The following is a 115,343-nucleotide window of genomic DNA, read 5'->3' on the forward strand; positions in this document are numbered from 1 at the left end:
ATCCTGAAGTTTACATTTTGATCTTGCCGGCATTCGGTATCATTTCCGATGTCCTTAGCACATTCGCTCGTAAACGTCTGTTCGGATACAGTTCAATGGTATTCGCAACGATCCTTATCGGATTCTTAGGCTTCATGGTTTGGGCGCACCACATGTTCACAGTTGGTCTCGGACCAGTAGCGAACGCATTGTTCTCTATTGCGACGATGCTGATCGCCGTACCGACAGGTATCAAGATCTTTAACTGGATCTTTACACTGTGGGGTGGATCGATTAAATTCACGGCAGCGAACTTGTATGCAATTGGTTTCATTCCAACCTTCGTTATGGGTGGAGTTACAGGGGTTATGTTGGCTTCGGCGCCGGCAAACTTCCAGTTCCATGATACGTACTTCGTAGTTGCTCACTTCCACTACGTAATCGTAGGTGGTTTGGTACTAGGTCTATTCTCTGGATTGCATTTCTGGTGGCCGAAAATGTTCGGTCGCACATTGTATGAAGGGCTTGGTAAGGCAACGTTCTGGATGTTCTTTATCGGCTTCCAGCTGACGTTCTTTGTACAGCACTTCCTAGGACTAATCGGGATGCCGCGTCGTGTTGCAACGTATCTGCCGAACCAAGGCTTTGACACGATGAACATGATTAGTACAGTCGGTGCGATTATGATGGGTATCGGAACGCTTATGTTCTTGTGGAACATCTTTATTACGTCTCGTCAACCTAAAAACGCGTCAGCTGACCCGTGGGAAGACGGTCGTACATTGGAGTGGACGATTCCTTCGCCTCCTCCAGAATACAACTTCAAGCAAACCCCGCTCGTTCGCGGATATGATGCTTGGTGGAAAGAGAAGATGGATGGCAACAAGGAGATGACTCCTGCTGAGCCACTTGCTTCTATCCATATGCCTTCTCCAACCATTCTTCCATTCTTTATGTCAGTCGGCTTGTTTATTGCAGGTTTCGGCTTTATGTACGGAAGAGATCCGTTTGATAATGCAATACTAGGATTCCTGTTTAATAACTATATTGTCTCGATAATCGGATTGGGCATCACGTTTGGTTGTATGTTCCTTCGTTCCGTCAATGATGATCCTGGCTATCATATTGAAGTTGAAGAGCTTGAAGATAAGGGGGGAAGAGGATGAGTGCACACGGTCATCACGTAGAAGGCGAATGGCCTCATCAACCGGAAAATGCGACCCTAGAAGGTCGCAACAAAGTACTCGGCTTCTGGCTCTTCCTCGGCGGAGAGGCAGTGTTGTTCGGGACGTTATTCGCAACATTCCTTGCTCTGCGTGATCAGGTCGGCGATGGTCCAACTGCTGCCGAACTGTTCAAGCTCCCGATCGTTGGAGCAGCTACGCTGATCCTGCTTGTCAGTTCACTGACTAGTGTATTCGCTGTTCAGGCGCTGCACCAGAATAAAGTGAAAGATCTGATTAAGTGGCTTATCGTAACGGTTCTTCTAGGTTTCTCTTTCCTAGGCTTGGAGATTTACGAGTTCGTTGAGTATATACACCATGGGCACAACTTTACGACGAGTGCGTTTAGTACCGCATTCTATACGTTAGTTGGTTTCCACGGTGCTCACGTTGCATTCGGTGTTCTTTGGATCACGCTTCTAATTATTCAAGTGAAGAAGAAAGGCTTGAATCTCGTAACAGCTCCGAAGGTGTATGTGTCCGCTATTTACTGGCACTTCATCGACGTTGTATGGGTATTCATCTTTACCGTTGTTTACCTAATGGGAAGGGTGGTGTAGACGATGGCATCCCAACAATCGGCTTCCAACCATTCAAACCGTCGTCATAAGCATGAAGGCCGACAAAAGCACATTGTTGCGTTTATTTTCTCCATCGTGCTTTCACTGATTGCGTTTGCTGCTGTTGCTTCTGTAGCTGAAGTGAATGCAACCTTTATCATCATTCTTTTGCTTGTCATGGCAGTGCTTCAAGTCATCATCCAGATGGCCTATTGGATGCATATGAAGGACAAAGGACATTTGCTGCCAGTCGTGTTTATGCTAGGCGGAGCCTTCGTCGCCCTGACCTGTATCGTGATGGCTCTATATTGGGTATGGTGGTAAGCAGTTTCAAGCTTACAGTTAAACAAGTACTGATTGCTTGCTTGTACACAGCATGAACAGCGCTTGTTTGAGAAACGATAGCATAATAGGAAGAGGTGGTGCGATGCACCGCCTCTTTTTCCGTAGAAGATCAAATGTGGCGAAACGATGACAGCTTGTTGATGAAAGGGGGAAGCAGCTATGTTTGGATTGGAGCAGTTTTTTTCATTTGCCGATTTATGGAGCCCTTTGTTTCTCGTTGCTGCGTTGTTGGTTATTGTATTGTACCTAGGCTTAACAGGCTATTTTAGGGATCGGTTTCCTGGTTCTAGGCCTGTTACACGGGGACAAAGAGTTAGTTTTATCGTAGGTGTACTGCTTATTTATTTGTCTCAAGGCGGACCTATCGATCTGATGGGCCATCTAATGTTTACGTTCCATATGGTGATGATGTCCTTGTGCTATATTATTGCCCCTCCTTTACTACTGATAGGGATTCCAGATTGGATGTGGAGGTTTCTCTTAGATCGTCCGCTGCTGCGCAAGCTGAAATGGATGATGCATCCGATCCTAACAGCGGTACTATTCAATGCACTATTTTCGTTCTATCATATTCCGGCCGTGCATGATTACGTCATGCTGAATTACGGTGTGCACACGCTGTACTATATAGCTCTATATATTGCAGCCTTTATGATGTGGTGGCCTGTTGTTAATCCTGTCCCAGAATGGAATTTGATTAGCGACGTGAAAAAAATGGGCTATATTTTCTTGAATGGTTTGCTGATCACACCTGCATGTGCACTTCTCATCTTCGCGGATGAATCGTTATATGCGACCTATAATGATCCGAATACATGGGCAGCGGCGATGGGCTATTGTGTATCCGGCAGTCCTGAGGCATTGCTGGCAGCTTTTGATGGTCCACAGTTTTTTAGCTGGTTTGATGTACGAGAGGATCAGCAGCTTGGTGGTATTTTGATGAAGCTTGTACAAGAAACGATGTACGGTATCATTCTAGCTTATGTATTCTCTCGATGGTTCCGTCGAGAGGGAAAAGATGATGATGTCGCAGATTCGACACCGAAAAGTGATTGGCAGAATGCATGATTTCGATATAATGGGAATGATAACTTGTAAGGAGGGATAATGCATCGTGGATATGTACTCACTATTCCCAACGATCAGTACGTTCTTTATTGTACTTAGTGCCATCTTGGTTGCGATCGGTTGGCGTCAGATTATTAAAGGCAAGCGCAAAGAGCATGAGCGGACGATGAAGCTTGCTGCAATCGCAGCTATTTTGTTCTTCATTATTTACGTTTCTCGCACGATTTTTGTAGGAAACACATCATGGGGCGGGCCAGATTCGTTGAAAACGATCTACCTGGTGTTTCTACTCTTCCATATCGTGTTGGCGACCGTTGCAGCTGTGTTCGGCTTGACGACCTTGTACTTAGGATTCAAAGCGAAGTATGACAAGCACCGCAAGCTTGGACGCGTTACAGCGACAATCTGGTTTATTACAGCGGCAACGGGTACGATGGTGTATGTATTGTTGTACGTTTTATATCCAGGCGGACATACAAAGCCAGTTATTGATGCCATTTTCGGCTAATTGCCATATTCCTAATGGGGACAACCTTTATTCAGACAGCTTGAGGGCTGCTTGGATAAGGGTTGTTTTTTTGTGCGAAATGGGATTGGAAAATAATCCTTGACGACTGTATATAGAGGTCATTATACTGTGTATAACAATATACACAGTAATCACAGTGAACTGTGGCCTGTGCGATTGAAAGGAAAGTAGGTGTCTCCTCATGAAAAGAGGTTGGCCAGATGCTTGGTTTATCGTAAAGCAAGAATTTAAGACATCACCAATAGGATTGCTGTTAACGATATTGTTTATGGTTTATCTTTCAGTTATGACCTATCCGATGGTTCAAATGGTTTTTGATAAGGAAGCTGGTGTAATCTCGACCATCATTACCGATTTTTATCTTTTTCTCATTTTTTTAAGCCTAGGGAATTTCATGAATCGTAGATCTACCCGCTATTTGTCAGAGGACTCTTATCGCCAATATGTAATAAAGCAGCGTATTTTGCCAATCGGAATTCAAACCATTGTGCGTGCTAGATATTTGCAACTTATTATCCTATCGCTAGTGAACGGTACGATTTTCTTTTTCGTTAGCTACTTCATTATTGGATTGGATAAAGTAACGAATACCGCTTCCTATGCGCTGTTTGTCCTGATAGGTCTAACATTCAGTATTTTGATAAATGTCCTATTTACGTATTGTGAGTGGAAAATGAGCGGGAAAATTTATATGTTGGTCGTGCTCCTTGTTATGGTGATTCTAACTATAACTGCTATCATTATTAGTTTATGTGGGGGCTCAGTCTTCAAGTCATTAATTTATATAACGAATGAATGGCCGATTCCAACCGCAATTGTAACGATCGTGGTGCTGAGTCAAGCAATTGTCTGGGGAATGAAGTCATCCTTACAAGTGCTGCGGCGAACGGATTTGTCTTGAGTCAGATATGCAGGAAGGAAATTTTCAGATTTGAGAAATAAAATAGATTGGCGTCATAGACGCATTGGGTTGTTGACGTGTCACACTCCATGTAGTTGCAGGATCGATAAGGGAGGTGAACCGGCTTATGTTCATTCCGATACAGCTTGATGAGAATAGCACCGAACCATTGTATGCACAGATTAAGAGCCAGCTTAAGACGTTAATTTTGAGCGGACACATCGAGACGGGAACGTTATTGCCATCGATTCGTGAACTAGCAGGTCAGTTAAGTTGCAGTGTCATTACAATACGGCGTGTGTATCAAGATTTAGAGCAGGAAGGGCTGCTGCGCACGAAGCAGGGCACAGGTACGTTTGTGGCGCCGGTTCATCAAGGTGAACGCGACCAATTTCGCAAGCGGGCAGTTGAAGAAGCTATCATAGCGGCTATAGATGCTGCTAAGCAAATGCAGATAGATGAACAAGAATTGCGGGATATTTTTAATGAGATTGTACGTTTACGTATGCAAAATGACTGAGCTTGAGGGGAGGAGGTACTGATAATGAATGCCTATACACTGGAAGCAGTTGAGAAGCACCGTGAACATTTACGGGTTGGTCCGTTAAATGTTGAATTTCCAAGTGGCTGTGTAACAGCTATCGTTGGCGTGAATGGTTCAGGTAAAAGTACGATGCTTAGCATGATGATCGGGCTTGCTCATCCAAACCAAGGGAATATATATTTTGGTCAGCAGCGTGTCGATGCTGATCATGATTATGAGTGGAAGCAGCGGATCGGATATTTACCAGAGCAGCCTAACAGCGAAGATGACTATAAGACTCCCGACCAATTAGCTACGGTTTATGCCTATTGGTATAAGAACTGGGACTGGCAGGTCTACCAGTCGATGATGGCTAAGTACGAGATTCCACCAAAGACAAGGCTTAACAAAATGTCTAAAGGGATGCGGCGTAAATGCGAGTTAATTATGATTTTGTCGTATCGTCCAGATGTATTGCTATTAGATGAACCATCATCGGGGTTGGACCCTGTTAGTTGGCGTTATGTAATGGAAGATTTGCAGAAGTTTATGGACGACGGTGATCGAACGATTATCATCGCAACGCACATCATTGATGAAGTGAGAAGGCTTGCTGATTATATTATGTTCCTGCATCGTGGCCAACTTGTCCAATTCGTAGAAAAAGATGAATTGTTCGATGCTTGGAAGGAATATTGGTTCAACATTTCCGAAGCAGCTCAGTTAAAGGGGGCACCAGGCGTCAAAGATACGCTCCAAGATGGTGTTGGCGTAAGGCTAATCGTAAACGATATTCCGCAGTTTGAGGATTACTTGCAAAGGCATAACATTCAGCCTATACGTGTTCAGACCGTACCATTAGATGAGATTATGCTTCAATCGATAAAGGGTGTTAAGTAATTTATTTATGATATAGCAAGATAGAGTAAATGGGTAAACGATGAGAGGAGAGATTAGGACGATGAAGACGTTACAGCTTGACCGAATCGTGAAGCAATATGGCGACAAGACGGCAGTCAATGAGATTAGCCTAAGTGTAGAAGCAGGGGAAATTTACGGTTTACTTGGTGCCAACGGCGCTGGTAAGACGACGACGATGAGAATGGTACTGGGCCTCATTTACCCAGACGCAGGTCAAATTCTATATAACGGTAAAGCGTATCATAAAGGTTTGGAGCAATTGTTTGGTTATTTGCCTGAAGAACGCGGCTTGTACCCGAAGGTGAAAGTTAGCGATCAAGTGCTTTACTTAGCACAATTGCGTGGCATGTCCCGCAGCGATGCGGATAAGAGCTTGAAGTATTGGCTCGAGCGCTTCCAAGTTCCTGAGAACTACAATAAGAAGATCGAGGAACTGTCCAAAGGAAATCAGCAGAAGATCGGCTTTATCGCTTCGATCGTTCATAATCCGAAGTTCATCATCATGGATGAAGCGTTCAGCGGTCTCGACCCCGTCAACGTTGAATTGATGAAAGAGACAGTTAAAGAATTGCGCGACAATGGCGCGACGATTTTGTTCTCTACACACCGTATGGAGCATGTGGAGGAACTGTGCCGTCAGACGACGATTTTGAAGAAGGGTGAGGCAGTTCTGCAAGGCGCGGTTCGTGACCTAAAGGCGAAATACCCGCGTGAGAAAGTAATCCTTCGCACGACTGGTGAAGTAACTGGCCTGGAGCAAATTGCTGGCGTTAAGCAGGTTGATCGTACAGAAACAGGCTACATCATCAATATTGCTGATGAGTCTGCCGCACAGCATATTTTACAGCAGGCGATGAGCCAATCGACGGTAGAACACTTCGAAGTGAAGGAACCGACGTTGAACGATATCTTCATTAAAGCGGTAGGGGGCGAGTCGAATGCGTAATGTGTGGACAGTAATCGGATTCTCTCTGAGAACGAAGCTAATGACGAAGGCATTTTTAATGACAACAGCTATATTGGCTTTAATCGTTACGATTGTAATGAACTTGCCGTTTATTATTTCTTTGTTCGATGAAGAAGACAAAGCGATCAAAGTAGGTCTCGTGAATTCTTCTTACCCTGCGATTGAGAAGTCGCTAGAAGAAGCATTCAAGCAGAAGCAAAATGATATCATTCTTGTTCCTTATGATAACGCAACAGAAGAAGGTCTATTGAAGGATGTAAAAGAAGGCATTATTACAGGGTACTTGAAGCTGGAGGCTGCTGAACAAGGCGGCGAGCAGGCATTCCCGAAAGTGACGTATCATAGTGAAGAAGATCTGGATTTCGGTTTACAAGGCGATATTACAGCTGTTCTTACAGTATTGAAGACACAATGGATTGTAAAAGATTCGCTAACTGCGGATCAACAGCAGCAATTGAACCAACCCGTTTCCTTCGATACGAAGAAATTGAAAGCTAGCGACAGTGGTCAATTAGCAGAAGATGCTGCTGGAGAAGAGCCTGCGTTCAAGGCTGAGTCTTTCGTTGTTACATTTGCATTGCTTATTCTATTCTTTACATCGATACAGATGACAGGAAATATGATTGCATCCGAAGTTACGCAAGAGAAAAGCTCTCGCGTTATGGAAATTTTGATTACGAGCGTATCTCCATTGGCGCAAATGTTCGGTAAAATACTAGCGATGTTTATCCTTGGTATGATTCAAATTATGGCGTTTATCGCAGTAGCGGTTATTAACTTGCTATTGCCGCATAACCAAGAAGCGCTTAAAGGACTAGATTTGGATATTTCTAAATTTGATCCGATGCTCGTTATTTATGGTTTGATTCTATATGTGTTCGGCTACTTCTTGTACGCGACATTGTACGCTTCAGTTGGTTCTATCGTAAGCCGTACAGAAGATTTGGCACAAGCGGTACTGCCAATTACATTCTTAAGTTTGGCTGCTTTCTACATCGGTATGTTTAGCGTATCTACACCGAACTCGATGCTTGTAAAAGTAACATCCTTTATCCCGTTCTTCACACCGACTTCGATGCTGCTTCGTATCGGTTTGGGCGAATATCAGTGGTGGGAGTTCTGGTTATCAATCGTTATCTTGCTTCTGTCCGTACTTGTATTCGGCTGGTTGGCAGCGAAAATTTACCGCACAGGCGTATTGCTCTACGGTAAGCGCCCTACGTGGAAAGAAGTTCGTAAAGCGATGAAGGCTTATAAAATTTAAGAGTTATTAATCACATTGTTAGTAATCGTTATAATTGAGACCGATTATGGCACATGTTTGAGACAATGCATATTCGCCTGATAAGCCAAGAACCTTGGTTTATCAGGCTTTTTTCTGAATTATATTTGAAGAACCCTCTGCAAAAAGAATAAATTCTCGTTTAATAAGTCTTTTCGTTTTTTCGAATTTATTTCTTTATAGTGTTTTGGATTAAATAAGTATATAGAACAGGATATCATTTTATTGTAACCTACTGTAGATAATGCTTGTGCAATTGTAGGATATAATTCGTTATTTAAAGAGTGGAGTATAATGGTATGATCAGGAAATTTCTCAACAAATAAATTCGTAAACTGTTCGATTTGTTGTTTGTTGATAGAATGATAAAGATTGGTTGATAGCATCCAATTATTTATGACAACTACTTTATTAATATTTGTTCGTCGTAGCCAGCTTCCCATAAGACGAATCGGATAGGTTAGCAGTTTCTTTGGCCATGTTTTTCAAACTCCCATAACCCTTCCAATTATTCTCTTTTGGTCATGAGGTACATCCTGGAATGAAATTACCTCATTTTCTTATGAATATAACTGGCATTGTAGGTGGTTTGAGTTTGACGCTTATCTATTGAATGTACATCTAATGCTATTGCTGTTACCTCAATTTCCCCCTCCTGTGAGTTCCTTATGTGTATTTATAGCGTCTTCTGCATTCTGTTTCTGCGTTAACCTCGAATGCCATCTTTCGAACACCTCATCTCCACTGTCACCAGACATGGATTATATAACTCCCTTGTAGGATCCTTGCCTCCAATAGCTCTCTCATCCAGTATGTGAAATGATGACTCTCTACCGAATGTTATAGGATTTTTTTCATTAATCAAATTACCTTGAACGGATTACACAATAAGGTGATGAATTATTTATTATAAATGTCTACACCGTATTACGGTTATTTGAGGTCTTTTGATTTCAATTTATCGAATTTGGAACTGTCCATATGATATAGTTTTGCGCATATATTTTTTCAGTTACAATGACTTCTTCATCTCCACTAGTAAATACATGTGCGGAACCTAGTTGTTCTTTAAACGAAAATCCCCTTTCTTTCATTTTGGATAGTATGTGGACATTTCCATCTTTCGAATTGCTTAAATAGAACTTTGAGTCAGCAGAATGTTTTGTGATGTCTACTATGTCATTATTTGAGACATGTATCTTGATTATCCCATATATTGCTGAAATGTTATTTCCATCTTTCATAAACATATTCAATATCGTAAACGACAGTATAACAACGATAAATACAACACTAATAATAAATAGTTTTTTTCGTTTCGTTGTCATTAGTTCACCTTCCTTTAATTACTTTGAATTACTATATTCTACGATTAATATAACTAGACCACCCTATATTGAGTAGGAGGGTGGTCTGGTTATTATATTCTATTATCTTCTTTCTTATGAATACAAAATCTTAAGTTATTTTATCAATTTCATATCCGTAAACCTTCACATTTGGATTATAGTTATAAAAATAATCCAAGGCTCTAGTTTGATTTGTATCTGTAGTGTGATATGTTGCATATTGTTGATTACTTGCTGTTCCTGTAGTTTTTGTAATTATAATTGTATGATCAATACTCCCATCACCCGTAAAGTCAATAGAAAGTGCATCTCCAACTTGCAACAGACCACTACTTGAAGCTACTCCAGCCCTACTACTAAAGTGTTGGTAGAAGTTATGGGCTCCTCCCCAGGTATGAGATGGCTTGGAATCACTATAATACCAATTATCAGTGTTACTATGTGGGAACCAGATTCCACTCTTTTTCGTAGACAATCCCCCTGCAACAAGTGCCTGAGATACAAAATTCGTGCAATCATTCCAAGCCCTTCTTGGATTTGATTGACCACTCGCTCCAGAAGGAAGATCATTGAGGTTATTGTTTGTCGTTGATTGCCCAGCGTATTCGGCATAATAAGGGTAGCTTGTATTGTTGGTTTTATTCCACCAATTTACTGCATATGTTGCAGCAGTTGAAGGAGTATACGCTAATGGAGTAATAATTGCTGCATTATCTTCTAAAGTTGTTTCCGAGGATTGAATAGTGGAATGTGTGTTTACTGGAAATAGATTGTTAAAATCACCATCAACTGAAAGGGTTTTGTTGGAGACGGCATTAATAATTTGATCATTTACGGCTTTGTTTTCGTAAAAATCCATGAAAGCAGCAAATTGTCTCAATTCATTTTGGAGATCCTTGTCGTCGAGTTCAATTAAAAAGTATGTTTTAATAAGGTCCTGAACTTGTTCGTTATCCAAGTCTACATTAATTCCTCTAGAAGTGAAATCTTCAACTATATATTGGTATGCCTTGCTGTATGTCTTAATTGCACTTTCTTTTGTTATAGAAGTTTCAGAATACAGCTTAGTTGATTTTCCATCGTAGGTTAATGGCGAAAAATTAATCTTATCTCCTTTTACTTCAGTAACTAGAGTGCTTTTCAAAGTTTTTTCCGGGGCAATGCTGGCCTCAGTTGCATAGCTGCTTGTAGGAAACAAAGTTAACACCATGGCCGCAGATAAAAACATCATAATTTTTTTCAAAATCTTCACTCCTTTTGATAAATATAAGTTCAATATGTTACCACAGAAAAATAAATCAACTGTTCTTAAGGAGATATGCACATAGAGCAAGTGGTAGAAAATATCAACTTTGTTCACTCTAAAAAAGATTATGATTTTACTCTGATGTTTGTCAGCCATGGGTTTCTTGAGTTAGGAGAGAACAATTTTACTAAGAATCTAGTAACAATGAGGATGGTTATATTTTAGACATTACAAGCATACCAAAAAGTTAAGTGATAAAAGAACGAAATAATAGAAACCAGTTTCAATTTGTACCATTCATCACCTCCTATTCTCTTTTTTTACCATACTTTGCAATTGATTTCAACAACCTTTTATTTGGCTGCAAAAGTATATTATTTCTCTCTCTCTCCACTAATACTTTTTATATTTATTAAATAGTTTTTACCCTACACAGTATGATTGCGAAAAAATCACTAACGTTGAGTTTATTAGATTTCCTTCAGAGAATGACTATTTGTCAGAAGGTTATGCTGTTAAGAATGTGGTTCAATTGCGAGCAAAAGCTGCTGATGATTGGAAACTGGTTCATATGACTTTATAACGAAAAATAAAAGTCGAAGATAGATCATAAATCTTAACTTTGACAGAGGTACAATACGTGTACTATTATTAATCACATAAATCAAATGTTTAAACACTTAAACATATTATGAAAGGAGGGAGTATGGTGGGTAAACAAGCATTAGAGCAGTTTCGCAAATGTACCCCTCTTTTTCAATTGTTAATGGACCCTAATCGTCAAGATATCATTTTACTGCTTAGTGAACACGATGCTCTGACGGTTAATGATATAACGGAGCATTCAGTCCTTTCACGACCAGCCATTTCACATCATTTACAGTTGTTAAGGCAGCAAGGATTAGTTGAAGTTGATAAGCGAGGAACAGAGCGTTACTACTCTTTGACATTAGGAAATGCTGTTGAGTCCTTGAAAGAACTTTTATCATTAGTTGAGCGAGATTGCCTTTAGATATATCTAAAGGTTTCTTTTATACTTTAAACGTTTAAATGTTTAAACGTTTAGTGATTAACTATTTCATTCGTATGTTTTATTAGAAACATAACCTTAGGAGGGCATCATAATGAACCAGGTAGAAACGATTGATATTCAACAAATTCTTGATGAGCATAAACAATTTTTTCATAAAGGCTCGACTACTAGTTTTGAATTCCGAGTGCAGCAGCTAGAGAAGTTAAGAACAGCTATCCAGCGTTATGAAGCTCAAATTCATGAAGCATTATATAAGGATTTAGGGAAAAGTGAGTTTGAAGCTTATGCAACAGAGGTAGGACTCGCATTAAACAGTATTCAATACACGATGAAAAATTTAAAGAAATGGATGAAGCCTGAAAAGGTAAAAACGCCTTTCTACATGTATCCATCTAGCAGTTACATTATGAAAGAACCTTATGGAACGGTATTGATTATTGGCCCGTTTAATTATCCATTTCAATTGCTAATCGACCCGCTTATTGGTGCTATTGCGACAGGGAACTGCGCGGTACTTAAACCTTCTGAGAACACATCAAATGTAGCGGCTATCGTTCACAAAATGATAAAGGAAACATTCGATGAGGATTATATTCGAGTAGTTGAGGGAGAAAGAGAAATAACCTCTCAACTCGTACATGCACCTTTTGACTATATCTTTTTCACAGGAAGTGTAGCTGTGGGGAAAATTGTAATGGAGGCTGCTGCGAAGAACCTCGTTCCTGTAACGTTAGAGCTCGGCGGGAAAAGTCCAGTCATTGTTGACCGCACGGCGAATTTAGAAATGGCGGCGAAAAGAATTGTATGGGGTAAATTTTTGAATACAGGGCAGACTTGTGTTGCACCCGACTATTTATTAGTTCATTCCGAAGTAAAGCAACAATTCCTCTCAAAAATGAAAGAAGTTATTCGTCATTATTATGGCGAAAATGCGATACAAAGCAAAGACTACGGTCGAATTGTGAATGAGCGTCAATTCGATAGACTTGTTTCTATTATAGAGACGGATAAATCCAATTTACTATTTGGAGGGAAATCCGTTAGAGAAGAACGATACATTGAACCTACTTTACTGGAAGCAAAGTCTTGGTCTGACGCAGCTATGCTGGATGAGATCTTTGGGCCAATCTTGCCGATTATGGAGTATAGTACGCTAGAAGATGCAATTCAGACCATTCATAAACAGCCTAAGCCTTTGGCTTTATATGTGTTTACTGAAGATAAAATGATTGAACAGGAAGTGTTGAGTCGAGTTTCCTTCGGTGGTGGTTGTGTCAATGATACGATTTCACATGTGGTTAATCACCATTTGCCGTTTGGCGGGGTAGGGAATTCCGGAATTGGTGCATATCATGGGAAGTTTAGCTTCGATCTATTTTCCCATCATAAAAGCATTGTAAAAAAGAGTACAAAATTTGACTTAGGTTTCTTATTCCCTCCATACGAAAGTAAACTGAAGTGGATTAAAAAAGTGTTTAAATAGAGAGGCATGCTGCTTGGGTGCTGCACATTATGAAAAAGGTTCGTTTGAATAGAAGGAACCAGGGGTCGACATGTCGTCGAGCCCCTTATCTTCATGAGGAATTACCACTTCACCAGATTTAATATAAATTTTATTTTTACCCTACTACTTTTTTAAGCTTGCTTCCTTATCCTTGTACTATGAAAGGAAGGGATGCGAAATGAAACAAACGAAAATGATGAATAATCATTGGCTGCTAGTCGGCGCATTCGTCTTGTATATGTACTCATTGCTCAAAATTATTTTATTTAAGTTTCATTCTATTAATATGAACTTTATGGTGAATCAACTGCGGTCTAATATAGAAGATCCTCATTCCATTATAGATAGACTACAAGTGGGTAACTTAGTTCCGTTTAAGCAAATTTCTGAAAATATGGAAGGTCAATCACTGAATGATTTCATTCAATTGTTTGGCAATATCGGAATTTTTGTGCCGCTCGGTATTTTCCTGACGATGTTGTTAAAAAACAAAAGAGGTGCGTTCATCATTGTGCTCGTTGGTTCGTTGGTTGTAAGTTTGAGTTTGGAATCTGCACAGCTCCTATTTGCTATCGGAAATTTTGATGTTGATGATCTTATTTTAAATACTTCCGGGGGCATTGTAGGGTATTGCCTTATACGGCTGCGGGTCACGGGGGAAAAATGTACTTCTTAGCGCATACGTAAAGCCAGCTAGTTCAAGTTTTTGAGCTAACTGGCTTTTTAGCATGTGTAAGGAATGATTAAGAAGGCTGAGTCGTTGTATGTTTACGCAGCCATTGCTCTAGGAGCTTGACGAACTCTGCGTCGATCGGTGTGGTAAACAGTGACTTGTATTCTTTCAGTAGTCCTAGCATCGTATGGGGCTTTTCATATTTGCGCAAAATATGATTCATATGTGGGATGACGTGCCATTCGGCTTCGCCCGTAGCTGCTTCGGCGAACTTTCTAGCATGATCGGGAGGTGCCTGTATATCATTTGAGCCTGATATCGCTATGATAGGGCAGGCTACTTGACTTATATAATCGGAAATATTTAGTGCAGCGTGCTCGCGGAACCATTTGGCACCGATTTTTTTGCCTTTAAATCTAATCGTTGGTGTCGTGGAGGAGAGTACTTTTTCGATAAACGCTGCGGTTTGCTTTTTGGCTTTTTCTTTCACTTTTAGTAAGCGAATAAGGAATCCTTTTATTCCTTTAGCTTGTTCCAGCTCTTCAAGCGCCTGCCCAGTTTGACGGGGAATCGTATCATGCACCAAATTCTCTACACCCCCCGAAATGAGCATGAGACCATGGACAGGTTCTTTGGTATGCACGAGGGGGGCGATAGAAGCTCCTTCGCTATGTCCAAATATAAAAATACGATGGGGGTCCACTTCTTGCCGAGATTTCAGGAATTGAACACATGCAATACTGTCATCGACTAAATCCCACAGCCCAGTTTCGTTGAAATCTCCACCACTGGCATGTGTGCCGCGTTTGTCATAGCGGAGAGTGACAAACCCCATTTTTCCCAATATATCAGCAAGGTCCTTATAGATGTTTACATTAAGTCCTTTGCCATTGCCGTTGCGGTCGTTTTCACCTGTGCCAGAAATGATTAAAATTGCAGGAGCAGGCTGTGTTATGTCAGTTGGAATGGCTAACGTACCTGCTAAAGAAAAAGCGCTGTTAATCGTCACTTCGATTTCGTTCAGATTTACATTCATCTTCTTTACTCTCCCTCGCTTTTAGTTTCTGCCTCCGGAATAATAACGAATGAAAGATTTCGACGTCGTCTTCCCTCAGTGGGGCCGTTCTTCATTGCTTTCATCACAGCTTCTCTAAACGGAGCCATCACTTCTTCCAATTCATCATCACTTAAATAAAGAGCAAGTTGGCGGTAACCAACTCGGTCACGTTCCAAATGGATATCAGGTTGCTCTAAATACTGCGAAAAGTCATTCATAAGACTAGAAACGAATGTGGTGAAGTAGCGCATGTGGTCATCTTTCGTTGCTTCTTCCAGATCGGCTTGCGTTAAGTGCGCTCCTTCTTCGGACAAAGCATATACCTTCTCTATGACACCGCGAACTTGGTACTGCTCAACGATGGCCAGCAAGTTAGCTTCTGCAAGCTTGTTGAGATGACGATAAAGGGTGGCTTGTGGAACATCGGGTAAAAGCTCATTTAATTGTGAGGCAGTAGCACGTTGTTGGCGCATAACCGTAAGGATGATTTTCAGCCTTACCGGATGCAGGATCAGATCAGCTTTGTTCTTTTTCATGTTTATTACCGCCTACGTTTATTGTTATCATTATTGATTATATTTTCACTATTGATAATATTACTCCGAGTTGTTTTTGTCAAGTATTTACATTTGGTAGGGGTGGAGTATAAAAAATGGGGGTCTACCCATTGTTCATGCGAATAATGGGCCTGGAGATGCCGGATGCGATGGATCAGAATTGAAGAGAAGTTATAGTGGGTGGATGGCTAGTTTTTCGTTGAAGTCGTTATTGGGGTCATCCGAAATGAATAAACCCATCTGATAAACCTTTTCAGGGGCATCGATGGGTTCTAGTAAGCTATTGTGGCCTATTATGCGTAAATGAAAGGGAGTTGGTGTTTCTGACTCTATTTAAGCAACGAAAGTGTCACATCTAATGTGTTATCGACAAACGCTCGCTGCGGGCGGGACTTCAAGATAACCGTTAGTCCGATCAATGATGTGATCAGCGCTTGGGCTAGAGCCTTTGCATCTGCAACAGCCTTGAGCTCGCCGGATTGTATCCCTCGTTCAATGGTTTCTTGAAAGATAACAGATAGATACATTTGATGTTCTCTTGTTAAAATTTCGAATTTCTCATCGTGAGGGGCAAGTTCAACCATGGTGTTGATACAGAAGCATCCGCGGCTGGGCCCTCCGGAATATTCCTCGGCAATGACATCTTCAAAAAATGTGCGAAATGCTTCTTTTACAGAAGGATTGCTCTGAAGTTTGGTTCGCATTTCGGAAGCGCGAGTCATCGTGTATTTACGCAGCGCAGCTTCGAACAATTCTTTTTTGTCCCCAAAGGCGGAGTATATGCTAGGCCGAGTAATGCCCATTCTGGCAGTTAAGTCACTCAATGAGGTAGCTTCATAACCCTTCTCCCAAAATAGCTGCATGGCTGCATGTAGTACTTGTTCTTCGTCAAATTCGCGAGTTCTTGCCATCGTTCAGACCTCTCGTCATGTTTAATTATTTTTCGTACCAAACGGTATGAAATAATTTTATAATTAGCCGCCTATCTTGTCAAATTTAAAATATATTTGTTGACATCATTAGAAAGGTGGAGTTATATTTGCTACACAAAATAACGTACTGATCGGTATGTTATTTGTTCAGCATTTAAAAACGATAGGGGGTAAGGTATGCACAACATGAAGGAGGTTGTGGAAGAAGGCTCAGTTAATGCCGATAAGCAGGGGATTTCGTCACAAGGAAAGCGAGAGTTAGTCGCGGTGGAAGCTAATGTTCAGCGTTCTTCTCTTTCCCGCTATGTAACACTATTGTTTGCGGTAGCTTGTGGGATGTCTGTCGCCAATATCTATTTTGCACAGCCCTTACTCGCTAACCTTTCGAGTGAGTTCGGAATTAATCAAGCTATCATTGGTATTCTCATTACCATCACGCAAATCTTTTACGCAGTAGGGCTGCTGCTGTTGGTTCCGCTCGGAGATTTGCTGAACCAGCGCCGTTTGATTATTGGCCAAATGCTGCTATCTGTAATTGCGTTAGTTATCGTAGGAACTGCCTCCACTAGCGTGGTACTATTTGCGGGAATGGCTTTGGTGGGGTTGCTTGCTGTTGTTACGCAGACGATTGTGGCATTTGCAGCAAGTATGGCGGCCCCAGCTGAGCGAGGGCGTGTCGTTGGCATCGTAACTAGCGGCATTGTAATAGGGATACTGCTTGCACGAACGTTTGCAGGGCTCGTAACGGACCTTGCCGACTGGCGCTCTGTTTATCTGCTCTCTGCTGCACTTATGCTTCTTACGATCGGTGTATTTTTCAAGGTGCTGCCCAATGTTGAACGTGAAGTAAGGAACCTGTCTTATCCTCAACTTCTTAAATCGGTATTTGTACTTTTTGCACAAGAGCGGGTACTACGTATCCGAGCCGTTCTTGCTCTGCTCATTTTTGCGGACTTCAGCATTTTATGGACGTCACTAGTACTGCCTCTTAGCGCACCGCCAATATCTCTTTCGCACACGGCAATTGGTGCGTTCGGTCTTGCAGGAGTGGCTGGGGCATTAGGTGCAGCACGGGCTGGGAAGCTTGCTGATCGAGGTTATGGACAGAAAACAACGGGCATTGCTTTGCTCCTGCTGTTTGTATCATGGTTTTTCATTCGCTATACGGAACAATCGCTGATCGCCTTGGTCATTGGAATTGTGCTTCTGGATTTGGCAGTACAGGCCGTACATGTTACGAATCAAAGCATGATTCTATCCTTGCGTCCTGAGGCACGAAGTCGGATTACTGCGGGATACATGGTGTTCTATTCCATAGGCGGTGCGTCGGGCTCTATTGCTGCGACCCATACCTATGCACATTATGGTTGGGAGGGAGTGTGCTTGCTAGGAGCTTCCGTTAGTGCATTAGCAATTCTATTTTGGGTAGCAACCCGAAGGACGAAGACTAGCCGGGCGACAACTGACTCGTGATAAGACATTTGGTATCTATGTATAAGCTATGAACTTACAAATTCACAATGCAAATGGATAACGTACATTCATTTTAGATAAGGAGAGGTTTCGTGTGGAGATAGGGATTACTTCGTTTGTCGAAACAACACCGGATGTTCATACGGGTGAAGTGATAAGTCACGCACAGCGGTTGCGTGACGTTGTCGAGGAAATTGTTCTTGCAGATCAGGTAGGACTGGATGTGTTCGGTATAGGCGAGCATCACCGGAAAGATTACGCTGCTTCTTCGCCAGCCGTTGTACTGTCTGCGGCTGCAACACAGACAAAGCGAATTCGGTTAACTAGCGCAGTGACGGTGTTGTCTTCTGCTGATCCTGTGCGCGTGTTTCAGGATTTTGCTACCCTTGATGGTCTTTCAAATGGACGTGCAGAAATTATGGCTGGGCGGGGCTCCTTTATCGAATCCTTTCCGTTATTCGGTTACGACTTGAATGACTATGATGAGCTTTTTCAAGAACAACTGGAATTGCTTCTAATGATAAGAGAATCAGAAAAAGTAACTTGGAAAGGTGGGCATCGGCCAGCGATTAACAATTTGGGCGTATATCCTCGTCCTGTTCAGAACCCGTTGCCGGTATGGATTGGCAGTGGGGGCAACCAGGAATCCGTTATTCGTGCAGGCTTGATGGGATTGCCGCTAATGCTCGCAATCATTGGTGGAAGTCCGCTGCGATTTGCTCCACTTGTAGAGCTTTATAAAAGGGCAGCTAGCCACGCTGGTCATGATGTATCGAAGCTTAGAATAGGTTCGCATTCTTTAGGATTTGTGGCGGAACATACAGAGCAAGCAGCTAATACCTTTTTCCCGTCAACACAGGCAGGCATGAACAAAATCGGCAAGGAGCGGGGCTGGGCGCATTATGACCGTGCCAGCTTTGATGATGCGCGCAGCTTTGATGGGGCGCTGTACGTCGGTGATCCTGAGACGGTTGCTCAAAAGATTATTCACCTTCGCAAGCATGTAGGCATTACGAGATTCATGATGTATGTACCGATTGCTACGATGCCTCATGCTGAGGTGATGAGAGCTATTGAATTGTTAGGAACAGAGGTAGCGCCTCGGGTGCGCGAGGAAATAGCCAAGTGGGAAGCAGAGACAGGGCAATTGTCATAACGGGCACATTTTACTATTTATTATAGGAGGAATTCATATGAAATTCGAAAGTCGGGTACTACCAGAACTAAGATCGACATTAGCGCAATTCCCTGGTTTTCAACTGGAGGAAAAGTTAGCTTGGAGCAGAAGCCTGTTAACTGGTCCTCCTATTGAGCAGTCAGAACATGTACGCACGACAACCCGCATGATTCCGGGAGCAGATGGAGAAATGCTAGCAAAAATCTACGAACCCGCTCAGCGGACGGATAGTAAGCTGCCTGCTATGATGTGGATTCATGGGGGAGGTTATGTAATGGGGCATCCCGATATGGATGATACTTTGTGCGAGCGCTTCGTGCAGGCGGCTAATTGTGTTGTTGTCTCGATTGATTATCGTCTTGCTCCCGAGCACCCCTATCCAGCCGCTCTTCATGATTGTTACGCTGGTTTGACGTGGATGACGGATGAAGCTGAATGGTTGGGTCTCGATGTGGAGCGGGTCGCGATCGCAGGTGCAAGCGGTGGCGGTGGATTGACTGCAGCGCTTGCTTTAATGGCTCGCGACAAAGGTGGACCAGCCCTCATCTTCCAAATGCCGCTCTATCCAATGATCGACAATCGCAATCAGACAATGTCGAGCCACGAGATTATAGCTGAAAATGCAACTTGGAATCGAGCTAACAACGAAGCGGCTTGGAAAATGTACTTGGGCGAGAGTAACGATGCCAGTGAGATATCTCCCTATGCGGTGCCAGCGAGAGCGAGCAGTTTGGCGGGATTGCCGCCAACCTATACGTGTGTAGGGCAGCTAGATTTGTTCCGAGATGAGACGATCGAATATGTGACACGCCTTGCACAAGCGGGCGTCGATGTTGAGTTTCATCTCTATCCAGGCTGTTTCCACGTCTTTGAAGTGTTCGTTCCGCAAGCGGAGGTAAGCCAGCGCGCCAGTCAAAGCTATGTGGATGCGATGGCGAGAGCACTTAATCCATAAAAAAATGAGGTAGGGTCGTTTCAAAAGGTAAGGAATAAATGAGGCAATAGCACGTGTAAGAATGAGTAATTATTTTAAGTGGTATCGATAACTAAATTGTACATAGTCGCAATCTCCTGATGAACTGGATTAGTCGGTTTATTAGGGGATTGTTTTTTCGTTAGAAAAATTCATAACAGAAATAGTTGAAAAACCATTTACATACTATAGGGGGGTATAGTATATTAAAGTTGTAAACAGAAGTTAACATATGGAAATGAGAAGGGTTCCAGAGAATCCTTTTTATATGGATATTTATATAGGGTATAGGGGTATGTTGAAGGGAGGTGAAAAGATGAAAGAAGTGACGTTGAAAATCGAAGGAATGAATTGTCGTTCTTGTGTCAAAAAGATTGAGGGAGTCCTAGAAGAAATCGGCGTTGAAGGCCAGGTTAATTTTGAACAAGCAACGATTGATGTGAAATTTGACGAAGCTAAGCTGGAGATTTCGAATATTCAAGAAAGCATCCAAGCTAAAGGATATAAAACGACTGTATAGAGGAATCTACCTTGTAATAACCTGATAAGGGGGCATCCATATGACGGAAGCGGTAATTATTTATTCGATACCTACCTGCGGCGACTGCAACCATGCAAAGCGTTATTTCAAAGAGAATGAGATTTCGTATACGGAGTATGACTGTGAAACCGATACAAAATATGCGAAAGAAGTTATGGATTTAACAGGCAAGCAAATTGTCCCAACGATACTCATTGGCGACAAGGTCTTTGTTGGATTCGCTGAAAACCTATTAGAAATAAGTGAATTGTTAAAATGATGATGGGGTCTACTATATATACATGTGGTAGTTAGTAACGGAATCAAATTTTTGAATAAGACCAGTTCGTTCAAACTATTGAGCGAACTGGTTTTTTTGTGAAGACTTCTGGAGTGTGCTAGATTATTACTTTAAATTGTCCTCCTATTGCGGAAAATTGGCCAGAGTGTCTTTACAAAGGTGGACATCAGGGACATATATCGTAGTGGCTGGCTATAAGAAAGAACTTACTATATATAGCGTGGGTACAAGGGTGTTAATACCAAATATAGATATTGTATAGAGGGGATTACTATGTTTCATTATGAAAGAAGTGTCCACTCTTTGAAAGACATTCACTGCTGAAATTCCACCAATAGAGGACAAGAATAATATAAACGGCAAGGGTAGCATGGAGGGCGGACAGGAGCAGTATGGAATACTGTTTCGTTGAGAGTGAACACTGCAAATAAATTCGAAACCTTAGATGCTGTTATAAACTAACTTCAGGACTACAGTCAGTTTACAGCATTGCCCAATCTATGTTGTTATAATAACGAGGATGTATATTTACATCACTGTATTTTACTTTTACTGTTCACGTTATTCAATTCATAGAAGAAGCAGGTGCGCACGTATGGATCATATCCGAATGTTAATAGCGGATGACGATAAGGAGATACGAGAGTTAGTTCGGACTTATTTGCAGCGAGAAAACTATCAAATTGACACAGCAGCAGATGGAGAAGAGGCGCTGCGCTTGTGTGAACAACATAAATATAACTTCATTTTACTAGATCTTATGATGCCGAAGGTTGATGGGGTCGAAGTATGCAGAAGGCTGCGTCAGACGACGAATGTGCCGATTATGATGCTGACCGCGAAAGATCATGAAATGGACAAGGTCATTGGGTTAAGTATCGGGGCGGATGATTACATGACGAAGCCGTTTAGCATTCATGAGCTAGTTGCTCGCATTAAGGCACAGCTGCGGCGGTTTATGGTATTAGGCAGCAGCGAGAATCATGCTCAAAGCGAGCGTGTGGAGAATTTGTTGCGCTATAAAAATTTAATCATAGATATACGAAAATATAGTGTAAAGAAAAATGGAGAAGAGGTAGCGCTAACGGCGAAAGAATTCGAGCTGTTGAAGTTTTTTGCTTCTCATCCAGAGCAGGTGTTTACGAAAACTCAAATCTTCCGCCAAGTGTGGGGAAGTGAATACCTTGAGGACGACAACACCGTGATGGTGCATATTCGTAGACTGAGGTTGAAAATAGAAGTTAATCCTTCCGAGCCATTATGGATTCAGACGGTATGGGGAATCGGGTATAAGTTTGTAGGTGAAAAAGATGAAGCGTGACAAGAGTATGCTGCTCATCATCATTCAATTGCTGCTAGTAACAGCTCTTTTCGTAGTGGAATGGATTAATCAGCCCCAAGGCATGCTGCATGGGGTTTTATTTAGTGCCCTTTTCTTCGTAACAGGAAGCTTGCTGTTTGTACGGCTTCAATTCAGGACAAAGTTTCACAGTGTGGAGAAGGCATTGAAGCGGGCTGTTCAAGGAAATGTGAACACTCGTGTGCTGACGAATGATGATCCTATTATTGATGAAGTCATATTTTCAATAAATGAGTTGATTGAGCAATTAGCCAAAGTTCAAGTTCAATCGGTACGTTCCGAAGCAGCAAGAAAGAGTCTGCTCACGAACATTTCACATGATATTCGTACACCGCTCACATCGATTATCGGGTATGTAGATGCACTGAAAGATAATATCGCAGTTTCGCCAGAGGAGCGGCAGCAATATGTTCAGATCATCTCGAATAAAGCAATTGCCTTAAAGGAGTTAATTGATGAGATTTTTCACTTAGCGAAATTGGATGCGGATGAGATTCCATTACAAGTGGAGTCGGTAGATGCTGCGGAAATGGCGAGAGAAGCGGTAATTACTTTTTTGCCTGAGTTGGATCAAAGGAATATCGAGCTGAGAGCTAAATTGCCTGAAGAGAAATGTATGGTGCTAGTCGATCGACTCAGTCTGCTGCGAATTTTGAACAACCTGTTAAAAAATGCTGTCCAGTACGGGGAGGCAGGAAAGGTGCTAGGGATTGAACTTACAGAGTCTTCCCAAAGCTACCAGTTTAATATTTGGGATAAAGGGGCAGGCGTTGCCAAACAAGATGTAATGAACATATTCGATAGAATGTACCGCTCCGATCGCTCCCGAAGCACGTTGAATGGTGGCAGCGGTCTAGGGCTTGCGATCACCAAAGCGCTTGTCGAGAAAAATGGCGGTGCCATTTGGGTAGAAAGTGAACCTGGTATACATACGACGTTTAGCTTCACGATACCGAAAACAGCGACAACCAGTAACTCTAACATTTCGAGCTAAGTCGGTTAACGATTGGAAGCTAGGCTCAATGTAAACGGAAATGTAAGAAATCGTTAAGAACTCGTTAAGAGGCATGTAAAATCGACCGCCTACAATAAAAGTACATTCGGTTGAATAGTAGCAGATAGATCTATCAACTTTCATTAGCAGGAGGTGCTTTACATGACAGCGGTCATTCGAACGACCAACTTAACGAAGCAATATGGAACACAAAAGGCGGTAGACAGCCTTCAGCTTAATGTGAAGCAAGGTCAAATATACGGATTTCTAGGCCGAAATGGTGCGGGAAAGACGACGACGATACGTATGCTGCTAGGGCTCGTCAAGCCAACAGAAGGTCAGATTGAGATATTTGGCGAGAACTTATATAAGCATCAAAAGGAGATATTAAGAAGAATCGGCTCTATGGTTGAACATTCGGGCTTCTATGAAAATTTAACAGGTAGAGAGAATTTGCTCATCAATGCGAAACTGATGGGCGTTCATAAGAAAAGTGCAATTGAGGAAGCATTAGAAATCGTAGGGTTGGAACAGGAGACGAAGAAACTGGTAGGCAAATACTCAATGGGAATGAAACAACGCTTGGGGATCGCGAGAGCTATTCTTCATCATCCTGAGCTGCTCATTCTTGATGAACCAACGAATGGTCTGGATCCAGTAGGAATCAAGGAAGTCCGCAGACTGATTAAGTCGCTTGCTGAGGAAAGAAAGTTGACAGTGCTTATATCTAGCCACATTTTAACCGAGGTAGAACAACTCGCTGATCAGATCGGAATCATTCATCAAGGGAAGCTGCTTGAAGAGGTTTCTTTTGAGGAACTGCGTACGAGAAACCGCAACTATATCGAGCTGCAAGTATCGAACGACAACAAAGCATCGATGCTGCTGGAACAGCATTTTGCAGGAGTGGAATATGAGGCACATGGTGAGGGGTTCCTGCGTGTATATTCGCATATGGGCCAGCAGGGCAAGCTGAACAAGCTTCTCGTCGAGCATGATATCGAAGTAACGAGAGTCGCGGTTAGCGAAGATAGGCTGGAAGATTACTTCATCAAGCTGATAGGCGGTGGGACGATTGGTTAACTTGTTGTATACCGAGCTGTTGAAGTTGAAGCGGGCGAAAATGTTTATGATCAGTGTAATTGGTGCCATGGCGGCGCCCATTATGATGTTTATCGCCTTTTTGAGTATGAAGCGAGAGAAGCCGGAGACGATCCTAACGTTCGATGTGTCGTTTTACAATACGAATTTGAACGTGCTCATGCTTATCGGCACACTGTTGTATGGAGTCATTGCGGCCTATCTATTTAGTCGTGAATATACGGAAGATACATTGAAAAACTTGTTGACGATCCCGGTGTCCAAAACAAGTCTAATTGTGAGCAAATGGCTGCTCCTGCTACTATGGATTGTCGTCCTGACCCTAGTTGCTTGGATGATGACTCTTTTGCTAGGTTTTGTAGGCCAATTTGAAGGATTGAGTGTAGCGGTGATCGTCGATTCTCTTGGACAGTTTTTCGTAGGAGCGTTTCTATTATTCCTGTTGTCGACCCCAATTATATGGATAACGATGCTGTTCAAAAATTTTGTGCCGACGATTATATTTACTGCGGTTGTTACGATGGCCAATCTTACAGTTATCGATACAGATTATCAAGGTCTATTCCCTTGGTCAGCTGTGCATATGGTGGTAGCGAACAGTACGGAATTCGTTTATCCAGCCTCCTATTCGTATGCTATCATTTTTGCTACCTCTGTACTTGGACTAGCAGCAACGATTGTTTATTTTAGGAGATCGGATATTGATTAATAGTTTCAAGAATAGGTAGGGAGGTTCGTCTATTGGATTGGTGGGAGTTATTTGCGGCATTTGTACTAGGTGTCGTTGAAGGGCTAACGGAGTTTGCGCCCGTGTCCTCGACAGGGCATATGATTATTGTTGATGATTGGCTGTTCAAGACAAAAGAAATGTTCTCGCCAGAGGTGGCGAATACGTTTAAGATCGTTATCCAGTTCGGTTCAATTCTCGCAGTAGTAGTTTTAATGTGGGAACGATTTATGACGATGCTTGGTCTGAAAAAGGTGACGGGCGAACAAGCTTCTCAACCGCGTTTAAAGCTGACGCAGGTGATTGTGGGTATTTTACCGTTTGGGATATTAGGATTTATATTTGAAGATTTCATTGATACGTATTTATTCTCTACACAGACCGTCGTGATCGGACTTGTACTTGGTGCGTTTCTCATGATTGCAGCAGACTTGCTCGCACCGCGCGTGAAAAAGGTAGAGACAGTAGACCAAGTTACTTATAAGCAGGCTTTGACGATTGGTCTCGTGCAGTGCTTGGCGATGTGGCCGGGATTTTCTCGATCCGGATCTACGATCTCAGCAGGTGTATTGTTGGGGTTAAGCCATCGTGCTGCTGCTGATTTTACCTTTATTATGGCTGTGCCGATTATCGGGGGAGCCAGCTTCTTGTCATTGGTAAAAAGTTGGGACGCCATTACGGCAGATGTGATCCCATTTTTCGTGGTAGGGTTTATAAGTGCTTTTCTCGTTGCTCTTGTTTCCATTCGCTTTTTCCTGAGATTAATTAATCGTATTAAGCTTATTCCACTGGCGATTTATCGTATCGTACTTGCAGCAGTGATTTACTTTGTCTTTTTGTGATAAAGAGATCATAGTGAATATGTTTCATAGCGTTAACGTTTTGTGGAATGAAATGAAAACGAGTACAGAGTTAAGCGCTGTAGTTATTGAATCGGAACAGTTAAAACCAGCTGTATTCATGACAAAAAAATAGATAGAAATCGGACCTCGATTCTCCAACATAGCTTGGAGCAGTCGGGGTTTCTTTATGTTGTGCAACTAGCGGCGGATGAACGAGAGGCTGAGTCAAATTACAGCTGGGGACCGAGGTGAAGGAGTATGAATGTTGATTAAACTATGGATACAAGTAAAGTGGTCTCTTATGAAGGGCCAAGGGGGAGAAGAGCAACATGCTGCAAGCGTTGAAATTTGCGAATTTTACAAAGCTGCTCGCAGGAAGATTGATTTCTAACATAGGTGATAGCTTTTATATGTTATCTGCGATGTGGCTTGTTTATGATTTAGGAGGTTCTACGTTTTATTCGGGCTTAGCTGTGTTTCTCACTTCGATTCCTCGTATTGTACAGTTTTTGTATGGACCGCTTATCGACCGTTGGCCCTTGAAGAACATGCTGGTTGTGACTCAATTGGCTCAAGCCATTCTGCTGCTTATTCTACCTCTTGGTTATTGGCTTGATTTTATTTCTGTGACGTTAGTTCTTATTTTGATGCCAGTTATAGCTGTGTTAAATCAATTCATATTTCCTGCACAGATGTCCGCTCTGCCGAAAGTGCTGCCAAAGGAGCATTTGACTGCGGGCAATGCGTGGTTTAGTGCTGCTAATCAAGGAAGTGAAGCTGTATTTAATGCACTAGGCGGTGTGTTAATTGCATTAATAGGGATCGCAAGCATGTTTATGATGAACTCCGTCTTGTTTTTGATAGCCTCGCTTATTTTTATGACACTACGCCCGATTCCGAGTAATTTGGAAGGGAAGAGTATGAGTAAGGACCAGGTTGAAGACGAATCTGGAGTAAAAGCTGATTCTGGGGTTCGATCAAAGCTGTCTTTCCGACAGTATGTACGAGAATTGAAGGAAGGTGTAACCGTCCTTCGCCATCCTTATATTATTCGTTTGTTGGCGGGAACGATTGTGATTAACTGTGCGGGCGGAGCTGTATTTGCTGTACTTCCTGGCTTTGCGCAAAGTTCTGATTGGTATGGGATGATGCTTGCCTCTGTAGCAGTGTTTAGCATGGTGGGGGTGCTGCTGGCCCCTCGTTTGAGACCTGAACATCTTCCTATGGGTCCGATGTACATTGCTGCTTTTTTATGGTGCGGGCTTGCGTGGTTTACTGCTGCTCAAGTATCAAGCATGTGGCTTGCGGTTGTTCTATATGGAGTTGGCTGGGTGCCAACGGCGATTACGAATATTATCGCAATGGTATTTATGCAGAATCTTGTGCCTGCGCATTTGCTAGGTAGAGTTATGGCTGCAGTCGGAAGTATAGGAGCAGTGGCAATGCCGATTGGTTCTTTGTTAGGGGGCATTGGAGGCGCTGTACTTAGCAGCGCGGCTGTCCTTATGATTAGTGGCTTGCTTGTTGCGTTTGTTGCCGTTGTTTGGCTGATCGATCCTGTAACACGCCGTATGTCGGCTGTGACAAAGATGGATTCTTCGATGTTTTTCCCGCAGCAAGGAAGTTTAAGTAAGGAACAGGCTAGTTTGAGCTAGTGTTGTTGGTTTTCTTTAGCCTACTAATACTACATTATACAAAATCGAGTTTTACCCTGACATGAAATAAGGGGCAATTGTGCTAATGGTTGCTGTAGAGCCTATTCAGTGTATATGGATGTATCTTCAAATGTAAAGGGCGTCACAGAGCTTATTTGTCTGATGGAAGCAGTGTATTCACCCTTATTGCTAAAATAAGCTCACCTACAGCCGTCACATTTCTATGAAGGGCCATTTCACGAAAATAACATCCGTGGCGCTCGTTAGAGCAAGTATTGTAGGTTGTCTCGTGATGTAGCTCAGTTTGCGATCACATCTGAAAGCTCTTTGTATATCGTTTGTTAATTAACAGGTGAGTTAGCATTTTTGAGCAAGGGTATTAATGATGTTAATCTGTCATGTGATTAACAGTAATAGGGACTGGGGCTTCAGATGTAGTGAAGCCTCAGTCCCTATTTTGGCTCGAATGGCGTTTCTTCGTTTACATCCATTCGAGCAAGGTTCCGCCAAGGACGCCGACGATAACGACGGCCCAAGGCGGGGTGCGCCAATGCGTGAGCAGCACGAATAGGGCTGCTGCGAGCGCGAAGTCGGCCGGTGCTTGCACGGTCGACGTCCAGAGCGGCGTGTATAGAGCCGCGATAAGGATGCCCACGACGGCGGCGTTGACGCCGAAGAGGGCGCCTTGTGCGCGCGAGTTCACGCGCAAGGCGCTCCAGAATGGGAGCGCTCCGACGATGAGCAGGAACGCGGGTAGAAAGATCGCGATTGTTGCTACAATTGCACCGAGCCAGCCATGAGCGGCAGCTCCAATATAGGCGGCGAAGGTGAACAGTGGGCCTGGAACGGCTTGCGTAGCGCCGTAACCGGCAAAGAAATCAGCTTTGTCTAGCCACCCTGTCGGTACAAATTCACGTTCGAGTAATGGTAGTACGACATGACCGCCGCCGAATACGAGCGAGCCAGCTCGATACATGCTATCGAATAAGGCCATAAACCAACCGCCTATGCCTGCCTGACGCAGCAGAGGCAGAGCTGCAAGCAATACAACGAATAGCGATAAGCATATCATCGCTGTTCGACGGCTAATCGGCACATGGATATGCTCTGGCTTGGGCATATCCTTATGCTTATACAGCCATATGCCGGCACAGCCAGCGGCCGCGATGACAAGCACTTGCGCCAAGGCTGTCTGCCATAGCAGGACAGCAGCCGCTGCAGCCACGGCAATGGTGGCGCGCCAACGGTCCGGCGCCAACTTCGTGCCCATGCTCCATATGGCATGGGCCACAATAGCCACGGCCACCAGCTTCAGGCCGTGGAGCCACCCCGCGCTGGGGATGCCAGAACCTTGCATCGCCATCGCGAACAGAGCCAACGCTGCTGCAGACGGCAGCGTGAACCCAAGCCAAGCGGCTATGCCACCAAGTAGGCCGCCGCGCAGCACACCAATGCCAATGCCGACTTGGCTGCTCGCTGGCCCCGGCAGGAACTGGCACAGCGCAACCAAATCAGCATAGCTGCGCTCATCGATCCACTTGCGTCGCCGCACATATTCTTCATGAAAATAGCCAAGATGCGCGACAGGGCCTCCAAAGGAGGTCAGGCCAAGCTTCAAAGCGATCAGAAATATTTTTAGTAGGTTTCGTTCTGGGGGAACCGCTATAGTACTAGCGTGTCCGGATTGTGACATACTGTTCTCCTTTTGTCATAATGAGTCTGTTGTAGTGATGGTTGCTTTCTCATTTTAGCCAAATAGGCATCTGCAATAAAGGGTTTATGGACCTAAGAACTATAGAATCTAGCATTAACCAATAATTTCATGGATATTTATAACTATATAACTATAATTGAGTAGATGAATTAATAAACATACATAACATGGGGGAACTATGAAAAAAAGAATAGCAACACTGCTATCGCTAACTCTAGCATTCAGCACTTTGCTTAGCGCATTGGCAGATCCAGTAAGTGCTCAAGCAGCTGCAGTCAATGAAAGTGAACAAACGAAGGCAGTCGCTACATTTAAAGATGTAGAGTCACATTGGGCAAAAGAAAAAATTGCAGAGTGGTCATCTCAAGGTGTTGTTTCTGGAGCATCTGCAAATGAATTCAAGCCGGATCAGCAAGTGACTCGTGCGGAGTGGGCAGCAATCGTAAACCGCATGTTCCAGCTTAACGAACAGAAGCCGCAAGCTTACACAGATGTAGCAACAGCAGCTTGGTATGCGGACGCTGTGAATACGGCGACAACAGCGGGTTATATGAAAGGATACACAGACGGCACATTTAAACCGAATGCTACGCTAACGCGTCAAGAAGCGGTGGCTTCCTTGTCCCGCCTGTTGAAGTGGGAGACAAACAACACGGCTCTAACTTATAAAGACAGTGCAGATATCCAGTCTTGGGCAACTTCATCTGTATCCGAAGCTGTTTATTTAGGAGTTGTAAAAGGATACGAAGAAGGTACGTTCAAGCCGAATCAATCTTTGACGCGTGCAGAAGCAGTTAGCATGCTAGATCGTGCATTTGATACATACGGCGTATGGTATGGCAAGGCAGGTACATATGGCTCCGCAACGAAGCAAGAAGTAATCCAAGGCAACGTAATTGTTAATGTCCAAGATGTTACCTTGCAAAATATTCACATAAAAGGTGACCTTATTCTTACACAAGGTGTAGGTGAGGGAGACGTACATCTGAATAAAGTGAAGGTAGATGGCAAAACACTTATTTACGGTGGCGGTAAAAATAGTATTCATGTAAATGACAGTGTGCTTGTAAATGTAGTGGTGGACAAGCGTGATGGCTCCATTCGTTTAGTGGCGAAAGGAACTTCAAAAATTCAAGAAATTGTACTTCAGTCTCCTACTGCAATCGATGCATACAGCGGGGTAGATGTATCACGTGTGCGCTTATCCGAGCAACTTCCTGCTCAGTCTGACATTCGACTGAATGGCTACTTCAATACTGTTGAGGTGGAGGCATACAGCATTAAGCTTCAAGTGCCTCAAGGTTCGATTAAGCAGTTAAATGTAGCTGAGAAGGCAAAAGATACGACGATTGAGGCAAGTAAGGAAGCGGAAATACTCTCATTAGTTCTTGATGCGGCGGTAAAAGTAGTCGGTGAAGCAGTCATTAAGCAGGCAACGATCAATGCGGAAGGATCAAGCTTTGATAAAGCACCGGAGCAGCTTAAAGTGGGAGATAAGGTTACTAAAGATGTGAAAGTAACAATTGGTGGAAAAGACCAAGCAGCTGGGCAATCTACAAATCAACAACCGGGTACAAATAATGATGGAGCATCTGGTGGTTCTTCAGGTGGAGGATCTACTGGAGGATCTGGTGGTGGAACATCAGGTGGAGGTTCTAACTCTGGTAACGAAGGCACGAACCAAGGATCTTGGTTCCAACTCGAATTGAATCAGAGTGCATATACGGTTGGTGAAGTCGTTTACGGAAAAAGTCCACGTTCCGGTAAAGCTTACTTAATTCCAGAGACAGTATCTTTTGTTAATCTGGAAATGATTCAGATTGCTGTAGAAGAAGGTATTGCTCGTCAAGTAGATATTAAAGCAGACGGGAGCTTTAATATCGCGACAGATGGGTTTAAATTTGCTAGATATCAAATTGTAGTATTTGACTCAAAGAATTATTATTCGTATCCGCAATATTTTTATATTTTGGACGATGTTAATACACCGTTGAAACGGAACGAATTCAGACATTCGGGGTCTACGTCGGAGACAGAGCCAGAAAAAATTCACTTTATTTTCAATAGAAAAGTGGAGGCTGTTCCTGGCGTAGATTTAAATCAATCTGTTTTATTGGCAACTTATGAAGATAAGATTTACCGTCCGATTGGTTCGGTCGGGAAAATTACAATTAAGGATAATGTAATCGAGGTCGTACCTACCAAATTATTTATTAGTAAAAAGTTTAGCTTGAAGATAGCCGAAGGTGTAGTGAGAACACCGGATACAGGGGAATTAAATCAAGAACGTGAATGGAAAGATATTTCTCATTTCACGAGAATTAAAATCGTTGATCCAAGCATTAACCCATTGGCTGTGAAAAAAGGGACTCGTATTCCATTTTTGCTTACTCATGTGAGTAGTGATAATATCGTCTATCTTGTCCATCCAGATGTCTCAGGAACACAAGAGACATTTGATCGTCAAGTAGAGAATGGATGGGCTAATAAGGTAATAGTACCAGAAGATAAATCGAGTGAAATCTACTACATGGAGACTTCCAATTTGTCACCTGGAAATTACATGCTGAAAGCATGGCTTGGACATGGTATTAACATTACAATTACGGAATAGTGGTATGAACGCATTGGTTTTATTTAAAATTACCCGCAATTCCAGCTTAGCTCTTTAACAGGACACGCTCTATCGTTTACAATATAGGCTACACCATGTTTAGAGCCGAGGATCATACCTCGGCTCTTCCTGCATCATTAGCCAAGTAAATAAAGGAGCGTGTTTATGGCAACGAACACGGAGGCATTGGTTTGGAAGCAAAGGTTAAGGGCACTTGGTGAGATGTGGTTCAGACCTCGAGAAGTAATGCGTGAACATATGCAAGTAACCAAATCAGATAGTTTTTCATTGCTGCTTGTAGTCATCAGCTCATTTTTCGGAACGCTGGATGGCTATGCTAAGGATGGCATGGGTGATCATTCATCGCTGGCTACGATTATTTTGCTCGCCTTTGTTGTCGGAATTGTTAGCGGAATTATTAGTTTTTATATTAGTAGCTTTCTTATTTTATGGATTGGGACAATGCTCGGAGGCACGGCCGATAGCCAAGAAATTCGTGCTGTTAATGGGTTGGCTGGATACGGACCTACGGCAATTACGGGGCTGCTCTGGGTTCCATCGCTTTTTATATTTGGCAAGCAAGTATTTACAACGACAGCTACTGGTTTCTTAGTAGCGGGATGGGCTGCTCTTATCGCGATTGTTGGTTTTGTCGTCGTAATATGGGGCATTGTTTTATTGGTCGTTGGTATTTCAGAAGCACATCAGTTTTCTAAAAAGAGAGCGTTAGCGACGATAATCCTTCCTACTGTTATCATTTTCTTTATCGCTATAATTCCTGCCATCATGCTATAAAATGTATATCCTTTCCACTTGTGCGCAAACTACGCGTACAGGAGGTGAGGGAGATGTGTCGTCAATATTCACTTAGTACGGATTATTCGGAGCTGCAGTCAACGTTCAAGCTTGATGAATCGCGAATTGCTTATCGTCCACGTTATAACATAAAACCAACTCAGCTCATTCCCATCATTATGGAACAGGAAGGGCGAAGAGTGCTGGATGCCTATCGCTGGGGACTTGTGCCGTTCTGGGCGCCAGATGCTATCAATGCGGATTTAACAGCCGTTGCGGAGAATTCCTCTTACTTTAGAATGGTTGAGCGCCGACGCTGCATTATTCCTTGTAACGGATTGTACTATTGGCGCAAGCAGGAGAAGCGAATGCATCCGGTTCGAATCGTCTTGCAAACACGGGGAATATTCGGTATTGCAGGGCTGTATGAATGTTGGCGGAGTCCACAAGGCGACGATCATTACAATTGTACAGTTGTAATGTCTCGCGCAAATCGAACGATATTAGAATTTGATTCTCGGATGCCGGCTATACTCGATCAAGATGAGATGGAGGATTGGCTTCAACCAAGTTCTTTGGAGCTAGACTACTTGAATCGATTGTTAAAGCCAATTGATGATGAACGGTTGCATCTTTATCCGGTATCACCGCTTATTCAATATGAGCACCACGACGACAGTCGTTGTATTGCAGAGATGGATTTGAAGCGTGCATGGATAAAAGCGTAGGTTAGTGTAGGCAGAAGCTGGCTGTCCACATGTAAAGCAGAGTGTGTCGAATGCAGAGTATATCGAATAATAAATAAAGAAGAGCAGCCCCTTCCTACATGGAAGAGACTGCTCTTTTATTTTGAGAAAACGAGATTACGCTCAGTGTTTAGTTCTAACTTTCATTATGACCCATAATAGCAATGTGCAGAATAGGGCGACAGTAATGCTAGTAAGTACGATACGAAAAGTGGGTTGATTCGTCGCTATGTCATCGGTAGTGCCAATCATTCTAGTACTCATTGTGCTTGAGCCGCCATCTTGATCCGAATGCTCGTTTTGAACTTGATATTGTTTCAATGCCTTAATAATGGAGGTGGACTGGATAGCTTGATCGTTAGGGACGCCAAAGGATTGAAGGTCTTGATTAGGAGAGGCGATGGACACGAGCTCTTGTTGGGTTTCACCTAGCTTGACAATATATTTGTCAGACTTATCGGTAACGAGAATATATGGATTGCTGGTTGCGGCAGGGAGCCGCTGTAACGCTGACTTTACATAACTGGAATCACCGCCAAATGATACAAGTTGATAGCCAGCAGAAGTAGTGCCTATTCGTAAAAAAGACATGGCCTGTTGATCACTATATACAATAAATTCCCATTGGTCAGTTGGGCGAATTACATCTTGAAATGTATGGGATGCAGGAAGGCTAAGTTGTTGTGGGTCAATCAAATATACGTGGAATCCTTCTCCTATGGTTACATGTTGAACCTCTTGCGCAGATGAATAACCGTATCCACTTGGATCTTTGCTGACTGCCTCAATAAACAATTGACGGGCTTCTTTTTCTGCATAGTTTTGTACCTCTGCAGGAATGGCCTGAGGTTTAAATGCGTCTGCTGTTTGAATGAAGGGTGTGCCTATGAATAAGGACATAAGTGCGATGAACGTTAGTGCAATTACAGCTGTAGCGGATGTAATGGTTCTTCTCATCATTTTCCTCCACCTCCTAATTGAACTTGTAAAGATCTTTTAAGCCCCAACGCCAAGTCTGATTATATGAACTTCCGCCCTTGAATTCGGTATAACGCATGGATGTTTTTCGGCCTACAAGAGGGTCCATATAGTTGAGCATGTCATTGCCCCCAACCGAATCGTAACCATAAATAACGACGACATGTCCGCCTCCCGTACTCCATTGCCAAGATACATAAACAGGGCGGCTGCCATTGTCAATTTGCGTCTTTACATCGGTATAGGTAAGAGCTCCATCATACATCCAACTCGATATCCCATATTGGACAAGCCCGTTTTGTGTTTCTTGTGCGCTTGCGGAAACGTCTGAGCAAGTAGAAGTGCCTTTGACTGCTTTGGCGATATCGCATTGTGACACATGCTTACCGTAGTATTTCAGAATGCTGGCACTGGCCCCCGCCCAGCACCATAAGCTCTGTTCTTGTTTGACTGCAGGATAGGAAGGAATATTTGTAGCTTGTACTTGAGCAACCATCGTAATGGTGAATACGGTGCAGAATGCAGAAATGAGAATGATCATCTTCTTCCATTTTCGTGCAACCATAAAGCTCCCCCTTAATTTGGATTTAATAGGATATTTAAGTGGTACATTACTATTAACGCGTGTAGGGAAACAGATGTTTCACGTTCTTCTAAAAAAATCCAAACATTTTACATGAACTTATGAAATTAACCTCATTTTCTCACTGTTTTCTAATCTGTCTCTCACGGCCTTCTTTGTTTCGATATGTAAAGTAAGGTCTAAGAGAACAACTAAGGGAAACATTTGGGGAGGAAAAATAAAATGAAAATTGTAATGATACCGTCTGGGTTTAAAGAATGTTTAGATGCTGAGGAAGTTGCGATTGCGATGCAGGAAGGGGTATGCCGATTTAATCCGTTGGCGGATATCGCAGTGATTCCTATGATCGATGGAGGCGAAGGTTTCGCGAAGACGATTATTAACATAAAAAAAGGCACGTTGATTCATAAAAAAGTAATAGGTCCAGTAGGGAAGGTTGTTAAGAGTCACTTTGGTGTATACACAGATGAATTTGGCAAAAAGACCGCTGTTATTGAGATGGCTGCTGTAGCGGGCTTGAAGCTTGTGCCGCGTAATCAACGCAATCCATTGTGGACGACGACGTATGGGGTTGGACAATTAATTTCAGCTGCATTGGACTTGGAAGTGGACAATATTTTAATCGGCTGCGGAGATTCCGGAACTTCAGATGGAGGCGCTGGAATGGCTCAAGCGTTAGGCTTGCGTTTCCTTGATGAGACAGGAACTGAAATGGTAGTGCGCGGCGGAGGAGACTTGGAGCATGTGGTGAGCATGGATCTGTCTCAATTGGATGAACGCTTGCGTAAAGTCAATATTGATGTGGCATGCAACTGGCACAATGTACTATGTGGTGAGAAAGGTGTGGCGCGGGTATTTGGACCGCAAAAGGGTGCAACCGAAGAAGAAGTGGAACAGTTGTCGTCTGGCTTCGATACGTATGCAGGACTGATTCAAGAGCATCTTGGCATCGATGTACATCAGTCTCCAGGCAGCGGTGCTTCAGGTGGTCTCGGAGCTGGGTTAGTTGCCTTTACAGGTGCGAGATTGCATCCGCGCTACGATGTCATTATGAAATATATTCAAATTGAAGAAACAATTGAGCAAGCAGATGTTGTGTTGACAGCAGAAGGATGTTTGGACTTCCAGACTCCAAATGGCAAGATTCCAGCTGAAGTTGCTCGTATTGCGAAGAAGCATGGGATTCCCGTTATTGCGATAACAGGCACAATTGGTAAAGACGCGCATGTGAACTATGACAGTGGGATTGATGCGTTTATGAGTATTATTCAAAAACCGATTTCACTAGAAAAGGCAATGAATAAAGCATCAGCTTGGATCGCAGATAGTGTGGAAGCTTCTATGCGCTATATTCGTATCGGTTATCAGATCGCGCAGCGTGAGCAGCATCAAGGAGGAGTCGTGTAGGATGGAGTCAGAATTAAGTAGACGGACATCATCACAGCAAGGGTGGAGAGTTCGTCTTGCGCAACTATCGAATAGCCGTATTTTTAGTGCCGTTGCTGTAGTCGTATCCATTCTACTCATTGCGTTCGTCGATGGACTCCCCTATGAAGCGAAAGTAACGGCCTTCTTCTTTCTCCTAGCTATGGGGTTGTGGATTGGAAGTTCACTCCCAGCAGGCTACGTTGCATTAGGTGCTGTTATAGCGATTGTCCTGTTCCGGGGGGCGGAAGCTTCCTTGTTATATGAATCGTTTGCAGAAGAAGTAGTCTGGCTTATGGTTGGGGCGTTCATTATTGGTGAAGCCGTTCGTGAGTCGGGGCTTGCTTCTCGATTTACACGCGGCGTTGTTCGTCGGGCACGCCATTCAGGACATGTCATGACATTGCTGACGTTAGCGCTTCAAGTGGTATCCTTCTTTATTCCGTCCACGTCAGGGCGAGCGGCGTTATCAATGCCGATCGTGAAGGAGATTAGTGCTTTGCTGCATAGCAAGCGCCAGAAGCAGACGCTTGCTATGCTTGTGCCAATCATGATCTTGATGAGTACATCGGCTACTTTGATTGGTGCAGGTGCACATGTAATCGGGATCGGAATATTAGAGCAGACGAGTGGTCAGACAATTTCCTATGTGCAGTGGTTTGTATGGGGTGTTCCGTTTGTACTGGTCATTTGTGCAATCTCTTTACTTGTCATTCAAAAGCTCTATGGTGCTAAAGAGCCCTTGCAACCTTTAGGCGAGCAGTCTCGTTCGATAGAGGCGGACCATGTAGCTACGAGCAATAGCAGCAGCTTAACCGTGATGGAGAAAAAGACGTTATGGATGACGGGCGGACTGATTATTGCTTGGATGACTGAAAGCTTGCACGGCTATGATTTGGCGTTCATTACGATGATTGGTGCGCTGCTGTTTATGACACCGCAGTGGGGTGTTATTTCATGGAAGCAGGGAATTAAGTCGGTATCGTGGAGTTTAATTGTATTTGTTGCTGCCGCGACAGCGCTAGGAAAAGGTTTGGTAGAGACAGGGGTTGTTAATTGGATTCAACAACGTTTGTTTCAGTTTCTCGATGTGCTTCAGCACGTACCGGACTTTGTCATTTTGTTAACGGTGCTAATCATTACGGTTACTTCGCATTTATATATTACTTCTCATACGACTCGTGCAGTTGTCATGATTCCTGGTCTCATCGTATTTGGGCAATCGCTCGGTTTAAACGAGACGGCGATTGTATTTCTTAGCTTGGTCGCTATGAATTATTGTGTTACATTCCCTGTTAGCTCGAAGGCACTGCTTCTCTTCTACGAAGACGAAGAGGTTGCTTACGATGCGAAAGACTTGCTGAAACTAAGTATGATTATGATGCCTGTATATGTTCTGGTTATGATTGTATTTTACTATACGTACTGGAACTGGACGGGGTTAAGTTTATAGAGTTTGTTGAAGTTCGGAGGGGAAGATCGTAGGAGTGAATGAGCTTGGCTGCTATTTCGGGTGTGATATAATAGACCGATAGGAACGAATGATCGGATAACACCTGGAAGGGAGCTTTGCATATGCCTCCGAGACCATATCCCGAATGGTCGTGGTCACCATCACGGCACAATCTTTTTCAAGAATGTAGACGCAAATACTATTATCACTATTATGCTGCACATAATGGCTGGTTGGCAGAGTCTTCAGTGTTGGCTCGCAATGCTTATCGTCTTAAGCAAATGACTAATTTATATTTAGTGTTCGGTGATGCTGTTCATAAGATGGCTGAAGAAACGATCAAGCAGTATCATCATTATGGCAAGGCAATTGAGGCAGATGAGCTTGTGAGACGTATACGCAAGCTGCTTAATCAGGCATACTTGGATTCTAGAGACGTTGAGACGTGGAGGATGCAGCCGAAGTCAAGGCTAATGCTAGAAGAAGTCTATTATCTTGGCAGCTTGCCAGACCGTCAAGTTGAACAAATTCGCAGTCGGCTGCCCATATTGGTCGATCGGCTGTTAACTAGCGATAGTATGCAGATGTTTATGCACGGAGATGGTTGTCATCTTGTTGAGATGGAGAAGCTGAATACGATTCAGCTTCAAGGTACAAAAGTATATGTGAAGCTGGACTTTATGTTCCGCAAACAGGATCGCTATATGATCGTAGACTGGAAGACGGGGCAAGAGGATGAGCGCAACGATACACAGCTAAGACTTTATGGCTGGTACGTTCATGAGAACTATGGCATTCCTTATGAACGCATCGACATTCGCACAGAATATTTACTAAGCGGCCGTTGTCAGATTGATCAAGTGGACGAGCCAGAGATGGAGGCGCTTGTTGCCTATACGGAATCTAGCATTGCCAAGATGCAAAGCTATTTGCTCAATCCGGAACTGAACGATCCGAAGCCGCTTGAAGCATTTGAAGTAACCGATGATGAACGCCGCTGCCGCCGCTGCGCATTCCGTGAAATTTGTGAAGGGGCCAAGCCGCAGTCGTATGAAGATTGATGATATAGCCGAGGGAGCTGAAGCGGTTGGATTTGCATAGACATCCTAATGGTGAAAGTGGTCGATCGGACCGTGAGTTGAAGCAAGGAAATGAACCGTCTCAAGCACGGCTGCCATTATCATGGTTTCGTCAAGGTGCATTGCCGCTCGCTCCACAATTGCTTGGCCGTACGATTGTCCGCGTGACGGATGAAGGTGTCATCCGGGCGCGTATCGTGGAAACGGAAAGTTATGTCGCTCCACACGATAAGGGCTGCCATGCTTATAACAACCGCCGTACTAAAAGAACGGAGACGATGTTCCAGAGGGCAGGACATGCGTATGTGTATCTTATTTATGGCATGTATCATTGTTTAAATGTCGTTGCTGCTGAAGAAGGGCAGGCAGAAGCGGTACTGATTCGTGCTGTTGCGCCATTAACAGAGTGCGATGAGTCAATTATGAAGAGATACCGTTCACTCAGCTCTAACAAATTCGTTAACTTAAGCAATGGCCCTGGTAAGCTGTGCCGGGCTATGCATATCGATAAGAGCTTTGATGGCTATGACATGATTGCTGGGGAAGAGATGTGGCTTGAAGCTGGAAAGCCTGTAATGCCAGAGCATATTTTATGTGCAACGAGAATCAATATTCCATATGCGGAGGAGTATGCAGACGTTTTGTGGCGCTTCTATGTCGCAGATGACCCGTATGTCTCCGTGAAAGACAAGCAGGCTGTGTCTTTAGCTGTTCGTGAACGAATGTTAGAAACGTTTGGCTCAGAGGATTTTGGTTGGAATTAGGTGCAGACGTTCAGGTTAGGGTTGATATTCTAAGAAATTGAAAATTGACGGCTTCTATGAACATTAGGGGCTGACTGATGTAAGCGTAAAGCTTACAATGTACATAGGAATACATTTGAATACCAGTAAGTCATTTGCTAGAATGGCTACAACATATATCAAAAATGATCGGATATCGGACAATAAAGGAGGGTTTCAGATGGCAGCCAATCAAAAAATTAACGTTGCAGCACAAGCGGGCACTCAATCAAACAATGAAGTTTGTGAGATCGTATGCTATGATGCTGAAAAAATTAGTGCCTTGAAGCATACCGTCGATGATAAAGAAGCACAAGGGATGGCGCAGTTATTCAAAGCGCTGTCTGATCCGACTCGGATGAAAATGGCGATGTACTTGGATAAAGGGGATGAGCTGTGTGTATGCGACATGGCGATTTTGACCGGGCATACGATTGCTACTACGTCGCATCATCTCCGCTTAATGCGCTCTCTCGGGATTGCGAAGTCACGCAAGGAAGGGAAAAATGTATTTTACTCCCTGCATGACCATCACATACGATTGCTCGTACGCATGACATTGGAGCATATGCGCGAAGAGCATTGTCACGCTGAATAAGCTGAATAATGAAATAAGCGGCATCCATGCTGCTTGTTACTAGCTAGCTGTATAAATAGTCCATATTTATAAAACATGCTGCCTTTCTGTAGTAGATGATCTTATGCTCGTCTACTTGATAAGGCAGCCTTTTTGTTTTTGCTGTTATTCCTTTGGTAATGCAAGATCTCCTGGTCTAATATGGCCTGATTTGCGCAGCAGCAAGTATATCGGATACGATATAACTGCGGGCAAGAGGATATAGGTGATGAGCATGGCTGGAATAATGTAAGCCGGGTTATATATTTGCACCAACATAATTGGTGCAATGAATGAGCTAAGTCCCATGCCAGCAATCTGACTCGGCGCTTCAATATGGAAGAGTAGCGCAGATACAGGGCCCATTACCGCACTGGCAACGACCGATGGAATAATAATTTTTAGATTCTTTGTAATGTTGGGTAGTTGGACTTTAGGCGTACAGATCGCTTGTGCTAATATGCCCCCAATATCATTTTCCTTTGCGGAAATAAGAGCGAATGCGATAAAGGGTGCAGCACATCCAGCTAAAGCAGCGCCACCAGCTACTCCCTCAAGGTTAAGTGCAATGGCGAGTGCAGCAGAGGAGGCTGGTGACAGGAGAAGCAGGCCCCATACGACTGCTAATACGATTGAACAAATGAAAAGATTGATTTCCGCTGCTGTCTTAATGAAACCACCTACTGTGTTTAATATAGGTGTAATCACAGCGCTCAACCATAGCCCGAGCAGACCGGCCAGCACAATAGAAGCAAGCGGGACAAGCATCATATCAACAGGGGTACGCCCTGTTAATCTCTTGCCAATGTAGACGGCTGCAGTTGCTGCCAAAAGAGCACCAATAGGCTCTCCTGTAACAATTGTTACTCCTACCGGAGTGATTTGAATGGCCCCTGCTCCGACCGCTGCGGCAATCATGGCTGAGAATACGACCAATCCTGTCGAACCTAACATGAAGGCGATACCTGCTCCAATTGCAGGAGACATGAGCATTTTAGCCACGAAACCAATCTTCATAAGTGCTGACCAGCCTGCAAGTTTGCCTACATTTTCAACGAGCAGTCCGATTCCTAGCGTAACAAATATCCCTTGCGCAATTCCGTTAGAGGCTTTAAAAATGCGAGTCATTACATAATCACGTCGTTGGCTCATCGTTATGACTCCAATCCGATAGAACTCATGTATTGTTTTAATAAGCTAACGGAATGGTCGAATTTCTGTTGCTCCTCTGTTGAAAGATGAAGCTGAACGACTTCGCGAATGCCTGCTCGGCCAATAATGGCTGGTACGCCTGCTGTCACGCCTGTATAGCCGTACTCTCCATCAAGTACAGATGATACAGGGATAATTTTTTGGTCATCATTGAAGATGGATCGGATGATATAGACGGCTGCATTAGCAATTCCATAATAGGTTGTGCCTTTACGGTTGTAGATCTCCCATCCGGCCTTCTTTGTTTTTTCGACCAACTCATCGAGATCTAAGTTTGAGAAGCGGGTTGGGTTGTCAGCAATGACATGCTGCAACGGCTTGCCGCCGATCGTTGCATGCGACCATGCAGCGAACTGTGAATCGCCATGCTCGCCTAGTGTGTATACGTGAATACTGCGCGGGTCTGTCTGTATCGTTTCGGACAGCAGTGTCTTCAGGCGAGAAGAGTCAATCGTTGTTCCCGTTCCAATCACCCTGCTTCTTGGCAGTCCGCATAATGTCCAAGTGTAATGTGTAATGATGTCAACAGGATTGGAAGCGATCACAAACAAACCATCAAAGCCAGATTTCATTACTTCTGGAATAATGGATTCTATTATTTTTGCACTGGCACCCAGTGTGTCTAGACGTGTTTGGCCAGCCTTTGGTGGGCCTCCGGCTGTAATTACGACAACGTCTGCATCGGCACATAATTCATATCCGCCTGCTTGTACGTAAGTACGCCAAGGAGTGAAGTCTGCGCAATGCGTTAAATCCATTGCTTCGCCAACAGCCCGTTCGCGATTGATATCAATTAAAGCGATTTCGTCACAAACACCTTGATTGACTAAGCAATAGGCAATACTGGAGCCAACTAGGCCTGTTCCGATAATAGCTACTTTGCGTTGGTTACTTGCCAAGAGATAATCCCCTTTCTGCTTATTCGAGGTGAATCCTGGCTAGGTGGTTGCACGAGGCTATACACATGCATCACCGTTGCCATCGAGACTAGTATGTGCCAGTTCTCCACGAATAAGGAATGAGAATAAATGGGGATAATCGCTTGAAATAAGCAAAAAGATTAAATGTAAATCGACGAACAGCTATTTTGTTGTTAAAGGCTTAAAGGCTTCTATTCGCAGACGAACATAATCAAGTACCCAGCGTCCGTTTACGTGGTCGAAAAGTTTAGGGTAACAGAGTTGCTCGATATGTTCTCTATACGAGTAACACGCTTTAGAATCTAGGTGTTGGAAGTAAACATTCGCAAATGTTTCTAACCAGACGGAGAACGCTGATTTATCTGCCAGCAGCGGAGTGGGGCGATCAAACAGGGCAGCACGACGAACTTGGAATCCTTGTTGCTCTAATAGGCTGCTGTACATTCCTATGGAAGGGAAGTACCAAGGGCTTTCTATATTAGCACCTTGGTTGCCTACTTGTAGCGCCGTATGAATAGCAGATTGGACGGTCGAAATATTGCCGATACCGCCGAATTCAGCGACGAATCGTCCACCTGGACGGAGGACATTCCATACGGAAGCGATTACGTCCGCGGGACGTGTCATCCAATGAAGAGCAGCATTAGAGAAGACAGCATCGACAGGATGTATGGAAGTGAAACAATGACCATCTTCGATGTTAAAACGTAACTGGGGATACTTCATGCGAGCTTGATCGATCATCTCAGGGGAATAATCGATGCCTATGACATTAGTTCCTGCTTGTGCGATGAGGTTGGTGAGTTCGCCTGTTCCACATCCTAAATCAATAATGTTTTCTTTTGCTTGAGGTTGTAACCATTCCATTACGCCTTGGCCATGTATGGATACATAGTCATGCCAATTATCGTACTGCGAAGCGTCCCAATTTACGATGGTCATGCCGGGTTCACTACCTTTCTTGAATTAGGTGAGATCAGCATAGCGTATGATTTTTTATTAATCCAATATATAAAGATGATTTATTTTATAGGAAGTAACTATAAATGATACTGCTGGATGACCTTGAATGATCGGATTTGGTGTCCGCGCGTGCAGGACATTAAAGATGACAAAATATATTCAAAATTAAGCGGCAATCTCGACAATATTACGGAGGAAGATAAAGAAAGAAATAGAATTATGTTTGAATATCGATTAAATTAAAACAAGGAAGTTAATGCCTGTGTGGCGAATAGTAACAATCAAATCGAGAGGTGACTAATCATGTCGAAACAATCACGCAAAAAAGGAAACAAAAAAATTAGCAAAGTAGCTTTAATTGCTTTCCCGGTCGTTCTTGTTCTTTTAATCGTATTAATTGGTTATTTAGACAAGACAGGTAAAGAACAAGCACAGCAAGAGAAAGAAACGCAGGTAGTACAGTTTGATCTGTCAAATCAACCTGTTATCGGTTCTAAAGATGCAAAGGTAACGCTTGTGGAGTTTGGCGATTATAAATGCGGCTCTTGTGTGAACTGGAAGCAGCACGTATATCCTGAGTTGAAGAAAGACTTTATTGATACAGGCAAAGTGAAGCTTTCGTATAGCAACATGACGTTCCAGCCAGGAAATACGCGTTTGGCGGCATTAGCAGGAGAAGCAGTATTTGCACAAAACAATGAATCGTTCTGGAAGTTCCATCAAGCACTTTACAACGATCAGGTAGAACACTTAACACAAGAGTTTACCGTAGAATACTTGTTGGATATTGCGAAAAAAGCTGCGCCAGAATTGGATCTGAAGAAGCTTGAGGATGATATTCGTAATGAGACCTATGCAGAGCAATTAGCACATGATGATCGTGTGAGCAAAGAGGCAAAGGTTAACTCGACACCTACCGTATTTATTAATGGCAAGCTGCATATGACAGAGCAACCGTTAAATTATGATGAGCTTAAGGCGGCGATTGAAAAAGCATTAGAGGCGTCCTAAATTAGTAGTGTAGTTTATACAACTGCTAGCAAGGGGAATTGAATATACCCATAAAGGAGGCGTCGTAATGTCTTTTTTCCGCCGCTATGGTCTGTACATGGCTTGGATAGTAGCGCTTGTTGCTACCGCAGGCAGTTTGTATATGAGTGAGATTTTACTATGGGAACCTTGCAAATTATGTTGGCTTCAACGTATTTTCATGTATCCTCTTGTTCTACTGCTGGGTATTGCGGCTTACCGCAACGATCATTCCATTGTCGTTTACGCATTGCCATTTCCGATTATTGGCGGAAGCATTTCCATCTATCATTACTTACTGCAAAAAGTGGAGAGTTTTGCATTGAAAATGGGACCGTGTAAAGTCGGAATTCCTTGTAATTTCGATTATTTGGAGGGCTGGCTGACGATACCGATGCTTGCTTTGATTGCTTTTATTTTGATCATCTTATTGCTTGTAGTTGGCAGAAAACCTGAGTAGCAAAAGGGAAAGGGATTCAGCTGTACGAGGATATATAATCGCTAATCTTTTGGGGGAGATATAGAGATGAAACTCGGTTTAAGAGCTAAGATGGTATTGGGAATATTGATCGTATCTTGTATCACATATGGGACGAGCGGTTTCTTTATATTTGTGATCAAGCCTTATATTGCTCCAAATATGAATGATCTGCTCTATACCTCTATCATATTCCTGTTAGGCATATTTTGGACATGCCTGCTCGGCTGGTTGGCTGCACAAGTCATTGTGAAGCCACTCATGCAATTGACGAAGGCGGCTTATAAAGCTTCTAGGGGGGAGCTTAATGTTAGTTTGCCGACCTATGCCCATCAAGATGAGATTCAAGTGCTTATAGATGCATTCGGTAAGATGACGGATAATCTCAATAGCATTGTCCATGAAATTAAGAGCAGTGCGAATGTTACGACAACGAGCACCGTTTCGCTCAGTCAAGCTATGGCTCATGCTGCTGGTCAGATTGAGCATATCGCTGTGACGACCGAACATATGCATGAGGGCGCGGAGCGACAAGCTGTATGGGCGAAGAAGACTTCTGAAACGATTCAGGAGATTCATGAATCAGCAGTTGCAGTTCAGAGGCGTGCTGCTGACACCCAGCAGATGACCCAGCAAATGTTGAGCACTTTATCTCAAAGTGAGCATATGCTTTCTTCTATCATTGACGGGATGCTTCAAGCTGCAGCTTCAGGGAAGCAATCGATTCAAACGGTGAAGCGATTAAATGAACAAGCGGAGCAGATTGGTTCGATATCCTATACCGTTCGAGAGATTGCAGATCAAACGCATTTGCTTGCGTTAAACGCATCCATCGAGGCCGCACGCGCGGGGGAACATGGTGCTGGCTTTGCAGTTATCGCATCGGAAGTGCGCAAATTGGCAGAGCAGTCGGCAGATGCGGTGAATGATATCAATGAGCGTATCGTTCAGATGCAAGCTCAAATGAAAGAAGCAGTAAACTTGATAACGTCTCAAGTGGAAACTGTGAACAAAGAAGCTGACAAGAAGGACGAGGCAGCATTAGCCTTAACAAACATTGCGACGGTGACGAAGCAAGCTTCAGCCGCTGTGCATGAAATTGCTGAGGCTGTACATGAACAGACGGCTCGTTTTTCTAATACGTTGGAACAAACCGAGCAGATGACAAGCATTTCAATGGAAATGGCTGCGGGGTCAAGGCAGGTGGCTAGCGCTACACAAGAGCAGAATGCATTCATGGAGGAGATGGCTGCATCGGCTGACCTGCTGCGCGATCAAGCTGATCGCCTTCGGGATCAAATTTCTGTCTTCAAAGATTGAAGCTAGTACAACCAACAAGTAATAGAAGCTAGAACAAACAATAGACAATATAATGATGTTATTTTTCAATTATTATAAGTACTGAGAAGGAAGGAGTCGCAATCTCTTCTGACTTCAAGCTTCTGAAGGGGCTGTTCCAAAAGTCATGGTTATGACTGGGGGACGCCCCTTATTTTTATTTTATAGATATAAAAAGCTTTTAGTATTTGGAGCTGGGCTGCTTATGGGATATCACGTAAGCACTCGTTGCAATGAGCTAAATGAGTGCCAGCATTCAAGCACCTACTAGTTAACCGTAATTGGTTAAGTGCTTTCCTTTTCTGCAATCACAAATTATGAATTTGTAAATGGCTATTGGACAAAAGTGCAGTTATTTAAAGCAGAATTTCGCATTAGAAGGCAATTAAGGACAAAAATGCAGTTATTTTCATCGATAATGCGTAAAAACAGGTTAAGTTGAAAAAATAACTGCATTTTTGCGGAAAATCCCTTAAAAAGCGAGTTTTTGTCCGAAAATAACTGCATATTTGTCTCTAGGCAAAGTTGGGCTCTAGTACAGTTTCTCTGTTTTCATTTTCATCTACTTGTACGGCTTCCTCTTCGGAAAGCGTCGGGGCAGTAGAGACAGATTCAACAAATTGAGCTAGTTCAGTAGCTTGAACAGTTGCAACAGAGTAGGACTCGTTAAGCACAGCAGAATAAACGAAATCTGCCTCTGCTTGCTGAGTTGGACTTGGCAGCCCAACATATCGTGTCACGAAGTCGATGACAGCATTTCGATACAATTCTCGCTCACGACAATGAGATACGCCATGGGTAGCTTTATCAATGAGCAACAATTCCTTTGGTTCTGGTTTTACTGCATACAAATCTTCGCTCATTTTAGTGGGTACAAAAATATCAGCTGCCCCATGTATAAATAAGATCGGCAGTTTGGATTGTGCTATGGCACGAATAGGACTGACATCATTCATTTCAAAGGCTGCTTTACGCTTCAGCAAACGATCAATTAATGGCATTAATGGCCAAGCAGGTGCGCGATTGAGCTTGACTACTTGATGTCGTATAAGCTCGGTCAAGTCTGAGTACGGACAATCAGCTACAATAAACCGAACTTGTGGACGGTGGATGGCAACATATTCAAGAGCGGTTCCGCCTCCAAGTGATTGCCCATGAAGGCCGATAATGCTGTCATCTCCATTGCGTCTTACCACCCAATCTACCCATGCCTGCACATCGTATTTTTCCATATGGCCGAATGTTGCGTATTTTCCTTCACTATTGCCATGACTGCGCTGATCAATCAATAAAGCGTTAAATCCGACTTGTGCAAACATATCGATAAACTGAGAAGACCAAGGTAAAGCGCCTGTATATCCATGTACGAAAATCATGGTTCGTTTGGAATGAGGAACGAGCTCAATATAAGTGCCGTATAACTGCAGCCCGTCATGACTTTGGATGCGAACCTCTTCTTTTTGAAGGTCATTGAACTGCTGGCGTGAAAATATTCGGTATTCTTCCAATAAATCTAGGCAATTGTCATACGAAGAGCGCTTCATGCGCGTCATTTGATGTACAGCAATTCGGGGCATGCACCAAAGCGACAGCAATACAAATGCTCCAAATCCTGATAGCAGTAGTAACCACAACATGGCATCGCCTCTTTTGGTTGAGACCGGGGCCATTCTCTTAATTCTTCCTTCTGCTTGACCCCTTGTCCTTATTGTTTGTCCCATTAGGTTGTTCCGAAAAGCTTTAAATTACACGTTTATAAGACAAGGAACTGGTGCAAAAAAATAGGGGTAGGTGTCGCAATTGGTCAAAAAGGTTTATAATGTAACACAGGATAAGTCCCTGCGGTCGGCAGGGGCTTTATACTGATTATTATTCGACACCGTTTAGCGTGTAGCGAAGGGATTGGAACTGGAATGTGTGGTATTGCTGGGTTATTACAATTGAACGGCCAACTGCCGTCTGAACATATTGTCCGCGATATGATGGCTATTATCCATCATCGCGGCCCAGATGACGGAAAGCTATGGATCGGCGATCGCGTCGGACTCGGCTTCCGTCGTCTATCCATTATTGATGTGGCTGAAGGAGCTCAGCCATTGAGCAATGAAGATGATTCGATATGGCTCATTTTTAACGGAGAAATCTATAATTATATGGAACTGCGCGAGGACTTGATTGCTCGCGGGCACCAATTCAAAACACATACAGATACTGAAGTTATTGTGCATTTATACGAAGAGTACGGAGAAGATTGTGTTCACCATCTGCGCGGTATGTTCGGCATCGCGATTTGGGATCGCAACAAGCAGCAGCTCTTTATTGCGCGTGATCATTTTGGAATTAAGCCTGTTTATTATTATCGCAATGAAGATGTTTTTGCTTTTGGTTCGGAAATTAAAAGCATCTTGACGGTACCGGGTGTACCTCGCAAGCTGAACATGAACAGCTTCTACAATTACTTAACGTTCCAATACGTACCGGACCCGGATACGATGTATGAAGGCATTCATAAGCTGCCTCCAGCGCACTCGATTACGATTCCGTTCCAAGGCGAGCCGAAGCTTCGCAAATATTGGGATCCGATGTTCGATCCAGTGGATCGCCCATTGACTCAAGTATTGGATGAGATTCGCCATGTAATGAAGGATTCGGTTGAGCATCATCTTCACAGTGAAGTACAGCGCGGCTGTTTCTTATCCAGTGGTATCGATTCCACGATCACATCGACAATGATGCGTTCGATGGAGCCGATCAAGACGTTCAGTGTTGGTTTCGAAGGGCCAAACAATGAAACGATTATTGCTCGCGATACAGCGCGTCAAATTGATACCGAGCATTTTGAGCGTATGATTACACAGGAAATGTACTTTGATGCTGTACCGCGTGCGATATGGCATTTGGACGAGCCTGTGGCGGATCCTTCTGCCATTGCCTTGTACGAAGTAGCACGTTTGGCTAAAGAGCATGTAACGGTTGTGCTTTCAGGCGAAGGGGCAGACGAGCTATTTGGTGGATATCGTATTTATCGTGAACCGCATTCCTTGCGTTACTTGGACTGGATGCCAGACGGCATGAAGGGCTCTGTAAATGCAATGCTGCGCAAAATGCTGAACTTCTACGGCAAAAACTATTTAATGCGTGGAACGACACCGCTTGAGCAGCGCTTCCTAGGTAACGCAAACATCTTCACAGATGATGCGAAGCCAGAGCTTATGCGTGTGACAGCTGAGCAAATAGCTTCCTTTACGAAGCCGTTTGATAAAGCTGGAGAATATTATGCGCGTACAAAGCATCTCGACCCTGTATCTCGTATGCAGTATATCGATATGAATCTATGGATGCCAGGAGATATTTTGATGAAGGCGGACAAGCTGACGATGGCTCATTCTCTAGAGCTTCGTGTTCCGTTCTTGGATCGCAAAGTATTCGATGTGGCACGTACAATTCCTATGAAATATCGTATCGCAGAAGGAACGACGAAGTATGCATTGCGTCAAGCGATGAATGGAATCGTTCCAGATTCAATCTTGAACCGTCCGAAGCTTGGCTTCCCTGTACCGATGCGTGATTGGCTGCGCACAGACCGTGCGGGTATCATGTGGGAGCAAATTTCTGCGAGCGGCATTGATCCAATCGTAAACTTGAGTCAAATTGAAGAGATGTTCCGCCGCCATAAAGCAGGCCAGGGCGACTATTCTCGTAAAATTTGGACGTTGTATGTGTTTGCTTTGTGGCATAACACGTACATCAAAAATAGCAATATCGCATTCTCGCCGAACCATAGCTAAAATTAGCGCACACTAGCGCTTGTTTGAAATAAAGGCTGCTACTGAACGGCTAATAGTAGCAGCGAAATAAATAAAAGGTACGCTCTGTTCTTCCTTGTTGTGAAGACAGAGGGTACCTTTTTCCTTTTGTATATCGTTTATATTCCACAGTGCACAATTGATGATTCATGCAGCCAAATGAGGCAAGGCACGAAGCATGCACGAGGCGCTGCAGTTTTGTAGATTGCCCAGTTTGTAAATGGCACTCGTCTAGTTCGTGTTACATTTCAGAACTTTTGCTCTTGCTTCCGTTAGGCTCAATTCGCCCATTTCCAATAAACAGCGTCAAAATAATCCCCAATGCAGCAATGCCAAATGCCCATATATAAACCGAGGAGAAGGAGTTTGCCCATGCGCTTTTCACTGTCGTCAACAAGGCTGAATGTAATTCAGGACTACCTGAACCTGATAGCGTGTTCGTTGATGTTATAAGCGCATATAAATCATCGGAATGGGTGCCTGTTTGCTCTAGGGCTGTTTTTAGAGCAGGTTCAGAATGGTTGATAGCATCAGTCATATTCAGTTTAATCGCTTCGTTCATGATGACATTAAACAGCGCCGTACCAATAGCTCCTCCGATGGAACGGAAGAAGGTCGAAGTGGAAGTTACTGTACCAAGCTGGTCTTTTGAAAATGAATTTTGAACGATAACCGTAATCGCCGGCATAACCAATCCAATCCCCAGCCCGAGCACAACCATAGCGATACTAGCCTGTGCAATCGTAGTTGTAACGCCCATCATGCTCATAAAGTAGAAGCCTAGAACACATGTGATCATGCCTATCGAAAGTAGTGTGCGATAACGAATTTTTATTAATAATCGAGTTCCGATAATGCTCGTTATAATCATCGCAATCATTAGCGGGGTCATCGTTGATCCTGCTTCGACAGGGGATACACCGACGATGCCTTGCATGAACAGTGGGACGAACATAATAGCACCGAACAAACTAAGTCCGATCAGGAAGGATAATGCCGTGCATATTTGAAATACACGATTTTTGAACAAAGATAAACTAATAATAGGCTGCACAGCACGCTTTTCAATAAAAATAAATCCAAGCAGGAAGATGAGCGAGCTTCCGAATAACAGCAACGTCATCCATGAATCCCAAGGGTACTGTTCACGATCGAGTGACAGACCAAGCAAAAAGAGGACGAGACAGGGGACAAATGTAACGATGCCGAGCCAATCGATCGGTTGCCGCTCAACAAGCTGTCGGTTAGTATCGACGTTAGCCATACCAATAAAGATAAATATCGTAGAGAGGATACCGAATGGAATGTTCATCCAAAATATCCAGTGCCAGCTCGCAAAGTCTACGATCATTCCTCCAAGCAGTGGGCCAAGGATGGAGCTGAGCGCATATACAGCACCAACCGCACCTTGCCACTTGGCTCTATCGGCTGGCGAGAAAATATCGCCGATCATAATCTGAGTCAATGGCATGATCATGCCGCCGCCAATCCCTTGCAGAGCGCGAAAAGCAATGAGCTGTTCCATCGTCTCAGCGTTAGCACATAGAACAGAGCTTACAAGAAAGACAAGCCATCCGATCCCATAAATACTTCGTCGCCCGACAATATCGGATAGTTTGCCTGCGATAGGAATGACAGCCGTAGAGCCTATCATATAAGCAGTTGTTATCCATGACATGATCGACAAACCGTTTAAGTCACTCATGATGGAGGGAAGTGCTGTTCCGACGATTGTCTGTTCCAGTGCGCCAAAGAACATGCCGAGCAGGAGGCCCGCTAATACAAATCCCCGATTAGGGTTGGGGCGTGCAGCGTATGAAAGATTGCTGTTCATTTTTTCGATTCACCTCATCTGTATACGACGTGCGGTTTAAGTGGGTTGAATTGTTTGACTGATTAGTCACGCCTTAATATTAGGGATAATATACATAATAATGACTGTATAGTCAAAAGGTTTTTCATCGTACATATTTAAGGAGTGGATGGTTGTGTGGTATGTTGTAAACGGACGATAGAAATAGAGAATATAGAGATTCACGTAGGGATCAATTGACCCCATAGTCATTTTTCGTACAGGATTGTTATTTGTAAGGAGGCGAGCTGATGGAAGCGAAGAAGCAAAGCATCATGGAAGAAGCGTTGGCACTGTTCGCTGAAAAAGGGTATCATCAGACGTCTATTCAAGAAATTGCTGACCGAACAGGAATAGCGAAAGGCTCGGTATACTCCTTCTTCCGATCGAAAGAAGAGCTTATGATGACGATATTTGAGCATTATCATCAACAAATTTATGGGGCCTTGCAGCACATCCTGCAGGAGCCGCTATCCTCTAGAGACAAGCTGGAGCAGCTTATTATGCAGTCCTTGGATCAGTTTAGTCGGTTCAAGCTGTTCGTTTCCTTCCAACGCAAAGAGGTTCATCTGCAGCAAAAGAAGGAACTGAGGGAGCTTATTTTAGCTTACCGTGCGAAGAAGCTTTATGCGCTTCGACAGGTCATTGCAGAAGTATACGGTCTGGGCGTACAACCTTATTGGCTGGATCTCGCAACAACGTTAAATGGTGTTATTGCTGAATTTATAAACTATGTTGCCTTTGATGACAAGCTGCTTGATCATCGAAAGGTAGCTGCTTATATCATACAGGTCATGGATGGGGCAGCAGAAAGCATGATGCGTCATAAGCCGATTCCTGTGCTGAATGAGGCAATGATGGATGATATTATGCGTGTCGGCAGGACGGGTTTCTCGAAATCCCAAGAACAGATGTGGGAGGCAGCTGCTTCACTGAAGCAGGCGATTGAGGAGTCTTCTACAGCTGGCATCGTTCATGATGAAGTACGACAGGCGTTTACTTTCTTGGAAAGTGAAATGCTGCAAGGCCGTGGGACGAGTATTCAGGCTCGCAGTGTGACGATGTTTCTGCAAGCGCAGCAGCAGTCAGCTATTCAAGAGGCTGCTGGGCGGCTATTGGATCTGCTGCTGGCTGAACGCGATCGGTCGAGCGGAGGGTGAACGATTCAATGAGCGGTAGACAAGCTGTGCCGTCTGTAAGGGGGAAGCCGGGATGGCTTAGACGCCTAGATCCTCTGACGAAGGGGATCTGGCTTCTCTGCACCGGCCTTGCGGTGATGCTGACGTTGTCGCTCACCGCGCAGTTGCTCTGGTACCTGGTGGTGCTGATTCTAGCAGGAACTGGAGCAGGCTGGCGCCTGAAGCAATGGCGCCTGTTCGCCCTCTGGGCGATGGGCTTCGGCCTTCCGCTGCTGCTGTTCCAGTGGCTCATGCTCCCCGTGGGGGGAGATGAGCCGTTGTGGCAGCCATTTGGCAGCGGAGGGCCTGCGCTAACAGCGTCAGCGCTGGAGCTATCAGCAGCGCTGACACTGCGATCGATGACGTTATTTGCGTCATCGATCGTTTATGCGACGACGACTGAGCCAAGGGATGTCGTCGTCGCCTTAACACAGCAGCTGCGCATGCCGGACAAGCTGGCATACGCAGCTGCTGTGGCGCTCCGCTTCGTGCCGCTGCTCTTGGCCGAAGCGGAGCAAATACGCCGCGCTGAGCGGCTGCGCCGGCTGACGCCAGTGCGCGGCGTAGGTGGGCGCTTGCAGAGCGCCCGCCGAATGGCCCTAGCCATCGTGCGCTCCGCGCTTCGCCATGTACAGGATGTCTCGACCGCGATGGAGGCGAAGCGCTTCGGCTCGGCTCGGGCACGTACCCACTGGCGACGCGTTGCAATCTCGCCAGCGGGCTGGCTATTCGCGGCGGCTTCGATAGGTGCCGCCGCCGCAACACTAGTGTATTTCTAATTATCGATACAGAAAGAAGGGCATCATATGAATTCTTCTTGGAAACAGTCATTTCGTAATCTTACCGTAAGAGAGTGGATGCTGATGGCTTTGCTGGCCGCGGCGAATGGGGTAGCGACATCCCTCTTGTCGCATGTGAACAAACTGCTGAATGGATGGGGCGGGCCGATCCTAACATCGACGATCGTCGGTGTCTACATGGTATATGGACTATTGGCTATGTATATCATTCGCAAGCCTGGTGCTGCGGCAGGTACGTATGCAATTGGGGCATTGCTGCAGATTATGGTTGGTACATCGTATGGTATCTGGTCTTCCATTGCAGCGGCAGCCTGTTATGCCGTAATTGTTGAGCCGTTGTTCTTCATTTATCGTTATAAGCGCTTCGGCTGGCTTGCAATGCTGTTCGCAGGTGTTGCAATGGTACCGCTTTGGTTTGTAGTGGCAGCGTTTATGTTTGGCTATACCGAATATTCATCTACGGTACTCATCGTATCCCTATTTGTTCGTTGTGCGAGCGGTATGCTGCTGTGCGGGGCTTTGACGAAATGGCTAGGAGATCGGCTGGCGCCAACACGATATGTGCGCCCATATGCACTCGGTCAGCAATACCATAACGCTGCTTAAGATTCAATGAGCAGGGAAGCAAAAGGAGGCCATTTACGATGAATAAGCCTTTGCTGCGACTATCACAAGTCAGCTTCAGCTACCCGGATGCACCCTGTTTATTGAAGGAGTTAGATTTGACTATCGAACAGGGGAGCTTCACGGTCATATTAGGAGAGAGCGGCAGTGGTAAATCCACGTTAAGCCGCATTATGGCTCAAGTTATGCCAGAACATGAAGGGCGATTGGATGGCAACGTGTATGTGAACAATGAAGCCGATGGATGCAGCGAAGGAGACGATAAGGGTTCAGAGCATATTCATAGAACTCTCTCACTCCAAGCGCCTATTTCCGCTCCATCACTCCTTGTTGGACATATGGGTGGCGAATTATCTTCCTTCGTGATTGGAGTTGTAGAAGATGAATTAGCTTTCGGGCCAGCTAATCTGGGCGTTGGCATTTCAGAAATTGAACGGCGCATGGAAAAAGAACTCAAGCGAATGGATATGCTGGATTACCGCTTGTCTGTTGTGGAGCAGCTGTCTGGCGGACAGCAACAGAAAATTGCTGCAAGCAGCGTTTGGACGATGGAACCGCAGCTGCTCATCATGGACGATGCATGGAGTCATCTAGATAGAGACGCAAAGCAGATGTTTGCAGATGCGCTCTTGCGGTGGCTGGAGGAGTCTCCTCGTCATACGCTGGTCATGATCCTGCCTAGAGTAGAGCACCGGGATCGAATCCATCCCCTCTGGGTGCGAGCCAGTTGGCTTCAATTGCAGCAAGGACAATTGCGTTCAACGATACCGTTTGAGCTTGCTAGTTCTCTCCCTATAACTAATGTAAGCGATGGAGAGTCTAAAGATAAGAAGAACAGAAATTTCGATATGCGGCTGCAAGTACCGGCTATTAAGCTTGAAGATGCAGGAACAGGCTATCCGGACCTGTCATTCGGTATTCAGGCGGATGGTATACTGATGCCGGGAGAAGCTGTGCTGCTGCAAGGAGAGAACGGATCAGGAAAGACAACACTGCTTCATCTGATTACACAATCACTACCTTTGCAGCATGGTACTGCCAGCATAGCTGGACATTCATTGTCGAAGCTGAAGTCGCATGAATTGGCTCGGCTTATCGGTTATGTGCCGCAGTCCAGCTACGCAATGTTTTTATATGATACTGTGCAGCAAGAGCTTGAGTTTGCGTACGACAGCGCTATTTCAATTGGAAGAAATCCTTTTAAGCTGATTCCAGCAAAGCCGCTAAACGAAAATGACGGCAGGGTGGAACAGGTTGATCCTATGCCTATGATACAGTCCAATCAAGGCAACCAAGAACGTTTGCGGACTGGATGGGTTGAAGACCACCTTAAGCTGCTTGGCTTGACGCAGCAAGCGCAGGATAATCCACAAGAACTCCCTGCCGCAGATAGACGTATGTTAAATGTTATCATCGCAACCGCTCATCGTCCCGGCTTGCTTATTTTGGATGAACCGACTGCAGGATTGGATGAACGTTCTGCATCTGCGTTGATTCATTATTGTGAGCTGCTGCGTCAGCAAGGCACAGCACTTATCGTGGCAACTCATGATGAGTTGTGGGATTGTTTTGCGCAGGAGCGAACAAACTGGCAAGTATGGATGATGAACAATGGGAATCTCCATAGTAGTAAACATGAAAATGTAAAAAGGGATAAGAAGAACTAGCTGATCCGGATTGGGATATAACGGATCTAACAACAACCGACACGATGAGGGTGTCGGTTTTTTATTTGCAATAGGTAGGAAAAGTCATTTTTGTGTCGAATTTATTTATGTAATGCCTTCATGGTGAGGGATGTTATTCCAATTCGATGCCTTTCTCCGTGACTTGTACATCTATTCGCAGTGTCGTGCAGATAGCGGCAGAACATTAACTTATGTATGTCTGTTCAATATGTAAAGGAGTAATTTTGCTATGCCGCGTTCTTTGCTACCTTTTAGCTCGTGGCGTGCGGGGCTCATTTGTGCGGTTCTCATCGTATTCGCAGCCCTTTTCACGCAGTATGGCATTCAATATGCATATGGCGCAGAGTTTATGATTTGCAGCGCCTTTTTACTTATTATCCTCGTTTTGTTCGGTACCCAATGGGCGGCTGGCTCCGCATTAATTGTTAGTCTTGGCTTATATTTTTTGGGTTTTGGATCAGTTACCCTGCTGTTAATTGGCTTAGAGCTTATCTTGGTTGGATATCTATATGAGCGTAAGAGAGAATTGCTCTTGTTATGGAGCGGATTGTATTGGCTTTGTATAGGAGCTCCTTTTGCCGCCTTATTCTTTTATTTGTCAACGGATATACTCAGTGCGGAAGTACTGCTTCAATATTTCATGTTTGCTATGAATGGTTTGCTTAATGCTTTTCTCGCAGACATCATCGTTACCTACGTTCCATGGTCGCGCGTCATTCCGAAGACCCGCAAGAAGTCGGTTTATTTGAGCCAACTTTTAACCCATCTTTGCATCGCAGCTATATTTATTCCTTTTATGATCAACATGGTACTAGACAGCAAACAAATGCGCAGCGAGATTGAAACGGATTCCTTCTATTTTCTAGATACACAGACGCGTCTCGTGTCGGATTGGCTGTACGAGATGAATCTCAGCAAGCGCCAAAGTTTAGCCTTAAGCCACATGATTCAGGTGGGTAAGGTCGAACGAATGATTGAGGATTACTCTCATAACAGCTTATTAAAAATATCTCTCTATGATAGTAATAATGAGCTCATTGCATCTACCGATGGACATTGGTTTAAGATGACAGATATGAGTGGAAATGAAGGGAAAATAGAGAAAGACTCTATATCCATTGATGGCTTTAATCTTAACCATAATGATATACAGCATTTTTTCAGATGGCTTCCATCTGCGCATGACTATGATTATGAGACTCGTCGATGGAGCGATGGTCACTACGTAATGGAGAGACAATTGAAGGAGCATCCCATAAACAGAGTTGTGGTGCTGCTGCCCATCTCCCATTATTTAAAAGAAACGATTGAGCTCTATTTGCAAAAATATACAACGTTATTCATCTTATGCTCGCTTGCAGCAGGTATGTCCATACTAGCCAATCGCTATATCGTTCGCTCGCTTAGCAACCTTACAGCGATCACAACGGGGATGCCCAACAAACTTCTTACTCATAAAATTCCGTGGCCAGATAGTAACATTGGAGAAATTCGGTCGCTTGTGCATAACTTCCGGATGATGTCCGACCGCCTGGCAGAAATGATACGTGAGATGAATCGGATGAACGAGAAGCTGGTCGATCAGACAACGATGCTGGAAACTTCCGAGGAGAAGCTGCAACATTTGGCATATTATGACACACTGACGCAGCTCCCGAATCGACATTATTTTACGGTCAATCTTGAGAAAGCGCTAAAGGCTGCTGAGCAGAAATCTTCTTCGCTCGTGCTCATGTTTATCGATCTGGATCGATTTAAGCACATTAATGATTCGTTAGGTCACAACATAGGTGACTCGTTGCTAGTAAGGGTTGGACAACGATTAACCTGTTGTATGAGCAATATTGCAGGAGCGCATATTTGTGCACGTCTTGGAGGCGATGAATTTGTCGTCATCATGGAGGACAGCTGCCGGCAAGACGCGACAGTTGTGGCGCACCAAATCTTAACCCAGTTCCGGGAAAGCTTTTTTGTATCTTCCTATGAGCTGTACATATCGGCATCGATTGGTATTGCTATGTATCCGGATGACGGAACGGAGTTTACTTCGCTGTTGAAGCACGCTGATACGGCTATGTATGCTGCTAAGGATCGGGGAGGGCAGACGTATATGTTCTATGATCAGCTTCATCCAGAGCAGCTGCCAGAAAGGCATATGCTGGAGAGTGATCTGCGCAAAGCACTGGATCGCGGCCAGCTGCATCTTAACTACCAGCCGATTGTTGATGTTGCGGGAGTTGTTACTGCTGCTGAAGTGCTTCTGCGCTGGAATCATCCAGAACGCGGATTTGTATCTCCATCCAAGTTTATTCCCTTGGCAGAAGAATCGGGACTCATTATTCCGATTGGTGATTGGGTACTGCGTACTGCCTGTTTGCAGCATCTAGAATGGACAAGCAAGCAAGAGGTTCCACATTTTAAGCTGTCTGTTAATGTTTCGCTGCGTCAATTTCTGAACCATGATTTCCTGGCCAGTGTTGACCGCATTTTAGAACAAACAGGCTTTGATCCTGAAAGCTTGATTCTTGAAATTACCGAAGGTTATGTTCACAAGCATGTGGAACAAGCGATATACGTATTAAATCAGTTGGACAAGCGCGGAATTCAGATAGCGGTAGATGATTTCGGGACTGGGTATTCTTCCTTAAGTCGTTTGAAAACACTGCCAATCCACATATTAAAAATCGATCGCTCCTTCGTTCGACATTTACAAAGTGACGACACAAACGTTTCGATCGTACAAGCCGTCATCCAGATGGGCCAAAGCATGAACCTTAAAGTTATGGCAGAAGGAGTAGAGACAGTGGAGGAGCTTATGCAGCTAAAAGCGCTTGGCTGTACGCAAATTCAAGGATACCTTATAACACCGCCGCTTCCAGCACAGGAGTTCGTCGCACAATTTCATCAATTTGCGATGATGGAACATACATTGGGAGCTGCTCGACCTGGAGGTTGATCGGACATGGAACAAGTTCGATTATCATATAGATATGTGCTTACTGCGTTGATCATATGTTTCTTTGTATTGCTGCTTTCTGGTTGTGCCCGTACAGAACAGGTATCAACTTGGCCGCGAGAACATAAAGCGCAGGGTAATGAACCAATCCCACAAGAGATTACGATATGGGCATATAGTGAAAACTATACTGAGCTGGTTGAAAGTTTCGAAAAGAACAATCAAGGGGTAAACGTCCATATTAAGCGTGTTAATTATCATGATCATGTGAATTTGTATAGAGAAGCATTAGTCAGCGGTAACGCTCCAGACATTATGGAAGTCGATCATATGTTTCTCGGCGAATTTAGTGTAATTGACGGTTTGGTGGACTTAAAAGGCGGGGAATTTTTAGAGGATAGACTCAAAAATACGATGTCCATTCCGCTATTGAAAGCGGCACACTCGCTTGATAATGAGCGACTATTTGCACTTCCGATCTCGACTTCACCTCTGTTGACGTATTATCGCAAAGACATCATGGAAAAGTACGGCTATCCATCTGAACCGGAAGAGCTTGCGAAGTATATGGAGAGCAAGGAGCGTTTGCTTGCTATGGCAATGAGGTTGAGGCAAGAAGGAATCTATATCATGCAGGATGTGTTCAATCCTTTAGATTGGGCGGAGTCAGCAAATCCTTTGTTCGACAATATGTATATGTTTAACCGTAATAACATTCACATCGCACGAGCCTTCGAGCTGTCACAGCAATTAAAAGAAAGTGATCTAGCGCTTAACGTTCCTTTGCGTACGAAGGCAGGGCAAGAAGCGATTCGCTCAGGCCAACAGGCAATGGTGTATCTCGGGACATGGGGTGAGAGACGCCTGGAAAAAATAGCGCCGGATACGAAGGGGTTATGGCGGGCAACTAGATTGCCCTTGGGTACGTATGGATTTTCAGACGGTACGTATTTCATGATCCCTAAGATGTCGAACAATAAGAAGCTGGCTTGGGAATTCATGAAATATGCGTATGAAAATATGGACCAAGACGGAATAGTGGCTGCACATCTTCCCTCTCGACTTCAGCTATTGGAACAGAATAGCGCGAGTGCATTTCTAGGGGGGCAGCATGCTAATGAGCTGTATGTGAAGCTGACGAATCATATCGTTGAATATCGGCCAAGTCCATTTGATGTAGATATGGAAGAGAAGTATCGAGCGAAGAGGCAGCAAGCAGTAGATAATGATGAAAAGCCTTATGAGGCGCTTTCATCTATTGAATATGCGATCAATGCAGAGGTAAGGCAATCGCGTAAAATATTACTGGATATGATGAGCGTAAGACGATAAGTATTTTTATGAAAAAGAGCCATGCTTCGTAAGGGAAGCAGGCTCTTTAGTTCTATTCATTTTTTGCATAGTGGATGAGCGCAAGGCGTTCTGCTTGTAAGCCTAACTTTTTCAGAAGGGCAATCGCTTGATCCTTCTCCTTCATCGTCAGTCCACTTAATGCTCTGCGAAGCATATGGGCTTGACGGGGCACAATCAGCTTCATACTTTGCCATCCACTTTCACTTAATTCGGCATAAATAACACGACGATCTTTTGTACAAGGATGACGTTTCACATATCCGTTGCGTTCGAGCTTATCAATGACATACGTGATATTTCCGCTTTGGAGCAGCAGCTTAGAACCAATTTGCTGGATTGGCTGGGGTCCTTTGTAGTAAAGCATTTCCAGTACAGCAAAGTCAGTCGGGTTAAAGCCTTCCTGTTTACAGCCAGCAGCAGTGTGATCGGAGATACTCTTGAATGCTTTGGAGAAAACGCGAAATAGATGCAGTGACGCCTCGGTCTCTCTGTCCATGCGCTCATGCATAGGAATCCCACCTTACTTATAGATGTACCTATTCATCTTAATGGGTTAATAGGATAAAGGACATGTCATTTATCACATAATGGAAAATGTTGAGTGCACAAAGATTCCTTGCACGTATTGTAATACAAGCTATGTATTTAATCGATGCAGCCTAGAGGAGGAAATAAAGATGGAAGAACAGATGATTGCGTGTTTGGTGAACGAAAATAAAGCTTTGTATTGGGGCAGCTGGCCCAAGCCGAACTGTGGCTCTGGAGAATTGCTAGTACGTGTCGAAGCTACCGCTTTGAACCGGGCAGATCTGCTGCAAAAACGTGGTTTATATTCCCCGCCCAAAGGCGCATCTCTAATTATCGGCTTAGAGATGGCGGGTGTAATAGAAGAAGTGGGCGTAGGTGTGAATGGTTGGGAAGTAGGTGATCGAATATGTGCACTGCTGCCAGGGGGCGGTTATGCCCAATATGCTACGATCCCGGCGGAGTTAGCAGTGCGGATCTCTGATAAGCTTACGTTTGTTGAAGCTGCGGCTATCCCTGAAGTGTTTTTGACGGCGTATCTCAATATGTTCGATTTAGGCAGATTGAAGGCAGGCGAGCATGTTTTAATTCATGCTGCGGCAAGCGGTGTAGGGACTGCAGCCGTCCAGCTGGCGAAAGCGGCTGGTGCATTTGTTATTGCAACCGTTGGTACAGATGAAAAAGTGGATGCTGTTGAACGTCTCAATGCAGACGTCGTCATTAACTACCGGAACCAGTCGTTTGAAGATGCTGTTATGGAATATACAAATGGCAAAGGTGTCGATATGATCATGGATCCTATCGGTGCTTCTTATTGGAAGTCTAATATGGAAGTGTTGGCCATGGACGGTCGTCTCATATTATTTGGCGTATTGGGCGGTTCTAAGGTGGAGAAGGTAGACTTGCTGCCGGCCATGCTGCGTCGCATTCATATTATTACGAGCACGCTGAGAGGTTTGCCCATTGAGCGTAAGGCAGCACTTACAGCGTCATTTGTCGATTGGGCTATGCCTTTAATTGAAAATGGTGAAATCGAGCCGATCATTGACTCCGTATGGGAAGCTGAAGAAATAAATGAAGCGCATGCGCGTATGGAACGTAATGAAAATATAGGGAAAATGGTGGTTCTTGTTCCCTAATTTAACTGTGGGAGGAAGAACGGCATGACAGTGCTTCAAGTTGACTTGATAGAGGCTGGGTATGAAGCTGGCGATAGCAAAATATCCGAGATCAGATTTGATGTTCAGCCTGGTGAGTTAGTTGGACTTATCGGTCCCAATGGTGCGGGGAAAAGTACGACGATCAAATCGATCTTGGGCATTATGCAGCACGTAAAGGGAAGCATTCAGATTGGGGATGGAGGCGGTTCTTACGCTTATGTCCCAGAGCAACCTGAATATTATGATACGATGACGCTGTGGGAGCACTTGGAATTGGCAGGTGCTTCTCGTGATCTAAGTGACGCAGAACTGAAAGAACGGGCTATGCCGATTATTGAGGAGTTCGGTATGAGTGATGTTATTCATCACTTGCCTGGCAGCTTCTCAAAAGGGATGAGGCAAAAAATGATGCTTATTATTGCTTTTTTGCTTCGACCGCCTCTTTATATTGTAGATGAGCCATTCGTAGGCTTAGATCCTAGAGCAACGCGAATATGGCTGGATAAGTTGAAAAATGAACGAGAACGTGGAGCGGGTGTGTTAATGAGCACACATGTATTGGATACTGCTGAACGTATTTGTGATCGATTCGTACTTATTCAACAGGGGGCTGTCGTCGCGCATGGAACACTAGACGATATTCGTCACCGTGCGGCACTGCCAAATGGCAGCTTAATGGATTGTTTTGAGGTGCTGACATGAAGACAGCTAGAGCGTTAGCTATACGGCGATGGAAGGCCTTTTCGCGATATCAATGGGACTCCATCAAACTGGTTATTCCCGATTGGGTAGTCGCTCTTTATATCGTAGTTCCTGCTTTAGTATTTGTAGCTGCAGTTTATTGGTCTTGGTGGAATGAGCCGCTTTCTGCACTAGCACTCCAACTGCCTGTGTTCGTATGGTTTATTCCACTGCTAAGCCTTGTGTTTATGAGCAAGCTTCGTGTATGGGTAGAAGCAGCGGATAAGCTCTTTTTGATTCAAAGGCAAGATTGGATTCGGGCGCTCGTAAGCTTTGGCATGGTGGAGTTTATGGTCAGACAGTTAGGGATGATCGTCTTTTCCATTGTTCTTCTATTGCCTTGGCTGTTGCGAGGATACGCGATACCCACCTCGATAATCGTAACGATGGCTTTATGCACGTTATCATTGTCTTGGCTCCAGGCGCTATCAGAACATTGGCTGCGTGCGCATCTGTACGGATGGAGACATGTGTTAGGGAAAGTGGCGCAAGTTATTGTGCTCACACTGCTGTTTGGGTTGCTGATGTGGCTCGTACAGATCGATGCTTCGGGTTGGTTAGCTCTTGGCGGAATGATGGTTAGCTTGTTGAAATCTGTGCCACTTGTGCGCTGGCGCTTAAGAGAAAGAGCCAGCTTCGAGAAGGATGCAGCAGCAGAAGGTAAGCAGAAGGGAAACCTTGCACAGTTGCTATTGTCCCAATCTGTCGAGCAGACTGGTCGCAGAAATCGCAAGCGCGTTTGGGTATTCCGACAGTCTGGTTATTGGAAGCGGCTGAAGCGCAATAGAAATGACAAGCTGGGTCCATTGGCAGTAAAGACATTATGGCGCAACAAAGCCTCATTATTCTTTTTTATTCAGCTTGTAGGTGTAGGTAGTACAGCTATTGTGGTGACCGGCTTAAAGGAACCTTTGATGTTAATTGGAGTTATTCCGTTTCTAGTCGTTATCGTTAGTGTTTGGCTGCATATGTACTGGAAAAACCTTGTCACAGGCGAGTACTGGTATTTATTTCAGTTCCGTAGTGAAGTGCTATGGAAGGCGGCTGAGCATTTTGTAACGGTAAATGCTGCGCTAGGAGGTTTAGTCTGGGGGATAGCGACAGGTATTGTTGTAGGTTCAGGCAGTCTGTTAATCGTTTGTATAGCGGCTGTCCTCGGTACTATTGTATTGCCCTTTGCTGGGCGTGCTTTCCTGTCGCTGCGTGGGTGGAGCTTTGAGCGTCCTAAAGCTGAGATATCGGTATAATCTTGCTACTGCTGGGAATAGTAAGGGACGAAACTAGCAGACAGGAGGCATCTACGATGCATCAGGCTGTAATACGATTCCGATTTGGGACTAGTAATGAGACGCAATTAGCACAAGATACATTGTCAGAGCTGGGATATGATGCGGTGATAGAGCCTAGCGGTGATTGCCTTCATATTCACATTGAGCGCCAAGACTTGACCTCTGCGTTAGAAATTGCTGAAGCGCATGGTGGCCAGTTAATTGAAGAAGCACCACTTACCGAGACGGCTGTGATGAACAGTGCTTATGGGATCGATTGTATTCCGATTCCAGCACATATTGTGAATGAGGACTGGGTGGATCGTGAAAGTTATAGCACGATTGATCCGACGGGTGATGATTTATCGCATCGCGATGAAGAAGCGACAGGTTGGAATGATGAGCATACGAATCAATTCCAAGGCGGTATTCACTTGTAGCATGTAGTGGTGATGGTGATACGAATTAAGAATACCAGTAATTAACGCGATTAAGCTTCTCCTCGCCTTTGTTGCAGCTTACAGTAGATTAATTCTACATTAGTCTGTTAGGAGGAGAGGAGAAGATGTTTATTTGATTTATTTATTGCTGATGCAATTGTCCTGCATGCATTCCTGCCGTATATCCGGTAGCGAATGCCGCTGTAATATTATAACCACCAGTGTAACCGTGAATATCTAGAATTTCTCCACAAAAGAACAGTCCTGACTTTATGCGTGATTCCATCGATTTAGGATCAATTTCTTTTAGATTAACCCCACCGCCGGTTACAAATGCTTCTTCGATTGATTTGGTACCGCTTATTTTAATCGGGAACGCTTTGACTAGCTGACAGAGCTTAAGCCAAGGCTGCTTAGGTATATTGTCATAGGTAACCGATTCATCCAATCCAGCCATTTTACATAAGACAGGTAGCATGCGCTCTGGAAGAGCTTGCTTCAAAATATTTTTGATTGCCTTCTTCGGCTCCAAACGGCAAAGTTTCATCAGATAACTGGCAAGCTGCTCTTCTGAATCACTTGGCTTAAGGTCGATAGTAAGCAGCACGGTAGACAAGCCTGTGCGTTTCAGCTCTTTAACGACATATTGACTACAGCGCAATACGGCTGGGCCCGATAAGCCAAAGTGAGTAAATATCATATCGCCCTCATGTTGAACGAGTTTTTTATTGCGATCATTCCATACGGTCAATTCAATATCACGAAGCGATAGGCCTTGTAGAGAGCCTTCTCGAATAAAGGAAGCATTCGAGGTGAGCGGGACTTCTGTCGGGAACAGTTCTGTTATCGTATGACCTGCTGCTTCTGCCCATGCATATCCATCCCCAGTAGAGCCTGTTTGAGGAACAGACTTTCCTCCACTTGCAATAATAACGGACTTTGTATGAATGTATGTCCCATCACGCAATTGAACACCGCTCACTCCTACCTCGTCATAGCTGACATGGTCAACAGGAGACATTGTACGAATGGTAACGCCAAGCTTACGTACTTCTCCTATTAAAGCATCGACAACTGTTTTAGCTTTGTCCGAGACGGGGAACATTCTTCCGTTGTCCTCTTCCTTAAGCTTAATACCGAGATTTTCGAAAAATGCGATAATAAGCTCGGGATTAAAATGATTCCATGCGCTGTATAGGAAGCGCCCGTTACCAGGCACATAGCGAATAAATTCCTCGCGCGATTTGTTATTTGTAACGTTGCAGCGGCCCCCGCCACTTATGGCGAGTTTACGACCTAGCTTGTCTCCTTTATCAACAAGCACTACTTGAGCACCTTGTTCTGCTGCTGCGATAGACGCCATTAGTCCAGAAGGTCCTCCACCGATTACTACTACATCTGCTTGCATAGCCATCTCCTTATGCGTAAAACGATCCTTTTTCCCTATTGTACCCTTCATTTTGCTGATTGAACAAGTTAATGGTTGGTGTAGGTATTTGTTAAAGGTTGCAGTAAGTTGCCTTGTCTTGTTAAAAAATATCTAAAATTTCAACATTATCGCTGTGCAACGACAGCATTTTATGTTTTAATCAGGGAAAAAATCAACGATAACTATTGGAGTTGATAACGATAACCATGTTCGCTGCTTTCAAAGACACATTGTACGTCGCATTCAAAGATACTTTGTTACAAGTGTTGATCGCTTATTTTCCGGCTTTTACCTACCATATTTGCTTGATGCGGCCAGAGCGTATAGGAAGGGCGCATGTATATCTCTTTTTGTTTTCAGCGTTGTCGTTACTGTTTTGTATGCTATTCTCGTTTATGTATTTCCCCGAGACGAATCTTCCGTTTGATTTTCGCCTTATCCCATTCATGATTGGTTTCCTATATGGAGGTTATCGGGTAGGGATCATGCTAACGGCGATGTACATCGTTGTTATGGTCATGATGCACGCTTGGCATGATCATTACATATGGTGGTCCGACTCAGTGTTATATGTTGCTCCTCTTTTATTTTTACTGTTAAATTACTTCCAGAAATCCAGTGCACCTAGGCGAATCCTTTTGCTCATGGGGGTCGCATCGCTAGGGATGCTGCTTCACTTCATTATTTACTCATTAAGCTTGTGGGATCATCATATCCAAATGCAGACGCATATTTTATTGTTTATGGGCATGTATGCAACGGTATTTTTATGTGCTTCGTGTGCAATTATTTACATGATGGAATATGTACGTGAGAAGGCATTTCTTCAGCAGGGATACCAAATGGTATGGCGTCAGTATCGTCAAGAAGCACAGAAGATGCACCAACTTATCGATGAGACACCTTTGGCCGTACTTGCCGTGGACGCAAACGCGCGTATTACAGCCGTTAATCAAATGATGCTTCGTATGTTGCAGCAGTACAATCCACGGCTTGCAAATGTTGATATTATCGGCCGCTGCTATTATTCATTTTCTGAAGAATATGAATTGTTATCCAAAGATGATTTCATGCTTAGTCGTGTATTGAGCGGTGAGCCGCCGCAGTCTGAGGTGATTCAGCACTTTAATCGCAAATATCTCGTTCGCACAGCCTCAATGCGGAATCAGGAAACCGGTGAAATAGTAGGTGCTGTAGGAATGGCTCATGATATTACAGAGCTGACTCAGCTTAGAGCAGAGATGGGGAATATGGAACGCTTAAGTTTGGTGGGACAAATGGCAGCTAGCATTACGCATGAGATCCGCAATCCGATGGCTGTTGTACGTGGGTTTATTCAGTTGATGCAGCGCAAGAGCCCAGAACATTTAAATGATTATTATACGATCGTGATGGAAGAATTGGATCGTGCGAACGTGATTATTAATGACTTTTTATCGTTAGCGCAAAATCGAATCGTGGAAAAGGAGTTCATGCACTTGCATGATGTTATTTCCCATATAAGTCCCCTGCTGTGGGCAGATGCCAATTTGCGTGGGCAAGAGATTCATTTGCAGCTTGCAGATGATGTTCCCAAACTGTTCATTAATTCGAAAGAGATAAAGCAATTACTGCTGAATCTAGCCCGCAATGCTATGGAATCCATGGAGCAAAAGGGCGTGTTGACGATAGAGACAAGAGTTTATAAGGGGGCTGTAGAGCTCATCGTTCGTGACAACGGGCCAGGTATTCCAGCAGCGGTTCAAGAGCGAATGTTCGAACCTTTCTATACAACGAAGGCGAAGGGGACAGGCTTGGGATTGCCTTTATGTTTGAGTATTGTAGAGCGGCATGGCGGTGTTATAAGTATTGAGTCCGAGGCTGGCTGTGGAACGACGTTTATTGTGTCTTTCCAAGTAGAAGCGAATGCAGCTTATGAGCAGTTTATCAGTGTTGTGCCCTCGCCAAGTATAAATGATTTATCTGGTGAAACATCCCGTATTAGTTAGTTAGTTAGTTAGTTAGTTAGTTAGTTAGTTAGTTTCTGTGGTTATGAGAGATGACTGACTACAAAGTCTAAAATTGTCGCCTTGATATCGGATGTGTAAATGCACTTATGTTATGATAGGTAAAAGGATTGAGATGTGAATCTATTGCTGGAGGTTGGTTGTGGGAGCGATACAACTAGGTTCATTAACGTTGCAAATTGATTTATTTATTTTGCTAGCTGCTTTGGTGTTGGCAGGAGCAGTTATGCTTCTTCGCCTAAGATTAGAAGGAATGAAGCTTCGCAGTTACACGGACTGGATGTTAACGATATTGCTTGTTGTAATCTTAAATGAAAAATTCGGGTACTTATGGGATGCGCCTTCGATACTATGGCAGCAGCCTAAGGCATTGCTCTTTTTACAAGGTACTTCGTGGAATGGAAATGTGCTAATGATTATCGGGTTGGTAGTCTGGACTGTGCATTATGCCCGTAAACATCAAATTAGGCTCCAGGTTCTTGCTGATCTTCTCGCACATGGTATTTTGTTTGCGTTAGCTGTATATGGGTTTATTTATGCGTATGCAGGTATGATACCTGATGGATATACACCGCTTCCTGTTCCTTCAACATTAGCGGCTGCACTTCCACCAGTTGAGTCAATATGGTCTGTTCTGCTATTGGCTGGCTTGTGGCTGCGCAGGAGTGCTCTTGGCACAGGAGCAGATGCACGCTTGACGCTGCTTGTAAGTGGTGTGTTGGGTATGTTAATTAGCTTTATATCCGTACCAACGGAGACAATGTTGGGGTTGGCTACAAAGCAGTGGGTGCTTATTGGCTTACTGATGCTTGGCTATTGGATGATGAAAATAGAGGAACAGCGTGCTGAAGAGGATAAGTCTGCTGCAGGAAGCACATAATACGTGTGACTATGCAGGAGAAAGGAGGCTTATCCCATGTCTGAAGATTCAAAAGCTCAGCAACAGCAGGATAAGGAAAATCAGGCACCAAAGTCACGTGCCGGAGGAAATGTTGGTATTGATAAAAAGTTGAACGGACCAAATCGTCCTTCTACTTAGGATCTAAGCAAGCTTACATGAACATCGGAGTCGCATAAGCGATATTGCGATTTTAACATTAGAATGTTTAATCATACATGGCTTGACTAGGTGTATGGGGACTATTCAGGGATTGTTCGGATTATGTTGCATTTCGCGACGGTGCTTCGTTACAATAGAATCGATACAGAACGGGAGGGCGTTCTATCGGAATCTATTTATGTAGGAGTGAATGTGAAATGTCAATGTCATTTGAGCAATATATGCGTGATATGGTAACACCAATGCGTACGGAGCTTACTTCGATGGGTATTGAAGAGCTTACAACAGCTGAGCAGGTAGAAGCGAAGCTTCCTGACGCGAAGGGAACAGCGCTTGTCGTTGTTAACTCTGTATGCGGATGTGCAGCAGGTCAATGCCGTCCAGGTGTACGCAAAGCATTGGAGCATGAGGTTACACCTGATCACTTGTTCACTGTTTTTGCTGGACAAGATAAAGAAGCGACAGCGAAGGCGCGTGAATATTTTGCGCCATATCCTCCATCTTCACCATCGATTGCGTTGATGAAGGATGGGGAATTGGTTCATTTTATTGAGCGTCTTAGCATTGAGAACCGTTCTGCTGAAGACATCGCTGCAGAATTGACAGCAGCATTCGATAAGCACTGTCGTTAAGGCACCAGCATACCCCGCGCACTCGATGCGCGGGGATTTTTGCACAAGGAAGGAGACAGGACAGATGAGTTTACAGGAAGAGATCGTCAAGCGATTCGGGGTACAGCAACAAATCGACGAAGCAGCTGAAGTTCGCAAGCGCGTAGATTTTCTTAAGCAATATGTGAAGCAGTCAGGTACATCTGGTCTATTGATTGCGATTAGCGGCGGTATTGATAGTGCCGTTGCAGCAGGTCTGTGTAAGCAGGCGACGGATGAATTGACGGCAGAGACAGGTCAGCCGTATATGACGTTAGGCGTGTTCCAGCCTTATGGTCAACAAGAAGATATTCAAGACAGCTATGCGGTAGCAAAAGCATTTAACTTGGAGCATACGGTTGAAACGAATATCGAAGAGGCAGTTAATGAAATTGCTTTGGAATCCGAGCATGCATTGAAGCAAATTGGACAATATCGTCATCTTAGCATCCCTGGCAAAGGAAATGTAAAGGCTCGCGTACGCATGGTTACGCAGTATGCATTGGCATTTGACTTAAACTTACTTGTCGTTGGTACCGATCATGCTTCTGAGGCACTGACAGGTTTCTATACAAAGTGGGGTGACGGCGCAGTAGATATTACACCGCTATCCTCATTGAATAAGCGTCAAGTTCGTCAGCTGGCACGTCATTTGGGTGTTCCGGAGAGCGTATTGGACAAGGCTCCTACTGCAGGGTTGTGGGCTGGTCAAACCGATGAGAAGGAACTTGGTATTTCCTACGAGCATAACAGCGACTATTTGGAAGGTAAAGAAGTTCCTGCTGATGTTCGAGAGAAAATTGAACGTCAATATCATAAAACCGAACATAAGCGTGCTATTATTCCGGGCATTTAATTACATATCGCTTGGATAACAGAATAGAGGGCAGTGTGTAATCAGAGGATATTTTTATCTGAAACATCTGCTCACAGCACAAGTGAGAAAAACATCCCGTTCCACTTTTATAGTGAGACGGGATGTTTTTTTAACTAATGGGATTAAATATTTATATGCTACGAAGCATCAGACTTGGGTTGAGCAGTCGCCAATGAAGCCGAATGAGTTCGGGTACTCTTAGCAATAGACACGATGAAAGTCCATAAAGGTAAGCTCCAAAGAAATATTGCATATGGAATGTACTGGTGCACAGGTACGTTTACGATGGTCGCGCACAACACAGCGAGCATATTCCATGGAATCATAGCAGCAAATACGAGTGCAGTGTCAGATATGACTCGAGACAGATGTTCTCGTTGAAAGCGTTCTGACCATATCGGCAGCACGTTGCGTCCTGACATCATAATCGGAAGTGTCTGCGTACAAGAGACAGCACTTAGGCCAAGTCCGAATAAGCCGATGCGTACAGTTGCTTGCGTCATGGTAGAGTTATGACCAATTAGTGCGCTCATATACGGTTCCAGAGATCGAGTGCGCTCAAGTATGCCGTTGAATGATCCAGCTAATGCGATTAACATAACGAGGTCGACCATATTCAATAACCCTTTTGTATGCAATGCAGGGAGCTCCGTGTTTGTGTAACCGTAGAGCATACTATGCAGCCAAGTTAAGAGGCTGACATCTTGCAGCAAGGAACCGACTAAAATGGCAACTGCGATGGAGAGCATAAATGCATATCGCGTCTTCAGACGGAACAAGATCGCAGCAATGAGTACAACAGCCGGCATAACGAGCCATGGACTAAATACAAAATGTTCACGATAGATGTCTAGTTGTAAAGCGGATTGGGGCACTTGCCAATTTCCTATGTAATCAATAATGAAAAAGAAAATGGTTGCTGAGCCTAATGCCAATCCTGTCGTAGGCATCAAATACCGATATTGCGCACGTACGGTCGTCCCCGTTGAGTCTGCAACGAGCCGATGTGCACTGGAGAACGGAGACGTACGATCCCCGACGAAAGCACCTGATACGAGGGCGCCGGCCATAATGGGTAATGGCACACCGGTTAGAGCAGCTACCCCCATCATAGGAATTCCAACTGCACTCAATGTTCCCGTAGATGTACCGAGCATCATGGAGAACATTGCGGCAAACCAGAACGTGAGCGTCGTCATATAGCTAGGATGAATCCATTGAATCCCTTGCCCTATCAAATAGGGAATCGTACCGCTCAATGTCCATGTTGGAATAATCAAGCCAACCATAACCAAAATCCAGATGACTTCTTGCGTGCGGGAAGCTCCATCTTTAATGGCATTAATCATAGTTCGGCGGTCCGTTCCTTGACGACTTGAGCATATCGTCAACGCAAGGAAGCCAATTGCAAAGCCTAGAATAAGAGGCAGGTTACTGAGATAGGAAGTTGCTAATCCTGAAATCGTTAGAAAGACGACGATGCCAAGTTGTTGTTTGGATAACATGATGTTATAAACCTCTCGTGATATTGTTAGTATTTTTGTGTTGCGGTGCCCAAGTAGTCCTCTGCAGGTGGAAAAATATGCAATAATGTCTTTCCAATAGTGGACACTAATTTCAAAAAAAGAAATAGGCGGAGCCATTCTTTGTAATCTAGATATAGACTGTAAACCAGCTGAATTGACTACATCTATTGCTAGTGAGGACAAGTTGCTTAACCACAGCTATATGTCGCGGGTGTCCACTTTTGTGTGGACAAATTAGCGATTCGTCCTTTGAGTAAATACAAATTAATCTCAATTAAGCTCAACTTGTGTTGTATTCTAGTATTCTAATAGTAACTCGAGCAATTACGTTGAACTCACTGCCCTTTATTGTGAGTTTTATCAGACCTCTATTTGTATTACCTGCAATGCGCGAAATGGAGTAGGATACGAGTCGACTTGACTTGACTTGAAGCTTTCTTACTCTCTCCTATCTCTATCTCCTTACGTATGCCGAAGCTGCAGTTGTTTCTTTAGCCATAATGCACTATGCTCAATTGCTTCATTCAGTTGGCGAGTTGTACCTTGGAAGGGATGCACAGCCTGAAACGTATGTCCTGCTTCATCAATAATGACCCACTCGGCCTCTTTATATTGTTGCTGCAATCGTGATGAACCTTCACAGAACCCTGGCAGATCATTAGAGCCCTGAACCATGATAAGAGGAAACTGAGCAGTAGACATGCGCTCAATAATTTGATACCTCTCTACATTTCGTTCTAAGTCCTCCAACACTACTGCATCTAACGGCAAAGCCTCTCCTGTACGCGCATTAATCACTTGCGAGCGACCTGTTGTACGGAGACTTTCTTTCTGCTCGTTAGAAAACAGATCGACATTTGTGACCCCGTTCCATGTGAGGATGCCTGCAATACGCTCGGAATTATGAAGAGCATATAATAATGCAGTTGCACCGCCGCGGCTGTGCCCCAAAATATATATAGGCTTGTTAGATAGGTGATCAGCTTGGACAAGCATGCGCGAATCAAATGAGGGAATACGAATAGGGTCGGATAGAGCTAGGCTGGCATACAACTGTTCTTTCCACTGCATAAATGCTTCCGAATGGACAAGTGCCATAACAGCTGCTAAATCCTCCTGTTCACGCTCGTATGTATTAACGGCGAAGCGTTCTGGTTCACTGAATGAGCCCATATCAGCCCCTACACCGTTGTGTGAGAAGTTAAAGCGAATAACATTAAGATTCGTTAGAATAGCTAGTTGTTCGGCAGCAAAAGGGAAGAATCCCCAATCTTTAAAACCTTTAAATCCGTGGCAGATGAGAAGTGTACCTTGTACTGCTTTCGCTCCTCCTGGAGGTAAATGAAGTGTTCCTCGAACGACTCGGCTCCCGTAAAGCTTTTCTTTACGATTACCCATGTCAGACTCACCCAGCATATTCAAATTAAAATGATAGCTCAAAGTGCTTCCTCCTTATCTTCAACGGTTCGATTCGGTTTTACAGGTGATTGTATCATAGCCTGCGAGCTGTTGTATGCAAAACTTCATGATTAATTGGTTACAAAAATGAGAAAAATTTGACAATTAGAGGATGGTGATTTATTGTGTATTAAGTGTACTACTTAATGTAATACACTAAGATAATTTACGGTTGATTTATGACATACATAATCCAGTAACTCTTCGATTGGGATGGAGCAGAAAGGAGGTCATACATGATACAGCTGCAACAACGAAGTTCTTCTCCTATTTATGAGCAGATTGTAGAGCAAATGAAAGAGCTAGTCGCTAAAGACGTGCTGAAGGCCGGAGACAAGATACCTTCGGTAAGAGAGCTGTCTTCTACGCTATTGATTAATCCCAATACCGTAAGCAAGGCATATCAAGAGCTCGAACGTCAGGGAGTTATACAGACGATTAGAGGAAAGGGAACGTTCGTATTAGAGCCATCGGCTCCTAGAATGGCGGCAGAGCGTATCGAAGTTCTTCGGCAAGAACTGCAGCGTTTGACGGTAGAAGCGAAGCATTTAGGTATTACAAGAGTGCAATTTCGAGAAATGGTAGACGAAGCAAGTCATATGCTTGGGGAGGGTTATCATGCTGCGGATTGAAACGATTGAGAAACGTATCGATAACAGGCAGGTGTTAAGTGGAGTTTCCTTTGAGGTAGAACCTGGCCAAATCGTAGGATTGCTCGGAAGGAATGGAACAGGGAAGACAACGATGCTGCGAACGATAGTGGGCATATACAATCCTGATAGCGGAAAAGTAACGTTGGATGGCATTGATGTTCATGCGAAGCCAGAAGTGAAGCGAGATCTCGTATTTATTCCAGATGCGCCGACTGCGTTGGAAGGATATAAGCTTGGAGAATGTGGCAGGATGTTCGCACGAATTTATCCGAACTTTGACATGGACTTTTTCCAAGATACGCTGAAGCAGTTTGGCTTAGCAGAAGGACAGAAGGTGCGCAAGCTGTCTAAGGGGATGAAAATGCTGTTTAGCACAACGTTAGGTCTTGCGACGAGAGCGCGATATATTTTGCTCGATGAACCGACGAACGGGGTAGATGTCATCGCTAAGAAGCAATTGCTCGCACTCATTATGGAGGCGCTGACACCAGAGAGCAGCATTGTTATTTCTACGCATATGCTTCATGAGCTGGATCGAATAGCGGACAAAATTGTTTTGCTGCGAGATGGAAAGACCGATGAGCAGTGGACGTTGGAGCAATTGCAGCAACAAGTACGCAAGCTGCAAATTGTATTTACGAATGGTGCGTCTGCGCAATTGCTGGATCAGCCTTGCGTACACGTTTTGCAGCAGATTGGTCCAGTACATACGGTGTTGATGGAGTCAGAGGAATTGTATTCGCTGCTGAGTGATAACAACAAGCTGCTCATCGACGAACTTCCGCTCACATTAGAAGACTGGTTTATGTGGAAGTCGGGAGGTGATGGCGATGCTGCCTAAAATATTTGATCGGGGACTGTGGTGGAAGGAGCTAAGGCAAGCCAGATTGATGATGGTTGTGATGCTCATCGTTGGATTTTTCGCGCTTCCTTATACGCATATTCGTTATTATTTTATAATGGAATCAGGGGAAATCTACGGGGAACTCATGCATATCGTTAGAGATTTGAAGGAGACCACAGCAGGATTCTGGATTGTAGAGGATTTATTATCTAGCTTTTTATCTACGATGATAGTAATGAGTTTAATCTTAGCTGTATATCAGCTTGGCTTAGAACGACATGGACAAAAGCAGGAATTTAATTTTTCTTTGCCGTACTCACGAAACCACATCTATCTAGTGAAACTGTTCATTGGTTTTGGAATTGTGGTCGCATCCATAATGATAAATGTATTGCTTGATATAGCGATGTTGATTGCCTTGGATCTCGGTTTTATGATGATGTGGGAGAGCTATCTGGTTTATATAGGTGAGCTGCTGCTTCTGGTCATATCCGCTTATTCAATTGGAATGTTTGTTGGTACAATTAGTGGTACATTGATTGCACATATTACCTTTACCATCGTCGTCATTTATTACCCTGAGTTTTTAAAATGGAGCTTTAGAACGATATCTTATCTTTATAATATTTCATTTCTACAGATGTACAATGACTATCCACTTACGACTTATTTTTTTGATATGAAATATGATAGTTATCATTCCCTGATTGTGTTAATAGTTACTATTGGACTAGGGGTAATCCACTATCGTTCAAATCACGCCGAGTATAATGGAAGATGGGTCGTAGTTCCAATATGGGAGAAAATTTTAATTATCGGCTTTACGATAAGCAGTGGGTTGTTCTTCGGTGTTTATGTACATTATCAACATCACAGTGGAACAATTGGCTATGGCATCGGATTTGGTTTTGGACTTCTTATTGGCTATGTGATGATTAAATTGCTTAACCGTCTACGTGTTCGATTCTAGATAAGCTATTGTGTCGTTGTTTTAGTTGTGCCTCATTACATATGATACTGTTTAGCTGCCATATGAATGAGGAGTAAGTGATAGATAGAGGGAACCGCCTGTTCTGGGAGTGCTAAGAACGGGCGGTTCTTTGTTGCGTGAAGGGCTCCGTTTACGTCTTGGTAACGGAGCCCTTCACGTTGTTGGATTCAGCGTGTGGATGTCTATGACAACACGCGCTGAAGGACACGCATGGTGCGCGCGACGATATCGCGCACCTCTTCTGGCGTGACGCAGAGCGGCAGCCAGAAGTAGAGCGTGTCCCCAAGCGGGCGGAGAATAAGTCCTTCTTCGAAGCCCGCTTGGTAGATGGTAGCCCCGATGCGCTGCTCGGGGCGGAAGGGTTCGCGGCGTTCGGCATCGGCATACAGGTCGAACGCTGCGACAAGACCGAGCTGGCGCACATCAGCGACGTGCGGCAGTTCGGTCAAGCCAGAGTCACGGAGGGCGGCTGCCAGCGCGACGGCGGAGACTTGCGCTCGTTCGAGCACTTGCTCTTCCTCGAACAAGCGCAAGCTTTCAAGTGCTACGGCGCAAGCGACCGGGTTACCGGTGAAGCTGTGGCCGTGGAAGAATGTCTTCTGCGTATGATAGTCATCATAGAACGCAGCATAAATATCATCCGTGCATAAGGTTACGGCCAGCGGCATAACACCCGCTGTTAGCCCTTTGCTAAGGCACATGATGTCAGGGCTAACCCCAGCGTGCTCGCAGGCAAACATCTTGCCTGTACGGCCAAAGCCCGTTGCCACCTCGTCAGCGATGAGGTGGACATTATGCTGCGTGCATAGCTCTCGCAGCCCCTGCATGTACGCAGCCGGCGTCATAATCATGCCGCCTGCGCCCATGAGCATCGGCTCCACAACGATGCCAGCGATCGTGTCGCCTTCACGTTCAAACAGCTCGCGCACCGCAGCTAACGCGGGCTCCGCAACTTCGCTTTCGTTCTCCAGCCTAGCCGCGGCAGATACGCCTTTATCCGTCATGCCTGTCTCTGTCGTCCTCATACCCCGCATAAGGTTCGTGTCTACATCACATTCCTGATATAGAGGCGAACTAAGCTTCTGTGCCGACTCCCCAGCCTGTGTCATATCTTCCGTCAGCTTGGTAGCTGCATACCGAGCTTGCCTCAAATCTGCAGCCGGAACGCGGTGCGCGTGGAAGAGCAGCGGCTTGAACAGCGCATGATACAGTGCTACGCCACCCACACTAACGGCGCCCAGCGTATCGCCGTGATAGCTTCCGTCGAGGTAAACGAACTTCGTCTTCGACATCTGCCCAATCTGCTGCCAGTATTGAAATGACATTTTCAGCGCCACTTCAACGGCCGTCGAGCCATTATCGGAGTAGAACACCTTATTAAGACCCTCCGGCGTAATCTCAACCAGCTTTTCCGCCAGCTTAATGCCTGGCGCATGTGTCAGTCCGCTAAACATAATATGGTCAAACGCATCCAACTGGCGTTGAATAGCCGCTTTAATTCGTGGATGCCCGTGCCCATGCACATTGCACCACCATGAGGAAACCGTATCATAATAGCGGCGACCATCCGCATCGATTAAGAAGATACCTTCCGCGCGCTCAATAAGCAGATGGTCTTTATGTTCATAGTCTTTCATTTGTGTGAATGGATGCCACACATACTGCTTGTCCTTCAAGAGCAGCTCCTGTTTCTGCTTTGGGTCCATAAGTACCTCCTAATGGAGCATCTAGCTCATAAATATATGTTAACTTTATTTTAATATAATTAGGTTAACGTATGCTAGGTATTTGTACAAATGTAATGCTGCAATAAAATAATAGAGGTTGATCAGCATTTAATTAGAAAAGGGAGTTTGAAAGCTAGCTAGTATATGTATGGGATGATGCTAGGATAATTATCGAACCGAACAGAAAACGATAGGCTTCAATCTAGAATCTCATATTACTCCTAAAAGGCTTACAGCTCCCAAATGAGTGATTGAGGAGAGTAAGCCTTTCTGCCTTTTTACGCGATGAAAAAAGCACGGAGCAATAGGATTACCATAGACAAGCTTGCTGCTTCCGCTCTAGTAATCTATTAGCCTGTTCTATGCATTTATCTAAAAATTGCGGCGGTAGCGTCGTATGCGGTGATACATCGTAAGGTCGGATATTTTACTAAATGGCTTTATATCTGGTCTCGTATTTACTTCTATAATCCATGGGCGAAGCTTTTGATCGAGGCCGATGTCGAACCCAAGCTCTTGCAGGAATGGGTATTTACGAGAAAGGACACGGGCCCCCTTAAGACAGAGATGGCGTATCTCAGCTTCTAGATTATTATAGGTTTCTATTGATCTACCAGTACGAGTAATGACAAATGGAACAGGGGTAATATCGGCGCCTTGGCTGCCGTTCGTAACTGCTTTACGCGGTTGGGCAATGCGAGCAACCATGCCTGTAAAATGCCAATTCCATTTGCGATCGACCTGTGTCACGGCTCTTATATCTAGCAATCGTCCATTATAGCGAAGCAAGTCAATCCCTCTCTGCACGACATGGACATGGTTACGAGTGTAGGGTCTGAGCTCTTTAACTAGTTTGCGCCAAGTAAGACCCGAACGGATTCGGTCGCCACGTTGAACAGAAAATGATGTACCCTTGGCATTATTCTGCTGAACACGCATAACACCTTTGCCTTGCGAGCCATGATCAGGCTTTACATACACCATGCCGTGACGCCTAAGGAGCTTATCCAATGCGGAAGCTCGGTAAAGCATCGTCTGTGGAATAGCCCGGCGTACGGTTTTGTTGCGCACTAGTACTGCTGTTTTTATCCACTTACTTGCTATACGCCTACTTTTAGTAGCCATCTTCTATGCACCACCTCTTTTTAATATAAGCTATGCCTGTCATGTTAAGGAGGATTGGGCAGACGGGCTCGAAAGTTCTGCATAGTATAGTATGAACAATCTTGAAAGTAGGGTTGCCATAATGGTAGAGATAAACGCCCCGCATATTGCAGCAAAGCTGCAGGAAGTAAAGCAGCTTTACCCTTGGTATACGACTCTGCTGGAAGGAGCGTGTATCGATAGTTGGCCTAAACTACCTTTGCTCACACATGATAGGCTGCTTCCTTATTTCGACGAAACAGAATTAGTGCAAGAACCTAATTGGAATATCTATCGAACATCGGGTACTAGCGGAAAAAGAAGAAAAGCGATTGGCTATGATGCTCTTGATGAGGAGGCGTATGTTGAGCACAAGGTGCAGCTGTTCGGTAAGCTGCTGGAAGGCAAGGGGTTAACAAGAGCCCTAAGTGATATGGGAACGGGTCATGCGGCTGCTACAGCGCAGGAAATTTTCGAAAAGCTTGGTATGGCGTGCTGGACGATTCCATTCCAACAACCTGTCGAAGAGCATCTTGCCTGCATTGCAGAGCACCGTCCGGAAGTGTTGTATACGATGCCTTCGATTTTGGATCGTCTCGTCAAGGCGGCGCCTGCTGGCTTTGATTGGGGGATTCAGGTTGTCATTCTAGTAGGTGAAGTAGCAGCTCCAGCATGGCGCAAGCGAATGGCAGATGTATTCGGTATTGCGGCTGATGATGTGAAAGATACGTACGGCAGCATCGAGGTTGGTACAATGGCTTATCATGATGCAGGAATTGGACGCTATGTCCTGATGGAGGGCATTACAGCAGAAGGGGTATCTCCTGCGGAAGTAGGGCTGCCCGATATACATTTACCAGAAGGAGAACAAGTTCTCGTTCTAACCTCATTCGTCCGCAGACGATTCCCTGTATTGCGTTATGTGACTTATGATATCGTTCGAGATCTCCGTTCAGAATGGATAGATGGGCGGCAGGTAACGACATTTGAAGCTATCGTCAAACGGATTGGTCCTGAGCTGAAGCATGGTGAGAAAATTAGCCTGTACGATATCGAGGATGCCGTGTTCCAGCATGTGAAACAGGCGGATGTCCGCGTCATCGTAGAGCATAACCAACTACATGTGTATATTGATAGTCCGCAGCCTATCGACAACGTCCTTTATCAGAAGATTCGCTCCAGCTTGCATGAGGCGATTCCAGAGATTGGGCAGATGATTGATTCTGGTATTTTAGAGGACATGAATGTGCATCTTGTCAATTTGCTAGATCCAGATGCAGTACCAAGCTTGAATCATCAAGCGGTGAAGCAGAAGAAGTTATACATTCAAGAATAAGAATTGCAGTCAAATAGAAGGGTGTGGTAAGTGTGAGCGCTCATGCGCATATGATGACGGTCATTGGTAATACGCCAGTGGTTAAGCTGCAGCGCTTGTTCAAACATGCTTCATTCGATGCGTATGTAAAGTTGGAAATGCTGAACCCGGGTGGAAGCATAAAGGATCGTCCTGCCAAAGTGATGCTGCAAGAGGCTTTGCGTGAAGGCAAACTTCGACCAGGGTCAGTAGTTGTCGAATCAAGTTCAGGTAACCTGGCCATCGGCTTGGCGCAAATTTGCAATCTGATCGGATGTACCTTTATTTGCGTCGTGGATCCGCGTACCACGTTAACGAACATACGTATATTGCGTGCCTACGGTGCTCGTATCGATCTCGTTCGTGAGCCAGATCCGGCTACTGGTGAATATTTGCCTGCTCGTTTGGCCAGGGTGCGTCATTGGCTGCGCAAGCTTCCGAATGCATTTTGGCCGAACCAATATGGCAACACAAATAATCCACTTTCTCATCAGCAGACGACGATGGCGGAGATCGCAGCTGACTTGCCACGAGTAGACTATTTATTTTGCGGAGTAAGTACCTGTGGGACGATTCGTGGCTGTATTGAATATATTCGTGCTAATCGACTTGCAACGAAGGTTATTGCGGTTGATGCTCTTGGCAGCTCGATATTTGGCAGCAACAAACCGAAGCAGCGTCGTTTACTTCCAGGGCTCGGTGCGGCTGTACGGCCAGCACTATGCCCGGATAATGGAATTGACGAGATCATCGAGGTTGACGATCTGGAATGCATTATTGGTTGCAGAAGACTAGCTCGCTTGGAGTCTGTTCTCGTTGGAGGGTCTTCAGGTGGCATGATCGCTGCATTAGAGAAGTTTCAGGATCGGATAGCCGCAGGTTCAACCTGCGCATTAATACTCCCTGATAGAGGGGAGCGATATTTAGAGACCGTATATGATGATCAATGGATCGCCAAATTTTTTGGTAAGGAAGCATTGGACCAAGTTCGTGCACGGCAAGCAAGTGAAGGCGGGGTGGAGATCGCGTGAAATATATAACGGAAGACGACTTGCGGCAGATTGGCATTCCGTGGGCATCCTTAAGTGATGTAATAGCAGAAGTTTCCCTCGCTTATGGCGAGGGGGACTATGCCCAGCCTATTAAGCCATATTTGAAATTCGGAGATGCGAGCAATCGAATCATTGCCATGCCTGCTTATATTAGCAGGCCGATTCGTGCAGCAGGTATGAAGTGGATTGCCAGCTATCCCGAAAATGTGAATAAAGGTCTTCCACGAGCGAACAGCGTTACCATTTTAAATGATCCTGATACGGGAATACCCAACTATATTGTTAATGGCAGCTTAATAAGTACGATACGGACAACTGCAGTTAGTGCTGCTCTACTGCGCAAGCTGTTGCAAGAACGTAAAGGGGATGATCTGCAAGTTGCTGTCATTGGGATGGGACCAATCGGCCAACATCATGTAAATATGTTGACGAGTTTGTTTAGCGAACGAATTGCGGAGATTCGTGTTTATGATAAAAGAGAAATAAGTTTCTCATTGCCCATAGTTAACGATGTGCCTGTAAAGGCGGTTGCGACGTGGCAGGAGGCATACCTAAACGCCGATATCGTATTTACTTGTACAGCTTCCAGCGCAAGATATATTCATATTCCATCTAAAGAAGGCAGCATTCTTATGCATGTATCCCTACGCGACTATTTGCCCGAAGCCAAAGCAAGTAGCGGCTTAGTCGTTGTAGATAGCTGGGATGAAATATGTCGGGCGGATACGGATATAGAGCGGCTGCATCTTGACGAAGGATTGCAAGAAGAGCATACAGTCACGCTTTCTGAGGTGATTGCTGGTAAGGTGGAAATAGATGCCTCATGGAATGAACGAATATGGTTTACTCCGATGGGCTTGGCTGTATTTGATGTAGCGGTAGCTGCTTGGTATACGAGGCAAGCCGATGAGCTTGGAATTGGTCTTCAACTGGATTGATGTTAACTATTTTAAAATACCCCATTCAGGATGGTCCTATTTATGTATGTACTACCGATAACAGTAAGTACTGGTCGAGTTCATGTAAGGAGGCTGTCTGGTGGGAGCTTAATTTAGTTAAGAGAGAGGGCTGATGAGACAGCCCTCTGTTTTACATAGCTGTGAACTGTTATGGTATGTCGACTGCAGTAATTTTCTTGATAGAAATATAGTATATTGTTCCACCTACGAGTAGAATGACAGTACCATTTTCAATCCCTAGAAATCTACCAACGCGCTCGACAGAGTCGAAGTGAACGCTAATCGTAGTACCAAGAGAAATTCTTTTCAGGATAGCTAACGGACCTTTTAGACCATCGTTTTGACCGCCATAACCTCCGTAGTTGCCGCCGTAGTTACCGCCATATCCGCAGTTGTTGTAATACGACATCTTGCTTCCTCCTTTTATTTGAGAAGATACTGTAATATATGAGAGAGTTGTCAGATCGGACTAGATTAATAGAGGAGGAGAAATGCTGATTTTACTATAATGCGAGATTGGCATACGAGCTGTCTTTTCTATTTGCAAACAATGGCCCTTCATAAGATAATGATTGCACGTTGTTATTGATTCGTTTAAGAAGGGAAGGCGGGATAGGATGATACTCGGTCTTGGTCACGATATTTTAGAAATTGATCGCATTGGTCGTTTACTGGATGGAAAGAGCAGAGATCGCTACTTGCAGCGCATCTTGACGCCGCGAGAGCTTACGCTTCTTCAACAATATGAGTCGAGATCCTTGGAGTGGGTAGCAGGACGTTTTGCTGCCAAAGAGGCAGTCGTTAAAGCATTCGGCTGTGGAATTGGCTCTATCCTTGGATTTCAAGATATTGAGGTCCTTCCTGCGGAATCAGGCAAACCTTATGTAGAGCTCAGTCAATCAGGATGGGAGCGATTAGGGCTTGAAGCTGAGCATACGCGAATCCATATTAGCATTTCCCATCAGCCGCACATCGCATCAGCAGTCTGTATCGTTGAGCAATAGAATAGCAAGCTAGAATAAGACGAATTTCATAGAGCCATGAACATAGAAAATAACCTCCATTCTTACTGCTGTCAGTTAGCGTGGAGGTTATTGTCGTTACTTTATTTATTCGATTTCAGTCAAAGTTACGAGTTGGAATGCATCCGTATAATCTTTAATATTTACAAGTTCTTTATCCATGCTCTTCTTGGTATGCAGAACCTTCATTTGCTTCATAGTGCCTTTTATCGTTTCGAACGTACTGTCCTTCACAACCACATATGCATCTGTATAACGTCTGGAATCACCAATGACACAGTTACCTTCGTAGCTTAAATCTAATCCTTCTAGCTGGATGTGCTTATCTTCGGGTTTAGCGAACAGTAAGCCACTTTCATTTCGAATCGTTGGCATTCCTTTTAGAATGCTTAGCTGTGTGTTGTTTTTTACTTCGTTCCATAGCTCCATACGAATTAGCTCGCGTGCCGTCGTTTCAGATAAGACGATAACTTCTTTTCCCTGTGTACTGACTTTTTTTACGTTGTACATCTTTTGCGATTTAATATCCTCTTTATATGTCTCTGCTACTTGTTTAAGTTTAGCTTCATCTCCATAAAGGATAAGTCCGTTTGCTTGATTTATACAGCCTGTTAAAATAGCCATCATCATGACAACGAGCATTGTTAGCGCAGCTTTCTTCATTGTTGTAATTCCTCCATAGATCGTTGATAGATTGTCGTATATCTGTTGACTACTACTATATCAATGGAGATTGGATAGAACTATCGAATGAGATGACAGGAAGCTTACAGATTTGCAAGAATGATGTTGTGAGTCGGAAACACAGTAGTTCAGTAGCAGTGCGGTGGCCGTGAAGTGAAAAAAGGTCATGGCGTCCTCTTGAATGGAAGACTTCATGACCTTGCGGTTAATGATACTGTGCTTCTAAGTATCATTTTTGATTTATTTGGCTTGTTCCTTTTTCGTTGCAAGCCATGCAGCGACCTTTTCGGCATCTTCGTCGCTAACACGTCCGCTTTGGGAAGGCATTCTGCCTTTGCCTTCTTTAATGATTGTTACGATTTGGTCTTTTGTCAGGCGATCGCCAACGGTAGTCAAATTCGTTTCGGGTCCCATTTTGCCACTTAAATCTGCGGCGTGACAGGACAAGCAAGATTTCTTATATACTTGTACCGCATCTGCTGGGCCTTCGAGCTGAGCACTTTCCTGCTGCGTTCCGCCGCCGCATGCAGTCAACCCTATCGTGATCAAAAGCAGAAACGAAGATATAAGCAATCGTTTCTTTTTCGACTGTTTTCTTTGGTTTGATTGCTGCAGATGCGAGGTCTCTTTTTGGTTATGTATCCTCATTTGTATTATCTCATCCTCTCTGTATAACGTTGCCATGTATGCCTCATTGAGCTGAGTAAGTGTCGTTGTCTTATTGGTTTGTCTTATATTTCCTTATGCTATCAGTATAGTAAGGAGTGATAGAGATAGGCAAGCACGATAACCGTTTGTTGGCAGAACGTTCACAATACAGGCTGCTGATGTATAATGGACTTTTGGATATCTACGATAACAGATGATGAACAGCAATAAATAGTTGGTATCGTCATAACTAGAAATAGAAAGTAAAAATAGAGGATCGAGAACAGAGGATTGGGGAGACTTATATGGAGGAGCAACAACGATATTTTAGCCGCGAACTGCTTCGTTGGTATTTAGACAACCGTCGGGACTTGCCATGGCGCCGTCAACATAATGCTTACTATACATGGGTGTCGGAAATTATGCTGCAGCAGACACGAGTCAGCACCGTTATTCCTTATTTCGAAAGATTTATTGCGAAGTTTCCTACGCCTACAGCTCTAGCAGAAGCTCCTGAAGAAGACGTACTTAAGGCTTGGGAAGGACTCGGATATTATTCAAGAGCTCGCAACTTGCAAGCTGGAGCGCGTGAAGTGAAGGAGAAGTACAGTGGGGTTGTGCCAGATGACAAAGCCGCTGTATCTTCCTTAAAAGGTGTAGGACCATACACGACCGGTGCGATTATGAGTATCGCATTCAATCGTTCAGAGCCAGCTGTAGATGGCAATGTCATGCGTGTGTTGTCGCGCTATTTCCGTCTGCATGATGATATTGCTAAGCCTGCTACACGGGTTCATATCGAGCATATTGCTCGCGATTTGATTCCAGATGGACATGCTTCTGATTTCAATCAGGCGATCATGGAGCTAGGTGCGCTTGTTTGCACACCGAAGTCGCCTGCTTGCTTGTTATGCCCCGTCATGGAGCATTGTGCAGGTCGCTTGGCAGGAGAAGAGACGCTGCTGCCGATTAAGACGAAGGCGAAGCCGCCGAAGCCAGAGCTGCGCTATGCTGCTCTAATTGAAGGAACTGGCGTGAACAAAGGCAAGCTGCTTATGCGTCAGCGCCCTGAGAGTGGATTGCTGGCTCGCATGTGGGAAATGCCGCACATATTGGTGCCCAAGCAAATGAGCGTAGCGGGACTTCCCGATGCAGAAGCTCAAGATATGCTGCGCGGTGCATTGCATCAGGAAGGTCTTACTGTGCTGCCAATAGAGCGATTTATGGACGCTGAGCATACGTTCAGCCATATCCACTGGCAGATGCGAGTATTCCGCTGCAGCGTAGCGGAATATGCAGTTGTGCCAGAAGGGTATGCATTTATAGGACGTGATGATCGGGAGCAATATGCATTCCCGAACTTATTTGTTCGCTTATTGGATGCTTATTTTGCGGAGTAGGAAGCCTGATAAATTGTTTTTTCATTTATTTATGGCGTGATAAGTATTTCTAACTTGCTATTGTGAAGTTGATTAGTATAATAGAATTAATTATATGAATTTTGGACGGCAGGCAGCCGGACGTTGACCTAATATAGGTGCGTCCGGCTGTTTTTTGTTCTATAGGACTTAAGTCTTAGAGGGTGTGAGCCGATATAAGAATTAACTGCCTATTTTTCCTTTTAATCTCACTCCAACCAACTCAGTCCTCTAGGTGCTATTTCATACTAACTCTACTTAATGCAGGCAAGATTACGTTCTTGATGCGAGTAAATTCTTCTAACATCTATGTTTCTATCCATCTCGCTCACGTTGTACTCCATTTTTATTTTCAAACTGATCTAACTAGATTGAGAATCAATCGAACAACTATGAGGAGGATCTATTTATGATGAAAAAGAAAGCGTTTGTTGCAATGACGGCATTGTCGGTATTTTTGGGTGGTAGTATACCAGCAAGTCTATCATCCGCTGCTTCCGTTTCTAAGGTTAATGGTGCGGTTGCTGTCACATTTAGCGATGTAGCAGGGCATTGGGCAGAAGGGGCAATCTACGAGGCGGTTAAGCGAGGTTATGTAACCGGATATCCTACAGGAAAGTTTCTACCCAACGCTAAAGTATCTCGTGCTGAATTTGTGAAAATGGCGGTATCTGCTTTGAATCTGCCTGTTGAATCCGCATCAAATGGTTTGTGGTATGTGAAATATGTAGATGCTGCCAAGGCATCAGGTATTTTTGTAGAAGGGGATTTCGTAGGTACAGATTGGAATAAGCCATTGAGCCGTGAAGAAATGTCCAAAGTGGCGGTTAGAGTGCTTGGGAGTACGGCGAAGGTAGAAGAAAAACAATGGATGTACCTCGCTACGAAGAACGGAATTATTGCTGGGACAAGCGTAGGGGAGATTTCGCCTGGTGGTGCGACAACTCGTGCCCAAGCGATATCTGTAATTGAGAGAATACTTAAGGTGAAGAATGGTGGAAAACTACCGATTGATAAATATGCGGTTGCAGCAGCTGAGGTGCATTGGCATAGAACGAATATTTTTACGGTAGCTGCCGATATGTTCGATCGACCAGAAAATTATGATGCAAAGGCATCAAATGCCGGACTGAATTCTTGGAAGAAAGAGAAATTAACATTCACAACGGATGATGGCAAATATAAAGCGGAAATTCAGCAATTGATAGTTATTGACATGGCAGATCCTAAAGACCCGAACAGAAAACTCCTTCCTCCTATAAAGGAGCTAAGCTGGGTATCGTTCTCTACTGAGAAAAAGCTTAAAGAAGTTAGTGATGACTACATAATTCTTCCGCGGTCGAAAGTTATTTTTAACAAAGATACAAAGCGGTATGGAAATGGACTGAGATTTTCGTTTGGTGGATTTGTAGAAGATGAAGCGGGATTAACGACTAGTTCTCCACAAGTTTTGAAACATGGAAAAGATACTATTGATGCATATATCGTATCCAAGTCGAAATTCAAAGTTGATAAAACTAAGCTGCTTCGAATATATATTGAAGCACTAGGAAGTCCATCTGCTCCTTATAAAAACGAAATGATTGTAAAATCGTATTTCGAAAAGTGAGGGGATTAATTTGAGAAAATTTATCGCCTTAATGATGTTGGCTTCCCTCCTAGCGCTCTTCCTAGGAGGGGTCTTGCCGATAGACATATCCCTAGCGGCTCCTTCTGGAACAGAGTTCAAATATACAATAGTAGAAGAATCTCGTGATCATAAGTACGGGGGTCTACTTTTTTCAATAGACAAGTCGAAAAATACATCTCCAATTGATATTACTGCTCCGTCCGGTAAAGTTATTAAATCACTGAAGATTTACGATAAAGATGGCAAGGAGATTGACAATGTAACAGGCTTTACGAGAGGAATGAAGAATTTCACGGGAACTCAGACGTTTGAAGGCACCCGAGTAAAAGTTCGATCATTAAAAAATGGGCATTATGGGACGATTTATTATTGGGATCGAAGAAGTGGGAGCCATAATTGGAGGGCGACGAATGAACAATTTACATTGGATAGTGATGATTGTGGAAGACCAGGAGTTCCTCTCGACAACTACAGACTGCGTAAGTTTCCGGGCTGTAATAGTGAACTTATGGAGTCAAAAATCCCCTTGGAAAATGGATTTTTTTTAATAAATGGTGAACCAAACTCCCCCGGAGACTTCTGGATACCAAACAAGGCTGTTTCCCCAGTCTCTGGTGATTTAACAGTTGATGATAGACCTGTTAGAACGCGAAATGGAGTCAAAGTTGAATTGCATAATAGTTTTTGTACGTATGATCCGACAACGATGGTTTTTGGGGTTAAGAACCCAAGTGAAATTGGTGATTCTCTTTCGCTAAAGTATGGACAATCCTTCGAATCATTTCCATACGATACAACTGGTGATAAACAATATAAAGATTGGGCGGCTCCAGGCGCTAGACAGTTATGGTACTGTGCTCGTTTTGAAGCAGATTTCTATTCTTATACTTACATGTATCATGACAAGAAAATTTATGTTGAGTATGAGGATGAAAGTGTCGGCAAAGATCCCGAAATACCACCTGGTGGAGGTAGTGGTAGCTGCGCTTGGACTATCGGGGCCCCTAGTCAAGTATCATCCCCGAAAACAAATTACATGTCCCCAGCGGCAACTGGAGTCATAAGAGCTGACAGCAGGGGGAGCGAGCGATTTAATATCTTAGAGGGAATCCCAACATCAGAAACATTGTACGCGAATGTTTTTGCGAATAATTATCTGTTTCAGCATACATTTGCCAATATGTCTGGTAAGGTCAATTACCAATGCAAAGTCGACGTGACATACGGATTAATATGGAAAGTGAAGCAGTCTCCTATTTGTACTAAAAATGGATGTACTCCTCAGCCAGATATCCCGATGTCCGATAGCGTGACAAAACAATATTCTTTTACGCTTCAACGAGATTATTCGTATTGGGAGATTAAGAACATCGAAGTTTACGGTATAAACAGATCAAGTGTTTCAAACTATGCTTTACCAAGGGGCGGAACGGTATTTTTGTATCCGTCTGGCTATTCAATGCCGACCTTGTCTACTACACACAGTCCAAGTCCTTCGGAGCATGTGAAACCGAAAGATACCGGTAAGATTTCGTTTACACCACCAACGCTTAATGGAGGATACCAAAGACCATCTGTACCGAATGATGAGTCTGCGCTGAAATCTATGGCTGAAGCCCAAACTGGGGAGGCGGGTGTACGGAACGATACAGTAACTTTTAATGGTTCAACTATTATGGAGGGGAGCTGGACATCAAAGTCTGGGTCAGCGCCAGGGAGTATTCCTGCTCCGACAATGATTGGTGCAAATGTGCTTTATGAAAGTGGTCTGCTTATTAGCAACAGTTTGAAAAATGCAGCCAATACACCGAGTAACGGAACTATTTATTATGATCTTGTATCAGGAAATGTGAACGGAGGTAGCGAAAAAGAGTTGCCGATCAATGGTATTAATACCGTTACGGTTCATACTCCTACTGTAAACTACTCAAATGCATCAGATGATGCTGCACATAATCAAAAGACTAGGCCTAATCTCAATAGGAGAGCATTTATTCTTGATCGACCATTTACGATACATATCCCGACATCTGGGCAGCATCGCAACATATTAGGTTATGGAAACCGAGACTATGCCAAATACATAAAAGAAAAGCAAGTTAGATTTGAGTTCGATGTATACAGTGCAGATAAATCCATCTTTTATCCGAAGAACACATGGATCAGCATTCCTGTAAGAGATCTAGCAACCGACTTCTATTTGCCGGTGTGGGTAGATGAGGGCGACTATACGATCCATTTCAGATCATTTGCTGAAAATGCTCCTTCCGACACACTTGCCCAGCAAGACGCCAATTTGGAAGTAAACAACCATGTAGCGACAGATACCGTGCCTGTTGAAGTCATAGGACGCGTGTACGATTTCCGCATTACCGATATTGTGGATATGAACTGGGAGCTTGCTTTCCGTCAGCAGAAAAAGAGCAAGGAGCATACAGGCCGCTATTATTGGGTGGGAACGCGTAATATCGATGGAAACCCAAGGGGAAATGATTCGCGCTACACGCTACCAATCAGGCGAGGAAGTCACCCGAATGATGGCTTCAAAAATGTAGCCGTCAAGCCAGGCTATCATTTTAAGTTTGATCTAAAGACGAAGGGCAATATGTTCGGTCCAAACGACTCCATTCGTATTACTCCTACGTTTGAGTTTGTGAGTCGCGATGGTAAGCACCGTCAAGAGGTAGATTTGTATTACCATGCTCCAGACCGGAACTTTGTACGTATTGGCTCGTCATTCGATACGATTGAACGAGAAATTACTTTGAATACAAGGCTTCGCAACCTCTATCCGCTGCAAATCGAACAGACGGGGCGCACCTTTTATCAATTGCATCGTCATCAGCTCTCTCAAAGTGAGCAGTTGTTCATGCAGCAATGGCTAAGGCAAGTCGATCGTCCGACCAAGACGGGTGGATTCAGCCATATGAAAGTACCAGGCGAGCTTCGCTTATTTCGAGGGCCGACACAGTTGCCAAATGGCGTGAATCCTTATCGGGCTTATGCTGCTGAGCAACAATGGTATGGTGAGTTCGGTATTCCATCAAAAGTATATGTGGTTCAGAAAGGCTTCCCACTGCATCGGCAATTTTCATTTAGGGAGGATGCTTCATTTTTCTTAAAGGATGGCTATATTGTCGTGAACTTCAATATTGAGACCATTCGTGCAGGACGTGTGGATAATCCGCATCTGCAGTACATAAATGCTCCGTTAACTAATCAATGGCGGCGTGAAGGTTTCGCTTACAGCGTCACTGACCCATATGGCGCCACATTCCAGCTGAAAGATGGCGATATACTGTTCTACGATGCTGCCCAATCATCGCGTGATGATTATCGTGTGGGTGGGACGCATTAAGCTAAGCGACGAATGTCAACTTTGCATAGTAAAAATTAAAGATCGGGTGTTGATATTTAAGGAGGTTGGTCCTGTGGGTCCAAACTCCCTTTTTTTGTACAAGTATAGGTCCTATAATGATGTCGATAAGATTTTGTAAGCGCTCACATATAAGTTGAGTGCCCATCATGTGCATGCGGTTTGTATATTCATCTAAGAAGGGGATGTTTACATGAAACGTTGGAAACCAACCATGTTATCTCGAAGCACTCTGAAACGCAAAGCAGCTCTCTACTTAAGCACAGCTCTATTGGCAGGCGCGTTGGTAGGATTCACTGGTGCCGGTGAAGCGCAGGCGGCTCAGCCTCATTCTTCTTACTGGTACCCGAATACGATTTTGAACTGGTCGCCGCAGACGGATCCAGATGCACCGTTCAACCGCAGTTCCGTACCATTGGAGGAAAAGCGTGTTCAAGGAGCTAAAGTGAATCCGAATGCAAAAGTAGAGCCAAAAGTGATGGCACTCGCTTCTATGTACAAAAATACATCCGGTGCGCCGTCACAAGGAAATGACAACATGCACGGCTATGCATTCAGCTACTGGCAGTATGTAGACAGCCTTATCATGTGGGGCGGATCTGCAGGGGAAGGTCTGATCGTCTCACCAAGTGCAGACGTCATCGATGCGGCACATAAAAATGGTGTGCCTGTATACGGTACGGTCTTCCTACCGCAAATGGAGCACGGCGGTAAATTCCAATGGACGCATGATTTGCTGCAGCAGCGTCCAGATGGTACGTTCCCAGTTGCCGATAAATTGATCGAAGTGGCGAAGTACTACGGCTTTGACGGCTGGTTCATCAATGAAGAAACGCAAGGCGGTACACCCGCAGATGCGAAGAAGATGCAGGAGTTCCTGAAATATTTGCAAAAGATTAAAACGCCTGAAATGGATATCGTATGGTACGATTCCATGATTAATGATGGTCCAGTTAGATGGCAAGGTGCTCTTAACGATAAGAACAGCATGTTTGTACAAGATGGTGCACAGCGTGTATCTGATCATCTATTTATCGACTTCCGTTGGCAGTACCAAGGCAGTGGCCAGACACCTTTCAAGAAATCACCCGATGTTGCAAAGCAGCTTGGGCGCAGTCAGTATGACCTGTATGCAGGTGTCGATGTGGAAGCAGGAGGCTATCAGAGCAGACTGAATTGGCCTGTTCTATTCCCTGACAATGGCACTCCAGTAACATCACTTGGTATTTACCGTCCAGACTGGGCATTCAACTCTTCTAAGACGAATGAGCAGTTCATGGAGAATGAGCATATTTTCTGGGTAGGACAAGGTAAAGATCCGTCCAAGACGCAATCCAACGGCAACGCTTGGCGTGGAATTGCACATGATATCGTCGACGAGACGGTTATTACGGATACCGACTTTACAACGCACTTCAATACAGGTAACGGAAAAATGTTCAGCGTACACGGTCAGCAAGTTCGTGACCGCGAATGGTTCAACCGCAGCTTGCAGGATATTTTGCCAACATGGCGTTGGATGAAAGATGAGCAAGGACAAAAGATTGATGCTGCATTCGACTTCAATAAAGCTTACTACGGCGGCAGCTCCTTGAAGCTCAGCGGTCAAACGGCACCAGGTGCAAGCACAAATGTGAAGTTGTATAAGACAGATGTTCCTGTTACGAAGTCCACAGTAATGTCGATCACGTACCAGACCAATCAAGCAGAGGCAGCAGATGTAAACATTGGTGTCGCAGTTGAAGGGGCACCGAATGATTATGTAATCGTGAAGCCGAAGCATACGCAAAAAGCAGGTACAGCGAAAGATTGGACACAAGCTACGTACGATTTAAAAGATTTTGCAGGCAAGAAGGTTGTCAGCATGTCTGTACAAGTAGCAGGTAAGCAGCAAGTAAACAACTACGAGCTGAACCTAGGTGAATTTGCAATCCGCGATCATCAAGCGTTTAAAGCTCCAAATCTTAAAGAAGTACAAGGCTTAACGATTATAGATAATGATTTCCGTGATGGCTTGTATGCAGATGCTCGTCTGAAATGGGACGATATGGGCGATGATGTTTTGTACTATCAAGTGTATCGTCAGAAGCCAGACGGCTCCCGTGAGTTCATGGGCGCAACAGGCAACAACTATTACTACGTATCGGAAATGCGTCGTGATGGAATCGAGCAAGCGACGGATCTAATCGTTGTACCTGTTAACCGTCATTATGCAGAAGGCCGTACAGCGACCGTTCAATTCCAATGGCCGGCATACCCTGCGCCAAAAGCTGATTTTGAAGCAGATAAGACGTATGTAGCACCAGGCGAAATGATCCAACTGAAAGATAAGTCTACGGAAGTAACGACAGAATGGTTGTGGAACTTCCCAGGAGGTACGCCAACATCTAGTACGGAGCGTAATCCGCAAGTGAAGTATGAGCAAGAAGGCGAGTACGAGATTACACTGACAGCGAAAAATGCAGTCGGCCAAGATGTCGTGACGAAGAAGCTCATTACGGTAGATAAAGCAGCAGCGAATCGCTCTGAGGACGTAGCTAAGGGCAAGAAGACGACAGCTTCTTCTTTCGTGAATGCAGGTGAAGCGCCTCAATTCGCAGTGGACGGTGAAATGCATACGAAGTGGTGTGCGGTAGGAAATGCTCCGCATTGGATGACCGTTGACTTGGGTGGCGAATTCAACATTACGGAGTTCGTTGTACACCATGCGCAAGCAGGTGGAGAATCTGCATCCTTCAATACACGTGAGTTCAAGATTCAATTGAGCTCTGACGGTCAAACTTGGACAGATGCTGTTGTCGTGAAGGATAATGATAAAGGTACAAGCAAGCATGCAATCGCTAAGACAAAGGCTCGCTATGCGAAGCTGATCGTAGAAAAGCCAACACAAGGCGGCGACACAGCAGCTCGTATTTACGGCTTCGAAGTGAAGGGTATACCATTCCAACCTGCGCAATAATATATGACATCTCTACTGTAGAAACAGGCAGCTCCAGTTATGTAACTGGGGCTGTTTTTATGTGCTGACTGCCCACAAACAATAAAGAATATATTTCCAATGAAACTTTGCGTCTTTTCGTGAGGCTCCCCCGTCTAATCCATGTAAACTTCATGAAGATACAACAACCTAACAGGTTATTCAACTAAAACGAAGACATGGATACCATGGTCAAAATAAAGGAGCATATACAACATGAAAACAAAAACAATCGCAATCGTAACAGCATCTATCTTGGCAGGTTCTTCTTTGCTTGGTTATGTAGGTACAACATGGGCTGGCAAACAGCAGCAGCCTTCCGCACAAACGAAACAAGAAGTGAAAATTCCAAACGTACTGGCACAGAAGCCGCAGCAAGAAAAAACGTACTCCAATGATGCATTCCGCAACATCGGTGAAGTGAAGCTTAGCGAGCAATATGTGATTAAAGGTGAAGCGCGTGTATTTGAAGGTAACTACAACTACGTTGTGAAGCAAGGTAGCAAAGTAATCACAAAGGGCTTCAACACAGCATCTAAAGGCGGTCCAGAGTGGGGAACGTTCTCCCAAACGATTACGGTACCTGTTAACAAGCTGAACAGCATGCAGCCATTGACGGTAGAACTTTTTGAAGTGGATATGGAGAGCGGTAAAGAAGTACGTAAAGTAGTCGTTGATTTGAACGGTAAAGGTAGTGTGAAGCAAAACGATTCATTCCGCGGTGTGAAAGTCGTATCTGCCAACGTACAAGTAGCGATCAAAGGTGAAGCTCAGGTACACGAGGGTACTTACAACTACGCAGTGAAGCAAGGTAACAAAGTGATCGCTCAAGGCTTCGGTACAGCATCAATGGGTGCTCCAGAGTGGGGACAAGTGAAACACACGATCTCCATTCCGAAGAATAAAGTGTTCGGTAAAGAGGCTTTGACACTGGAATTGTTCGAAGTAGATATGGAGAGCGGCAAAGCAGTGAATAAGCTCGTGATGCCAATCGCGAAAGAAGCGCGAGCTCACAAAGAAGTACAAAAGCCAAAGAAAGATAAAGTAGTGAAGAACGATGCATTCCGCAATATGAGCGAAGTGAAGCTTAGCGAGCAGTATGTGATTAAAGGGGAAGGTCGCCTATTTGAAGGCAACTATAACTATGTCGTGAAACAAGGCAGCAAAGTGATTGCAAAAGGATTCGGCACAGCATCTAAAGGCGGCCCAGAATGGGGCACATTCTCTCAAACGATTACGGTCCCTGTAAGCAAAACAGCTAAGAAGCAGCCGTTGACGGTTGAATTGTTTGAAGTAGATATGGAAAGCGGTAAGCAAGTAAACAAAGTAGTCGTTGATTTGAACGGCAAAGGAAAAGTGAAACAAAATGATGCATTCCGTGGTGTGAAAGTGGCATCTGCAAAATTGCAGGCTTCTGTAAAAGGCGAAGCTCGTGTTTTCGAAGGCACGTATAACTATGCAGTTAAACAAGGTAAAACGACGATTGCCCAGGGCTATGGCACTGCATCTATTGGTGCACCAGAATGGGGCAAGCTCAATCAAACGATTTCCATGGATAAGAGCAAAGTATTTGGCAAACAGCCGCTTACACTAGAATTGTTTGAAATGGATATGGAAAGCGGCAAGGCGACGAATAAACTTGTACTTCCTATTCGCTAATCTAGATCGCGTAGACTTATTTGGAAGAAGCGGCGCTGCTGGTGTCGCTTCTTCTTTACATAATGTCAGCAATGCGTGTTGGATGAGTGGTTAAAGTTGGTGCTGGAGTGGCGACACTAAAAGATAATGAGATAGGTAACGCTCGATGATTTTCTGGAGGTGAAGGACTGCGTGAGCGACTTTGAACTTGAGAAGCGCGCGATTGCTGGCGATGATGAGAGTTTCTCTATCCTTATCGAACAGCGAAAAGAAAGAATTTACCGTATGGCCTATACGTATGTAAGAAATAAAGAAGATGCGTTGGAAATTGTACAGGAGACGGTATATAAAGCCTATTTGTCCGTGGAGAAGCTGCAGCAGCCTCAATATTTTAATACGTGGCTGATGAAGATTGCGGTGAACGCTGCCTTGGATCATATACGCAAGTCCAAACGGGTCGTATATATGGATAAAGATATAGAAAGAAGCTATACCCCTGATAATCGGGAAGGGAAGCTGGATTTGTATGAGGCACTGGATAGTCTGGATGAGAAGACGCGAACAGTGCTGATGCTACGGTATTTTGAAGATATGCCATTGAAGGACATTGCGGATACGTTAGAGACACCATTAAGTACGATTAAATCGTTGATCTATCGTGGGCTGGAGAAATTGAAAATAAATTTGGGGGAGGGTGAGCTGCTTGAATAAAGATTTGGAACGGTTAAAGAAAGACTATCAAAATATCGAAATTCCTGATGAGCTCACTTCTGTGACGCGCCAAGCGTTGGAGCGGGCTAAGCAGGAACGTGCACGTATAAAACAAGTTCAACATCATGATGCGAGTCATGCTCAAATTGACAATCAAAGTCCAAGCGAGAAGTCGGATTCTATTCAATTTGATCGTGGAAATCGTAACTATCAGCAGAGCCAGCAGCATTCAGGCAAGTCGCAAAGTCAACATGCGCTGCCACGCAATCGTTGGGCGAAGCGTATTGGTGCTAGTGCAGCAGCTGTGTTTGTTTTATTTACGATTAGTGTCAATACAATGCCTGCGTTCGCAAGCAGCTTGGAGAATATTCCGGGTATTGGCAAGTTAGTGAAGGTGCTGCAGTTTAATAAGGGAGAAGCTGAAGGGGGGCAGATTACAGACTCAACGGATATTTATGCGATCGGATTACATGAGAAGGGTGAAAGTGATCAGATTACGATTCGTTTCCAGCAAAATCATATAGAGCAAGAAGTGGCAAGTTACTTCCATGTTAATTATCGTGAGTTTCCAAATACGATGACATTCGCGGTTGGTGGAGCTCGTAATTTCTCTGCAGAGCAAGATTTGGCTACTTTGAAAAAGAGTCGATTTGTGCAGGATGCCTATACGATCGTATCACCCGACGACTCGCTTGTTCGCTTTACGATCGTATTTAAAGAGCCGGTGGCTTATGAAGTAAAGGAATATCAACAACCTGCGGAAGTTGTACTTACGTTAAAGCAAGGAACTCCAGCAGAAGCGAAGGATAACATTTATTCGGTACGTACTGCCTCGCATCCATTTGGGGAAGAGCAAGGCGTGATGGAGGAAAAGCTGCTTGAAGAAGAACATGTACGCATTTTGAAAGACAGTGCGGGTACGTATTTGGTGGAAGCGGGTTATTATCCGACGAAGGAAGAAGCGCAGTCACAATTGAAGAGATTGGAAGAGCAGTACGGCATGCAAGGACAATTACATGTGGAAGAACGGACATATTTGCAAATGCCAGAGCAGATTATTGGCCAGTAATGTGATGTGATGTTATGAGTTGACAGATTATGTAATACGGTTTACACTGCTACCAGCTAATAAGGAATAGGTGGTGTAGGATGACAGTAAGAACGATATTGCCATTTGGAGATCCTTTGCTACGTAAAACATGTAGGCCAATAACTGAAATGTCGCCGCGGATGCTGACCTTGCTGACAGACTTGAAAGAGACACTTTATGCGGAACCTGGCCGTGCAGGATTGGCGGCTCCACAGATTGGCATTTTGCGGCGAGCTGTAGTAATGGATATGGGGGATGGCTTCCGAGAGTTCATTAATCCTGAGATCATGGAAGCTCATGGCGAACAGCAAAGTTTCGAGGCATGCTTATCTTATCCGGGCTATTATGGACGCGTAACCCGTTATCAGTATGTCAAAGTAAAGAGCGTGGATCGAGAAGGAAGGCAGCTCATAACAGAAGCAGAAGACGATTTGGCTGTCTGTCTGCAGCATGAAATCGATCATTTGGATGGTATCTTATTCGTGGATCGAATGAAAGATGGGGTGCTCATTCATGAAGTTACGAAGCATCGAGTTCCATTGCTCGATGTGATTCAGTTGGCCAACAGTAGAACATGCCGTTTACCTTAGTACATTTATAGTAAGTGCATGCAATGTACAGTGAAATTAATCCCGTCACTTCCTATCGGAAGAGACGGGATTTGTTGTATAGAAGATGACTAATCTGCAAGGTAAGCCTGCATGACGTTACTTAAGCCTCTTGTCGAGAGGTGAGATTGTCGAGCACAAGCAGCGCTGCGCCGATAGCGATGGCTTCCTCGCCATAGTTTCCTTTACTAAATACAACTTGGTAGCTCGGATAGTGGTAGGTACGGCGAATGGCCGTTTGCGTAGCCGTATAGAAGAATAGGTCATTGGACGTCATTAGAGGCCCGCCAAGGATGACTTTCTCGGGATGCAGCACGTTCAGTAGATTAGCGAGTCCAATGCCGAAGTAAGTGGCAGCCTGACTGACGATCTCGGTAGCTAGTGTATCTTGTTGATGCAGTGCTTCGATTACATGTCTAAATGTAACAGCTTCACCAAGATGAATAACGGATTGGAGGCGGCTCGGCCGACCTGTTCGGAGCTTGGAGATCGCTTCTCGTTCAATTGCATAGATCGTTGCATATGAGTCGAGACAGCCATAGTTGCCTCCTGGGGTTCGATGTGGAATCCCATCTGCTTGAATAATCATTTGACCAAGGGAGCCTTCCATATCGGTAGCACCATGAATGAGTTTGCCGTCTGCCATCATGGCAGAGCGCAATCCGACTCCAGCATGAACGTAGAGCATATGACGGACGCCTTTCGTACGATTGCTCCAAGACTCGGCAATAATAGCTGTATTCGCTCCATTATCAAGCAGCACAGGAATACGCAGTCGGTGCTCCAACTCTGCACCGATCGGTACATCGTTCCAGCCAGGGGCATAGAACCACTGCGGGTTTTCAATGATGCCAGTGAAGCGATCGAGCGTGCCTACTGCTCCGATGCCAAGTCCGATGCACTGTTCATGTGGGATACGATACTTAGCGATCCATAGCTGGATTTGCTCAACAACGTAGTCAATCAATGCAGAAGGTGTCATATGTTCGGTCATCGTCCAGCTAATCGAATCAATCTTTTGGCCAGCCGAATCAACGATAGCAAGGCGGGAAGTCGTCCGCGAAATATCCAGCCCGAAGCAATAACCATAAGATGCCCTTGTTCGATAGAGAATGGGACGCCGTCCACCTGTTGAGGCGCCGAATCCGCTCTCCTCAATGAGACCAGCAGCAGACAACTCTTCCAGCACGCGGGTGAGTGTGCTAACTGTTAAGCCGCTCTTCGTGAGCAGGTCGTTCTTCGAGATTTCGTGCTTCTGCCGAATCCGTCTAAAGATTTCCCGCGCCTTTGATGAAGGGATTCGATCTTGCAAAGGCAGATGCGTTCTTCCATCCTGAGCGTGTGTATTAGACATATAAAACAATCCCCGCTATTCCTGATATTAAGATGACTGCGATGGGATGCATCTTCCAACGAATAAGCGCGAACAGCATGACAGCAAAAATCCCGATGCTGAACCATGTATATCGAGCATATCCGTTCCATAGGCCGGAATGCATCGCCATATTGAAGGCAGCGTAGGCAATAAGCGCCATAACTGCTGGCTTCATGCCGTCGAGTGCAGCTTGCACCCAATGATTATGATACATGCGGTAGAATAGAGTAGCAACTAAAAACATCAAAATAATGGAAGGCAATACAATTCCAATGCTAGCAGCGGCGCTTCCGATCCACCCTGATGCTGCGTATCCTATATAGACGGCGCTATTCATCGCAACAGAACCTGGAGCCATTCCTGCTAATGTAACAGCGTCTGTAAATTCAGCTGCGGTCATCCAGTTGTGCTGCAGCACTTCATGCTCGATGAGTGGAATCATCGCATATCCTCCACCGAATGACACGAACCCTAATTTGAAAAAGGTCCAAAACAGATCCCATAGCATCGCTGAATTCCTTTCTATTTTCGATTCATATGGATGCAAATTGTAACTAACCGTGTAATGTTAAGAAGTCATTTTAGTTATCTTTACATCTCTGACCTTAGCCGGAGAAGGGTTAGATGGAGATGGGATAGGTTGAACCGCTTGGCTTACTGCTCGCTTCCATTGAAGGTAGTGAACGAGGCAGCCAGCAATCATACCACATCCAATGACGACTAAAGGATTCAATGACGTCCAGAGCAGCAGGATGCAGCTCCCTCCGAATGTCATCCAGGCCATGCGCGAACGGAGCACATCTTTACGCATACGGATGGCTGCATAAGCAATGAGTGCAATGATTGCAGGCTGAATGCCTAACAAGGCTGCTTCAATGACAGCAGAATCACGATAAACGGCTACTAAGGTGCATAGCACTAGCATGATCATGACAGTAGGCAGAGATATAGCGGCAACAGAGGTGAGCAATCCGCCAATTCCAGCTATTCGATATCCAACAAGCGCAGCAATATTGATGGCGACGCCGCCTGGTGTAGCTCCTGCGATTGCGGTTATCTCATGCATCTCATTAGGTGTTATCCATCCCCGTCGGTCTGTAATTTCACGATGAATAACTGGCAATATGGCATACCCACCACCGAAGGTTGATGGGCTTATTTTGATAAAGGATAAAAATAATTGAAGACATAGCTGAGACTTGTTGAAGAGGGTAGCTGATGGTTGCATCGTTGTTAACCCCTTTTCCTTGTAATTCTAGATATCTTCATTATATGCTACTTAAATTCATTTTGGAATAAAGTTATGGTTTATATGAAGTAATAGACAGAAATGAATGGCTTAATTATTAGTGATAAACGAAATCACAATATACATTTGATTAAATTGAAAGAAAGATATCAGATATTTGAAGTTAGCTTGGTTAGCAGAAGAGTTGTATCCAGATAAAAAAATAATTATTTGGGGTCACAACTATCATATTCGCAACCATAATTCGACGATGGTGACTGAGCATAATGGTATGGGGTATGACAACAATCCTTATCCGACGATGAATGAAATGCTGCCAGCCCAGCTTCAGCGCCAGCATTATGCAATCGGGCTGTATGCTTATCAGGGCAGCTCGTTGAAAAACAACGATAAAGTAGAAGAGATAAAGCTGCCACATAGCAAGGGGAGCTTAGAAGATTTATTGAAGGCGAGTGGATATCCGATTTTATTTGTGAATTTGGAGGGTCATACTTTAAGCCCTGACACCGAATGGATGTATTCACCTCGTGTTGCTAAAGCGTGGGGTGTGTTGGATGAAGTGATGATTATTCGTGATCAATATGACGGCATTCTATTTTTCGATAAAATTCGTCCTGCACAGCGGTTGAAGTGAGATTCGGCTATCTCTCATTCAAATAACTTCAAGTACCAGCAAATAAACACAAAAAAACACCTGTCGTCCGACAAGCGGATCAACAGGTGTTTTTCACAGGTCTATTATGACCTAATTAGTTGTTCAAAGCTGCTTCGTAGCGCTTCTCAACTTCGGACCAGTTCACAACGTTCCAGAATGCAGCGATGTAATCTGGGCGTTTGTTCTGGTAGTTCAAGTAGTAAGCATGCTCCCATACATCAAGGCCAAGAACTGGAGTCTTGCCTTCCATGATTGGAGAGTCTTGGTTAGGCAAGCTGTATACAGTCAATTTGCCGTTGTCTACAGCAAGGAATGCCCAACCGCTACCGAAACGTGTTGTAGCTGCTTTAGCGAAATCTTCTTTGAACTTGTCGAAACCGCCAAGCTCATTCTCGATTGCTTCAGCAAGCTTGCCAGATGGAGTGCCGCCAGCATTAGGAGCGATTGTCTCCCAGAATAGGGAGTGGTTCGCATGACCGCCGCCGTTGTTGCGAACAGCAGTACGGATGCTTTCTGGAACAGCGTCCAGATTAGCGATCAAATCTTCAATAGACTTGGATTGCAATTCAGGAGCGGACTCCAAAGCTGCATTCAAGTTCGTAACGTACGTATTGTGGTGACGACCGTGGTGGATAGTCATTGTTGTTTCGTCAATATGCGGCTCCAAAGCGTTAGGTGCGTATGGAAGCGCTGGTAGTTGATGTGCCATTATGCATTACCTCCTAAAAGGAATATGTAATAACTCTACTTCAATTAAACCTGATCCTAATGAATAAATCAACAAAAAAGTTTAAAAAGTCTTAGAAGCCTTAAATGACTGTGTAAATAACCCACAAATCAATGTGAAATAACGGCAAGTTAAGTTCCGCTTTCTATTATGTACCCTATTGCGATTATTTATAAACGAACAAGTAAAATTAAGATCTTGCATCAATATGTGAGACGGCGAATCCATTAAACTTACTATTAAGTAAATGACATATTGAGCATGTATAAAGATATCAATTGGAAATAGACATACACTTTTAACAGGAATTAAGACAAAATACCTTTGTAAACGATTACAATTAAGCGCTTTCAAAAGAAAACGAAAGATTTTCTGTGCTTTTTTATGGAATATGGCCAAAGAAGAAGGAATTTAGGCTTTTTTGTCGTATAATACTTAGGTCAGAGGGAAAGACCAAACAGACGATAGATAGAGACAATAGACGCTGTAAATACATTGAGTTCAGGATGAGGAGAGTAAGACATGATTGTTCGTTCCTTTCAATTGTCGGATTATATGCCGACGAAGCAGTTGCTGGAGTTGTCATTGTCGGAAGAATGTTGCGAGAAAACTTGGGATGCCTTTGCGCGACAACTGTCATTAGATGGTGAGCTTGTCGTCGTTGCACAATTGGAGCTGGATTCAGAAGTACGTACTGTAGGGGTTGCGATTGGAACCGTAGACCAGAATAATGGCTACTACTATCGCTTGGCAGTACACCCAGAATTCCGTAACCAAGGTATTGGCAAAGCGCTTGTAGGCAAGTTGGAGCAAAAGTTCCAACAACGTAAGGTAAGGAACATTATGGTTGCAGCAGATGAACATACAGAAATGATGCTTCCGTTCTTTGAGCAGTTGGGATACGGAACACAGCATGTCTTGCGTTCACTGAAGCAGTTGCGCATTGTAGCTGGCTAGTTATAGGCTGGTTTACAGTAAGACCGCGCATAATCGAATATCATGCATAGGAAGGCATATCTTTTCAACCGTTGCATTCGGGGGAAAGATATGCTTTTCTATTAGTATATGATGACGTGAGGCTGGTAGCGCATGATTACATATCGTAGAACACTTGTGAAAAGTTTTAAGCATGATGGGCATTTGCATCGGATGTGGATGGAGAATTGGATCGTCCCAAAGCAAATGTGTCACCAGTTGCATCAACAAGAGGACATGCTGGTGCTCATTAATTGCCATACTCCGATCCAAGAAGCGAATGGCAAGCAGTGGATAAGCAAAGTGCCGGCGGTAACTTTCTTTGTCCCGAACCAATGGTTTAATATTGTCGCTCTCATTGAGGAGCAGGGAATACGGTATTATTGTAATATTGCGTCACCAGCATACCAGACGGATGGTGTTATTACTTATATTGATTACGATCTGGATGTGATTCGTCATTCCGACGGTCATATCGCGATTGTTGATCGTGAGGAATATGATATGAATCGTCTGGTGTATCACTATCCTGATGTTGTAGAGCGGCGGGTCGCACAAGGAATGGAAGCATTAATGGGGCGGATGCGCAAGGGAGATACTCCTTTTCAGGATGATGCGGTCCAATGGTACTACAATCAATGGATGAAAGCCCAAAGTTAAGCGGGTTATGATGGAGGTAGCTTGGTGAAACAAGTATTAATCTACACAGATGGCGCCTGCTCTGGGAACCCCGGTCCTGGAGGCTGGGGCGCCGTTCTCCTTTTTGGCGTGTATCGCAAAGAAATATCCGGCGGGGAGAAGCATACGACGAATAATCGTATGGAAATTCAGGCGGTTATCGAGGCGCTGAAAGCGTTGAATGAACCGTGTCTCGTCAAGCTGTACAGCGATTCTGCTTATGTCGTGAATTGTTTTCAGCAAGGCTGGATTTACAATTGGATGAAAAATGGCTGGCGTACAAGCAAAGGGCTCGCTGTCGAAAATAAAGAATTGTGGCAGGAGCTATGGCAGCTGATGCGTAAGCATAAAGTGGAATATATTAAGGTTAAAGGTCATAGTGACAATGAATTAAATAATCATTGTGACTTCTTGGCACGAGAGGCGATTAAGCACTTGGGCAAATGAGTGTGGGGCAATAACAGTACGGTATTATTCGAGATACTTTCCATTAATTTAATTACATTAATAAGGATGATTTGGTCAAAAGTGCAGCTATTTTAAGTAAAAAACGTCATTTTGTGATGATTAAGGACAAAAATGCAGTTATTTTGCTCGATATGTACTTGAAATAGGGATGGGGAATCAAAATAAATGCATTTTTGCGGATAATATCCCTAAAACAAACTTTTACAGATTAAATAACTGCATAATTGCCGCTTTTTAGACCAGAGGCTTTCTATAATGTAGCATTCATAACGGATCCGATGTTCGTAAGCAATGCTAATTTATGATGAAATAGACATCAAGTAATAGGTTGCTTGGTGTTTTTGTGTTTTTTGGCAGTCTTGTCTATGGCAGAAACACACGTTGATCCAAACTGTACTTTAACGTTATCATTAGGAAGGTTACAATAAAGGTGTCGAACATCTTGTTAACGAACGTCTAACTTTATGATATAGAAACGATATTATTTTACATTGTTAATGAATTTGTATGTATAAATGTGATAACTAAAAGGAGAAGGAGGGGGCGTGAAATGCCTCGTGCGAATTGGCATGAGCCTGAGACGGCAGAACGTTGGGCATCCTTGAAACAAGACATCATTGAAGCAGCGTCGTCTTTAGGTATTGACCAAGTCGGCTTTACGACGGCAGATCCGTTTCTTTCTTTAAAAGAAAGACTGCAAACTTCGATAGATCGAGGTTATGCCTCGGGGTTTGAGGAGCCGGATTTGGACAAGCGAACGACGCCACGTCTGTTAATGTCGGAAGCACGGTCTATTATCGCGATTGCTGTCGCGTATCCGTCTAAGCTGCCGGAGTCGCCGCTGAAGTCGGAACCTGGGCAATATCGCGGGATGTTTGCCCGCACCGCATGGGGGATGGATTATCACCATGTGCTGCGTGATCGCTTGCAGAAGCTGGAGGCGTTTATTCGCGAGCGCGTGCCTGAACCGGAGCTGCAATTTAGAAGCATGGTCGACACAGGCGAGCTGTGTGACCGCGCTGTTGCAGAGCGGGCTGGCATTGGCTTTAGCGGCAAGAACTGTTTAATTATCTCGCCGCAATATGGATCGTGGATCTATCTTGGTGAGATGATTACGAATATTCCATTTCCGCCGGACCATGCGATTACGGAGGACTGCGGCGACTGTACGCGCTGTTTGGATGCTTGTCCGACAGGAGCCCTTGTTGGACCTGGCCAGATGAACGCAAAGCGCTGCATTTCATTCTTAACGCAGCTCAAGGAGCCGATTGCTGGTGACTTGATGGCGAAGATGGGCAATCGGCTGTACGGTTGTGATACGTGCCAGGTGGTATGCCCGAAAAATAAGGGCTTCAACTGGACGCATCATCCCGAAATGCAGCCCGACCCTGCGGCGGTTAAGCCGCTCTTAGTACCGATGTTGGAGCTGTCCAATCGCGAGTTCCGCGATCAGTTCGGCATGAGCGCCGCCGCATGGCGCGGCAAGAAGCCGATCCAGCGCAATGCGATGGTGGCGCTGGGCAACTTCCGTGATCGCAGTGCAGTGCCTGCGCTTACGGAAGCGTTAAACGCCGAGCAGCGCACAGAGCTGCGCATCACGGCGGCATGGGCACTTGGCCGTATCAGTGGAGCGGCCGCGATCGAAGCGCTCGCGAAGGCAATGCCGCGCGAGCAGGATGAGGAGGTGCGTCAGGCTATGCGCGACGCGATAGAGGAAGCGAAGGCGGCACCGGAGCCGCTGTACGTGCAAGAGATGGAATCTCCAATCGGTACGTTGACATTGTGCGCTACGCTGGACGGCCTTTGTGCCATCGAGTTCGGCTCCGTATTGGAGCGATCGGATGCGATTCAAGCGTGGGCAGCTAAAGCAATCGGCAAAGTCACGATGCAGCGCCATCCAGAGCGGTTGAAGGATGTGAAATTGCAATTGGAAGAGTACTTCCGAGGTGATCGCAAGCAGTTTGACCTTAAGATCGACATGCGCGGCGGAACAGAGTTCCAACGTGAAGTATGGACAGCTCTATGCGATATTCCTTACGGAGAAACATGCTCGTACAAGCATATTGCTGAGGCAGTAGGTCGCCCCAAGGCAGTTCGAGCGGTAGGTGGAGCGAACAATCGCAACCCACTGCCAGTAGTCATTCCCTGTCATCGCGTCATTGGCGCGGGTGGTGCGCTTGTCGGCTATGGTGGCGGTTTGGGTATAAAAGAAAAGCTGCTTTCTTTAGAAACTTGACGAATTTTGTCTGATTTCCGTGTAAACAAGAAAAAAATGGAACTATGTTCAATTGTAAAGAAACGGCAGACATGCTATCATAATGGCTAATGTAATGGTAGAATTATGGTTGAGTGCATAAAGAATGAATATAAATGCTGGGGTGACGACGTAACATGTGGACAACCATTTTCATTATCCTTGCGCTAATAGTCGGTCTTGTGATTGGATTTGCCGGCGGCGTATTCTACTTGCGTAGACAAATGGAGAAGATGCAGACTGATCCGCAGATGCTGCAAAAGATGGCCAAGCAAATGGGCTATAACTTAAATGGCAAGCAGATGCAAAAAGCACAGCAAATGATGAAAAACAAGAAAATGAGATAATCGGCCATCCTCTAACGCAATTAACGGAGATAGAGATGGAGCGGCTGGAGGAAGGGGCCATTTATGGCAGGCGTAAAAGATTACGTTAATACGCAAGTTGGCGATAACCGAGAGCGAATCGAGCATCATGTGAAAGAAATCTTGAAGCTCATTGGTGAAAATGTGGAGCGTGAAGGGTTGTTGGATACCCCTGCACGCGTGACGAGAATGTACGAGGAAATCTTCTCTGGTTATCAGGTAGACCCTCGCGACGTGCTCGGCGTTACCTTTGATGAACAACATGAAGAACTTGTCATCGTCAAAGATATCACGTATTATAGCCAATGCGAGCACCATATGGCGCCGTTCTTCGGTAAAGTTCATATCGGGTACGTTCCTAGCGGCAAGATTGCTGGCTTGAGCAAGTTTGCTCGACTAGTTGATGCGATTACGCGTCGCTTGCAAGTTCAGGAACGGATTACATCCGAAATTGCAGATATAATGGATGAAGTGCTTCAACCACACGGTGTTATGGTCGTTGTGGAAGGAGAGCACTTGTGCATGTGCGCACGCGGCGTGAAGAAGCCGGGCAGCAAGACGGTGACGTCTGCGGTTCGTGGTACCTTCCGCAGTGATGCGGCACAGCGCGCGGAATTCTTATCGCTCTTGCGACAGTAGACTTGGGTTTAATGATGGAGGAAGAACCCGTTCCGGGCATGGAACGGGTTCTTCTTGCTCATAGACAGGAAGGTTTCGTAGGAAGCACACGACATCGTCGCGTTCTTCGTGCGAAGCCTTCGATGTATGATCCGGTAGGCAACGAAGAAGGAGGAGTTTTGAACTCATGACAGTGAAACAAGTGGAAGAGAATAGCGTAGAACAAGAACAGGTACTTACGGAAGAACAAGCTGAATTGACACGTATGTATGAAGCAGCGACAGCTTACAAGAAGTTGTCTCCTTGGAAGTGGATGTCCGATAATACGGTATTCGCGGTTAGAAATCCAGAAGATGAAGAGATTGGCTACTGCAGCATTATGGGTACGAGCGAATCCTTGTATGGATTGGCTTTGTTCCGTGGTGCGGAGGGCTTGGAAAGCCTAAATGACATGCTTCTAGAGCGTGACGAGCGTTATGCATGGCTGCACCGTCAAAAGTGCATGATGGTAACGTATGAAGACCGTGCAGATATCGAGAAGCGCGACTGGCAAGAAATTAAAGACTTGGGCTTCAGCTTCCGCGGTAAGAACGCGTGGCCGATGTTCCGTGCTTTCGATCCAGGTCTTGTACCTTGGACGTTGAACCGTGAGCAAGTTCGCTTTATGACAACAGCTCTCGAGCAAGTGATGATCGTAGCAGAGCGTGTGAAAAAGGATGCAGAGACGCTTGCAGCACCGCGTTCTGGCCAAGTCCTTGTACGTGAGCTAGAAAATGGTACGTGGAAAGATACATGGAGAGATCCAGACTTTATTCTTAAGCGTCCTGTTAAAGTTATGTGTGAAGATCAAGCTCGCTTAAATGATGTGATGGAGCGCTTCCCGAACAAGAAAGGACATTGGGAAACGGAGTTCTTCTTTGCTCCTGTTGCGGTGCAAGGTGAGTCTGAGCGTCCTTACTATCCACGTCTTTGTCTGTGGGTAGACCGTTTGGCACGTCAAGCTGTAGGCTTCCACTTGTCTTATGACGATAACTATGAGCAAGAGTTCCTTAACCACTTCCTTCAGCTGATTGAAGAAAAAGGTGCTCGTCCGCAAAAGCTTATCATTCGTACGAACGATACAGTGGACTTGCTTGAGAAGACAGCACAGCGTATGAAGATCAAAATCGAGCGTGAGCCGAAGCTTGTTTATTTGGAAGAAGCACGTGACGACTTGTTCGAGTACTTTATGAAAAATGACAAGAAATAAAAGAATAAAGTTGTTCGCTATTCCACTTTGATTGAGTGTCAAGCTGGATGCGAATCTATAAAAAATCGCTTTTCTTTTCCCTTTGAATATAGGGAGGAAGAAAGGCGATTTTTTATTCTCTATTCGTCCTTATGATTACTGACGATAGTAGACTTGGCACAAGTCTATAAAATGCTGGGCTGCCTTAGAAAGATAACGATTTTTTAGCCATATTAATACGGATGCAGAAGTAGAATCTTCGATTTTCACAGTTTGAACCTCAAATCCAGGATGCATTTGCAGCACGGTTTCTGGTATGATCGTTGAGGCAAAGCCAGACTGAACAAGATTCATAAGCAATGCGATGTCTGAACATTCACCGATAACATTCGGTGCTATATTTCTCCCCGTAAACTGTTCCATAATTAAACTGTGTACACCAAGCCCTTGGGTACTCGGTAAAATGAGGGGCACCTCCCGTAGCTGCTGCCATAGATCACTGTTAGTACATATGTTTTGTGTACCGGTGACAAAACAAAGGGATTCTTTTCGCAGCGGCATAACCGTAAACTCTTCCAGATTAAGTGGATAACGGATAATAGCAATTTCAATGGCCCGTTCCTTGATCATTTTGCACAGCTGAGCGGACTCATTTTGCTGTATTTTATAAGTGATTTTCGGATATTTGTCGCGAAACGTTTGCAGTAGCTTTGGAAGGATGTTATCCGATAGCGTATTTACGCCAAATGCTAGCTGACCTCGAATTCCACTGCCGATTTCTTTAACTTCGATCTCACTCTCTTCCATGAACTGAACAATTCGAAGTGCGTGTTCGTACAACGATTTTCCTGCACTAGTCAGCTCGATGCCAGAGCGATGGCGCTTAACCAATTGGACATTAAGCTCTTGCTCTAGCTGCTTTAGCTGTTGACTGAGCGGTGGTTGTGCCATACAGAGCTTGGCGGCAGCCCCGGTGATTGTCCGCTCTTCCGCGATAGCAATAAAATATCTCAGTTGTCTAATATCCACGATAAGCGTAACGCTCCTTCCATACTAAATTCATATACAAAAGTAACTATATCAATATTTTTCATATATTTTGTTCCATGGTAGCATAAAAAGCATTACCAAGAAAAGGCGAGGTGAAGCATCATGCCGAGAGCGTTCATAATCGTATTATCTGGTGTTTTGCTGATGGGCTGTTCAATCGAGCCGTCTCCAAAAGAAAAGGAAAATTCCGTGTCTTCCGAACAGCCTCAAAAACAAGAGCCAACCTCTTCGAAAACGAACGATGAAAAGGTCTTGAATGAAGCATTGTTGGCTGCAGCTGAAAAGGGAGAAACAACAGAAGTGCTTCAACGTCTTAAAAACGGTGCGGATATTAATACGAGAGATAAGGATGGTCGCACACCCGTTATGCTAGCTACTGTAGGCAATCATCCTGTTACGGTCAAGGTACTGTTGGATCGTGGGGCTGACGTTAACATTCAAGATGATCGTAAAGACAACCCGTATTTATATGCCGGGGCGGAAGGGTTAACGGAAGTTCTCAAGCTGGCGATTGAAGCAGGTGCGGATACCAAGCTGACGAACCGCTATGGTGGTACCGCTCTCATTCCTGCAGCGGAACATGCGCATTTAGACATTATTGAGTACTTAGTACAGCATTCGGATGTAGATATTAATCATGTTAACAATCTTGGCTGGACGGCATTGATGGAAGCAATTGTGCTGGGCAGCGGAGGAGAAGAACACCAGCGAGTAGTTGAAATGCTTATTCAGTACGGTGCTGATGTAAATATTCCAGATATAGATGGTGTTTCGGCGTTAGAGCATGCGAAATCTAGAGGATACGATGAAATTGAAAAGATGCTAGTAGCCGCAGGAGCAAAATAGAAGGTAAAACGAATCCCAAGATGGATCCCGATATTTCAGTCACTAGGAGGAAAATAACATGAATGCATCTACGTATTGGCTTACGAATGTTTTGTTAGAGGTAGCTTTTGAAAAAGAGCAAGATGTGGTTGTAGGGACACAGACAGCACTTCATCATATCCAAGTCAAAGAAGGCGTAATTGCTAATATTATTGCTGCTGGTCAATTGCCGGATGATGGAATTCCACATGTGGATGCAAAAGGTTTGCTTATGCTTCCCTCGTTTAAGGAGATGCATATTCATATCGACAAAACGTACTATGGTGGACCTTGGAAGGCGGTACGACCGGCTGCAAGTATTTTCGATCGATTGGCGGAAGAACAGGTCATCCTTAAGCAGCAGCTGCCTACAGTGAAGGAGCGAGCTGCAAAAATGCTCGACTTGCTGCTTGGCAACGGGGCAACTCATATTCGAACACATGTCAACGTCGATCCAATCGTCGAGACCAAAAATATGGAGCTAACGCTGCAAGTACTTGGCGATTACGCTGGCAAGCTGACGGCAGAGAGTGTTGCTTTCCCGCAGCATGGGCTGCTTAAATCTTCATCTGTAGAGCGAGTAAAGAGTGCAATGAGACTTGGGGCTACCCATGTTGGAGCTGTTGATCCAGCGGTTGTCGATGATAACATTGAGATGTCCTTGGCTACGCTGATGGATATTGCTGTTCAGTTCGATGCAGGTATTGATCTGCATTTGCATGAGCGCAATCAACTGGGTCTTTATACGATGAACAAGCTGGCTGATTTGACAGAGGAAGCAGGCTGGCAAGGACGTGTGACGGTGAGTCATGCATTTGGATTTGCAGGTCCTGTAACGAAGGCGGCAGAGCAGTTGGCTGAACGCTTTGCGGAACTAGGCATATCGATTTCGTCTACCGTACCAATCGGAGCGGTACAGATGCCTATTCCGATGCTTCGTGAAAAAGGAGTTCTTGTCGAGCTTGGAAATGACAGTATTACAGATCACTGGTCACCGTTCGGAACAGGGGACATGCTTGAAAAGGCTAATCGTATGTCAGAATTGTATGGTTATGCAGATGAATACTCATTATCTCGTGCAATTACTTGTATTACAGGAGGCGTCACTCCGCTGGATAATGACGGGAAGCAGGTATGGCCTGTTCAAGGAGCCCTTGCGGATGCAGTCTTCGTAAAGGCTAGCTGCTCCGCTGAGGCGGTTGCTCGTCGTTCGGAGCGACGTGCAGTTATGTTTATGGGACAAGTCGTAGCTGGAGCATTTTAATAGCTAAGCACTATTAGAAGCAGGTTCATGCTTGATGGATGATGAAATAGATGCAAAGATACAAAGGAGCGGCTGAGCCGCTCCTTTTCGATATCTGGGGGAATGTCGATAGGTGATATTTCACTATCAGAGCCAGATTCGTATTTTAAGATAACGAGAAGATACAATAATAAATAACCAAATAAGGGGTGATCGAATGACGATACGACTGCGCTTGTTGCTATCTTATACAGCGATGCTCATGACAACGGTTATTATGTTTGCTATCGCAGCAGTACTCATTACGGTAGCGTTGACGGGTGATATACGGAGCATGAAGGACTTTTATCAAATTCATTACTCCATTTCCCCCCTAACAGAGCAGGAAGAGACATTGTATCAGGATTTAAAATATATAGCGAAAAACAATCCAGATCAGCTCACAGAAGAGAAGCTATTACAAGAATATGATTTTGAGCTTCGGAAAAAGCAGGCAGGACTTCATGTGCGGAAAGGGAATGATACGGTATTTTTATCGGGGATATGGAATGATCCCAATCTGACGCAGGCACTGCCAGCCTATGATCCTACTAATGTGAAGCTTCGCAATACGGTGAACGTAGATAATCGATTCTACGCGTACATGAAATTTGATTTTACATTTTCAGATGGGCAGCCAGGCGGCATGTATGTCATTAGAGAGTTAAGCCCCTATACAGCATTGACGCAAAATCTATTTCCGGTACTAATTGGGTTGTTGTTCGTCATTATCGCGGTGGCAAACGGGCTCTTATACTATTTCGTAACGAGGAGCATTACAAAGCCGCTTAGTCGTCTTCGTGAATCCGCTGAGAAAATACGAGATGGAGACCTGAACTTCGAGATCGCCTCCGGTTCGAATGATGAGGTTGGGCAGCTGAGTCAAGCATTCGAGGATATGCGGCAGCGATTAAAGGAGTCGATAGATCTTCAACTGCAGTATGAGGATAATCGCAAGCAGCTTATTGCAAACATTTCGCATGATTTAAAAACACCGCTCACGACGATCAAAGGATATATCGAAGGGATACGTGACGGAGTGCCGGATACACAGGAGAAAATGGACAAGTACACAGGTACGATTTTTTCCAAAGTTGTTCATATGGATCAGATGATTGATGAATTGTTCCTATTCTCAAAACTAGACCTGAAGCGCCTGCCGTTCACGTTTGAAGAAGTGGATCTCGCGTTATTTCTAAAAGACTGCGTGGATGAATATAGGCTGGATCTGATGAGTAGAGGTATTGAGATTGAGTTAAATGAGCCTGATAATGGAACACGTCCCATTATCGCTAAAGTGGATCGTGAGAAATTAATGCGGACGATGAATAACATCATTAGTAATTCGATTAAGCATATGGACAAAGCATATAAAAAAATCGAGATTCGATACGAGCCGCACTCAAATGACAATGTGGTAACGGTTGCGATTTCGGATAATGGTATAGGTATCGAACCAGAAGCAGTACCGTTTATTTTCGATCGATTCTACTGCGCCGATCCTTCCCGCACGCAAGGAGGCAGCGGTCTCGGGCTTGCCATTGCGAAGCAAATTGTGCATGGACACAGTGGAGAGATTTGGGCAGAGAGTGAGCAGGGACAGGGTACCGTTATTACTTTTACCTTGCAGCGAATACGAAGACAGGAGGGCTCTGTATGAAATCGATTCTGATTATTGAAGATGAGCCGAGCATTGCTGAGCTGCAAAAGGACTACTACGAACTGAGCGGCATGAAGGCCGATATTTGCCATGATGGAGAAGAGGGGTTAAAGCGTGCTTTGGAAGGCGATTACGATCTCATCGTGCTGGATTTGGCCTTGCCGAAACGGGATGGCTATGAAATTTGCAAGCAAATTCGAGCGGTGAAGGAAATACCGATTCTAATGGTATCCGCCAAAAAAGAAGAGATAGATAAAATTAGAGGTCTCCATCTAGGAGCGGACGACTACATTACGAAACCTTTCAGTCCGAGTGAGCTCGTAGCACGGGTTAGGGCGCATTTAGGCCGCTACGAGCGGCTAACGGGCAAACAGCAACCAGCACAACAGACGAGATTCGAATTCGCGGATTACTTATTGATAAAATATCTCGTCGCGTATATGTGAATGGACAGGAAGCGGTTATGACGACGAAGGAATTCGACCTGTTAACGTATATGGCGACTCATCTCAATCGGGTGTTTAGCAAAGAGCAATTATTTGATCAATTGTGGGGCTTTGACTCGATTGGCGATATTTCCACTGTAATCGTACACATACGGCGAATTCGTGAGAAAATTGAGCTGGACCCATCCAATCCACAATATATCGAAACGATTTGGGGAGCGGGTTATCGCTTTAATGTGTAGTGGGATATGTGACGAACGAAATCTGTAACGGACTGTGTAATGCCATGTGTAACGTCATAGTGATGCAAATGTAATGATTTGAATATGTATTCCGTTATTTAATCTTTTGTTAATCTTTTGTTCAGTATGAGTTTCTTTTTCCTCTGTAAAGTGGTTGTTAGACACATTACAACGACAAGACACTTTACACTTAAGGAGGAAGAACCTATGACACCAAATACAAAGAAGGTTGCTGCTTTCGTGGTAGCGGCGACATTGATTACCGGATATGCAGGGCCATTGGCAGTTCCTGCGCAGGCTGCTTCTGCTAAAGCAGTGGCTGCTACCTTTAAGGACTTTAAGGATCTTTCACAAGATAGTGAATACGCTCAAGCTATTCAAGCTATGATCGAGCAAAAGGTCATCGCAGGATATAAAGATAACACGATTAAGCCTAACCAACATGTGAATCGCGCTGAACTGGCGAAGATGATCGTACTCGCGCTTGAATTGGAGCAGGCAACTGCTGGTGAAGATGATGGTTATGCTGATGTCGCTCCAGGACAATGGTTCCATCGTTATGCAGCCACGTTGACTAAGAACGGTGTTCAAGTGGATTCGGACAAGTTCCAGCCGCATAAACAAGTGACGCAGCAGGAATTGGTCAACATGTTAGCTAGTGTCTTGGAAAAAGACGGGGATGAAATTCAAGCTTGGATGAGCAACTATGAAGGGAACAAGCATGTGACTCGTGCACAAGCTGCTCAAATCCTTTATCAAGCACAGCAAGTGAAGTCTTCTGAGACAGT

The 115,343-nt window shown here is 44.5% G+C and carries 105 protein-coding genes and 2 pseudogenes (2 of these 107 cut by a window edge); 79 read left to right on the top strand and 28 right to left on the bottom strand.

What is annotated here, in order from left to right; translation table 11 throughout:
* The 10 genes from ctaD to FPZ44_RS20295 all read left to right on the top strand — a co-directional run.
* A protein-coding gene (gene ctaD, locus FPZ44_RS20250; protein WP_144993706.1) for a cytochrome c oxidase subunit I crosses the window boundary here: on the top strand, window positions 1-1,145 show its 3' portion. The gene continues 706 nt to the left of window position 1, outside the view; 1,145 of the gene's 1,851 nt are visible here — the last part of the coding sequence; the start codon falls outside the window, past its left edge; its stop codon occupies window positions 1,143-1,145.
* Entirely contained in the window at window positions 1,142-1,762 is a 621-nt protein-coding gene (locus FPZ44_RS20255; protein ID WP_028596730.1) for a cytochrome (ubi)quinol oxidase subunit III, read from the top strand. The genes ctaD and FPZ44_RS20255 overlap by 4 nt, the downstream gene beginning before the upstream one ends.
* A gap of 3 nt (window positions 1,763-1,765) precedes the next feature.
* Window positions 1,766-2,086 carry a cytochrome C oxidase subunit IV family protein gene (locus tag FPZ44_RS20260; RefSeq protein ID WP_144993312.1) on the top strand — a complete coding sequence of 107 codons (321 nt, stop codon included), beginning with the start codon at window positions 1,766-1,768 and terminating at the stop codon, window positions 2,084-2,086.
* 180 nt (window positions 2,087-2,266) lie between these two features.
* A complete protein-coding gene (ctaG, locus tag FPZ44_RS20265; protein WP_144993315.1) occupies window positions 2,267-3,175 on the top strand; it encodes a cytochrome c oxidase assembly factor CtaG in 909 nt (302 codons plus the stop codon).
* Between the two features lie 46 nt (window positions 3,176-3,221).
* Window positions 3,222-3,683 carry a DUF420 domain-containing protein gene (locus FPZ44_RS20270; RefSeq protein WP_144993318.1) on the top strand — a complete coding sequence of 154 codons (462 nt, stop codon included), beginning with the start codon at window positions 3,222-3,224 and terminating at the stop codon, window positions 3,681-3,683.
* 202 nt (window positions 3,684-3,885) lie between these two features.
* Complete coding sequence (locus FPZ44_RS20275) at window positions 3,886-4,605, top strand: hypothetical protein (RefSeq protein ID WP_144993321.1); 720 nt, start codon at window positions 3,886-3,888, stop codon at window positions 4,603-4,605.
* A gap of 127 nt (window positions 4,606-4,732) precedes the next feature.
* A complete protein-coding gene (locus tag FPZ44_RS20280) occupies window positions 4,733-5,125 on the top strand; it encodes a GntR family transcriptional regulator (protein WP_144993325.1) in 393 nt (130 codons plus the stop codon).
* Window positions 5,126-5,149: 24 nt separating this feature from the next.
* On the top strand, window positions 5,150-6,028 hold the full coding sequence (locus FPZ44_RS20285; protein ID WP_144993328.1) for an ATP-binding cassette domain-containing protein: 879 nt from the start codon (window positions 5,150-5,152) through the stop codon (window positions 6,026-6,028).
* Window positions 6,029-6,089: 61 nt separating this feature from the next.
* Window positions 6,090-6,995: an ABC transporter ATP-binding protein gene (locus FPZ44_RS20290; RefSeq protein ID WP_144993330.1), complete on the top strand. Its 906-nt coding sequence runs from the start codon at window positions 6,090-6,092 to the stop codon at window positions 6,993-6,995.
* Window positions 6,988-8,280: an ABC transporter permease gene (locus FPZ44_RS20295; RefSeq protein ID WP_144993332.1), complete on the top strand. Its 1,293-nt coding sequence runs from the start codon at window positions 6,988-6,990 to the stop codon at window positions 8,278-8,280. The genes FPZ44_RS20290 and FPZ44_RS20295 overlap by 8 nt, the downstream gene beginning before the upstream one ends.
* A 155-nt stretch (window positions 8,281-8,435) precedes the next feature.
* Here the strand turns inward: FPZ44_RS20295 and FPZ44_RS20300 are convergent.
* The 3 genes and pseudogenes from FPZ44_RS20300 to FPZ44_RS20310 form a co-directional block, all read right to left on the bottom strand.
* Window positions 8,436-8,806, bottom strand: a pseudogene (locus tag FPZ44_RS20300) (hypothetical protein); the annotation flags it as partial.
* A gap of 445 nt (window positions 8,807-9,251) precedes the next feature.
* On the bottom strand, window positions 9,252-9,626 hold the full coding sequence (locus FPZ44_RS20305; protein WP_144993334.1) for a hypothetical protein: 375 nt from the start codon (window positions 9,624-9,626) through the stop codon (window positions 9,252-9,254).
* A gap of 130 nt (window positions 9,627-9,756) precedes the next feature.
* Entirely contained in the window at window positions 9,757-10,890 is a 1,134-nt protein-coding gene (locus FPZ44_RS20310) for an amidase domain-containing protein (RefSeq protein WP_186786159.1), read from the bottom strand.
* 712 nt (window positions 10,891-11,602) lie between these two features.
* Between FPZ44_RS20310 and FPZ44_RS20315 the strand changes: the two genes are divergently transcribed.
* The 3 genes from FPZ44_RS20315 to FPZ44_RS20325 all read left to right on the top strand — a co-directional run bounded on the left by FPZ44_RS20315 (window position 11,603) and on the right by FPZ44_RS20325 (window position 14,106).
* Entirely contained in the window at window positions 11,603-11,905 is a 303-nt protein-coding gene (locus FPZ44_RS20315) for an ArsR/SmtB family transcription factor (protein WP_144993708.1), read from the top strand.
* 112 nt (window positions 11,906-12,017) lie between these two features.
* Window positions 12,018-13,409 carry an aldehyde dehydrogenase gene (locus FPZ44_RS20320; RefSeq protein ID WP_144993337.1) on the top strand — a complete coding sequence of 464 codons (1,392 nt, stop codon included), beginning with the start codon at window positions 12,018-12,020 and terminating at the stop codon, window positions 13,407-13,409.
* Between the two features lie 199 nt (window positions 13,410-13,608).
* Window positions 13,609-14,106: a VanZ family protein gene (locus FPZ44_RS20325; protein ID WP_144993339.1), complete on the top strand. Its 498-nt coding sequence runs from the start codon at window positions 13,609-13,611 to the stop codon at window positions 14,104-14,106.
* A gap of 67 nt (window positions 14,107-14,173) precedes the next feature.
* Here the strand turns inward: FPZ44_RS20325 and FPZ44_RS20330 are convergent, their stop codons facing one another.
* The 3 genes from FPZ44_RS20330 to FPZ44_RS20340 form a co-directional block, all read right to left on the bottom strand.
* Window positions 14,174-15,139 carry an alpha/beta hydrolase family protein gene (locus FPZ44_RS20330; protein WP_144993341.1) on the bottom strand — a complete coding sequence of 322 codons (966 nt, stop codon included), beginning with the start codon at window positions 15,137-15,139 and terminating at the stop codon, window positions 14,174-14,176.
* A gap of 5 nt (window positions 15,140-15,144) precedes the next feature.
* Entirely contained in the window at window positions 15,145-15,696 is a 552-nt protein-coding gene (locus FPZ44_RS20335) for a helix-turn-helix domain-containing protein (RefSeq protein WP_144993343.1), read from the bottom strand.
* 350 nt (window positions 15,697-16,046) lie between these two features.
* Window positions 16,047-16,628, bottom strand: a complete 582-nt coding sequence (locus FPZ44_RS20340) for a TetR/AcrR family transcriptional regulator (protein ID WP_144993345.1) — start codon at window positions 16,626-16,628, stop codon at window positions 16,047-16,049.
* A 207-nt stretch (window positions 16,629-16,835) separates the two neighbouring features.
* Here FPZ44_RS20340 and FPZ44_RS20345 point away from each other — a divergent pair, with 207 nt between their 5' ends.
* From FPZ44_RS20345 to FPZ44_RS20395, 11 genes are all read left to right on the top strand, one after another.
* The gene (locus FPZ44_RS20345; protein WP_144993710.1) at window positions 16,836-18,122 is read left to right on the top strand and encodes an MFS transporter; all 1,287 of its coding nucleotides are present in this window, start codon (window positions 16,836-16,838) and stop codon (window positions 18,120-18,122) included.
* A 94-nt stretch (window positions 18,123-18,216) separates the two neighbouring features.
* The gene (locus tag FPZ44_RS20350; RefSeq protein ID WP_144993346.1) at window positions 18,217-19,278 is read left to right on the top strand and encodes an LLM class flavin-dependent oxidoreductase; all 1,062 of its coding nucleotides are present in this window, start codon (window positions 18,217-18,219) and stop codon (window positions 19,276-19,278) included.
* Window positions 19,279-19,315: 37 nt separating this feature from the next.
* Window positions 19,316-20,254 carry an alpha/beta hydrolase gene (locus tag FPZ44_RS20355; RefSeq protein ID WP_144993349.1) on the top strand — a complete coding sequence of 313 codons (939 nt, stop codon included), beginning with the start codon at window positions 19,316-19,318 and terminating at the stop codon, window positions 20,252-20,254.
* A 334-nt stretch (window positions 20,255-20,588) separates the two neighbouring features.
* On the top strand, window positions 20,589-20,792 hold the full coding sequence (locus tag FPZ44_RS20360; RefSeq protein ID WP_186786160.1) for a heavy-metal-associated domain-containing protein: 204 nt from the start codon (window positions 20,589-20,591) through the stop codon (window positions 20,790-20,792).
* Between the two features lie 40 nt (window positions 20,793-20,832).
* Window positions 20,833-21,072: a glutaredoxin family protein gene (locus FPZ44_RS20365; RefSeq protein ID WP_144993352.1), complete on the top strand. Its 240-nt coding sequence runs from the start codon at window positions 20,833-20,835 to the stop codon at window positions 21,070-21,072.
* 616 nt (window positions 21,073-21,688) lie between these two features.
* Window positions 21,689-22,414 (top strand): response regulator transcription factor, encoded by a 726-nt coding sequence (locus FPZ44_RS20370; RefSeq protein ID WP_144993354.1) that lies wholly within the window; start codon window positions 21,689-21,691, stop codon window positions 22,412-22,414.
* Entirely contained in the window at window positions 22,404-23,447 is a 1,044-nt protein-coding gene (locus FPZ44_RS20375) for a sensor histidine kinase (protein ID WP_144993356.1), read from the top strand. Before FPZ44_RS20370 ends, FPZ44_RS20375 begins: the two co-directional genes overlap by 11 nt.
* A gap of 162 nt (window positions 23,448-23,609) precedes the next feature.
* Window positions 23,610-24,530, top strand: a complete 921-nt coding sequence (locus tag FPZ44_RS20380; RefSeq protein ID WP_144993358.1) for an ABC transporter ATP-binding protein — start codon at window positions 23,610-23,612, stop codon at window positions 24,528-24,530.
* Window positions 24,523-25,257, top strand: a complete 735-nt coding sequence (locus tag FPZ44_RS20385) for an ABC transporter permease (RefSeq protein ID WP_144993360.1) — start codon at window positions 24,523-24,525, stop codon at window positions 25,255-25,257. The genes FPZ44_RS20380 and FPZ44_RS20385 overlap by 8 nt, the downstream gene beginning before the upstream one ends.
* A 32-nt stretch (window positions 25,258-25,289) precedes the next feature.
* Window positions 25,290-26,117 (top strand): undecaprenyl-diphosphate phosphatase, encoded by an 828-nt coding sequence (locus FPZ44_RS20390; protein ID WP_144993362.1) that lies wholly within the window; start codon window positions 25,290-25,292, stop codon window positions 26,115-26,117.
* A 329-nt stretch (window positions 26,118-26,446) separates the two neighbouring features.
* Complete coding sequence (locus FPZ44_RS20395; protein ID WP_144993364.1) at window positions 26,447-27,772, top strand: MFS transporter; 1,326 nt, start codon at window positions 26,447-26,449, stop codon at window positions 27,770-27,772.
* Window positions 27,773-28,253: 481 nt separating this feature from the next.
* Here the strand turns inward: FPZ44_RS20395 and chrA are convergent, their stop codons facing one another.
* On the bottom strand, window positions 28,254-29,465 hold the full coding sequence (chrA, locus tag FPZ44_RS20400) for a chromate efflux transporter (protein WP_144993366.1): 1,212 nt from the start codon (window positions 29,463-29,465) through the stop codon (window positions 28,254-28,256).
* Window positions 29,466-29,664: 199 nt separating this feature from the next.
* Here chrA and FPZ44_RS20405 point away from each other — a divergent pair, with 199 nt between their 5' ends.
* The 3 genes from FPZ44_RS20405 to FPZ44_RS20415 all read left to right on the top strand — a co-directional run bounded on the left by FPZ44_RS20405 (window position 29,665) and on the right by FPZ44_RS20415 (window position 33,623).
* Entirely contained in the window at window positions 29,665-32,100 is a 2,436-nt protein-coding gene (locus FPZ44_RS20405; protein ID WP_144993368.1) for an S-layer homology domain-containing protein, read from the top strand.
* Window positions 32,101-32,265: 165 nt separating this feature from the next.
* Complete coding sequence (locus tag FPZ44_RS20410) at window positions 32,266-32,895, top strand: Yip1 family protein (protein ID WP_144993370.1); 630 nt, start codon at window positions 32,266-32,268, stop codon at window positions 32,893-32,895.
* Between the two features lie 53 nt (window positions 32,896-32,948).
* Complete coding sequence (locus tag FPZ44_RS20415) at window positions 32,949-33,623, top strand: SOS response-associated peptidase (RefSeq protein ID WP_144993372.1); 675 nt, start codon at window positions 32,949-32,951, stop codon at window positions 33,621-33,623.
* Window positions 33,624-33,764: 141 nt separating this feature from the next.
* On the opposite strand, the gene FPZ44_RS20420 is transcribed toward FPZ44_RS20415, so the two are convergent.
* Both FPZ44_RS20420 and FPZ44_RS20425 read right to left on the bottom strand, forming a co-directional pair.
* A complete protein-coding gene (locus tag FPZ44_RS20420; RefSeq protein ID WP_144993374.1) occupies window positions 33,765-34,601 on the bottom strand; it encodes a hypothetical protein in 837 nt (278 codons plus the stop codon).
* A 13-nt stretch (window positions 34,602-34,614) separates the two neighbouring features.
* Entirely contained in the window at window positions 34,615-35,184 is a 570-nt protein-coding gene (locus FPZ44_RS20425) for a papain-like cysteine protease family protein (RefSeq protein WP_144993376.1), read from the bottom strand.
* A gap of 240 nt (window positions 35,185-35,424) precedes the next feature.
* Between FPZ44_RS20425 and FPZ44_RS20430 the strand changes: the two genes are divergently transcribed.
* The 5 genes from FPZ44_RS20430 (at window position 35,425) to FPZ44_RS20450 (ending at window position 40,539) form a co-directional block, all read left to right on the top strand.
* The gene (locus FPZ44_RS20430; protein WP_144993378.1) at window positions 35,425-36,609 is read left to right on the top strand and encodes a glycerate kinase family protein; all 1,185 of its coding nucleotides are present in this window, start codon (window positions 35,425-35,427) and stop codon (window positions 36,607-36,609) included.
* Window positions 36,581-38,080: an SLC13 family permease gene (locus FPZ44_RS20435; protein WP_261378444.1), complete on the top strand. Its 1,500-nt coding sequence runs from the start codon at window positions 36,581-36,583 to the stop codon at window positions 38,078-38,080. The genes FPZ44_RS20430 and FPZ44_RS20435 overlap by 29 nt, the downstream gene beginning before the upstream one ends.
* Window positions 38,081-38,202: 122 nt before the next feature.
* Window positions 38,203-39,141 carry a PD-(D/E)XK nuclease family protein gene (locus FPZ44_RS20440; RefSeq protein ID WP_144993380.1) on the top strand — a complete coding sequence of 313 codons (939 nt, stop codon included), beginning with the start codon at window positions 38,203-38,205 and terminating at the stop codon, window positions 39,139-39,141.
* Between the two features lie 26 nt (window positions 39,142-39,167).
* Window positions 39,168-39,923, top strand: a complete 756-nt coding sequence (locus tag FPZ44_RS20445) for a DNA-3-methyladenine glycosylase (RefSeq protein WP_261378445.1) — start codon at window positions 39,168-39,170, stop codon at window positions 39,921-39,923.
* Between the two features lie 199 nt (window positions 39,924-40,122).
* Entirely contained in the window at window positions 40,123-40,539 is a 417-nt protein-coding gene (locus FPZ44_RS20450) for an ArsR/SmtB family transcription factor (protein ID WP_144993382.1), read from the top strand.
* Window positions 40,540-40,683: 144 nt separating this feature from the next.
* On the opposite strand, the gene FPZ44_RS20455 is transcribed toward FPZ44_RS20450, so the two are convergent.
* The 3 genes from FPZ44_RS20455 to FPZ44_RS20465 all read right to left on the bottom strand — a co-directional run bounded on the left by FPZ44_RS20455 (window position 40,684) and on the right by FPZ44_RS20465 (window position 43,631).
* Window positions 40,684-41,709, bottom strand: coding sequence for a PTS sugar transporter subunit IIC (locus FPZ44_RS20455; protein WP_144993384.1), 1,026 nt, complete (start codon window positions 41,707-41,709; stop codon window positions 40,684-40,686).
* A 2-nt stretch (window positions 41,710-41,711) separates the two neighbouring features.
* Window positions 41,712-42,668, bottom strand: coding sequence for an L-lactate dehydrogenase (locus FPZ44_RS20460; RefSeq protein WP_144993386.1), 957 nt, complete (start codon window positions 42,666-42,668; stop codon window positions 41,712-41,714).
* Between the two features lie 183 nt (window positions 42,669-42,851).
* A complete protein-coding gene (locus FPZ44_RS20465) occupies window positions 42,852-43,631 on the bottom strand; it encodes a class I SAM-dependent methyltransferase (protein ID WP_144993388.1) in 780 nt (259 codons plus the stop codon).
* 324 nt (window positions 43,632-43,955) lie between these two features.
* On the opposite strand from FPZ44_RS20465, the gene FPZ44_RS20470 reads away from it, so the two are divergent.
* From FPZ44_RS20470 to FPZ44_RS20480, 3 genes are all read left to right on the top strand, one after another.
* Entirely contained in the window at window positions 43,956-44,663 is a 708-nt protein-coding gene (locus FPZ44_RS20470) for a thioredoxin domain-containing protein (RefSeq protein WP_144993390.1), read from the top strand.
* Between the two features lie 67 nt (window positions 44,664-44,730).
* Window positions 44,731-45,141: a disulfide oxidoreductase gene (locus FPZ44_RS20475; protein WP_144993406.1), complete on the top strand. Its 411-nt coding sequence runs from the start codon at window positions 44,731-44,733 to the stop codon at window positions 45,139-45,141.
* A gap of 66 nt (window positions 45,142-45,207) precedes the next feature.
* On the top strand, window positions 45,208-46,479 hold the full coding sequence (locus tag FPZ44_RS20480) for a methyl-accepting chemotaxis protein (protein WP_144993408.1): 1,272 nt from the start codon (window positions 45,208-45,210) through the stop codon (window positions 46,477-46,479).
* A 533-nt stretch (window positions 46,480-47,012) separates the two neighbouring features.
* Here the strand turns inward: FPZ44_RS20480 and FPZ44_RS20485 are convergent.
* Window positions 47,013-48,134 (bottom strand): alpha/beta hydrolase, encoded by a 1,122-nt coding sequence (locus tag FPZ44_RS20485; protein WP_144993410.1) that lies wholly within the window; start codon window positions 48,132-48,134, stop codon window positions 47,013-47,015.
* Between the two features lie 276 nt (window positions 48,135-48,410).
* Here FPZ44_RS20485 and asnB point away from each other — a divergent pair, with 276 nt between their 5' ends.
* On the top strand, window positions 48,411-50,285 hold the full coding sequence (gene asnB, locus FPZ44_RS20490) for an asparagine synthase (glutamine-hydrolyzing) (protein WP_144993411.1): 1,875 nt from the start codon (window positions 48,411-48,413) through the stop codon (window positions 50,283-50,285).
* A 259-nt stretch (window positions 50,286-50,544) separates the two neighbouring features.
* Here the strand turns inward: asnB and FPZ44_RS20495 are convergent, their stop codons facing one another.
* Window positions 50,545-52,137: an MDR family MFS transporter gene (locus FPZ44_RS20495; RefSeq protein ID WP_144993413.1), complete on the bottom strand. Its 1,593-nt coding sequence runs from the start codon at window positions 52,135-52,137 to the stop codon at window positions 50,545-50,547.
* A 269-nt stretch (window positions 52,138-52,406) separates the two neighbouring features.
* On the opposite strand from FPZ44_RS20495, the gene FPZ44_RS20500 reads away from it, so the two are divergent.
* The 6 genes from FPZ44_RS20500 (at window position 52,407) to FPZ44_RS20525 (ending at window position 60,733) form a co-directional block, all read left to right on the top strand.
* Window positions 52,407-53,315, top strand: coding sequence for a TetR/AcrR family transcriptional regulator (locus FPZ44_RS20500; protein WP_144993415.1), 909 nt, complete (start codon window positions 52,407-52,409; stop codon window positions 53,313-53,315).
* A gap of 8 nt (window positions 53,316-53,323) precedes the next feature.
* Window positions 53,324-54,112 (top strand): energy-coupling factor transporter transmembrane component T, encoded by a 789-nt coding sequence (locus FPZ44_RS20505; RefSeq protein ID WP_144993417.1) that lies wholly within the window; start codon window positions 53,324-53,326, stop codon window positions 54,110-54,112.
* A gap of 27 nt (window positions 54,113-54,139) precedes the next feature.
* Window positions 54,140-54,739 carry an ECF transporter S component gene (locus tag FPZ44_RS20510; RefSeq protein ID WP_144993419.1) on the top strand — a complete coding sequence of 200 codons (600 nt, stop codon included), beginning with the start codon at window positions 54,140-54,142 and terminating at the stop codon, window positions 54,737-54,739.
* Between the two features lie 38 nt (window positions 54,740-54,777).
* Entirely contained in the window at window positions 54,778-56,424 is a 1,647-nt protein-coding gene (locus FPZ44_RS20515; RefSeq protein ID WP_144993421.1) for an ATP-binding cassette domain-containing protein, read from the top strand.
* Between the two features lie 250 nt (window positions 56,425-56,674).
* The gene (locus FPZ44_RS20520) at window positions 56,675-59,401 is read left to right on the top strand and encodes a putative bifunctional diguanylate cyclase/phosphodiesterase (protein WP_144993423.1); all 2,727 of its coding nucleotides are present in this window, start codon (window positions 56,675-56,677) and stop codon (window positions 59,399-59,401) included.
* A 6-nt stretch (window positions 59,402-59,407) separates the two neighbouring features.
* On the top strand, window positions 59,408-60,733 hold the full coding sequence (locus tag FPZ44_RS20525; RefSeq protein ID WP_144993425.1) for an ABC transporter substrate-binding protein: 1,326 nt from the start codon (window positions 59,408-59,410) through the stop codon (window positions 60,731-60,733).
* Window positions 60,734-60,785: 52 nt separating this feature from the next.
* Here the strand turns inward: FPZ44_RS20525 and FPZ44_RS20530 are convergent, their stop codons facing one another.
* On the bottom strand, window positions 60,786-61,262 hold the full coding sequence (locus FPZ44_RS20530; protein WP_144993427.1) for a MarR family winged helix-turn-helix transcriptional regulator: 477 nt from the start codon (window positions 61,260-61,262) through the stop codon (window positions 60,786-60,788).
* Window positions 61,263-61,431: 169 nt separating this feature from the next.
* Here FPZ44_RS20530 and FPZ44_RS20535 point away from each other — a divergent pair, with 169 nt between their 5' ends.
* From FPZ44_RS20535 to FPZ44_RS20550, 4 genes are read left to right on the top strand one after another with little or no spacing between them, the layout of a single operon-like run.
* Entirely contained in the window at window positions 61,432-62,418 is a 987-nt protein-coding gene (locus FPZ44_RS20535; RefSeq protein WP_222429823.1) for an NAD(P)H-quinone oxidoreductase, read from the top strand.
* A gap of 24 nt (window positions 62,419-62,442) precedes the next feature.
* Complete coding sequence (locus FPZ44_RS20540) at window positions 62,443-63,141, top strand: ABC transporter ATP-binding protein (RefSeq protein ID WP_144993429.1); 699 nt, start codon at window positions 62,443-62,445, stop codon at window positions 63,139-63,141.
* Window positions 63,138-64,427, top strand: coding sequence for an ABC transporter permease (locus FPZ44_RS20545; RefSeq protein ID WP_144993431.1), 1,290 nt, complete (start codon window positions 63,138-63,140; stop codon window positions 64,425-64,427). The genes FPZ44_RS20540 and FPZ44_RS20545 overlap by 4 nt, the downstream gene beginning before the upstream one ends.
* Before the next feature lie 56 nt (window positions 64,428-64,483).
* Window positions 64,484-64,888 carry a DNA/RNA helicase gene (locus FPZ44_RS20550; protein ID WP_144993433.1) on the top strand — a complete coding sequence of 135 codons (405 nt, stop codon included), beginning with the start codon at window positions 64,484-64,486 and terminating at the stop codon, window positions 64,886-64,888.
* A gap of 142 nt (window positions 64,889-65,030) precedes the next feature.
* Here the strand turns inward: FPZ44_RS20550 and FPZ44_RS20555 are convergent, their stop codons facing one another.
* Entirely contained in the window at window positions 65,031-66,296 is a 1,266-nt protein-coding gene (locus tag FPZ44_RS20555; RefSeq protein WP_144993435.1) for a BaiN/RdsA family NAD(P)/FAD-dependent oxidoreductase, read from the bottom strand.
* Between the two features lie 665 nt (window positions 66,297-66,961).
* Between FPZ44_RS20555 and FPZ44_RS20560 the strand changes: the two genes are divergently transcribed.
* The 5 genes from FPZ44_RS20560 to nadE all read left to right on the top strand — a co-directional run bounded on the left by FPZ44_RS20560 (window position 66,962) and on the right by nadE (window position 70,889).
* Window positions 66,962-68,305 (top strand): two-component system sensor histidine kinase NtrB, encoded by a 1,344-nt coding sequence (locus tag FPZ44_RS20560; RefSeq protein ID WP_261378446.1) that lies wholly within the window; start codon window positions 66,962-66,964, stop codon window positions 68,303-68,305.
* A gap of 160 nt (window positions 68,306-68,465) precedes the next feature.
* Complete coding sequence (locus FPZ44_RS20565) at window positions 68,466-69,203, top strand: prolipoprotein diacylglyceryl transferase (RefSeq protein WP_144993437.1); 738 nt, start codon at window positions 68,466-68,468, stop codon at window positions 69,201-69,203.
* Window positions 69,204-69,239: 36 nt separating this feature from the next.
* Window positions 69,240-69,362 carry a spore protein gene (locus tag FPZ44_RS26685; RefSeq protein WP_222429824.1) on the top strand — a complete coding sequence of 41 codons (123 nt, stop codon included), beginning with the start codon at window positions 69,240-69,242 and terminating at the stop codon, window positions 69,360-69,362.
* Window positions 69,363-69,580: 218 nt separating this feature from the next.
* Window positions 69,581-70,015, top strand: coding sequence for a BrxA/BrxB family bacilliredoxin (locus FPZ44_RS20570; protein WP_144993439.1), 435 nt, complete (start codon window positions 69,581-69,583; stop codon window positions 70,013-70,015).
* Between the two features lie 64 nt (window positions 70,016-70,079).
* Window positions 70,080-70,889 carry an ammonia-dependent NAD(+) synthetase gene (gene nadE / locus FPZ44_RS20575; RefSeq protein ID WP_144993441.1) on the top strand — a complete coding sequence of 270 codons (810 nt, stop codon included), beginning with the start codon at window positions 70,080-70,082 and terminating at the stop codon, window positions 70,887-70,889.
* A gap of 158 nt (window positions 70,890-71,047) precedes the next feature.
* Here nadE and FPZ44_RS20580 read toward each other — a convergent pair whose 3' ends face one another.
* Both FPZ44_RS20580 and FPZ44_RS20585 read right to left on the bottom strand, forming a co-directional pair.
* A complete protein-coding gene (locus FPZ44_RS20580; RefSeq protein ID WP_144993443.1) occupies window positions 71,048-72,415 on the bottom strand; it encodes a Na+/H+ antiporter NhaC family protein in 1,368 nt (455 codons plus the stop codon).
* A 483-nt stretch (window positions 72,416-72,898) separates the two neighbouring features.
* A complete protein-coding gene (locus tag FPZ44_RS20585; RefSeq protein ID WP_261378447.1) occupies window positions 72,899-73,876 on the bottom strand; it encodes an alpha/beta hydrolase family protein in 978 nt (325 codons plus the stop codon).
* Window positions 73,877-74,130: 254 nt separating this feature from the next.
* Here FPZ44_RS20585 and FPZ44_RS20590 point away from each other — a divergent pair, with 254 nt between their 5' ends.
* From FPZ44_RS20590 to FPZ44_RS20600, 3 genes are read left to right on the top strand one after another with little or no spacing between them, the layout of a single operon-like run.
* On the top strand, window positions 74,131-74,526 hold the full coding sequence (locus FPZ44_RS20590) for a GntR family transcriptional regulator (RefSeq protein ID WP_144993445.1): 396 nt from the start codon (window positions 74,131-74,133) through the stop codon (window positions 74,524-74,526).
* Window positions 74,513-75,388 (top strand): ABC transporter ATP-binding protein, encoded by an 876-nt coding sequence (locus tag FPZ44_RS20595; protein ID WP_144993447.1) that lies wholly within the window; start codon window positions 74,513-74,515, stop codon window positions 75,386-75,388. The genes FPZ44_RS20590 and FPZ44_RS20595 overlap by 14 nt, the downstream gene beginning before the upstream one ends.
* A complete protein-coding gene (locus tag FPZ44_RS20600) occupies window positions 75,378-76,361 on the top strand; it encodes a hypothetical protein (RefSeq protein ID WP_144993449.1) in 984 nt (327 codons plus the stop codon). The genes FPZ44_RS20595 and FPZ44_RS20600 overlap by 11 nt, the downstream gene beginning before the upstream one ends.
* A gap of 203 nt (window positions 76,362-76,564) precedes the next feature.
* On the opposite strand, the gene FPZ44_RS26950 is transcribed toward FPZ44_RS20600, so the two are convergent.
* Both FPZ44_RS26950 and FPZ44_RS20615 read right to left on the bottom strand, forming a co-directional pair.
* A complete protein-coding gene (locus tag FPZ44_RS26950) occupies window positions 76,565-78,088 on the bottom strand; it encodes an aminotransferase family protein (protein WP_261378448.1) in 1,524 nt (507 codons plus the stop codon).
* A gap of 393 nt (window positions 78,089-78,481) precedes the next feature.
* Window positions 78,482-79,234 (bottom strand): YheC/YheD family protein, encoded by a 753-nt coding sequence (locus tag FPZ44_RS20615; RefSeq protein ID WP_144993451.1) that lies wholly within the window; start codon window positions 79,232-79,234, stop codon window positions 78,482-78,484.
* Window positions 79,235-79,355: 121 nt separating this feature from the next.
* Here FPZ44_RS20615 and FPZ44_RS20620 point away from each other — a divergent pair, with 121 nt between their 5' ends.
* Genes FPZ44_RS20620 through FPZ44_RS20630 form a run of 3 tightly spaced genes read left to right on the top strand, consistent with a single transcriptional unit; the run spans window position 79,356 to window position 82,596 of the window.
* A complete protein-coding gene (locus FPZ44_RS20620) occupies window positions 79,356-80,588 on the top strand; it encodes a phenylacetate--CoA ligase family protein (protein ID WP_186786161.1) in 1,233 nt (410 codons plus the stop codon).
* Window positions 80,589-80,620: 32 nt separating this feature from the next.
* Window positions 80,621-81,637 carry a 2,3-diaminopropionate biosynthesis protein SbnA gene (gene sbnA, locus FPZ44_RS20625; protein ID WP_261378449.1) on the top strand — a complete coding sequence of 339 codons (1,017 nt, stop codon included), beginning with the start codon at window positions 80,621-80,623 and terminating at the stop codon, window positions 81,635-81,637.
* Window positions 81,634-82,596, top strand: coding sequence for a 2,3-diaminopropionate biosynthesis protein SbnB (locus FPZ44_RS20630; protein ID WP_144993455.1), 963 nt, complete (start codon window positions 81,634-81,636; stop codon window positions 82,594-82,596). Before sbnA ends, FPZ44_RS20630 begins: the two co-directional genes overlap by 4 nt.
* 169 nt (window positions 82,597-82,765) lie before the next feature.
* On the opposite strand, the gene FPZ44_RS20635 is transcribed toward FPZ44_RS20630, so the two are convergent.
* On the bottom strand, window positions 82,766-83,026 hold the full coding sequence (locus tag FPZ44_RS20635; RefSeq protein ID WP_144993457.1) for a hypothetical protein: 261 nt from the start codon (window positions 83,024-83,026) through the stop codon (window positions 82,766-82,768).
* 208 nt (window positions 83,027-83,234) lie between these two features.
* On the opposite strand from FPZ44_RS20635, the gene acpS reads away from it, so the two are divergent.
* Entirely contained in the window at window positions 83,235-83,621 is a 387-nt protein-coding gene (gene acpS, locus FPZ44_RS20640) for a holo-ACP synthase (RefSeq protein WP_144993458.1), read from the top strand.
* A gap of 105 nt (window positions 83,622-83,726) precedes the next feature.
* Here the strand turns inward: acpS and FPZ44_RS20645 are convergent, their stop codons facing one another.
* Entirely contained in the window at window positions 83,727-84,302 is a 576-nt protein-coding gene (locus tag FPZ44_RS20645) for a lipoprotein BA_5634 family protein (protein ID WP_144993460.1), read from the bottom strand.
* 261 nt (window positions 84,303-84,563) lie between these two features.
* The gene (locus FPZ44_RS20650) at window positions 84,564-84,971 is read right to left on the bottom strand and encodes a c-type cytochrome (protein ID WP_144993462.1); all 408 of its coding nucleotides are present in this window, start codon (window positions 84,969-84,971) and stop codon (window positions 84,564-84,566) included.
* A 305-nt stretch (window positions 84,972-85,276) separates the two neighbouring features.
* Here FPZ44_RS20650 and mutY point away from each other — a divergent pair, with 305 nt between their 5' ends.
* The 8 genes from mutY (at window position 85,277) to def (ending at window position 98,401) form a co-directional block, all read left to right on the top strand.
* Window positions 85,277-86,371: an A/G-specific adenine glycosylase gene (gene mutY / locus FPZ44_RS20655; RefSeq protein WP_144993464.1), complete on the top strand. Its 1,095-nt coding sequence runs from the start codon at window positions 85,277-85,279 to the stop codon at window positions 86,369-86,371.
* Window positions 86,372-86,798: 427 nt separating this feature from the next.
* Complete coding sequence (locus tag FPZ44_RS20660) at window positions 86,799-87,998, top strand: S-layer homology domain-containing protein (protein WP_144993467.1); 1,200 nt, start codon at window positions 86,799-86,801, stop codon at window positions 87,996-87,998.
* 73 nt (window positions 87,999-88,071) lie between these two features.
* Complete coding sequence (locus FPZ44_RS20665; protein ID WP_261378450.1) at window positions 88,072-91,377, top strand: DUF5704 domain-containing protein; 3,306 nt, start codon at window positions 88,072-88,074, stop codon at window positions 91,375-91,377.
* A 211-nt stretch (window positions 91,378-91,588) separates the two neighbouring features.
* Complete coding sequence (locus FPZ44_RS20670; protein ID WP_144993469.1) at window positions 91,589-94,354, top strand: endo-beta-N-acetylglucosaminidase; 2,766 nt, start codon at window positions 91,589-91,591, stop codon at window positions 94,352-94,354.
* Window positions 94,355-94,588: 234 nt separating this feature from the next.
* Entirely contained in the window at window positions 94,589-96,031 is a 1,443-nt protein-coding gene (locus FPZ44_RS20675) for a Gmad2 immunoglobulin-like domain-containing protein (protein ID WP_144993471.1), read from the top strand.
* 171 nt (window positions 96,032-96,202) lie between these two features.
* Window positions 96,203-96,721, top strand: coding sequence for a sigma-70 family RNA polymerase sigma factor (locus FPZ44_RS20680; RefSeq protein ID WP_144993472.1), 519 nt, complete (start codon window positions 96,203-96,205; stop codon window positions 96,719-96,721).
* Entirely contained in the window at window positions 96,714-97,790 is a 1,077-nt protein-coding gene (locus FPZ44_RS20685) for a DUF4179 domain-containing protein (RefSeq protein ID WP_186786162.1), read from the top strand. Before FPZ44_RS20680 ends, FPZ44_RS20685 begins: the two co-directional genes overlap by 8 nt.
* A gap of 80 nt (window positions 97,791-97,870) precedes the next feature.
* Complete coding sequence (def, locus tag FPZ44_RS20690; RefSeq protein ID WP_144993476.1) at window positions 97,871-98,401, top strand: peptide deformylase; 531 nt, start codon at window positions 97,871-97,873, stop codon at window positions 98,399-98,401.
* A 121-nt stretch (window positions 98,402-98,522) separates the two neighbouring features.
* Here the strand turns inward: def and FPZ44_RS20695 are convergent, their stop codons facing one another.
* The 3 genes from FPZ44_RS20695 to FPZ44_RS20705 are packed head-to-tail and all read right to left on the bottom strand — an operon-like array spanning window position 98,523 to window position 101,022.
* The gene (locus tag FPZ44_RS20695; protein ID WP_144993478.1) at window positions 98,523-99,773 is read right to left on the bottom strand and encodes an ROK family protein; all 1,251 of its coding nucleotides are present in this window, start codon (window positions 99,771-99,773) and stop codon (window positions 98,523-98,525) included.
* Window positions 99,766-100,302: a chromate transporter gene (locus FPZ44_RS20700; protein ID WP_144993480.1), complete on the bottom strand. Its 537-nt coding sequence runs from the start codon at window positions 100,300-100,302 to the stop codon at window positions 99,766-99,768. The genes FPZ44_RS20695 and FPZ44_RS20700 overlap by 8 nt, the downstream gene beginning before the upstream one ends.
* A gap of 60 nt (window positions 100,303-100,362) precedes the next feature.
* The gene (locus FPZ44_RS20705) at window positions 100,363-101,022 is read right to left on the bottom strand and encodes a chromate transporter (RefSeq protein ID WP_144993482.1); all 660 of its coding nucleotides are present in this window, start codon (window positions 101,020-101,022) and stop codon (window positions 100,363-100,365) included.
* Between the two features lie 178 nt (window positions 101,023-101,200).
* Between FPZ44_RS20705 and FPZ44_RS20710 the strand changes: the two genes are divergently transcribed.
* Entirely contained in the window at window positions 101,201-101,677 is a 477-nt protein-coding gene (locus FPZ44_RS20710; protein WP_186786163.1) for an erythromycin esterase family protein, read from the top strand.
* A gap of 115 nt (window positions 101,678-101,792) precedes the next feature.
* Here the strand turns inward: FPZ44_RS20710 and FPZ44_RS20715 are convergent, their stop codons facing one another.
* Window positions 101,793-102,407 carry a superoxide dismutase gene (locus FPZ44_RS20715; protein ID WP_144993487.1) on the bottom strand — a complete coding sequence of 205 codons (615 nt, stop codon included), beginning with the start codon at window positions 102,405-102,407 and terminating at the stop codon, window positions 101,793-101,795.
* A gap of 540 nt (window positions 102,408-102,947) precedes the next feature.
* Between FPZ44_RS20715 and FPZ44_RS20720 the strand changes: the two genes are divergently transcribed.
* The 7 genes from FPZ44_RS20720 to FPZ44_RS20750 all read left to right on the top strand — a co-directional run bounded on the left by FPZ44_RS20720 (window position 102,948) and on the right by FPZ44_RS20750 (window position 109,032).
* Window positions 102,948-103,382 (top strand): GNAT family N-acetyltransferase, encoded by a 435-nt coding sequence (locus tag FPZ44_RS20720; RefSeq protein WP_144993488.1) that lies wholly within the window; start codon window positions 102,948-102,950, stop codon window positions 103,380-103,382.
* 132 nt (window positions 103,383-103,514) lie between these two features.
* The gene (locus FPZ44_RS20725; RefSeq protein ID WP_144993490.1) at window positions 103,515-104,060 is read left to right on the top strand and encodes a DUF402 domain-containing protein; all 546 of its coding nucleotides are present in this window, start codon (window positions 103,515-103,517) and stop codon (window positions 104,058-104,060) included.
* Between the two features lie 24 nt (window positions 104,061-104,084).
* Entirely contained in the window at window positions 104,085-104,525 is a 441-nt protein-coding gene (rnhA, locus tag FPZ44_RS20730; RefSeq protein ID WP_144993492.1) for a ribonuclease HI, read from the top strand.
* Between the two features lie 571 nt (window positions 104,526-105,096).
* Complete coding sequence (gene queG / locus FPZ44_RS20735; protein WP_144993494.1) at window positions 105,097-106,782, top strand: tRNA epoxyqueuosine(34) reductase QueG; 1,686 nt, start codon at window positions 105,097-105,099, stop codon at window positions 106,780-106,782.
* 155 nt (window positions 106,783-106,937) lie between these two features.
* Window positions 106,938-107,147: a YneF family protein gene (locus tag FPZ44_RS20740; RefSeq protein WP_144993496.1), complete on the top strand. Its 210-nt coding sequence runs from the start codon at window positions 106,938-106,940 to the stop codon at window positions 107,145-107,147.
* A gap of 63 nt (window positions 107,148-107,210) precedes the next feature.
* Window positions 107,211-107,804, top strand: a complete 594-nt coding sequence (gene folE / locus FPZ44_RS20745) for a GTP cyclohydrolase I FolE (protein WP_028594689.1) — start codon at window positions 107,211-107,213, stop codon at window positions 107,802-107,804.
* Window positions 107,805-107,970: 166 nt separating this feature from the next.
* Window positions 107,971-109,032 (top strand): DUF7309 domain-containing protein, encoded by a 1,062-nt coding sequence (locus FPZ44_RS20750; protein ID WP_144993498.1) that lies wholly within the window; start codon window positions 107,971-107,973, stop codon window positions 109,030-109,032.
* A gap of 135 nt (window positions 109,033-109,167) precedes the next feature.
* Here FPZ44_RS20750 and FPZ44_RS20755 read toward each other — a convergent pair whose 3' ends face one another.
* On the bottom strand, window positions 109,168-110,040 hold the full coding sequence (locus tag FPZ44_RS20755; RefSeq protein ID WP_144993500.1) for a LysR family transcriptional regulator: 873 nt from the start codon (window positions 110,038-110,040) through the stop codon (window positions 109,168-109,170).
* A 165-nt stretch (window positions 110,041-110,205) separates the two neighbouring features.
* On the opposite strand from FPZ44_RS20755, the gene FPZ44_RS20760 reads away from it, so the two are divergent.
* The 5 genes and pseudogenes from FPZ44_RS20760 to FPZ44_RS20780 all read left to right on the top strand — a co-directional run.
* Window positions 110,206-110,907, top strand: a complete 702-nt coding sequence (locus FPZ44_RS20760; RefSeq protein ID WP_261378461.1) for an ankyrin repeat domain-containing protein — start codon at window positions 110,206-110,208, stop codon at window positions 110,905-110,907.
* Between the two features lie 58 nt (window positions 110,908-110,965).
* Window positions 110,966-112,189, top strand: a complete 1,224-nt coding sequence (locus tag FPZ44_RS20765; protein WP_144993504.1) for an amidohydrolase family protein — start codon at window positions 110,966-110,968, stop codon at window positions 112,187-112,189.
* A 196-nt stretch (window positions 112,190-112,385) separates the two neighbouring features.
* Window positions 112,386-113,867, top strand: coding sequence for a sensor histidine kinase (locus tag FPZ44_RS20770; protein ID WP_144993506.1), 1,482 nt, complete (start codon window positions 112,386-112,388; stop codon window positions 113,865-113,867).
* Window positions 113,864-114,555 (top strand): annotated as a pseudogene (locus FPZ44_RS20775) (response regulator transcription factor). The gene FPZ44_RS20770 and the pseudogene FPZ44_RS20775 overlap by 4 nt, the downstream one beginning before the upstream one ends.
* Before the next feature lie 207 nt (window positions 114,556-114,762).
* Window positions 114,763-115,343: the 5' end (the start) of an S-layer homology domain-containing protein gene (locus FPZ44_RS20780; RefSeq protein WP_186786164.1), read on the top strand. 934 nt of this gene lie beyond the right edge of the window; only the first 581 of its 1,515 coding nucleotides appear in the window; the start codon lies at window positions 114,763-114,765; its stop codon lies off the right edge, out of view.

This window comes from Paenibacillus agilis, from assembly GCF_007786455.1.
Classification (GTDB): Bacteria; Bacillota; Bacilli; order Paenibacillales; family Paenibacillaceae; genus Paenibacillus_B; species Paenibacillus_B agilis.

Bases quoted from the DNA above. Each gene is read 5' to 3' on its own strand.
- FPZ44_RS20255 (WP_028596730.1), top strand. From the start codon at position 1,142: ATGAGTGCACACGGTCATCACGTAGAAGGCGAATGGCCTCATCAACCG.
- FPZ44_RS20260 (WP_144993312.1), top strand. From the start codon at position 1,766: ATGGCATCCCAACAATCGGCTTCCAACCATTCAAACCGTCGTCATAAG.
- ctaG (WP_144993315.1), top strand. From the start codon at position 2,267: ATGTTTGGATTGGAGCAGTTTTTTTCATTTGCCGATTTATGGAGCCCT.
- FPZ44_RS20275 (WP_144993321.1), top strand. From the start codon at position 3,886: ATGAAAAGAGGTTGGCCAGATGCTTGGTTTATCGTAAAGCAAGAATTT.
- FPZ44_RS20280 (WP_144993325.1), top strand. From the start codon at position 4,733: ATGTTCATTCCGATACAGCTTGATGAGAATAGCACCGAACCATTGTAT.
- FPZ44_RS20285 (WP_144993328.1), top strand. From the start codon at position 5,150: ATGAATGCCTATACACTGGAAGCAGTTGAGAAGCACCGTGAACATTTA.
- FPZ44_RS20290 (WP_144993330.1), top strand. From the start codon at position 6,090: ATGAAGACGTTACAGCTTGACCGAATCGTGAAGCAATATGGCGACAAG.
- FPZ44_RS20295 (WP_144993332.1), top strand. From the start codon at position 6,988: ATGCGTAATGTGTGGACAGTAATCGGATTCTCTCTGAGAACGAAGCTA.
- FPZ44_RS20305 (WP_144993334.1), bottom strand. From the start codon at position 9,626: ATGACAACGAAACGAAAAAAACTATTTATTATTAGTGTTGTATTTATC.
- FPZ44_RS20320 (WP_144993337.1), top strand. From the start codon at position 12,018: ATGAACCAGGTAGAAACGATTGATATTCAACAAATTCTTGATGAGCAT.
- FPZ44_RS20325 (WP_144993339.1), top strand. From the start codon at position 13,609: ATGAAACAAACGAAAATGATGAATAATCATTGGCTGCTAGTCGGCGCA.
- FPZ44_RS20330 (WP_144993341.1), bottom strand. From the start codon at position 15,139: ATGAATGTAAATCTGAACGAAATCGAAGTGACGATTAACAGCGCTTTT.
- FPZ44_RS20335 (WP_144993343.1), bottom strand. From the start codon at position 15,696: ATGAAAAAGAACAAAGCTGATCTGATCCTGCATCCGGTAAGGCTGAAA.
- FPZ44_RS20340 (WP_144993345.1), bottom strand. From the start codon at position 16,628: ATGGCAAGAACTCGCGAATTTGACGAAGAACAAGTACTACATGCAGCC.
- FPZ44_RS20345 (WP_144993710.1), top strand. From the start codon at position 16,836: ATGAAGGAGGTTGTGGAAGAAGGCTCAGTTAATGCCGATAAGCAGGGG.
- FPZ44_RS20355 (WP_144993349.1), top strand. From the start codon at position 19,316: ATGAAATTCGAAAGTCGGGTACTACCAGAACTAAGATCGACATTAGCG.
- FPZ44_RS20360 (WP_186786160.1), top strand. From the start codon at position 20,589: ATGAAAGAAGTGACGTTGAAAATCGAAGGAATGAATTGTCGTTCTTGT.
- FPZ44_RS20365 (WP_144993352.1), top strand. From the start codon at position 20,833: ATGACGGAAGCGGTAATTATTTATTCGATACCTACCTGCGGCGACTGC.
- FPZ44_RS20370 (WP_144993354.1), top strand. From the start codon at position 21,689: ATGGATCATATCCGAATGTTAATAGCGGATGACGATAAGGAGATACGA.
- FPZ44_RS20375 (WP_144993356.1), top strand. From the start codon at position 22,404: ATGAAGCGTGACAAGAGTATGCTGCTCATCATCATTCAATTGCTGCTA.
- FPZ44_RS20380 (WP_144993358.1), top strand. From the start codon at position 23,610: ATGACAGCGGTCATTCGAACGACCAACTTAACGAAGCAATATGGAACA.
- FPZ44_RS20395 (WP_144993364.1), top strand. From the start codon at position 26,447: ATGCTGCAAGCGTTGAAATTTGCGAATTTTACAAAGCTGCTCGCAGGA.
- chrA (WP_144993366.1), bottom strand. From the start codon at position 29,465: ATGTCACAATCCGGACACGCTAGTACTATAGCGGTTCCCCCAGAACGA.
- FPZ44_RS20405 (WP_144993368.1), top strand. From the start codon at position 29,665: ATGAAAAAAAGAATAGCAACACTGCTATCGCTAACTCTAGCATTCAGC.
- FPZ44_RS20410 (WP_144993370.1), top strand. From the start codon at position 32,266: ATGGCAACGAACACGGAGGCATTGGTTTGGAAGCAAAGGTTAAGGGCA.
- FPZ44_RS20415 (WP_144993372.1), top strand. From the start codon at position 32,949: ATGTGTCGTCAATATTCACTTAGTACGGATTATTCGGAGCTGCAGTCA.
- FPZ44_RS20420 (WP_144993374.1), bottom strand. From the start codon at position 34,601: ATGATGAGAAGAACCATTACATCCGCTACAGCTGTAATTGCACTAACG.
- FPZ44_RS20425 (WP_144993376.1), bottom strand. From the start codon at position 35,184: ATGGTTGCACGAAAATGGAAGAAGATGATCATTCTCATTTCTGCATTC.
- FPZ44_RS20430 (WP_144993378.1), top strand. From the start codon at position 35,425: ATGAAAATTGTAATGATACCGTCTGGGTTTAAAGAATGTTTAGATGCT.
- FPZ44_RS20440 (WP_144993380.1), top strand. From the start codon at position 38,203: ATGCCTCCGAGACCATATCCCGAATGGTCGTGGTCACCATCACGGCAC.
- FPZ44_RS20450 (WP_144993382.1), top strand. From the start codon at position 40,123: ATGGCAGCCAATCAAAAAATTAACGTTGCAGCACAAGCGGGCACTCAA.
- FPZ44_RS20455 (WP_144993384.1), bottom strand. From the start codon at position 41,709: ATGAGCCAACGACGTGATTATGTAATGACTCGCATTTTTAAAGCCTCT.
- FPZ44_RS20465 (WP_144993388.1), bottom strand. From the start codon at position 43,631: ATGACCATCGTAAATTGGGACGCTTCGCAGTACGATAATTGGCATGAC.
- FPZ44_RS20470 (WP_144993390.1), top strand. From the start codon at position 43,956: ATGTCGAAACAATCACGCAAAAAAGGAAACAAAAAAATTAGCAAAGTA.
- FPZ44_RS20475 (WP_144993406.1), top strand. From the start codon at position 44,731: ATGTCTTTTTTCCGCCGCTATGGTCTGTACATGGCTTGGATAGTAGCG.
- FPZ44_RS20480 (WP_144993408.1), top strand. From the start codon at position 45,208: ATGAAACTCGGTTTAAGAGCTAAGATGGTATTGGGAATATTGATCGTA.
- FPZ44_RS20485 (WP_144993410.1), bottom strand. From the start codon at position 48,134: ATGTTGTGGTTACTACTGCTATCAGGATTTGGAGCATTTGTATTGCTG.
- asnB (WP_144993411.1), top strand. From the start codon at position 48,411: ATGTGTGGTATTGCTGGGTTATTACAATTGAACGGCCAACTGCCGTCT.
- FPZ44_RS20495 (WP_144993413.1), bottom strand. From the start codon at position 52,137: ATGAACAGCAATCTTTCATACGCTGCACGCCCCAACCCTAATCGGGGA.
- FPZ44_RS20500 (WP_144993415.1), top strand. From the start codon at position 52,407: ATGGAAGCGAAGAAGCAAAGCATCATGGAAGAAGCGTTGGCACTGTTC.
- FPZ44_RS20505 (WP_144993417.1), top strand. From the start codon at position 53,324: ATGAGCGGTAGACAAGCTGTGCCGTCTGTAAGGGGGAAGCCGGGATGG.
- FPZ44_RS20510 (WP_144993419.1), top strand. From the start codon at position 54,140: ATGAATTCTTCTTGGAAACAGTCATTTCGTAATCTTACCGTAAGAGAG.
- FPZ44_RS20515 (WP_144993421.1), top strand. From the start codon at position 54,778: ATGAATAAGCCTTTGCTGCGACTATCACAAGTCAGCTTCAGCTACCCG.
- FPZ44_RS20520 (WP_144993423.1), top strand. From the start codon at position 56,675: ATGCCGCGTTCTTTGCTACCTTTTAGCTCGTGGCGTGCGGGGCTCATT.
- FPZ44_RS20525 (WP_144993425.1), top strand. From the start codon at position 59,408: ATGGAACAAGTTCGATTATCATATAGATATGTGCTTACTGCGTTGATC.
- FPZ44_RS20530 (WP_144993427.1), bottom strand. From the start codon at position 61,262: ATGCATGAGCGCATGGACAGAGAGACCGAGGCGTCACTGCATCTATTT.
- FPZ44_RS20535 (WP_222429823.1), top strand. From the start codon at position 61,432: ATGGAAGAACAGATGATTGCGTGTTTGGTGAACGAAAATAAAGCTTTG.
- FPZ44_RS20540 (WP_144993429.1), top strand. From the start codon at position 62,443: ATGACAGTGCTTCAAGTTGACTTGATAGAGGCTGGGTATGAAGCTGGC.
- FPZ44_RS20545 (WP_144993431.1), top strand. From the start codon at position 63,138: ATGAAGACAGCTAGAGCGTTAGCTATACGGCGATGGAAGGCCTTTTCG.
- FPZ44_RS20550 (WP_144993433.1), top strand. From the start codon at position 64,484: ATGCATCAGGCTGTAATACGATTCCGATTTGGGACTAGTAATGAGACG.
- FPZ44_RS20555 (WP_144993435.1), bottom strand. From the start codon at position 66,296: ATGCAAGCAGATGTAGTAGTAATCGGTGGAGGACCTTCTGGACTAATG.
- FPZ44_RS20560 (WP_261378446.1), top strand. From the start codon at position 66,962: ATGGGGGTCGCATCGCTAGGGATGCTGCTTCACTTCATTATTTACTCA.
- FPZ44_RS26685 (WP_222429824.1), top strand. From the start codon at position 69,240: ATGTCTGAAGATTCAAAAGCTCAGCAACAGCAGGATAAGGAAAATCAG.
- FPZ44_RS20570 (WP_144993439.1), top strand. From the start codon at position 69,581: ATGTCAATGTCATTTGAGCAATATATGCGTGATATGGTAACACCAATG.
- nadE (WP_144993441.1), top strand. From the start codon at position 70,080: ATGAGTTTACAGGAAGAGATCGTCAAGCGATTCGGGGTACAGCAACAA.
- FPZ44_RS20580 (WP_144993443.1), bottom strand. From the start codon at position 72,415: ATGTTATCCAAACAACAACTTGGCATCGTCGTCTTTCTAACGATTTCA.
- FPZ44_RS20590 (WP_144993445.1), top strand. From the start codon at position 74,131: ATGATACAGCTGCAACAACGAAGTTCTTCTCCTATTTATGAGCAGATT.
- FPZ44_RS20595 (WP_144993447.1), top strand. From the start codon at position 74,513: ATGCTGCGGATTGAAACGATTGAGAAACGTATCGATAACAGGCAGGTG.
- FPZ44_RS20600 (WP_144993449.1), top strand. From the start codon at position 75,378: ATGCTGCCTAAAATATTTGATCGGGGACTGTGGTGGAAGGAGCTAAGG.
- FPZ44_RS26950 (WP_261378448.1), bottom strand. From the start codon at position 78,088: ATGGACCCAAAGCAGAAACAGGAGCTGCTCTTGAAGGACAAGCAGTAT.
- FPZ44_RS20615 (WP_144993451.1), bottom strand. From the start codon at position 79,234: ATGGCTACTAAAAGTAGGCGTATAGCAAGTAAGTGGATAAAAACAGCA.
- FPZ44_RS20620 (WP_186786161.1), top strand. From the start codon at position 79,356: ATGGTAGAGATAAACGCCCCGCATATTGCAGCAAAGCTGCAGGAAGTA.
- FPZ44_RS20635 (WP_144993457.1), bottom strand. From the start codon at position 83,026: ATGTCGTATTACAACAACTGCGGATATGGCGGTAACTACGGCGGCAAC.
- acpS (WP_144993458.1), top strand. From the start codon at position 83,235: ATGATACTCGGTCTTGGTCACGATATTTTAGAAATTGATCGCATTGGT.
- FPZ44_RS20645 (WP_144993460.1), bottom strand. From the start codon at position 84,302: ATGAAGAAAGCTGCGCTAACAATGCTCGTTGTCATGATGATGGCTATT.
- FPZ44_RS20650 (WP_144993462.1), bottom strand. From the start codon at position 84,971: ATGAGGATACATAACCAAAAAGAGACCTCGCATCTGCAGCAATCAAAC.
- mutY (WP_144993464.1), top strand. From the start codon at position 85,277: ATGGAGGAGCAACAACGATATTTTAGCCGCGAACTGCTTCGTTGGTAT.
- FPZ44_RS20660 (WP_144993467.1), top strand. From the start codon at position 86,799: ATGATGAAAAAGAAAGCGTTTGTTGCAATGACGGCATTGTCGGTATTT.
- FPZ44_RS20670 (WP_144993469.1), top strand. From the start codon at position 91,589: ATGAAACGTTGGAAACCAACCATGTTATCTCGAAGCACTCTGAAACGC.
- FPZ44_RS20675 (WP_144993471.1), top strand. From the start codon at position 94,589: ATGAAAACAAAAACAATCGCAATCGTAACAGCATCTATCTTGGCAGGT.
- def (WP_144993476.1), top strand. From the start codon at position 97,871: ATGACAGTAAGAACGATATTGCCATTTGGAGATCCTTTGCTACGTAAA.
- FPZ44_RS20695 (WP_144993478.1), bottom strand. From the start codon at position 99,773: ATGTCTAATACACACGCTCAGGATGGAAGAACGCATCTGCCTTTGCAA.
- FPZ44_RS20700 (WP_144993480.1), bottom strand. From the start codon at position 100,302: ATGCTATGGGATCTGTTTTGGACCTTTTTCAAATTAGGGTTCGTGTCA.
- FPZ44_RS20705 (WP_144993482.1), bottom strand. From the start codon at position 101,022: ATGCAACCATCAGCTACCCTCTTCAACAAGTCTCAGCTATGTCTTCAA.
- FPZ44_RS20715 (WP_144993487.1), bottom strand. From the start codon at position 102,407: ATGGCACATCAACTACCAGCGCTTCCATACGCACCTAACGCTTTGGAG.
- FPZ44_RS20720 (WP_144993488.1), top strand. From the start codon at position 102,948: ATGATTGTTCGTTCCTTTCAATTGTCGGATTATATGCCGACGAAGCAG.
- FPZ44_RS20725 (WP_144993490.1), top strand. From the start codon at position 103,515: ATGATTACATATCGTAGAACACTTGTGAAAAGTTTTAAGCATGATGGG.
- queG (WP_144993494.1), top strand. From the start codon at position 105,097: ATGCCTCGTGCGAATTGGCATGAGCCTGAGACGGCAGAACGTTGGGCA.
- FPZ44_RS20740 (WP_144993496.1), top strand. From the start codon at position 106,938: ATGTGGACAACCATTTTCATTATCCTTGCGCTAATAGTCGGTCTTGTG.
- folE (WP_028594689.1), top strand. From the start codon at position 107,211: ATGGCAGGCGTAAAAGATTACGTTAATACGCAAGTTGGCGATAACCGA.
- FPZ44_RS20750 (WP_144993498.1), top strand. From the start codon at position 107,971: ATGACAGTGAAACAAGTGGAAGAGAATAGCGTAGAACAAGAACAGGTA.
- FPZ44_RS20760 (WP_261378461.1), top strand. From the start codon at position 110,206: ATGGGCTGTTCAATCGAGCCGTCTCCAAAAGAAAAGGAAAATTCCGTG.
- FPZ44_RS20765 (WP_144993504.1), top strand. From the start codon at position 110,966: ATGAATGCATCTACGTATTGGCTTACGAATGTTTTGTTAGAGGTAGCT.
- FPZ44_RS20770 (WP_144993506.1), top strand. From the start codon at position 112,386: ATGACGATACGACTGCGCTTGTTGCTATCTTATACAGCGATGCTCATG.